Source organism: Oceanobacillus sp. FSL K6-3682 (assembly GCF_037976165.1).
Taxonomy (GTDB): domain Bacteria; phylum Bacillota; class Bacilli; order Bacillales; family Amphibacillaceae; genus Oceanobacillus; species Oceanobacillus sojae.
Map to the genome: position 1 here is coordinate 3227139 of NZ_CP150263.1, position 115343 is coordinate 3342481.

The 115343-nt window shown below is 38.0% G+C and carries 100 protein-coding genes, 3 rRNA genes, 3 riboswitches and 1 other annotated feature (2 of these 107 cut by a window edge); of the genes, 32 read left to right on the forward strand and 71 right to left on the reverse strand.

From position 1 onward, the window contains the following. Both MHH51_RS16085 and mmgD read right to left on the reverse strand, forming a co-directional pair. Positions 1–675: the 5' end (the start) of a bifunctional 2-methylcitrate dehydratase/aconitate hydratase gene (locus MHH51_RS16085; RefSeq protein WP_339282498.1), read on the reverse strand. It extends 759 nt beyond the left edge of the window; only the first 675 of its 1434 coding nucleotides appear in the window; its start codon is at positions 673–675; its stop codon lies off the left edge, out of view. Positions 676–692: 17 nt separating this feature from the next. Further along, positions 693–1799, reverse strand: coding sequence for a citrate synthase (mmgD, locus tag MHH51_RS16090; protein ID WP_339282499.1), 1107 nt, complete (start codon positions 1797–1799; stop codon positions 693–695). Between the two features lie 218 nt (positions 1800–2017). Here mmgD and MHH51_RS16095 point away from each other — a divergent pair, with 218 nt between their 5' ends. Continuing rightward, positions 2018–2887: a LysR family transcriptional regulator gene (locus MHH51_RS16095; protein WP_147210928.1), complete on the forward strand. Its 870-nt coding sequence runs from the start codon at positions 2018–2020 to the stop codon at positions 2885–2887. Between the two features lie 53 nt (positions 2888–2940). On the opposite strand, the gene MHH51_RS16100 is transcribed toward MHH51_RS16095, so the two are convergent. Then, the gene (locus tag MHH51_RS16100; protein ID WP_147210927.1) at positions 2941–3858 is read right to left on the reverse strand and encodes an AEC family transporter; all 918 of its coding nucleotides are present in this window, start codon (positions 3856–3858) and stop codon (positions 2941–2943) included. A gap of 225 nt (positions 3859–4083) precedes the next feature. Here MHH51_RS16100 and MHH51_RS16105 point away from each other — a divergent pair, with 225 nt between their 5' ends. Next, complete coding sequence (locus MHH51_RS16105) at positions 4084–4509, forward strand: thiol-disulfide oxidoreductase DCC family protein (RefSeq protein ID WP_339282500.1); 426 nt, start codon at positions 4084–4086, stop codon at positions 4507–4509. Between the two features lie 184 nt (positions 4510–4693). On the opposite strand, the gene MHH51_RS16110 is transcribed toward MHH51_RS16105, so the two are convergent. The 3 genes from MHH51_RS16110 to MHH51_RS16120 form a co-directional block, all read right to left on the reverse strand. Next, the gene (locus MHH51_RS16110; RefSeq protein ID WP_147210925.1) at positions 4694–4981 is read right to left on the reverse strand and encodes a DUF378 domain-containing protein; all 288 of its coding nucleotides are present in this window, start codon (positions 4979–4981) and stop codon (positions 4694–4696) included. 940 nt (positions 4982–5921) lie between these two features. Continuing rightward, on the reverse strand, positions 5922–7118 hold the full coding sequence (locus tag MHH51_RS16115; protein ID WP_147210924.1) for an ornithine--oxo-acid transaminase: 1197 nt from the start codon (positions 7116–7118) through the stop codon (positions 5922–5924). Positions 7119–7324: 206 nt separating this feature from the next. Further along, on the reverse strand, positions 7325–10459 hold the full coding sequence (locus tag MHH51_RS16120; RefSeq protein WP_339282501.1) for a DEAD/DEAH box helicase: 3135 nt from the start codon (positions 10457–10459) through the stop codon (positions 7325–7327). A gap of 259 nt (positions 10460–10718) precedes the next feature. On the opposite strand from MHH51_RS16120, the gene MHH51_RS16125 reads away from it, so the two are divergent. Further along, positions 10719–12290 (forward strand): peptide chain release factor 3, encoded by a 1572-nt coding sequence (locus tag MHH51_RS16125; protein WP_339282502.1) that lies wholly within the window; start codon positions 10719–10721, stop codon positions 12288–12290. Positions 12291–12336: 46 nt separating this feature from the next. On the opposite strand, the gene helD is transcribed toward MHH51_RS16125, so the two are convergent. From helD to trmB, 6 genes are all read right to left on the reverse strand, one after another. Next, positions 12337–14646 carry an RNA polymerase recycling motor HelD gene (helD, locus tag MHH51_RS16130; protein WP_339282503.1) on the reverse strand — a complete coding sequence of 770 codons (2310 nt, stop codon included), beginning with the start codon at positions 14644–14646 and terminating at the stop codon, positions 12337–12339. Positions 14647–14904: 258 nt separating this feature from the next. Continuing rightward, a complete protein-coding gene (locus MHH51_RS16135) occupies positions 14905–15351 on the reverse strand; it encodes a hypothetical protein (RefSeq protein WP_339282504.1) in 447 nt (148 codons plus the stop codon). Between the two features lie 122 nt (positions 15352–15473). Continuing rightward, entirely contained in the window at positions 15474–16703 is a 1230-nt protein-coding gene (locus MHH51_RS16140) for a Zn-dependent hydrolase (protein ID WP_339282505.1), read from the reverse strand. Positions 16704–16730: 27 nt separating this feature from the next. Then, positions 16731–17918, reverse strand: a complete 1188-nt coding sequence (locus MHH51_RS16145; RefSeq protein ID WP_339282506.1) for a hypothetical protein — start codon at positions 17916–17918, stop codon at positions 16731–16733. 672 nt (positions 17919–18590) lie between these two features. Next, positions 18591–19856 carry a uracil permease gene (gene uraA / locus MHH51_RS16150; RefSeq protein WP_339282507.1) on the reverse strand — a complete coding sequence of 422 codons (1266 nt, stop codon included), beginning with the start codon at positions 19854–19856 and terminating at the stop codon, positions 18591–18593. A gap of 247 nt (positions 19857–20103) precedes the next feature. Then, positions 20104–20739 (reverse strand): tRNA (guanosine(46)-N7)-methyltransferase TrmB, encoded by a 636-nt coding sequence (trmB, locus tag MHH51_RS16155; RefSeq protein ID WP_339282508.1) that lies wholly within the window; start codon positions 20737–20739, stop codon positions 20104–20106. A gap of 180 nt (positions 20740–20919) precedes the next feature. Here trmB and MHH51_RS16160 point away from each other — a divergent pair, with 180 nt between their 5' ends. Continuing rightward, positions 20920–21201, forward strand: a complete 282-nt coding sequence (locus MHH51_RS16160) for a YtzH-like family protein (RefSeq protein ID WP_339282509.1) — start codon at positions 20920–20922, stop codon at positions 21199–21201. Positions 21202–21218: 17 nt separating this feature from the next. On the opposite strand, the gene MHH51_RS16165 is transcribed toward MHH51_RS16160, so the two are convergent. The 6 genes from MHH51_RS16165 to MHH51_RS16190 all read right to left on the reverse strand — a co-directional run bounded on the left by MHH51_RS16165 (position 21219) and on the right by MHH51_RS16190 (position 27477). Next, on the reverse strand, positions 21219–22037 hold the full coding sequence (locus MHH51_RS16165; protein ID WP_339282510.1) for a phosphotransferase family protein: 819 nt from the start codon (positions 22035–22037) through the stop codon (positions 21219–21221). A 433-nt stretch (positions 22038–22470) separates the two neighbouring features. Continuing rightward, positions 22471–23379: a YegS/Rv2252/BmrU family lipid kinase gene (locus MHH51_RS16170; RefSeq protein WP_339282511.1), complete on the reverse strand. Its 909-nt coding sequence runs from the start codon at positions 23377–23379 to the stop codon at positions 22471–22473. A 35-nt stretch (positions 23380–23414) separates the two neighbouring features. Continuing rightward, positions 23415–24344 carry a nuclease-related domain-containing protein gene (locus tag MHH51_RS16175; protein WP_339282512.1) on the reverse strand — a complete coding sequence of 310 codons (930 nt, stop codon included), beginning with the start codon at positions 24342–24344 and terminating at the stop codon, positions 23415–23417. 193 nt (positions 24345–24537) lie between these two features. Next, entirely contained in the window at positions 24538–25101 is a 564-nt protein-coding gene (thpR, locus tag MHH51_RS16180; protein WP_339282513.1) for an RNA 2',3'-cyclic phosphodiesterase, read from the reverse strand. Positions 25102–25103: 2 nt separating this feature from the next. Continuing rightward, positions 25104–25838, reverse strand: coding sequence for a pseudouridine synthase (locus tag MHH51_RS16185; protein ID WP_339282514.1), 735 nt, complete (start codon positions 25836–25838; stop codon positions 25104–25106). A gap of 16 nt (positions 25839–25854) precedes the next feature. Beyond that, on the reverse strand, positions 25855–27477 hold the full coding sequence (locus MHH51_RS16190; protein WP_147210911.1) for a polysaccharide biosynthesis protein: 1623 nt from the start codon (positions 27475–27477) through the stop codon (positions 25855–25857). A 220-nt stretch (positions 27478–27697) separates the two neighbouring features. On the opposite strand from MHH51_RS16190, the gene MHH51_RS16195 reads away from it, so the two are divergent. The 3 genes from MHH51_RS16195 to MHH51_RS16205 all read left to right on the forward strand — a co-directional run bounded on the left by MHH51_RS16195 (position 27698) and on the right by MHH51_RS16205 (position 30669). Then, positions 27698–28966, forward strand: coding sequence for an NAD(P)/FAD-dependent oxidoreductase (locus MHH51_RS16195; RefSeq protein ID WP_147210910.1), 1269 nt, complete (start codon positions 27698–27700; stop codon positions 28964–28966). Between the two features lie 116 nt (positions 28967–29082). Next, complete coding sequence (locus MHH51_RS16200; RefSeq protein WP_147210909.1) at positions 29083–29277, forward strand: hypothetical protein; 195 nt, start codon at positions 29083–29085, stop codon at positions 29275–29277. A gap of 222 nt (positions 29278–29499) precedes the next feature. Continuing rightward, a complete protein-coding gene (locus MHH51_RS16205; protein ID WP_147210908.1) occupies positions 29500–30669 on the forward strand; it encodes a dicarboxylate/amino acid:cation symporter in 1170 nt (389 codons plus the stop codon). 475 nt (positions 30670–31144) lie between these two features. Here the strand turns inward: MHH51_RS16205 and rrf are convergent. The 4 genes from rrf to MHH51_RS16225 form a co-directional block, all read right to left on the reverse strand. Beyond that, a 5S ribosomal RNA gene (gene rrf / locus MHH51_RS16210) occupies positions 31145–31260 on the reverse strand. 138 nt (positions 31261–31398) lie between these two features. Then, positions 31399–34319, reverse strand: a 23S ribosomal RNA gene (locus MHH51_RS16215). Between the two features lie 253 nt (positions 34320–34572). Then, positions 34573–36135, reverse strand: a 16S ribosomal RNA gene (locus MHH51_RS16220). Together the 16S, 23S and 5S rRNA genes form the textbook arrangement of a ribosomal RNA operon. Positions 36136–36651: 516 nt before the next feature. After that, positions 36652–36960 (reverse strand): rhodanese-like domain-containing protein, encoded by a 309-nt coding sequence (locus MHH51_RS16225; protein WP_147211569.1) that lies wholly within the window; start codon positions 36958–36960, stop codon positions 36652–36654. A gap of 121 nt (positions 36961–37081) precedes the next feature. On the opposite strand from MHH51_RS16225, the gene MHH51_RS16230 reads away from it, so the two are divergent. Then, entirely contained in the window at positions 37082–37840 is a 759-nt protein-coding gene (locus tag MHH51_RS16230) for a hypothetical protein (protein WP_339282515.1), read from the forward strand. A gap of 103 nt (positions 37841–37943) precedes the next feature. Here MHH51_RS16230 and leuS read toward each other — a convergent pair whose 3' ends face one another. Next, positions 37944–40358, reverse strand: coding sequence for a leucine--tRNA ligase (gene leuS, locus MHH51_RS16235; protein ID WP_339282516.1), 2415 nt, complete (start codon positions 40356–40358; stop codon positions 37944–37946). Between the two features lie 110 nt (positions 40359–40468). Continuing rightward, positions 40469–40690 (reverse strand) — a binding site (T-box leader). Positions 40691–41052: 362 nt separating this feature from the next. Here leuS and MHH51_RS16240 point away from each other — a divergent pair. Beyond that, positions 41053–41619, forward strand: coding sequence for a class I SAM-dependent methyltransferase (locus MHH51_RS16240; RefSeq protein WP_339282517.1), 567 nt, complete (start codon positions 41053–41055; stop codon positions 41617–41619). A 21-nt stretch (positions 41620–41640) separates the two neighbouring features. Here the strand turns inward: MHH51_RS16240 and MHH51_RS16245 are convergent, their stop codons facing one another. Then, the gene (locus MHH51_RS16245; protein WP_339282518.1) at positions 41641–42030 is read right to left on the reverse strand and encodes a hypothetical protein; all 390 of its coding nucleotides are present in this window, start codon (positions 42028–42030) and stop codon (positions 41641–41643) included. Between the two features lie 517 nt (positions 42031–42547). Between MHH51_RS16245 and MHH51_RS16250 the strand changes: the two genes are divergently transcribed. Then, positions 42548–43075: a gamma carbonic anhydrase family protein gene (locus tag MHH51_RS16250; protein WP_147211574.1), complete on the forward strand. Its 528-nt coding sequence runs from the start codon at positions 42548–42550 to the stop codon at positions 43073–43075. 63 nt (positions 43076–43138) lie between these two features. Here MHH51_RS16250 and metK read toward each other — a convergent pair whose 3' ends face one another. Further along, a complete protein-coding gene (metK, locus tag MHH51_RS16255) occupies positions 43139–44338 on the reverse strand; it encodes a methionine adenosyltransferase (RefSeq protein ID WP_339282519.1) in 1200 nt (399 codons plus the stop codon). 178 nt (positions 44339–44516) lie between these two features. Beyond that, positions 44517–44622, reverse strand: a riboswitch (SAM riboswitch). Between the two features lie 182 nt (positions 44623–44804). Between metK and pckA the strand changes: the two genes are divergently transcribed. From pckA to MHH51_RS16275, 4 genes are all read left to right on the forward strand, one after another. Next, positions 44805–46391: a phosphoenolpyruvate carboxykinase (ATP) gene (pckA, locus tag MHH51_RS16260; RefSeq protein ID WP_156988592.1), complete on the forward strand. Its 1587-nt coding sequence runs from the start codon at positions 44805–44807 to the stop codon at positions 46389–46391. 172 nt (positions 46392–46563) lie between these two features. Further along, complete coding sequence (locus tag MHH51_RS16265; protein WP_147211577.1) at positions 46564–47556, forward strand: ABC transporter substrate-binding protein; 993 nt, start codon at positions 46564–46566, stop codon at positions 47554–47556. Positions 47557–47568: 12 nt separating this feature from the next. Further along, a complete protein-coding gene (locus MHH51_RS16270) occupies positions 47569–48375 on the forward strand; it encodes an ABC transporter ATP-binding protein (RefSeq protein WP_156988590.1) in 807 nt (268 codons plus the stop codon). After that, entirely contained in the window at positions 48362–49153 is a 792-nt protein-coding gene (locus tag MHH51_RS16275) for an ABC transporter permease (RefSeq protein ID WP_147211579.1), read from the forward strand. The genes MHH51_RS16270 and MHH51_RS16275 overlap by 14 nt, the downstream gene beginning before the upstream one ends. Before the next feature lie 42 nt (positions 49154–49195). Here MHH51_RS16275 and ytkD read toward each other — a convergent pair whose 3' ends face one another. From ytkD to MHH51_RS16320, 9 genes are all read right to left on the reverse strand, one after another. After that, entirely contained in the window at positions 49196–49666 is a 471-nt protein-coding gene (gene ytkD, locus MHH51_RS16280; RefSeq protein ID WP_147211580.1) for an RNA deprotection pyrophosphohydrolase, read from the reverse strand. Positions 49667–49696: 30 nt separating this feature from the next. Then, on the reverse strand, positions 49697–50209 hold the full coding sequence (locus tag MHH51_RS16285; protein ID WP_339282520.1) for a hypothetical protein: 513 nt from the start codon (positions 50207–50209) through the stop codon (positions 49697–49699). A 177-nt stretch (positions 50210–50386) separates the two neighbouring features. After that, the gene (locus MHH51_RS16290) at positions 50387–50701 is read right to left on the reverse strand and encodes a hydrolase (RefSeq protein ID WP_147211582.1); all 315 of its coding nucleotides are present in this window, start codon (positions 50699–50701) and stop codon (positions 50387–50389) included. A gap of 181 nt (positions 50702–50882) precedes the next feature. Beyond that, on the reverse strand, positions 50883–52436 hold the full coding sequence (locus MHH51_RS16295; RefSeq protein ID WP_339282521.1) for a mechanosensitive ion channel: 1554 nt from the start codon (positions 52434–52436) through the stop codon (positions 50883–50885). A 117-nt stretch (positions 52437–52553) separates the two neighbouring features. Further along, entirely contained in the window at positions 52554–53990 is a 1437-nt protein-coding gene (locus MHH51_RS16300) for an o-succinylbenzoate--CoA ligase (protein WP_147211584.1), read from the reverse strand. A 96-nt stretch (positions 53991–54086) separates the two neighbouring features. Next, positions 54087–54905, reverse strand: a complete 819-nt coding sequence (gene menB, locus MHH51_RS16305) for a 1,4-dihydroxy-2-naphthoyl-CoA synthase (RefSeq protein WP_147211585.1) — start codon at positions 54903–54905, stop codon at positions 54087–54089. 27 nt (positions 54906–54932) lie between these two features. Continuing rightward, positions 54933–55727, reverse strand: a complete 795-nt coding sequence (menH, locus tag MHH51_RS16310; RefSeq protein ID WP_307725851.1) for a 2-succinyl-6-hydroxy-2,4-cyclohexadiene-1-carboxylate synthase — start codon at positions 55725–55727, stop codon at positions 54933–54935. Further along, complete coding sequence (gene menD, locus MHH51_RS16315; protein ID WP_339282522.1) at positions 55724–57469, reverse strand: 2-succinyl-5-enolpyruvyl-6-hydroxy-3-cyclohexene-1-carboxylic-acid synthase; 1746 nt, start codon at positions 57467–57469, stop codon at positions 55724–55726. Before menD ends, menH begins: the two co-directional genes overlap by 4 nt. Positions 57470–57473: 4 nt before the next feature. Further along, the gene (locus MHH51_RS16320) at positions 57474–58874 is read right to left on the reverse strand and encodes an isochorismate synthase (protein WP_339282523.1); all 1401 of its coding nucleotides are present in this window, start codon (positions 58872–58874) and stop codon (positions 57474–57476) included. A gap of 501 nt (positions 58875–59375) precedes the next feature. Between MHH51_RS16320 and MHH51_RS16325 the strand changes: the two genes are divergently transcribed. Both MHH51_RS16325 and MHH51_RS16330 read left to right on the forward strand, forming a co-directional pair. Beyond that, entirely contained in the window at positions 59376–60311 is a 936-nt protein-coding gene (locus tag MHH51_RS16325; protein WP_339282524.1) for a 1,4-dihydroxy-2-naphthoate polyprenyltransferase, read from the forward strand. A 41-nt stretch (positions 60312–60352) separates the two neighbouring features. Continuing rightward, on the forward strand, positions 60353–60706 hold the full coding sequence (locus MHH51_RS16330) for a hypothetical protein (RefSeq protein ID WP_339282525.1): 354 nt from the start codon (positions 60353–60355) through the stop codon (positions 60704–60706). Between the two features lie 263 nt (positions 60707–60969). Here MHH51_RS16330 and MHH51_RS16335 read toward each other — a convergent pair whose 3' ends face one another. From MHH51_RS16335 to MHH51_RS16350, 4 genes are all read right to left on the reverse strand, one after another. Next, positions 60970–61773, reverse strand: coding sequence for an alpha/beta hydrolase (locus MHH51_RS16335; protein WP_339282526.1), 804 nt, complete (start codon positions 61771–61773; stop codon positions 60970–60972). A gap of 14 nt (positions 61774–61787) precedes the next feature. Then, complete coding sequence (locus MHH51_RS16340; RefSeq protein ID WP_147211591.1) at positions 61788–62870, reverse strand: Gfo/Idh/MocA family oxidoreductase; 1083 nt, start codon at positions 62868–62870, stop codon at positions 61788–61790. Positions 62871–62900: 30 nt separating this feature from the next. Then, positions 62901–63719 (reverse strand): sugar phosphate isomerase/epimerase, encoded by an 819-nt coding sequence (locus tag MHH51_RS16345; RefSeq protein ID WP_156988581.1) that lies wholly within the window; start codon positions 63717–63719, stop codon positions 62901–62903. 113 nt (positions 63720–63832) lie between these two features. Beyond that, a complete protein-coding gene (locus MHH51_RS16350; protein ID WP_339282527.1) occupies positions 63833–65878 on the reverse strand; it encodes a glucose PTS transporter subunit IIA in 2046 nt (681 codons plus the stop codon). 486 nt (positions 65879–66364) lie between these two features. Here MHH51_RS16350 and MHH51_RS16355 point away from each other — a divergent pair, with 486 nt between their 5' ends. Continuing rightward, positions 66365–67117: a DeoR/GlpR family DNA-binding transcription regulator gene (locus MHH51_RS16355; protein WP_147211594.1), complete on the forward strand. Its 753-nt coding sequence runs from the start codon at positions 66365–66367 to the stop codon at positions 67115–67117. Positions 67118–67326: 209 nt separating this feature from the next. Here MHH51_RS16355 and MHH51_RS16360 read toward each other — a convergent pair whose 3' ends face one another. Together MHH51_RS16360 and MHH51_RS16365 are read right to left on the reverse strand one after the other, a co-directional pair. Further along, positions 67327–67908 (reverse strand): ECF transporter S component, encoded by a 582-nt coding sequence (locus tag MHH51_RS16360; protein WP_147211595.1) that lies wholly within the window; start codon positions 67906–67908, stop codon positions 67327–67329. Between the two features lie 163 nt (positions 67909–68071). Further along, positions 68072–68195, reverse strand: a riboswitch (FMN riboswitch). Positions 68196–68286: 91 nt separating this feature from the next. Beyond that, positions 68287–69351: a M20/M25/M40 family metallo-hydrolase gene (locus MHH51_RS16365; RefSeq protein ID WP_339282528.1), complete on the reverse strand. Its 1065-nt coding sequence runs from the start codon at positions 69349–69351 to the stop codon at positions 68287–68289. Between the two features lie 185 nt (positions 69352–69536). Here MHH51_RS16365 and MHH51_RS16370 point away from each other — a divergent pair, with 185 nt between their 5' ends. The 5 genes from MHH51_RS16370 (at position 69537) to MHH51_RS16390 (ending at position 74958) form a co-directional block, all read left to right on the forward strand. Further along, positions 69537–70091 carry a thioredoxin family protein gene (locus MHH51_RS16370; RefSeq protein WP_339282529.1) on the forward strand — a complete coding sequence of 185 codons (555 nt, stop codon included), beginning with the start codon at positions 69537–69539 and terminating at the stop codon, positions 70089–70091. A gap of 133 nt (positions 70092–70224) precedes the next feature. Beyond that, positions 70225–71223 (forward strand): potassium channel family protein, encoded by a 999-nt coding sequence (locus MHH51_RS16375; protein WP_147211598.1) that lies wholly within the window; start codon positions 70225–70227, stop codon positions 71221–71223. Positions 71224–71418: 195 nt separating this feature from the next. Next, entirely contained in the window at positions 71419–71787 is a 369-nt protein-coding gene (gene yugI / locus MHH51_RS16380; protein ID WP_147211599.1) for a S1 domain-containing post-transcriptional regulator GSP13, read from the forward strand. Between the two features lie 297 nt (positions 71788–72084). Then, a complete protein-coding gene (locus MHH51_RS16385; RefSeq protein ID WP_339282530.1) occupies positions 72085–73431 on the forward strand; it encodes a glucose-6-phosphate isomerase in 1347 nt (448 codons plus the stop codon). A 339-nt stretch (positions 73432–73770) separates the two neighbouring features. Then, the gene (locus tag MHH51_RS16390) at positions 73771–74958 is read left to right on the forward strand and encodes a MalY/PatB family protein (RefSeq protein ID WP_147211601.1); all 1188 of its coding nucleotides are present in this window, start codon (positions 73771–73773) and stop codon (positions 74956–74958) included. A 102-nt stretch (positions 74959–75060) separates the two neighbouring features. On the opposite strand, the gene MHH51_RS16395 is transcribed toward MHH51_RS16390, so the two are convergent. The 3 genes from MHH51_RS16395 to MHH51_RS16405 form a co-directional block, all read right to left on the reverse strand. After that, on the reverse strand, positions 75061–75669 hold the full coding sequence (locus tag MHH51_RS16395) for a superoxide dismutase family protein (protein ID WP_246145193.1): 609 nt from the start codon (positions 75667–75669) through the stop codon (positions 75061–75063). 72 nt (positions 75670–75741) lie between these two features. Then, entirely contained in the window at positions 75742–75966 is a 225-nt protein-coding gene (locus MHH51_RS16400; protein ID WP_307725852.1) for a hypothetical protein, read from the reverse strand. A 118-nt stretch (positions 75967–76084) separates the two neighbouring features. After that, entirely contained in the window at positions 76085–76348 is a 264-nt protein-coding gene (locus MHH51_RS16405; protein ID WP_147211602.1) for a phosphocarrier protein HPr, read from the reverse strand. A gap of 206 nt (positions 76349–76554) precedes the next feature. Between MHH51_RS16405 and deoD the strand changes: the two genes are divergently transcribed. Then, positions 76555–77262 carry a purine-nucleoside phosphorylase gene (deoD, locus tag MHH51_RS16410; RefSeq protein ID WP_147211603.1) on the forward strand — a complete coding sequence of 236 codons (708 nt, stop codon included), beginning with the start codon at positions 76555–76557 and terminating at the stop codon, positions 77260–77262. Between the two features lie 141 nt (positions 77263–77403). Next, on the forward strand, positions 77404–77883 hold the full coding sequence (locus MHH51_RS16415) for a divergent PAP2 family protein (protein ID WP_147211604.1): 480 nt from the start codon (positions 77404–77406) through the stop codon (positions 77881–77883). Positions 77884–77941: 58 nt separating this feature from the next. Here MHH51_RS16415 and MHH51_RS16420 read toward each other — a convergent pair whose 3' ends face one another. Together MHH51_RS16420 and MHH51_RS16425 are read right to left on the reverse strand one after the other, a co-directional pair. Next, positions 77942–78253 (reverse strand): YuiB family protein, encoded by a 312-nt coding sequence (locus MHH51_RS16420; RefSeq protein ID WP_147211605.1) that lies wholly within the window; start codon positions 78251–78253, stop codon positions 77942–77944. A gap of 394 nt (positions 78254–78647) precedes the next feature. Next, entirely contained in the window at positions 78648–79856 is a 1209-nt protein-coding gene (locus tag MHH51_RS16425; RefSeq protein ID WP_339282531.1) for an NAD(P)/FAD-dependent oxidoreductase, read from the reverse strand. A 310-nt stretch (positions 79857–80166) separates the two neighbouring features. On the opposite strand from MHH51_RS16425, the gene MHH51_RS16430 reads away from it, so the two are divergent. Further along, complete coding sequence (locus MHH51_RS16430) at positions 80167–81150, forward strand: NAD(P)/FAD-dependent oxidoreductase (RefSeq protein WP_147211607.1); 984 nt, start codon at positions 80167–80169, stop codon at positions 81148–81150. A gap of 223 nt (positions 81151–81373) precedes the next feature. Here the strand turns inward: MHH51_RS16430 and MHH51_RS16435 are convergent, their stop codons facing one another. The 3 genes from MHH51_RS16435 to MHH51_RS16445 all read right to left on the reverse strand — a co-directional run bounded on the left by MHH51_RS16435 (position 81374) and on the right by MHH51_RS16445 (position 83009). Then, positions 81374–81730 carry an iron-sulfur cluster assembly accessory protein gene (locus tag MHH51_RS16435; RefSeq protein WP_147211608.1) on the reverse strand — a complete coding sequence of 119 codons (357 nt, stop codon included), beginning with the start codon at positions 81728–81730 and terminating at the stop codon, positions 81374–81376. A 77-nt stretch (positions 81731–81807) separates the two neighbouring features. After that, the gene (gene dapF, locus MHH51_RS16440; protein ID WP_147211609.1) at positions 81808–82662 is read right to left on the reverse strand and encodes a diaminopimelate epimerase; all 855 of its coding nucleotides are present in this window, start codon (positions 82660–82662) and stop codon (positions 81808–81810) included. A gap of 20 nt (positions 82663–82682) precedes the next feature. Beyond that, positions 82683–83009, reverse strand: a complete 327-nt coding sequence (locus MHH51_RS16445) for a YuzD family protein (RefSeq protein ID WP_147211610.1) — start codon at positions 83007–83009, stop codon at positions 82683–82685. A gap of 176 nt (positions 83010–83185) precedes the next feature. Between MHH51_RS16445 and MHH51_RS16450 the strand changes: the two genes are divergently transcribed. Further along, a complete protein-coding gene (locus MHH51_RS16450) occupies positions 83186–83410 on the forward strand; it encodes a NifU family protein (RefSeq protein ID WP_040979025.1) in 225 nt (74 codons plus the stop codon). Positions 83411–83478: 68 nt separating this feature from the next. Here MHH51_RS16450 and MHH51_RS16455 read toward each other — a convergent pair whose 3' ends face one another. Both MHH51_RS16455 and MHH51_RS16460 read right to left on the reverse strand, forming a co-directional pair. Beyond that, entirely contained in the window at positions 83479–84444 is a 966-nt protein-coding gene (locus tag MHH51_RS16455; RefSeq protein WP_147211611.1) for a D-glycerate dehydrogenase, read from the reverse strand. Positions 84445–84504: 60 nt separating this feature from the next. Then, the gene (locus MHH51_RS16460) at positions 84505–85470 is read right to left on the reverse strand and encodes a hypothetical protein (protein WP_339282532.1); all 966 of its coding nucleotides are present in this window, start codon (positions 85468–85470) and stop codon (positions 84505–84507) included. A gap of 86 nt (positions 85471–85556) precedes the next feature. Between MHH51_RS16460 and MHH51_RS16465 the strand changes: the two genes are divergently transcribed. Then, positions 85557–86075 (forward strand): phosphatidylglycerophosphatase A, encoded by a 519-nt coding sequence (locus MHH51_RS16465; protein ID WP_147211613.1) that lies wholly within the window; start codon positions 85557–85559, stop codon positions 86073–86075. A 52-nt stretch (positions 86076–86127) separates the two neighbouring features. Here MHH51_RS16465 and MHH51_RS16470 read toward each other — a convergent pair whose 3' ends face one another. The 3 genes from MHH51_RS16470 to MHH51_RS16480 form a co-directional block, all read right to left on the reverse strand. After that, the gene (locus MHH51_RS16470) at positions 86128–86895 is read right to left on the reverse strand and encodes a TIGR01457 family HAD-type hydrolase (RefSeq protein ID WP_339282533.1); all 768 of its coding nucleotides are present in this window, start codon (positions 86893–86895) and stop codon (positions 86128–86130) included. 61 nt (positions 86896–86956) lie between these two features. Then, the gene (locus MHH51_RS16475) at positions 86957–87592 is read right to left on the reverse strand and encodes a DeoR family transcriptional regulator (protein ID WP_147211615.1); all 636 of its coding nucleotides are present in this window, start codon (positions 87590–87592) and stop codon (positions 86957–86959) included. Between the two features lie 30 nt (positions 87593–87622). Beyond that, positions 87623–88060 carry a DUF86 domain-containing protein gene (locus MHH51_RS16480; protein WP_156988562.1) on the reverse strand — a complete coding sequence of 146 codons (438 nt, stop codon included), beginning with the start codon at positions 88058–88060 and terminating at the stop codon, positions 87623–87625. Between the two features lie 161 nt (positions 88061–88221). Here MHH51_RS16480 and MHH51_RS16485 point away from each other — a divergent pair, with 161 nt between their 5' ends. Together MHH51_RS16485 and MHH51_RS16490 are read left to right on the forward strand one after the other, a co-directional pair. Beyond that, complete coding sequence (locus MHH51_RS16485; RefSeq protein ID WP_156988559.1) at positions 88222–89652, forward strand: amidase; 1431 nt, start codon at positions 88222–88224, stop codon at positions 89650–89652. A 62-nt stretch (positions 89653–89714) separates the two neighbouring features. Next, complete coding sequence (locus tag MHH51_RS16490) at positions 89715–89960, forward strand: hypothetical protein (protein WP_147211618.1); 246 nt, start codon at positions 89715–89717, stop codon at positions 89958–89960. A gap of 74 nt (positions 89961–90034) precedes the next feature. On the opposite strand, the gene MHH51_RS16495 is transcribed toward MHH51_RS16490, so the two are convergent. Further along, entirely contained in the window at positions 90035–90310 is a 276-nt protein-coding gene (locus MHH51_RS16495) for a YutD family protein (RefSeq protein WP_077602125.1), read from the reverse strand. 203 nt (positions 90311–90513) lie between these two features. On the opposite strand from MHH51_RS16495, the gene MHH51_RS16500 reads away from it, so the two are divergent. Together MHH51_RS16500 and MHH51_RS16505 are read left to right on the forward strand one after the other, a co-directional pair. Then, positions 90514–91059, forward strand: coding sequence for a YhcN/YlaJ family sporulation lipoprotein (locus MHH51_RS16500; RefSeq protein ID WP_246145194.1), 546 nt, complete (start codon positions 90514–90516; stop codon positions 91057–91059). A gap of 68 nt (positions 91060–91127) precedes the next feature. Then, positions 91128–92075, forward strand: a complete 948-nt coding sequence (locus MHH51_RS16505) for a M23 family metallopeptidase (RefSeq protein ID WP_339286313.1) — start codon at positions 91128–91130, stop codon at positions 92073–92075. A gap of 82 nt (positions 92076–92157) precedes the next feature. Here the strand turns inward: MHH51_RS16505 and MHH51_RS16510 are convergent, their stop codons facing one another. The 7 genes from MHH51_RS16510 to MHH51_RS16540 all read right to left on the reverse strand — a co-directional run bounded on the left by MHH51_RS16510 (position 92158) and on the right by MHH51_RS16540 (position 99729). Then, positions 92158–92259, reverse strand: a complete 102-nt coding sequence (locus MHH51_RS16510) for a methionine/alanine import family NSS transporter small subunit (protein WP_147211620.1) — start codon at positions 92257–92259, stop codon at positions 92158–92160. Positions 92260–92273: 14 nt separating this feature from the next. Then, positions 92274–93797, reverse strand: coding sequence for a sodium-dependent transporter (locus tag MHH51_RS16515; protein ID WP_339282534.1), 1524 nt, complete (start codon positions 93795–93797; stop codon positions 92274–92276). A 273-nt stretch (positions 93798–94070) separates the two neighbouring features. Further along, complete coding sequence (locus MHH51_RS16520) at positions 94071–95633, reverse strand: Na+/H+ antiporter NhaC family protein (protein ID WP_339282535.1); 1563 nt, start codon at positions 95631–95633, stop codon at positions 94071–94073. 238 nt (positions 95634–95871) lie between these two features. Continuing rightward, a riboswitch (Lysine riboswitch) is annotated at positions 95872–96047 on the reverse strand. A 45-nt stretch (positions 96048–96092) separates the two neighbouring features. Further along, the gene (gene yunB / locus MHH51_RS16525; protein ID WP_339282536.1) at positions 96093–96884 is read right to left on the reverse strand and encodes a sporulation protein YunB; all 792 of its coding nucleotides are present in this window, start codon (positions 96882–96884) and stop codon (positions 96093–96095) included. 215 nt (positions 96885–97099) lie between these two features. After that, positions 97100–97408 carry a DUF1805 domain-containing protein gene (locus tag MHH51_RS16530; RefSeq protein ID WP_339282537.1) on the reverse strand — a complete coding sequence of 103 codons (309 nt, stop codon included), beginning with the start codon at positions 97406–97408 and terminating at the stop codon, positions 97100–97102. Between the two features lie 82 nt (positions 97409–97490). Next, positions 97491–98885, reverse strand: coding sequence for a bifunctional UDP-sugar hydrolase/5'-nucleotidase (locus MHH51_RS16535; RefSeq protein WP_339282538.1), 1395 nt, complete (start codon positions 98883–98885; stop codon positions 97491–97493). A gap of 13 nt (positions 98886–98898) precedes the next feature. Next, complete coding sequence (locus tag MHH51_RS16540; RefSeq protein ID WP_339282539.1) at positions 98899–99729, reverse strand: sulfite exporter TauE/SafE family protein; 831 nt, start codon at positions 99727–99729, stop codon at positions 98899–98901. 294 nt (positions 99730–100023) lie between these two features. Between MHH51_RS16540 and MHH51_RS16545 the strand changes: the two genes are divergently transcribed. After that, positions 100024–101055, forward strand: coding sequence for an aldose epimerase family protein (locus tag MHH51_RS16545; protein WP_156988556.1), 1032 nt, complete (start codon positions 100024–100026; stop codon positions 101053–101055). Positions 101056–101126: 71 nt separating this feature from the next. On the opposite strand, the gene MHH51_RS16550 is transcribed toward MHH51_RS16545, so the two are convergent. From MHH51_RS16550 to MHH51_RS16595, 10 genes are all read right to left on the reverse strand, one after another. Then, positions 101127–102278 carry an ROK family transcriptional regulator gene (locus MHH51_RS16550; RefSeq protein ID WP_147211625.1) on the reverse strand — a complete coding sequence of 384 codons (1152 nt, stop codon included), beginning with the start codon at positions 102276–102278 and terminating at the stop codon, positions 101127–101129. Positions 102279–102584: 306 nt separating this feature from the next. Beyond that, positions 102585–105665, reverse strand: coding sequence for a beta-galactosidase subunit alpha (gene ebgA, locus MHH51_RS16555; RefSeq protein WP_339282540.1), 3081 nt, complete (start codon positions 105663–105665; stop codon positions 102585–102587). Between the two features lie 48 nt (positions 105666–105713). After that, the gene (locus MHH51_RS16560; RefSeq protein ID WP_339282541.1) at positions 105714–107405 is read right to left on the reverse strand and encodes a trehalase family glycosidase; all 1692 of its coding nucleotides are present in this window, start codon (positions 107403–107405) and stop codon (positions 105714–105716) included. Between the two features lie 129 nt (positions 107406–107534). Continuing rightward, positions 107535–108359 (reverse strand): carbohydrate ABC transporter permease, encoded by an 825-nt coding sequence (locus MHH51_RS16565; RefSeq protein WP_156988549.1) that lies wholly within the window; start codon positions 108357–108359, stop codon positions 107535–107537. A 1-nt stretch (position 108360) separates the two neighbouring features. Continuing rightward, complete coding sequence (locus tag MHH51_RS16570; protein WP_147211629.1) at positions 108361–109314, reverse strand: sugar ABC transporter permease; 954 nt, start codon at positions 109312–109314, stop codon at positions 108361–108363. A gap of 222 nt (positions 109315–109536) precedes the next feature. Then, entirely contained in the window at positions 109537–110949 is a 1413-nt protein-coding gene (locus MHH51_RS16575; protein ID WP_339282542.1) for an ABC transporter substrate-binding protein, read from the reverse strand. A 48-nt stretch (positions 110950–110997) separates the two neighbouring features. Further along, positions 110998–112575, reverse strand: a complete 1578-nt coding sequence (gene gcvPB / locus MHH51_RS16580; RefSeq protein ID WP_339282543.1) for an aminomethyl-transferring glycine dehydrogenase subunit GcvPB — start codon at positions 112573–112575, stop codon at positions 110998–111000. A gap of 18 nt (positions 112576–112593) precedes the next feature. Beyond that, entirely contained in the window at positions 112594–113979 is a 1386-nt protein-coding gene (gcvPA, locus tag MHH51_RS16585; protein ID WP_186813689.1) for an aminomethyl-transferring glycine dehydrogenase subunit GcvPA, read from the reverse strand. A 19-nt stretch (positions 113980–113998) separates the two neighbouring features. Further along, the gene (locus tag MHH51_RS16590; protein ID WP_339282544.1) at positions 113999–114778 is read right to left on the reverse strand and encodes an SDR family oxidoreductase; all 780 of its coding nucleotides are present in this window, start codon (positions 114776–114778) and stop codon (positions 113999–114001) included. 231 nt (positions 114779–115009) lie between these two features. After that, on the reverse strand, positions 115010–115343 hold the 3' end of the coding sequence (locus MHH51_RS16595; RefSeq protein ID WP_339282545.1) for an SPFH domain-containing protein. The gene runs 713 nt beyond the window's last position; only the last 334 of its 1047 coding nucleotides appear in the window; its start codon lies beyond the right edge, outside the window — the gene reads right to left on this strand; it ends in the stop codon at positions 115010–115012.

The window sequence follows — 115343 nt, forward strand, 5'->3', positions numbered from 1 at the left end:
TGCATCACCTGCTGCCCATGATTTTCTGGAGCCCGTATTAGGAAAATGGCGATATGTCCGCAGACTCGAATTATCAATCCAGGCATTTGATAATGCGTTGACGATTTCTTCCTTCCCGCCGCCTAACATTTTCGTAACAACAGCTGTTGTTGCAATCTTTACATATAATATATGATCCAGACCAACACGGTTCAGACTGTTCTCCAGAGCAAGAATTCCTTGAATTTCATGCGCTTTAATCGATATCTCTAAAATCTCTTCAACTGTTAAAGGTTCTTCTCCCTTATTTTGCCGCAGTCTGCTGACGTAATCAGCAACTGCTAAAATACCTCCCAGATTATCTGAAGGATGTCCCCACTCCGCCGCAAGCCATGTATCATTATAATCTAACCAGCGTATCATTGCCCCTATATTAAATGCTCCTTGTACTGGATCAAGCACATGAGCTGTGCCCGGCACCCTTACCCCATTTGGAACAACTGTCCCGGGTACAATTGGTCCCAACAGCTTGGTACACTCCGGGTAATTTAAAGCAAGAATACCACAGCCAATTGTATCAATTAATACATGATGCGCAGTTTTAATAGCCTCTTCACTGTTAATTTCTTTATTTAATACATAATCAGCAATCTCTTCTAAAAGTTGATCTGTCTGGTTTGTTTTTACGGATACCATCTGTATTTCCTCCCCTGTTAATAACCTTTTCCTGTATACTCTACTCTAGGCCTAAAAATTCTATTATTATCATGCTGTTCAATAATATGTGCTGCCAGCCCGGCCGTTCTTGCATTAAAGAAAATTGGTGTATAAAGCGGTATCGGAATACCAAGCTTCCAATAAACCGGTGCTGCATAATAATCCAGGTTTGGATATAAGCCCTTTTCTTCTTTCATAATAACTTCCCCGGCTTCACACATCTCTAAGAGCTTATAATCATTGTCTTTTTCACACAATTTCCGCAACGCTTCCTTTGTAATAGCTGCTCTTGGGTCCATTTTCTTCATATATACCCGGTGGCCGAATCCCATGATTTTCTCTTTGTTTTGAAGTTTGTGATGAATTAAAGCCTCAAAAGCATCTACAGAATCTACATCCTGCAACATATACATGACAGCTTCATTCGCACCGCCATGTAAATGACCTTTTAAGGAAGAGATAGCTCCAGTCAATGCGCCATACATATCTGAATTTGTAGAAGCAATTACACGTGAAGCAAATGTGGAGTTCGGCATTTCATGCTCACTATAAAGTAATAATAGCTGATCAAAAATTTCTATTTCCAGTTTTGACGATATTTTTCCTGTAATCATTGATAAAAAATTAGCACTGTAGCTGAGTGTCTCATTTGGCTCAGCAATATCCAGACCCTCTGTAGCAAAATAACTGTTTACCGTAATAAAAGGCAATTGGCCTAAAAGCTTATAAGCGCGCCGTTTATTTTCTTCTTGGGAGCGGTTTTCTATTTCAGAATCGAATCCGGCTAATAACGAAATAACTGTACGCATCCCGTCCATTGGATGCATTCCTTTTGGTAAAAGATTAAATAAAGGCAAAACATCATCAGACAATTTATAAAATTTCTTAATATTATCCTCCAGGCTGTTCTTTTCTTCAGGACTGGGCAAATAACCTTCCAGCAATAAATGAACAACATCAAAATAAGTTTTATCCTTTGCTAATTCAATTAAATCCTCTCCGCGAATGACTATTTTTTCACGGTTCACATCTAAAAAAGATATTTCTGTTTTTGCTGCAATAACACCATCTAAACCGGGAACAAAACTTTCATCAGCACGCATTATTTTTCCCCCTTTATAATGAAAGCGTAATCATTTTGTTATCAAACAAGGCTAATGCAGAATTTTAAAAGGGAAATAACATCCTTCTTTAACCTTTTCTGCTCTGCATAAACGTTTTCTTATATTTAAGTATAACCTTGAATAGAAAATTAGAAAAATATATAATACTAATAAATAACGATAGATTTTTTCTATATCTTGATTTAGGAGGATGGCCATTGAATTTACAAGACTGGAAAATGCTTGCCGCACTTTATAAAACCGAAAATATTACCCAGGCTGCTCATCAATTATTTTTATCCCAGCCTACTTTAACTTCAAGAATTCAAAAGCTTGAAATTCATTATGGAGTTCCGCTTATTCTTCGGAAACGACGTGGTATTACTTTTACTCCTGAGGGTGAGGAACTTGCCCATCATGCTAAAAGAATGCTTCTCGAACAGCGTAAAATGGAAGAAAAGCTGATCAATATGCAGGAAGAGGTACAAGGAACATTGCGGGTCGGTGTTTCCAATTTCTTTGCTGCAAATAAAATGCCGAAGCTGCTGCAGCGTTTTAAAGAAAAATATCCAGAAGTGGAATGCCAGGTTGTTACAGGCTGGAGCAGTGATATGCACCGTCTTCTATTAAATCATGATGTACATATCAGTTTTATTAAAGGTAATTACGCCTGGAAGGAAAAGAAAGCGCTGTTATATGAGGAAGAAATCTGCGTCGCCTCTCCATGGGATTTCGCATGGGATGAAATTCCCAAGCTTCCAAGGGTAGACTATTACACAGATGAACATATGCGGATTTTATTAGATGATTGGTGGCACCAAAATTATATTGAACAGCCTAATATTACAATCCATGTCAATCAGGTGGAGACCTGTAAAGAGATGGTTGTTCACGGGCTCGGTTATGCGATAGTTGCTAATCTGGTCGTCCGTCCGCATCCTGAATTATTTATCAAACCAATTACAGATCCATCCGGTGAGCCTCTAAAAAGACAAACCTGGATGTACTATCAGGAAGATACTCTGCAAATGAATATTGTCCGTGCTTTTGTTGATTTTGTTCAAACATTAGATGTAAAAGCTTTATAAATGCGTGTTCAAAAAAGACTGATATAACATTTTATTTGACTCTTTAATCCGCTTTAATGATACGCTACAAAGCTTGCAAGCAGCCAAATCAGAACAAAACTTACAATGATTGTTATATTAACTATAGTACCGACTATTTTCGTATTATATTGGTATCTTATTGCATAAACTACGGATGTCGTGGAGGCTGGCAGAATAAAACCGATTAACACAGTATTTGCAAGCATTGGATAATCAGAGAGTATCCAAAAAAGACTAAATCCCAAGAAGAGCCCCGTTCCATACTTGATGGCTAAATACTTCCCTATCAGAGGAAGCCATGATTTCTCGAAAGAAAAATTTAAATAAAGGCCCAGTAACAGCAGGGACAGGGGCATATTCGCTACAGAAATAATTTCTGCAGTGTCTAAAAACAGACCCGGCAAATGGAACCCAGATAGGTTCAAGGCAACGACAAACATATAGGTTAAAAATGGAATAGACCGAAGCAGTGGACTGAATGCCTCTCGCAAATAAAAGCTTGATGTCCCCTTCGCAAAATAACCAGCTATAAAAAAGCATACTCCAAACACAATAACAGCATTACCTACATCAAACATACCGAAATGCTGAATGCCTTCTCTTCCCCAGATAGCTTCTACAAGCGGAAAAGCAAATAAACCGACATTGACACCAGGAACCATCATGGCAGCCATCCCTTTTATACCATCTTTCTCAGAGCGGAATGCCAAGATGCCTATCAGCGCGGAAGCAAGCCCAAATAAAAAAGCAATGAAAATAAGTGAAACAAGAGATAAGGATATCACCATCTGATCAAATGTAACAATCACTAATGCGGGCAGAGTAATATTAAATACAATTCTTGCAATTGTCTGTCCGTCCGATTCTTTTAAAATTTTTATCCTTTTAAAAAGGTAGCCCAGTAAAATAATAAATACAGAAATAATAAATTGCAGTTGAAACCCTTCCAAAATTTTCTACTCCTTTAATTCATTAAAAAATGCACCTTTGTTATCTTATCACAGTCTTATTACTGTTCATACAGAAAGGCTTTATGTTTTTTAAACATTTTGGGTATTCATTTATTGATGAAAGGTTTTCAGTGTTTCTGCGCTTCTTTGTCAAACAAGTTAAACTTGTATGTAATAAACAGGGGTTGTATGATAATACTAAGCTTGGTTGTAGAGGTGGTATAAATGAAACTTATTTTATTTGATGGAGAGTGTCATATCTGTGACGGCTTCGTTCAATTTATTCTGAATAGGGACAAAGAAAATCAATTTCTGTTTACTTCATTGCAAAGTGAGGCCGGAGAATTTATTCAAAAGAATTATCAGGTTCCAGAGAATATCGATAGCGTTTTATTCATTGATGGAGATAAAGTTTATATCAAATCTGATGCTGCTTTAAATATATTGCAAAAATTAACATTTCCCTGGAAAATGCTGATAGCAGGCAAAATCCTGCCATATTTTATAAGGGATGCCCTATATGATTTTATTGCGCGCAACCGGCATAAATGGTTTGGTAAAAAACAGACCTGCCGTCTTCCTACGGCACAAGAACGCAAAAAATTTATAGAAACAATTGATGATTTAAAAAAACAAAAGCCTTTCGTCTAAAATAAAACAGCCTTCCCGGAGAGTTTCCCCATATTTCCCGGGATAAGGCAGCTGCACTAACCAGGCAGTAAACATATCTGAAGTGCAGCCCAAACACTTTTTACTGTTTAAAGCCCACTTCAGATATTCATCCTGCTCCAGGGATACATCTGCGTTTTATTTTTTCGAAAGGCTTTTTGCCCAGTTATTTATCGTCAATTTCTTCCTCAATGCCATAATCCTCACTAAATTCTGTTCGGAAGCCTGTTTGTAAATGATCCGAATCCTGGATTGGTTCACCAACCCCGGAGAATAAAGTTGTAAGATAATAAATGGCGCTAATCCCAACGAGTCCATAAATAATTCGAGAAAGGACAGCGGTCTGCCCGCCAAAAATAGCCGACACTAGATCAAATTGAAAAAATCCAATTAGTCCCCAGTTGATACCACCAATAATCAATAAAGTGACTGCAATAGCATGTAGTGTTTTCATTGTCTCTCACCTCCTCACTGCTTATCTTTTACTTAATCACTTATTTCATACTTCCACTGTTTGGGAATTATTGTTTTATAATAACTCAACTTTCGCACCTGAGAATAAACATCTATACCTTACCCTACCAGGATAAGCATGTTCTTCATTATCCTGCTTGCATTTTGTGAAATATCTTTTTTTTGAATGGAGATTGTGTATAGCTCCTGCAACCAACCACTACGCTTTCCATGGGGACGGCTTCAGCTAACTTGAAAAGAAAACCGCTTTTTGCTTAATGAAAAGATCATTTTAGTGTTTCAAATGGTTGAATTGACAATTTAAATGATGACACAGCATGGGATAGTAAATATCAGGAATAGCTTTTATGAACAGAAAGTAATGGCGACGGGATATTTTTACATGCACCACGAAAAAGATGTTCTTTACTGGTCTAATTTCTATTGGCTCCTTTGTATTAAACAGTATAGAACACCCTTTCTAGCGGAGGCGGACCGTTTTAACTCCTGAAGGGAAAGCGGAAAGCGTCGTTTAAAAACGTAACAACTGGACCGAAGCAACTGAGATAAAGGAATTACCGTGAGTTTACGAACGGATGATGACTTATCGTAGGGCGCTATCGGGAAGTTGTCTAGTTTTTGACGCTTGCAGCTGGACAGGGAATAGCATCATCTGAAGATCCACTTTTGCCAAGTGCTCTTCTTGGCAAAAGTTAGCTGAAGAGCATGCCCCTAGGAAAGCAAAACGGTCCGCCGCAGCGGTGGCCTCACACATTACCTTCTTTCTAGCCAGAGTTTATGCTTTGTCAAGAATTAGGTGGAAGGAACGATCAACACATGTCTCCATGATAAGCAAGTTACTTTTTAAGGTTCGGAAGTTGAGTAATAATAAAAAACCCTAATGATTTTCGCATTAGAGCCTTTTATAAAACTTACCTTATTTAATTAGTCTGCAGCACTTTCTTTATTCTATCCAATGCCCAGTCAAGCTCTTCTTTACTGATCGTTAATGGAGGAGCAAAACGGATAGTGGTTTCATGTGTTTCCTTACAAAGAATTCCGTTTTCTTTTAATGATTCACAAATAGGGCGTACAGGCTTATTAAATTCTACACCGATAAATAATCCTTTAGCACGTACTTCGTTCAAATCAGGATGGTCAATAGCAGCTAATTCAATAGCAAAATACTCTCCCAGTTCAAGTGACCTGTCGACAAGTCCCTCTTCTTCAATTACATCTAATGCAGCCATAGAAACAGCACAGGCTAACGGATTTCCTCCAAATGTTGACCCATGCGAACCAGGTGTAAATACGTCCATAATTTCCCTGTCAGCTGCTATAGCAGAAATAGGCATAACACCTCCGCCCAGCGCTTTCCCCATTACATATATATCAGGCTCTACATTTTCCCATTCACAGGCAAACATCTTTCCTGTACGAGCAAAACCAGTCTGCACTTCATCGGCAATAAATAGTATATTTTCTTCATCACAAATTTTTCGAACCTCCTGCAAATATCCCTCCGGTGGAATAAGGATACCAGCTTCCCCTTGTATCGGCTCTAAAATAACTGCTGCTGTATTTGGTGTTATCGTTTCTTTTAACGCTTGAATATCTCCATAATTTATCTTATAAATACCAGGAACAAAGGGACCATAGTTTGTTGTAGCACTTGGGTCATCAGACAATGAAATCGCATTCATTGTTCTGCCATGGAAATTGCCTCTGGCAGCAATAACCTCTGCCTGATTATCCTCTATACCTTTTTTCTCGTATGCCCATCTGCGGGCAGCTTTTATTGCCGTCTCTACTGCTTCAACTCCAGTATTCATAGGCAATACCTTATCTTTTTTTGTTAACTCGGCAAGACGCTCTGTCCAGGGTCCTAATAGTTCATTATGAAAAGCTCTTGAAGTAAGCGTCACTTTATCTGCTTGATCTTTTAACGCTTGAATTATCTTAGGATGTCGATGCCCTTGATTCACCGCTGAGTATGCGCTTAGCATATCCATATATTTATTTCCTTCCGGGTCCTTTACCCAGACTCCCTCAGCTTCTGAAACAACTACCGGTAATGGATGATAATTATTTGCACCATAGGTTGAAGTCAGTTCCATTATTTCTTTTGATGTCACCATAAAGCAGCCTCCCTTGATTTTATTCAGATTTATTCTCTTTCTTCTTAAGCATAATCATTAGTCTGAATAAACGTCAAGCCTCTTATCAGATTATGTAAAATGATTTCATACTTTCCTCTTATACCATTGATTTAACAGATGTTTTTCCACGTAGAAAAGAAGCTTAAGGAGGAAGAGTAATCACCATCCAGCCTTAAGCCAATTATCTATTGCAGCGTTTCTTGCAGCAGTTTCTCCACATCTTCATCTGTCAGCTGATAATTCCATAAATCCTTCGTCTGCACCATCTGTTCTATCAGTTTTCTTTTTTTCTGCTGGAGATTATACATTTTATCCTCAATTGTTCCCTCCGTCAGCATGCGAATCACAGTAACATCATAAATCTGACCGATTCGATGCGCACGGTCTATGGCTTGATCCTCTACTGCCGGGTTCCACCATGTATCATATAGAATAACCGTATCCGCACCAACTAAATTCAAGCCTGTTCCCCCCGCTTTTAAAGAAATTAAGCAAATATCATTTTCCCCCTGATTAAATGAACGGCATATTTGCAGCCGATCCTCAGAAGGTGTTTGTCCATCTAAATAGAAATAAGGAATCTCCTCTATTCTCAATAAATCTCCTATGCGCTTCAGCATTTGGGTAAACTGGGAAAAAATCAGCATTCGCTTGCCTGAACGTTTTGCATCCTTCACGATTTTCATTAAGCGCTGAAGCTTGGCAGATTCTCCATCATAATCACGTATAAATAATGACGGATCACAGCAAATTTGCCTTAGACGTGTGAGCCCTGCCAAAATCTTAATACGATTTTTACGAACCGTATCACGATCCAAATGTTTAAATTTTGGATGTCTTAATTTCGATAAATACGAAATGTAGATTTGCTTCTGTGCTTCTGTCAATGGAACACGTTCGATATATTCCGTCTTTATCGGCATATCCTTCAGAACATCCTTTTTTTCTCTTCGCAGCATAAATGGATGGACTCTTCTCAGAACCTGATCATTGGTAAGCCAGGCAAAGTCTTTCAAACCGCCAAGCAATTCGGGAAATATAATATAAAAAATCGACCATAAGTCCTCCATTTTATTTTCTAAAGGAGTTCCCGTTAAAGCAAATTGATAATCTGCTTTTAATTTTTTTACCGTCCGGAAAACCTGTGTTGCCGGATTCTTAAAAGTCTGCGCTTCATCAAAAATAATTGTCTGGAATGTAATGTTTTTCTTCAGCCAATCAATTTCATTTTTTAAAACACCATAAGAAACAATCCATACATCCTTCTCGAGCAATGTTTTCTTTTTCCGCTTTCTTTCCTGGATGGCGCCGTCCAGTATCTCTGCTGAAAATCCTGGTGCGAATAATTCCCATTCCTGCTTCCACTGATAGCATAAAGATGTTGGGCAGACAATGAGTACAGGTGCTTTTTTCTCCTTTTGCTGCTGGTATTTCGTCATACAAAATGCAATAGCCTGCACCGTCTTTCCTAAGCCCATTTCATCTGCTAAAACACCGCCAAGTCCAGCTTCAGCCACTGCCAGCATCCAACGGACACCATCCTTCTGATAAGGCTTTAAAATAGGTTCAATTTCTGACGCTATCGGATATTTTTCATTTGCTGGAGCCTGGATATCATAAATCATTTCCTTCACAGCTTCTCCTTCAGCCAGATAGCCATTATCCTCCATTCGATGGGCAAACGATAACCCATCCTTTAACGACAGCTCAATTTCCTCCAAAATTTCAGAAGGCGTCATTGAAACAGAGAGAAGATATTTTTCCAATTCTTTTATTTCTTCTGTTTCCAATGTGAGAAAGGAGCCATCCTTTAACCGATAATATGGCCGCTTTTCTTCTATCGCTTCAAGAATCTGACGAACCTCCTGTTCCCAGAAGCCTTTCACCTGGAAGGAAAAGGCGAGCCAATTTGTTCTATCGCGTTTATGCTTCACACGGACAATCGGCTGGAACCGCTTCTTGCTGATTTGATTACGGACAGCATTTGTAACAAAAACATCTGCTATCTTATACAGTTCAGGCAAGTAATGGTATAAAAAATCATATTCTAGCTGTTCATTTTGCAGAATAAAACTGCCTTCCGTATTTGCAAAGCCGCTTCTTTCTAGAAAAGCAATAATTTCTGCTTCTTTTTCCTTATCACGGCGAACCATTGCTGTTTTCTCAAAAGGCGTTATCTTTTTATCTCCATATTGAAATTCCAAGCCTGCCAGTAAACGATTATGAACCCGATCAATATAGATACTTGCTTTAAGCGGTGTATAGAGACTCTTCAACGTTCCAGTTGTATCCTCTACTTCACCGATCCGTTCTAAAAGTACAGAAATAGATACAATCTGTTCCTTGCTGACAACGATTGTTCCCGACTGTTGTTTCCACAGCTGCTCACATAAATGAATCAGCTGCTTTTCTTCCTCTGTCAATAAATATAAAGAACCGTTCTGATAAATAAGCTGATAAGCCAGCAAAAATATTGTATGGCTTCTTTCCAAAAATGAAATCGAATAATTTATTCCTGTTTGACGGATACGAAAAGAAAATGAGGGCAGCGCGTCGTAAAAGCTTAATAACTGCTTGTGATATGCATCAGCTTCCAAATACAAAGAAACAAGTGGACTAGAATGAAGTAATCTTTCCATCCGCTCCCAGGCTGTTACCGGAATAGAGATCCAGCTTGTTTTATCAGCAAAAGCTGTTCCAATCATTTGCTGATCCTCATAAGCCTGAATAAGCTGTTCTAAAATCTGATTGCTGTCATCTTCAAAATAAAATTTAGCTGCATCATATAAGAGATTTTCAGCAACAGAAAATCGTGTTCCATTTTTTAATGCTTTCAAAAAGGCGATAATATTATTAACAGGTTTACCATCAATTTGCACAGCCATTTGCAATGCTTTCCGCTCTGATTTTTCGGGTATACGCAAGTAAAAATGCACCGGAATAGCTTGTCTTGTTTCAAAATAACCACGATGCCGAAATTCCTTTTCTGATTTTCCTGTAAGTGAAGTGCTGTCTGTTTTCGGCTCACCAGTTTCATGTATACCAATTAAAACTGCTGCAATATGCTGGCAATCCAATGTATAAGAACCAAGCTTCGGGCAGCTGCACCCGGTGCTTTCTATTTTATTATTTCGATACGTCAGCATTATATGGAAATCATCTGTGGTTCTAACTGTTCCAATAATCTGCTGATCAAGAAAGGTCAGCTGGACATTTCCTTTTTTCCAGAGACGTTCTCCATATTTATAAGACAGCTCTCCACATCGTTCTTTGATTTCCTGCTTGGATATCCATACCATTTTACTGCACGACCTTTTCATTCATTTCTCATACTCCCATATTTACAGCCAAGCTTATATTCATAAAATAAACTTTTGACCAGATTTTTTATTTTATCCCTTCGATTATTTCACGAATGGGGTTAAATTGTAGTATGATATATCTATTGTTTATTATAAAGCAAGAATGCTTTAACATCTAATAAAGAAATGATGATTTTAAACGTAGCTCCTGATCAACCTATCAGCAGTAAATACAGCTCTTAATAATTGATCGGTCTATTATAGAAAGGATTTCACTATGACAATTCAAGAAGAAGTAAAAAAAAGAAAAACATTTGCGATTATCTCGCATCCCGATGCCGGGAAAACAACGATGACAGAAAAACTATTACTATATGGTAATCTGATTCGTTCAGCCGGAACAGTTAAAGGAAAAAAATCCGGCAAATTCGCTACATCTGACTGGATGGAAATTGAGAAACAGCGTGGTATCTCCGTTACATCCAGTGTCATGAACTTTCAATATGAAGGTTTTCATATCAATATTTTAGATACCCCTGGACATGAAGATTTCAGTGAGGATACCTACCGGACATTAACCGCTGTGGACAGCGTTGTTATGATTATTGATTCCACTAAAGGGATTGAAGCACAGACGATTAAGCTGTTTAAGGTTTGCCGTATGCGCGGTATTCCCATCTTTACCTTTATGAATAAATTAGACAGGGAAGGAAAAGAACCTCTTGCTTTATTGGAGGAGCTGGAAGCAGTATTAGAAATTGATACTTTTCCTATGAATTGGCCTGCAGGCATGGGGAAAGGTTTCTTAGGTATCTTTGACCGGGACAATAAGCAATTTGTACAGCATCATCCTGGTGCAGAAGAAACCTATATTCCTTATCAGGAATTAGAAAACCATCCAGAGTTGACAGAAAATGCAACTTACCAAGATGCATTAAATGAATTAGAGCTTGTTGAAGAAGCTGGAAATACGTATTCTGAGGAAGCTATTTTAAATGGCGAATTAACTCCTGTTTTCTTCGGTAGTGCGCTGTCTCCATTTGGCGTTCAAACATTTTTTAATTCCTTCATCCGCTTGGCACCAAGTCCGACACCGCGAAAGTCAACCAAAGGAGCAGTTGACCCGCAGGAAGAAGCCTTTTCTGGATTTATTTTTAAGATTCAGGCAAATATGAATCCAGCACACCGTGATCGTATTGCCTTTTTACGTGTATGCTCCGGAAAATTTACCCGCGGTATGAGTGTTCAGCTGGCCCGGACTGGAAAGGAATTAAAATTGGCCCAATCTCAGCAAATGGTTGCCTCATCCAGAGAAACCATTGAAGAGGCATATGCAGGGGATATTATTGGAATTTATGATCCAAATGCCTATCAAATTGGCGATACTCTGCTTACCGGGAAAGAAAAATATGAATTTGATGAACTGCCGCAGTTCCCGCCGGAAATCTTTAAAAAGGTAATGGCGAAAAACGCATTAAAGTCGAAGCAATTTCGTAAAGGGATTGAACAGCTTGTTCAAGAAGGTGCCATACAGCTGTTCCGGGATAAATTAACGGATTCCTTTATTCTGGGCGCGGTCGGAGAATTACAATACCAGGTATTCACTTATCGCATGGAAAATGAATATAATGCTGAAGTAATCATGGAGCCCATTGGCGAGCGTATTCCCAGATGGTTAAAGCCTGAACAGGCTGATGCTTCATTGTTTGACTCAGGAAATCTGCTGGTTCGTGACCGTCATGATCAGCCGCTTGTACTCTTCCGCAATGAGTTTGCGTTAAACTGGTTTAAAGACAAGAACCCAGATGTTGAGCTGATTGATCTTTTTGAAACAAATAATTATCAATAAAAAAGGATTTCTGTCCCCAATCTGACCAGGGACAGAAATCCTTTTCTCATCTCTCAACAATTGTCGAATATCTATATTTCTCGTTAGGGATTTTGCTTAAGAATGGAGACATTTCATTGGAAAATAAAATCGTTAAATCATGCATAGCCCGGGTACACGCAGTATAAAGCAGATATCTATCTGCAGCATACGAATACACCTCATCAGAAGCATCTGCAAGAATCACTGCATCAAACTCAATCCCCTTCGCCAAATAAACAGGAACAACAACAATACCTTTTTGATAGGTTTTTGAATCCTCATTAATCTGTTTTATATCTACCTCTTTATGCAGCTTCCGGTATATATCATCACAACCAGCAGCTGTCTTCGCTATAATTGCAATTGTTTCATATCCTTCTTGCTGCTTTTCCTCTATTTTATAAAGCAGCGCATCCTTTTCAGAAATCGACTTTGTCAAACGAATAACTTCTGGAAGTACACCACTGCGGTTAAAAGGTTCAACCGGTTCATCGCTTGGAGAAAAATAAGATGTAAAATCCGAAATCTGCTTCGTTGATCGATAACTTTTTGTTAATACAATCCGTTCTGTACTATCCTCATGTGAGATTTTTTCTTGAATCGGATTCTCCTTTGATGCATAGGAATAGATTGCCTGGTTAACATCACCAAGCAATGTAAAGCTGGCATACGGATAAAGGTGTTTTAGATACGCAAATTGAAACGGCGTATAATCCTGTGCTTCATCAATAACAATTAAATGCACTGGACGGGTAACTTCATGACCAATTATTTCCCCTTTAAAAAAGTTATACGCTGTTGCCAGTTCCCATGGAATCTGTTTTTTTCGGAGCAGCCTTATTGCTTCTACTTTATATCGCTGGATAGCATCATTTCCATTCAACTCTGCTATGAGGTCCATATACATTTTAAATGTATTGACAAAGCGATTTTGACGAATCATTTTTTGTAAAGGAGCAAAGGTTTTACGAATAATTTTCTCTCTTAAAACCTTTTCTTCATCCTGAATACTGCTTTCCTCCTGCTCACTTTCAGCTTCATGATAAGCCTTCATATAATCATCCTTGGATAACAGCTGAATCTGATCCAGAACCCAATCTTTCTTGATTTCCTCTTTTTGGATTTCACGAATACGCTGCAGTAACCAATTCCTTAGCTGTTCCATTTTATTTGGAAGACGCATATCTTTCTCCAGCGATGCAAAATAATTTTCTATCTCTTTTTTATCAATCAGTAATTCATTCCGAAAACGTATCGATCTGAAAGTAAGATTCGTCCGGTTTAATTTCTCTAAGTGCTGATTAATATCCTCCATAAAAGCCGTACTGGAAAAGTGCTGGATAGCTTCTAATTGTGTCTGCTGCTCTTTTTCCTCTAAACGCATCAGTTTTTCAATTTGAGTGAATGGTGAATCTACATGCAGCGCCTTATCCGTTCCATTTGAAACAAATTGATGGAAGGTTTGCTGGTTAACTGGTTCTTCACCCAACTCAGGCAGAACATTTGCTACATAGCTTGTAAATAAGTCATTTGGAGATAATAACAATACCTGATTCGCTGTTAAATTAGTCCGGTGATGATAAAGTAAATAAGCAATACGCTGTAAAGCTGCCGATGTTTTTCCGCTTCCCGCAGCACCTTGAACAACAAGCACTTTACTGCCTCGATGACGGATAACTGCATTTTGTTCCTGTTGAATTGTAGAGACGATGGATTTCATTTGCGTATCTGCCGCCTGTCTCAAGCTCTCCTGAAGCATCTCATCAATGATAGTTACCGACGTATCAAAAATTCCTTTCATTTTTCCATTACGAATCATAAATTGCCGCTTCAAGCTCATTTCACCATGAACCGTTTTTTCCTGACTCCTGTATTCTACCGGTCCTGGAGCATAATCATAATAAATCCCGGAAATAGGTGCACGCCAGTCATAGATAAGAAAATCCTTCTCTTCTTCATCCATTAAAGAAGAAGTACCAATATAAATTTGCTCTATATCTTCACTGCCTTCTTCCTGAAAATCAATTCTTCCAAAATAAGGCTGATTTTTCAAGCGCTCTAATTGATTCATCCGTTGATAATTTTTCCCATAATGCCGTTCTTTTTGGGCAAGGATATTCGATTGCTGTTTAATGCTTTCCTGTGTTTCAATGATATCATCCATCTCATCCATGTTGACTGTAATATCATCCCAAAAAGTTTTACGCAGCTCTACGACATCCTCTTTGACCTTGGAGGACTGTTCCTTCAAAGCATTTTGTTTCTTTTCAATAATATCTAATACCTTCTCCAGACGCTGATATTCAAATTCATGGTTATTATTTTGCTTATCCATCAACTTCCTCCTTTAAAACCGAAACAAATAGTTGACATATATATTCTTATACTGTATAATGATAACATATACGTATATATTATAAAGTATATCTTTAACTTTTATATTTTATCATTGTTGAATAAATTAATCAATACATAGATATAAAGCCTGCTATTTTTTGGTGGGCTTTTTTGCTGTTTATTTTTCATCACTTTTATTATTCAAAATGCATCAATGTAATTAATTAATACATTGCCAGTGATATTTTATGTTGTATCAATCTTTTACTAACAATATATCATATTGAAGAATGAAATTTTTTTCTATTTCCAATTTAGCCATGTTAAATCCCAATTTTATTCCATATTTCAAGATTTTTCGATACTCCGAAATTGAATCCTCCAACGCCTCTTCCTTCACAGAATTATTTTTATCCATATATGATAATAAGTCCTGTACATTTTCCCCCGTTAATTTATCAGTAGTACTAAGGATACTCGAAATATAGTTTGCTACCTGTTCATTAGCGAAGCTCATACCTTCCAGTACTCCTTTTGGAAAATCAGGAGCCAGTTTTTTCAGACCTTTCTTAGCAGCCTCTTCAGAAATATCGTCTCTATAATAAACTCCCGACATATCGTGAAAACTTTTTTGACTCTGTACCTGCTGCTCTTCTGCTAATGTTCGAAAGTTCTTCTCTAATTCTTTCAGTTGGGTTCTCAAGCTAAAATCCATCCTTCGTATTATTTTATTTAAATATATCATTCTTTTATAAATACCTGCCAGAACCAGACTTTTAGTTATACGAAAAGCTATCGACAACAAAAAACCCCAGCGCCTAAGCACTAGGATTTTTTTGTTAATTTTAATGCAGTTTCATACAATACTTCCACACCAGCAGCAAGCTCATGTATTGCCGTCCACTCCTCCGGACAATGACTGAGCCCGTCTTTGCTGGGAACAAAAATCAATCCGACCTCCGTTATATCAGAAAGAACCATCGCATCATGTCCTGCTCCACTGTGCATGGTGATATAGGAGATATCCAGCTGTTCACAGGATGCTTGCAGCAGAGAACGGATTTCTTGATTTAATTCCTTTGGCTGCATGTACAGCGATTGCTCCACTTCAGCCTGGATATTATCCTTTTCATAAGACGCAATGAAGTCTTTTACTTTTTGTACTACATTTTTAATATGCTCTTCTTTGCTTGAACGAATATCGACAGAGAACGTTACTTTATCCGGGATAACATTAGCTCCATTAGGAAATACCTCATGTCTTCCTACTGTTGTAACTGTCCCTTCTCCTTCTTCTATTGCAATTTGCGGGAGCTTAGCAATAATATTCGCCGCTGCTACCAACGCATCTGAGCGACGATCCATCGGTGTTGTACCAGCATGTCCGGCTTTTCCGGAAATAGTTACTTCAAGCTGTGTTAACCCGACAATAGATTCCACTACACCAACCGAAATTTGCTCTTCTTCTAAAAGAGGCCCTTGTTCAATATGCATTTCTAAAAATGCTTTTATTGTTTTTGGGTCACGTTTTACCTCTAAGGAAGAATCTAAACCAATCTCTTCCATAGCTTCCGGCACAGAGATGCCATTTTTATCTTTAAGCTGTTTTATATCATCCTTTTGAAGATATCCTGCAATTCCTCTTGACCCCATTAAACCGCCGCCGAATCTAGATCCTTCTTCTTCAATCATCGCAATAATTTCCAGTGGATGTGCCGGCTTGATATGATTTTCCTGAAATAGTGCTGCTATCTCTAATCCAGCAACAACACCGGCAGGGCCATCATAATCTCCTCCATTCGGAACACTGTCAAAGTGAGAGCCTACGATAACACTTGGCGCATCCTTCTTTTCACCCTCAAGCTTGCCAAAAATATTACCGAGACCATCTTCTCTTACTTTCAGTCCGTATGTTTTCATCTGCTCTTTTATATAGGTGCGGGCCTGTAAATCCTCTTCACTATACGTTAAACGCGTCGTTCCCTGATTTGGTGTGGCTGTATATTTACTTAAACTATTAATATGCTTTTCAATCCGTTCCTGACTAGCTTTCATGTGAAGATACCTCCATTAAATACATACTTACAAGAAATTAACAAATACACCTGCTAGTATAACAGATACAATCGTCACCGTCACAAATCCTCCAACTAACATCGGGGAAAGCATATGACTCGTTAAAATTTCTCTTTCCTTTGGATCCTTTGTTAAAGAATTAATAACCTCATTTGTAATAACGTAATCTGCCGGGAAACCATAGAAGGCAGTTAACGAGATTGCATATGCCATTGCCTTGCTGACTTTTAATAGCTTTCCAACAATAAAGGAGAAAATGTACATCCCAATAACTGCTAAAAGAATACTTCCAACTAATAAGTAAATGATGTCAAGCATCATTCCAGGAGTAGCATTTCTTAATCCATCAAGAACATATAGCATTAATCCTAACATAGCAAAGCCAAAACCATTTGCTTTTTGCAATGCCTGCTTTTCTAAGAAGCCAATACTTCTTCCGATTACCCCAAATAACAGGCAAAGTACCATTGGACTGACAGTTACCAGCGGTTCCAGCAAAGTAGAAACGAAATAAGCTAGAAAACCAGTGAATGCTAATCTAAAAAATATGAAATAACTTGTATGATATTGTTCAGGCAGCTTTTTAAATAATTTCGCACCCTCGTATTCTTTCACTGTTCCTTTACTTTCATCATCAACTGATTTTAATTCACCACTGCGAATTTGTCCCAATAAATGTTTTCCTTCTTTTTTCAGCATAACTGATGTTAGTGGGTAACCGGCAAACCCTTGCATGACATAGATAACAATTGCAAATACGGATAAGCTGACAAGCCCAGCATCTGCTGCTCCTTCTGACATAATCAGTGAAGATACCAGTCCACCTACTAATGGCGGTACAGCAACAACCATAGCCTGAAATCCAAAGAGCATGGTACCAAAGCTAAGTAAAAAGGCAACAACACCCAAAATACCGCCAAGTGCAATTAAAATCGTTTTCCATTGTGCTTTCAGCTCCTGTAAAGATAAGAGTGTACCCATATTTACAATCAATAGGTACATAAGTGCGGTAGCAACCACAGGAGGTATTCCAGCTACGGCAACAATATCTTCCGGGAAGAAGGTCCAATATCCTGCTAAAAACAAAACTGCACAGACAAAAATCGACGGCACCCAGGCTTTTGTTCTCGCAGCAACTACATCTCCTATATATAAAATCAAAACAATAAGTACTAACGCAAACATCTGTGACATGCTCATTCATCCTCCAAAAATTTAATTGTTTTTTCTTGTTGTCTGTCTTCAAAAAGGTTATGAACATTTTTACGACTAAAGACAATCAATATCTAGTTTAACAATTCGATTGAAAAATTTTGTAAATTAAATATATTGAGATTAATATTTCATTCACATATTTTTCTGACTATTTACTGCGTAATAAAAGATTTTCATTTCTGGAGAAATTACTTATCCGCATTACATAAAAGAATTTAATATCATAAAATACTTCTCTGAAAAAAATTCATATTCTAAGAGTAAAAAATACAGCCCATGAAAGTATGGCACTGCTTCGTTTTCAAAGTATTCAATGAATAATTTGTTTCCAGGTAATACTCTCTGCTTCAAATCAATTGTCAATAATCAAATCATTTTGTCGATAATCGACATATTATCACCAATGGGACCACTCGTCAATAAGAATTTAACAGGCTTTACAGCTTGATATAACTGAGTTCTATTATAGAACAGCTAATAAAATGTTATGGCGCTTGATTTGGTATCGCTTTCTATATTTCATTACAATTTTATTAATATGGAAAAATTTATAATAGAAAAAAGAACTTTAAAGCAGCATATAATTTCTCTGGTTGGAATTTAAATACTGCTAAAGTTCTCTTTTTCGTAAATTATTTATTTTGTACTTCCCTACTTATCTTCATTTGATAAGTTTAATATATCTAACAGCTTAAAGAATAGACTGATTAAAATAGCTACAATTGTTGCCAGCCCCATCCCTTTCAGCTCTACTGTTCCCAGTTGAATGGTTGCTCCGCTTACTCCAATTGCTAATACGACACAGGTCAGTATTAGATTTTGTGATTTATTATAATCAATCTGCTGCTCTACAAGCATGCGCAAGCCGCTTACTGCGATAATACCAAATAATAATAAAGAAATCCCACCCATAACAGGTGTTGGAATAGACGAAATCAAGGCAGCCAGTTTTCCACAGAACGAAAGAAGAATTGCAAGTACTGCTGCTCCGCCAATAATCCATGTAGAATATACTCTTGTAATCGCGAGAACACCTATATTCTCGCCATATGTTGTATTTGGTGTCGATCCGAAAAAGCTGGAAATCATTGTGGAAATACCGTTACCAAATAATGACCGGTCCAAGCCGGGATCCTTTACCATATCTTTCTTTACAATATTCCCAGTAACCACTAAATGTCCAATATGCTCCGGCACCAGAACAAGTGCAGCCGGTAAGATAATAAGAATATCAGACCAGTTAAATTCAATTTGATAATATGTCGGCATTTGAATCCAGGCAGCCTCACGTACTGCTGAATAATCGACAATCCCGAACATTGTTGCAATAACGTACCCAGTTACTATCCCGAGTAAAATTGGAATAATTTTCAGGAATCCTCTTAAGGTTACCCAGTAAATAATGGTTGCTCCTAAAGTCAATAAAGATATTGTAATAGCTGTCATATCTCTGGAAGCCTCTTCCCCAGGCAACAGGCCAGCCATATCTGCAGCATTAGGTACAAGTTCAAGCCCGATAACCGCAACAATTGCTCCCATGGCAGCAGGCGGGAAAATCACATCGATCCAGCTCGTGCCTGCGTATTTTACAATAACCCCAATTAAGGTTAAGGCAAGGCCTACCACAAAGAACCCACCGAGCGCTGCACCATATCCTCCGCCATTCGTCAGAACCATTGTAACTGGCGAGATAAAAGCAAAGCTCGATCCTAAGTATGCAGGAATTTTTCCTTTTGTAATAAGAATATATAGTAGTGTTCCAAAGCCATTCATCATTAAAATGGTAGCTGGATCTACATTAAATAAAATCGGAACTAAAACGGTTGAACCAAACATAGCAAATAAATGCTGCAGGCTTAAAGGCAAGCTCTGTAATAGCGGCGGCCGTTCATGTACTTGTATTTCCCTTGATTTCATAGCTATCTGTCCCTTCTATGTAAATTCCATATTTATTTTGTCTAATCTAAAGACACCTTACCCATGCGGAAGGTAAGGTGTCAGAATTCACAAAGGAACATTATCCTCTAAAGGAACATATATTTTGCTTTATCCGATTGACCTTACCAGCCTCACTGGACTAGATTAAAGGTTCATTACATACGATAATATCATATTATATTATGACAAATAAATGCAATAACTGTCAATTATGCATTTGTAAAGATTAGAATTTTGCTTTACAGCGATAGATAACATGCCCCTTCGAAGAGAACTTTTCCTCATACTCTGTTTTCACATTTTTTTCATCTTCTATTGCGTGCAGGTCCAGGTTCACTTCAACAAGCTTCATCCCATATTCTGAAAAACTGACCAGTGAATACTCAAATAATCCTCTATTGTCTGTTTTCAGAATGATTTGGCCTTCGTCAGGCAAAATATCCTGATACTGCTCTAAAAAGCTCTTATAAGTCAAGCGTCGCTTCTCATGCCGATTTTTTGGCCAGGGATCGGAAAAGTTTAAGTAAATCTGTTCAACTTCATTATCCGCAAATAAAGAACGGATATCATTCGCATCCTCATTTAAAAGGCGGATATTAGACAGGCCAGCTTCATCAACCTTTTGAACTGTTGAAACAATAATACTTTTGGCAACTTCTATGCCAATAAAATTAATGTCCGGATACTGTTTTGCCATCCCTGTGATGAATTGTCCTTTACCTGAGCCTATTTCTACATGAATTGGATTTTCATTTCCAAAAATGCTGCTCCATTTCCCTTTATTCAGACTGGGATTTTCTAATGCAATATGATTTTTTTCTTTTAAATAATCGTCAGCCCAAGGCTTATATCTTTGTCTCATATAAACTATCCTCACTTTATTACTTTTACTTATGATATAACGTCAGAAAACCAAACTCCCAGGACATAAAAAACATAGCTTATGTTTCCTGCTGTTTAAAAGGAGATCAGTTAAGTTAACCAGCCGTGAATAATAAATGACCATTCGTTTAAACTATTCTCAGGAATGAGGTGAATTAAAATGCAATTATCTATAGAAAACAAACTGCAGCTACTATGTGATATTCTGGATGAACATCAATCTAATTCTTACGGATCTCCTAATGAATATGCTCAACTGGAACGGCTTACTGCTTCCATATTAGCCAAAAAGGATCTGTCTGACCAGGATATTCAGGATGTCCTGACAAGCATTCATCAATACGGAAAAACAGGAACTGGCGTATCCGATTGCGCCAGACATATTGAAAATCATCAGGATCAGATCAGCCGCTGGATTAATACAGTCCAGCAAAACCTTTAAAAACTGGTTCATACAATTTATGATACGATAAAATCCTTAATCGACCAATTGATTTCCAGTAATTCCTTTAATCTCTGCTGAACCTTTCCGTTCTCATGCCGCGCAAGGTGCCAGCATAAGAATTGCAGATTGTCCTGAAGCAGATACCAGTACATGCGAATAAACCATTGTCTATCTGGCTCTATTCCGTAATTGATAAGCCACTTTTCCCATTTTTCCCGGGGTATATACCATTTTAAGAGCATACCAATATCCGTCGCAGGGTCAGCAATGGTTGCATTATCCCAATCAATTAAATAAATCATATTATCTTTTGTTAAAATTAAATTATTATGATTCATATCACAATGGCAAACTGCCAATTTTTGGTTTCTAGTGTAAGGAAGCATTATTTCTAATAAACCAATTGCTTCCTTTACTTCTTTTTGTTCATATAGTAAACCATTCTCTTCTAACTGCAGACATAGTTTCGAAAAACTTTCGTCTGAAGTTGTCGGTTTTTTCCCCATTTTCAATAGCATATGCATTAATTCAGAGGAATGATGTATTTTATACAATAAATCAGCCACAGCTTGCTGCTTCATTTCTTCTTCATTCAAAGAACGCCCTTCCAGCCATTCTTGAGCGGTAATAACATCACCATTTTCTATTCTCTTTGTCCAAATAAGCTTTGGTACAATTCCTTCCGCAGAGAGTACCGCTAAGAAGGGCGATGTGTTTCTTTTCAAAAACAATCGCTTTCCGTTTTTTTCAGCTATAAATGCCTCGCCGGTTAAACCACCAGCCGGTCTGACAAGCCACCCTGTACCTAAAGCATGTTCGAGCCAGTTAATCATAATGTCTTCCCATCTTTCAAAATTAGCGTTCAAGGATCGTCCGAAAAATCTTTATTTATCACAGTATAATTGACTGGGACTGCGATTACTCGCCCCATCGAAGGGAGTTTGCAGGGCTCTCACTTCGAGAAATAAGAAAATAATTTATTTCTAAGCAGGAGTCGGCCAGCCAGGTTACAAAGGCGTTGTGATTACCCGCCATCAAAAAACTCACGCAATGAAGTTTCACTTTATGTAAAAGACTATTCTTGCTTTTTTATCTGTTTACGAATACAGATAGATAAGCAACCCTTCTCTATTTCCGATAAATAATATGATTCTTTTTAACGTGTTAAGTCTTTATTGTATCTATAAATGATCAAAATTACAATATCTATATAATTTATCAATTATATTAAAATAGAATGAAACTTCAATCAATCTGTTTTTCTTACTATTTCTTTATATATACCGCCTGTTTTTCCCTTTTTATATAACAAGTCTGTAATCTGCCGGTTTCTCCATCTGCCTGATAGCTGACAGGAGATTCAACCTCAATTGTCATTTCTTTTACCTGAAATAATTCAACTTCCTTTAAATATTGATGCAGCCCAAAAATAACCAGCAGGAATAACAACAGGATTTTCTTTTTGGAAATCTGATGGATAACCAATATGGAAAGATTGTGTGGATTAACGGTTGCATGAGGAACTACTTTTAGTCCTCCTCCACAGTAGGGATGATTTGCTGCCGAAACTATCCAGGCATTTTCTATATGTCTTATCCTTCCATCATACGTCAAACGGATATTCATTGGTTGAAATCTCAAGATAGCTTGAATTAATGCAATTAGATAAATCAGCTTTCCTAATTTGAGCTGATTAAGCCAAATTTTTAAATGGGATTGATTCGCTATTTCTGTTGTAGCTGCATCAATTCCAATACCTATACTGTTTATAAACTTTTTTTCTCGACCATTTTCCAGTTGAAATGAACCGTTCCAAAAATTAGGATTAGCCGGGTTTGAAATGATATTCTGCCATTGTTTTTCAGCAGTATCCCTTTGTCCTATTCCTTTGGCAAAATCGTTTCCAGAGCCGCCTGGGATAAATGAAATAGATACCGATTGATTTGACCAGCCATTCATTACTTCATGCATTGTACCATCTCCACCGATAACAATAACATGTTTTATATATTCTTTTTTTGAGTAAGTTTCGACAATTATCTGGCCATCCCCCGGCTGGTTTGTAAATAACGCCTTCCTCTCTATATTTCGATAGCTGGTCATTTTTTGAATTCGTTCAAAAATCTTTTTTGCATGACCATTACCGGCATTCGGATTCACAATTAATAAATACATACTTCGGTATCCTCTTCTTATAGTAATCCGGCGGCTTATTCTTCTTCCCATTCCGGTCTTGGTATTGACTGCGATAAGCTGTTTCGTAATAATGTTTCAGCTACATTCAGCTGTCTCTTCTTGAGTGGTAAATGAACAGACCTTTTATTCTGAAACCATTCTGGGAAAGCAAGCTTATCAATAATCTCACTTTGATAAGGTGATGTTGCATATAAAATACGATTGGTTCTGGATATAACCGTTTTTTTAATTGGTATATCAATATTTTCTGCTTGAAGAAAACGCTCAATCCATTTTTCAGATCGTTTTAATGAAATTAATGGATTAACAATACGTATTGGCTCTTCATTATTTTTAGCCGTAATGGTCCAGGTCCGTTCATCTCCGGCCATAATTACTTCTTCTGTATCCAATTCTACAAAAGAAAGTATTTCTATCCCAATTGGAGTAATGAGAATAATATCTGTTTCAACTGCTGCTTGCTTCACTTCAAATATCGGTCTGTACATAACAAGATATGTATCTGGAAAACGCTGTAATAAGAATCTTAATAAGGAGTCATTATAATAACCAGAGTCAACAATGGATACCTGTGAAACAGTTGATGACGCCCATTTCATTTGAATTTCCAATAACCGGTCCAAAAAAACCTGCTTTAATTCTTCTTCTGTCTCAGGTATTTGGGTTATGTCTTTTTTTCGTTTTACTATCTTCTCATCAGGTGTTAAATCCTCTACAACAACCGGCTTTTTCATGAAACGTTCTTTCCATTTTTGCAAAAGAGAAATTTTTTCCTCGGTACTTCCTGCTTCTGCTTGCTCTTCTTCCTCCAGAGCAGGATCCAGCCATTCCGAATAGAAGCGCTGCCATTGCTCTTTCTTTTGTCTGATATATTGCGTAGGATAGCGATATGTATCCCATTCATACCTTGAAATATAATCCTGTAGCTTAATTAACTGTGCCATCTATTCTCCTCTTTCTCATTAGAAAACCCGGCATTCGCTAAGTCTTTAGGTGAATGCTTTAATTGCGCTTATGCAAATAGAAAATATTTATCCTGTGCTGTGCGCTATAAAAAATGGGCTGCAAAGGTTCGTTTTATCATCGATTTACAAACTCATTTATCTATATACACTCACAGTTACTTATTCAATGCTTTCAGCTCAATGGAAAACTCTGAACAATCTCATATTTTGGATTTGACGCAGGGTGTACTTTATATAAATGAATAGCATCTACCTTAAATATATCGTCTAAGTCAGGGGTATTATCCAGTATGTCGTTCCAAATCTTTTCTGTTAAGAAATTATCTTGATTTGCCCACTTCTTAGCTATTGTAATATGCGGAGTATATGCTCTTTTCTCTCTATTATATCCAATTGATTCACATATTTGAACAACTTGTTTCTGAAGCTGGTTTAATATTGGATTATTCTCAATCCCCATCCAGAGTACTCGTGGCTGCTGCTGGTTTCCGAAAGTCCCCAGTGCAGTTCTTTTTATATCAAATACGGAATAGGCTGCTGTTGCAGATGAAAGTTTGCTTTGGAGAGCGTGTAATAATTTTTCGTCCACATCTCCTAAAAAAACAAGCGTGATATGAAAATCCGGCCTGCTTGCCCATTGTTTATATGGAAGCTGATTTTTTAGATTAATCTGCCACTCTGATAATTGCTTTGCAAGCTCCGGCTTCACCTGGATACCTATAAAATAATGAGACATGGTTAAAACTCCTTGTTTTTTAAACTGAAGCAATACGCCATTTCTTCCTCTGTCAGCGGACGATAAGCCCCTAATGGCAATTGGCTGTCCAAGCTCAACTCGCCCATCCGATACCGTTTTAAATAAATAACCTTACAATTTACTGCTTCAAACATACGTTTAATTTGATGAAATTTTCCTTCTGTAATCTCTATTTCAACCTCAGAAAACCCTGGTTCTTCAGTTGCAGCTAATATTTTGAGATTAGCTGGTTTTGTCTGGTATCCGTCATCCAGGATAATACCCGCAGTAAATTGTTGAACAACGTCCTGCGGGAGCTCTCCTTTAACCTTTGCACGGTATATTTTTGAAACATTTTTATTAGGTGAGATCAGCTGATGTGCCAGATCCCCATCATTTGTTATCAATAATAACCCTTCTGTATCTTTATCCAGCCTTCCTACAGGAAAAGGCTGAAAATGCTTATCCTGCTCTGATAACAGGTCAATGACTGTTTTATCTTTAACATCAGCCGTTGCGGAAACAACACCAGGAGGCTTATGAAGCATTAAATAAATAAATTCCTGATAGATAATTGGCTCGTCTTCTACACGTACACTGTCCTCATCTGGATTTACTTTAATAGAGCCATCTTTGATTACTTTATTATTTAAGGTGATTTTTTTTGATTTCAGCAGTTTTTTTACTTCTTTTCTGCTCCCGACACCCATATTTGCTAATAATTTATCTAATCGCATATGAATCTCCCTACTTCTATCTTTTCATGCGTTTTAATCGGTTTAAGCCTGGTACACTTCCATTAAATATATGATCCAGCAAAGTTGATTTATACGCTAAATAGAGATAAAACAATCCTCCGGCGGATACACCGATCAGAAGCATAATAACCGTTGCCCAGCGTACTTCCTGATATGGCAGGAAGAAACCAAAAGCAAATTTTAATACAGCAATTACGAAGCACATCATTCCGGTAAAAATTAATATTAAAATCGTTCGTTTAATTGTTTGTTTAAACGAAAAATTCACGGTTCTCTTTAATCGCGCTAAATTGAGGCCAACAGCAATTCCTGCTGCAATCGCCGTACCTAAAATTGCACCCTTGCCGCCAAACAGATGAATAAACTGACTGTTAAAGATTACTTTTACTAACAAGCCGCCCAATAAGCTGACAACTGCATAATTCTGCTGGTTAACCCCCTGCAGCATTCCAGCTGTAACGGTAATCAAGCCAAACAGTAATGCTACCGGAGCGTACCATGCCATTAATGATCCGGTAATCTCAATATCTTCCAAGGTAAATAAAGCACCAAAAATTTCATCAGAAAGAATTGCAATCCCGGCAGTTGCAGGAATAACAAAAACCATGATAACCTGTAAAGCTTGATTAATAAGCTTTGTATAAGTAGTTTGATCTTTTTGTGTAAAAGCATTCGTTAATGACGGGAGCATTGCCATAGACAACCCTGTTGCAATTGTCATTGGAATAATGATTATTTTATGTCCCAAGTTGTTAATAACAGCTATCTCCGTTTCCCATAAAGCAGCCCGGCCACTGGCGACCATTGCAGGCTGAAATGTAAACTGGTCAACGAACTGGTATAAAGGAATAGCTAATCCGACTATGACAAATGGGCCTGCATAACGGAATAACTCCTTAAATAAATCTACTGTACGAAAATCATGTGTTATTTCCTGTTTGGCAATTTGTTTATCGATAAACGGCTTTCTCTTTTTCCAATACCAAAATAGAACTAAACATGATGCAAGTGCACCAATCAATGCAGCGAATGCAGCAAAGCCGACTGCTAATGTAATCGACCCATTAAAATAATTTACAATAATATAGGAGCCTGCCAAAATAGCTATGATTCGCACAATTTGTTCTATCGTCTGCGAGATAGCAGTCGGTCCCATCGATTGATTCCCTTGAAAAAAACCTCGGACTATACTCATTGCTGGAATTACAATTAATGCAAAACTGACCATCCGAATAACAAAAGCAACATCATCTGAGGTAATTGATCCATTTTCTCCTTTAATCTGGTGTGCCCCTATCCAATCTGCTGATAAAAACAAAATAAGGAATGCAATAACACCAGTAACAAGCATTAGTGCGCTGCCGGCCCGAAACATTCGCATTCCAATTTGATAATCGCCTAAAGCATTATATTTAGACACAAATTTCGATACAGCTGCAGGGATTCCAACAGTGGATAAACTGATAAAAATACTGTAAGGTGTATACGCATATCCAAATAGCGCATTACCTGTAGTACCCACAATCGCAAAAAACGGTATAACAAAAATCATTCCTAAAAACCTGGACAGGAACGATGCACCTGATAACAGCATTGTTCCTCGTAGCATATTTGACATTGTAACTTTTTCACCTACAATTAGATTAATAAAATAGATTGCTTTATTTTAGCACTTCCTATTAATTTTAGCATACTTTTTGTCTGCTTTCTTTGATTTAAATTGCTAAAAATCGACAAATCCAATAAAAGCTCTTTATTATTACGTATAAATTATATATATTGTACATTTTTTTAGAAAATGCTACGATACGCATGGAAAAGAAAGGAATGGGAAAACTTTGAATTATGATGTTGTTGTTATAGGCGGAGGGCCCTCCGGATTAATGGCTGCAATTTCAGCAGCTGAACATGGTGCAAAAACACTGCTTATTGAAAAAGGTAAAAAGCTTGGTAAAAAATTAGCCATCTCCGGAGGCGGACGTTGTAATGTAACTAACCGTTTACCACAGGAGGAAGTGATAAAACATATTCCTGGTAATGGCAAATTTTTGTACAGTGCTTTTTCCATATTTAATAATTATGATATTATTGATTACTTTGAAGGTCTCGGAATTGCTTTAAAGGAAGAAGATCATGGCAGAATGTTTCCGGAATCAAATAAAGCAATGGATGTTGTGAATGCACTTATCCATCAATTGAAAGAGCAGGGTGTTACGGTGAAAATGAATACAAAAGTAGCAGCTATAGAATACGGTGAGGATATACATACTGTACATCTTGAAGAAGAAGCCCCTGTTAAATCTGCAGCTATTGTTATTGCTGCCGGTGGAAAAGCCGTGCCTCATACTGGTTCTACAGGAGATGCCTATCCATGGGCGAAGACTGCCGGGCATACTGTAACCACACTATACCCTACAGAAGTGGCGCTCACCTCAAATGAAGCATTTATTAAGCAAAAGAAGCTCCAGGGGCTATCCTTAAGAAATATTGGTTTAAGTGTCTTAAATAAACGTGGAAAACCAATCATAACACATCAAATGGATATGATTTTCACCCACTTTGGTATTTCCGGGCCAGCCGTATTACGCTGTTCCCAATTTGTTGTCAAAGAGCTTATGCGTGGCAGAAATGCGGTAGAAATGCATCTTGATATTTTACCAGAAATAACAGAAAATGATTTATCTAAGCAAATAAAGGATATCCTATCAGAAAATCCAAAAAAAGCTTTTAAAAATGCAGTCAAAGGACTGGTTCCTGAGCGTCTTCTTGATTATTTAATGGAAAAGCATAACATTGGAGCAGAGCAAAAATGCGCCAACATTTCTAAAAACACTACGCTTGAATTTGTGAAAAATATTAAGAACTTTTCCTTCCAAGTACATGGCAGTCTTCCTTTGGAAAAGGCCTTTGTTACTGGCGGCGGTATTTCTATTAAAGAAATTGTTCCAAACACAATGAAATCAAAAATGATGGATGGACTATATTTCTGCGGAGAAATTTTAGATATACATGGCTATACTGGAGGATATAATATTACCTCTGCCCTCGTTACCGGCAGAATTGCCGGGATGAATGCAGCTCTCGACACAAAAGCAGATGTTAATTAATTACTTTCATAATTTATCTTTCTGCGGAAATAATAAGCTTGTCTGAACTGGCCTTCTGCTTATTGGCCAGCGGCTAATGACTGTCTTTTTCACACTTGTTGAAGGGAAGGATTAGTATGGAAAAAAACTCAATTTGGCTTCCATTGGTTGCCTCTGTTGGTATCGGCGCAGCTACATTTTATTCTATGACCAATCAGCAGCAAAATGTAGGTCAGGCATTGCAGCAGGCAGCACCTTTTTTCAGCTCTAAACAAAAATCAGGTTCGAAGAAAGAAGATCCTGAAACGTTAGGACCATTTGGAATGAGTTAATTCTCAGACGGAGAAGTATCCTTAGTGATACTTCTTTTTTTATAGTGAGACAGGAAGAATTTATCAGGTATGTCAATTCCAAAGCTATTAGAAGCGTACAAAATTATTTTCTCTGTCAATATTATACTTATATGAATGTAATATATGCCTAGCTAACATTTTAAAATTGAGTTATACTATGGGACGTCAAATTTTATAAGCAAACCAGATTGGAGAGTTTTTATGCAACGCTTTGGTTTATTGTTACGAATTATTATTGCCATTGCCTTTGGTATTGTTATCGGATTAATTGCAAACGATTGGCTTATTCGATTATTCGCCACCTTCAATGATATATTCGGCGGATTTTTAAGCTTCATCATCCCGCTTATCATCATTGGTTTTATTGCTCCTGGCATTGGAAACATGGGAAAAGGTGCTGGAAAATTATTATCTGTTACTGCTCTGTTGGCTTATGTATCAACTATTCTTGCCGGTATTGTTGCATTTATAGCAGCAAGTAATCTTTATCCAGCTATTTTAAGCGGCCAGTCATTAACGATGTTTAATGATCCTAATAACGCACTGCTGAAGGGTTTTTTAGATTTTGAATTACATCCTCCTTTTGAAGTCATTACAGCACTCATTCTTGCATTTGTTTTAGGAATTGGAATGGCGGCATTAAAAAACAATGCATTATTAAATGTTTTTAATGATTTTCGTTCCATCGTGGAATTAGTTATCAGTAAAACAATTATCCCTTTACTACCGATCCATATTTTTGGGATTTTTGCCAATATGACCCATGCCGGTCAAGTTGCTTCAATTATAAAAGTATTTGCTGTTGTATTTGTAATGATTATTCTATTACATATTTTATACTTGACTCTTCAGTACTCTGTTGCTGGAGCATTGAGTAAACAGAATCCTTTGGCTATGTTAAAAACCATGTTGCCTGCTTATTTTACAGCACTTGGAACACAGTCCTCTGCTGCTACAATTCCAGTTTCATTAGAGCAAGCAAAGAAATTAAAAATAAAAGATAATATTGCTGATTTTACGATCCCTTTACTTGCTAATATACATTTATCTGGAAGTACGATTACTCTGTTAAGCTGTGCAACTGCTGTTTTGTTTTTACAAGGGGAATCGATTACATTTGGAACTGTTTTTCCTTTCTTACTGGTATTAGGAGTTACTATGATTGCAGCTCCCGGAGTTCCAGGCGGAGCCGTTATGGCGTCTATTGGTCTGCTTGAATCCATGTTAGGCTTTGACCCAACTATGGTATCATTAATGATTGCACTATATCTCGCCCAAGATAGTTTAGGTACCGCTTGTAATGTTACTGGAGACGGCGCAATTGCAAGTATGACCGATTCCATTAACAACCGTTGGAGCATCTCTAAATAATAAGCAAGGACAAATAAATCCCTTTTTGATAAAATGTTCTTTTCATTTATCAAAAAGGGATTTTTTATTAATATTAAAAGTAGTCGAAACATATAAGATTCTAGAAAAGATATGATACAAAAATTTTTAAACAAATCTATACATTAATCTACTTTTTCAATCAATATGTTATTTTGAGCCGATTCAATAAATATTTTCATTAATACTTGGCCAATTCTCAGTTTCCTATAGTTCTCATCAATTAATATTGCTAACATTCCTCTATGTTCAAGGCTCTTTTTCAAAGTTAATAACTCCTAAAGTTTTCATTTCAGTGTTATTTAATTATATAATCTCCTTGCCTGAAAGGAATAGAATGCATTTTTATCTGTTGACGAATGGAGAACGCCTCTACATTCCGCATAGAATCCATGTTTCATAAGTTTCTAAACGAAAAAAGAGTTAAGCATTAGTATGCTTAACTCTTTTTCATTGTGCCTGGCAACGTCCTACTCTCGCAGGGGGAAGCCCCCAACTACCATTGGCGCTGAAGAACTTAACTTCTGTGTTCGGCATGGGAACAGGTGTGACCTCTTCGCTATCGCCACCAGACAATACAATATGTAACTTAAAGATGTTTCCTTAAAAACAAGGATAAGTTATATTATATGCATTTTAGAATCAAAATGCAACACTTTTTTAAAGTTTGCACCCTGAAAACTAAATAAGAGTAATGTGACATCAAAAAACTTAGATAAGTCCTCAATCGATTAGTATCCGTCAGCTGCACGTGTCGCCACGCTTCCACCTCGGACCTATCAACCTCATCGTCTCTGAGGGATTTTACTCACTTGAAGTGATGGGAAGTTTCATCTTGAGGGGGGCTTCATGCTTAGATGCTTTCAGCACTTATCCTTTCCACACGTAGCTACCCAGCTATGCTCCTGGCGGAACAACTGGTACACCAGCGGTGTGTCCATCCCGGTCCTCTCGTACTAAGGACAGCTCCTCTCAAACTTCCAACGCCCACGACGGATAGGGACCGAACTGTCTCACGACGTTCTGAACCCAGCTCGCGTACCGCTTTAATGGGCGAACAGCCCAACCCTTGGGACCGACTACAGCCCCAGGATGCGATGAGCCGACATCGAGGTGCCAAACCTCCCCGTCGATGTGAACTCTTGGGGGAGATAAGCCTGTTATCCCCGGGGTAGCTTTTATCCGTTGAGCGATGGCCCTTCCATGCGGAACCACCGGATCACTAAGCCCGACTTTCGTCCCTGCTCGACTTGTAGGTCTCGCAGTCAAGCTCCCTTCTGCCTTTACACTCTACGAATGATTTCCAACCATTCTGAGGGAACCTTTGGGCGCCTCCGTTACCTTTTAGGAGGCGACCGCCCCAGTCAAACTGCCCGCCTGACACTGTCTCCGAACCGGATTACGGTCCTGGGTTAGAATGGTCATACAGTTAGGGTGGTATCCCACGGGTGCCTCCACGTAAGCTGGCGCTCACGCTTCAAAGGCTCCCACCTATCCTGTACAAACTGCACAAACATTCCATATCAGGCTACAGTAAAGCTCCACGGGGTCTTTCCGTCCTGTCGCGGGTAATGCGCATCTTCACGCATAGTATAATTTCACCGGGTCTCTCGTTGAGACAGTGCCCAAGTCGTTGCACCTTTCGTGCGGGTCGGAACTTACCCGACAAGGAATTTCGCTACCTTAGGACCGTTATAGTTACGGCCGCCGTTTACTGGGGCTTCGGTTCAAAGCTTCGCTCCGAAGAGCTAACTCTTCCCCTTAACCTTCCAGCACCGGGCAGGTGTCAGCCCCTATACTTCGCCTTTCGGCTTCGCAGAGACCTGTGTTTTTGCTAAACAGTCGCTTGGGCCTATTCACTGCGGCTCACTCACAAGTGAGCACCCCTTCTCCCGAAGTTACGGGGTCATTTTGCCGAGTTCCTTAACGAGAGTTCTCCCGCTCACCTTAGGATTCTCTCCTCGCCTACCTGTGTCGGTTTGCGGTACGGGCACCTATGATCTAACTAGAGGCTTTTCTTGGCAGTGTGAAATCAGGAACTTCGGTACTATATTTCCCTCCCCATCACAGCTCAGAAATATGTCAGACGGATTTGCCTATCTGACTTCCTCGCATGCTTGGACGCACATCCATCAGTGCGCACTCCTTATCCTCCTGCGTCCCCCCATTGTTCAAACAATCATGAGGTGGTACAGGAATATCAACCTGTTGTCCATCGCCTACGCCTGTCGGCCTCGGCTTAGGTCCCGACTAACCCTGAGAGGACGAGCCTTCCTCAGGAAACCTTAGGCATTCGGTGAAAGAGATTCTCACTCTTTTTTCGCTACTCATACCGGCATTCTCACTTCAAAGCGCTCCACCAGTCCTCACGGTCTGACTTCTCTGCACTTTGAACGCTCTCCTACCATTGTTCGTAAGAACAATCCGCAGCTTCGGTGATACGTTTAGCCCCGGTACATTTTCGGCGCAGCGTCACTCGACCAGTGAGCTATTACGCACTCTTTCAATGATGGCTGCTTCTAAGCCAACATCCTGGTTGTCTGTGCAACGCCACATCCTTTTCCACTTAACGTATACTTTGGGACCTTAGCTGGCGGTCTGGGCTGTTTCCCTTTCGACTATGAACCTTATCACCCATAGTCTGACTCCCAAGTTGAAGTAACTGGCATTCGGAGTTTGACTGAATTCGGTAACCCGGTAGGGGCCCCTAGTCCAATCAGTGCTCTACCTCCAGTACTCACGATCTTGAGGCTAGCCCTAAAGCTATTTCGGAGAGAACCAGCTATCTCCGTGTTCGATTGGAATTTCACCGCTACCCACACCTCATCCCCGCATTTTTCAACATACGTGGGTTCGGGCCTCCAGTCAGTGTTACCTGACCTTCACCCTGGACATGGGTAGATCACACGGTTTCGGGTCTACGACCGCATACTCATTCGCCCTATTCAGACTCGCTTTCGCTACGGCTCCGTGTCTTCCACTTAACCTTGCATACAATCGTAACTCGCCGGTCCATTCTACAAAAGGTACGCCGTCACCCATTAACGGGCTCCGACTACTTGTAGGCACACGGTTTCAGGTTCTATTTCACTCCCCTTCCGGGGTGCTTTTCACCTTTCCCTCACGGTACTGGTTCACTATCGGTCACTAGGTAGTATTTAGCCTTGGGAGATGGTCCTCCCGGATTCCGACGGAATTCCACGTGTTCCGCCGTACTCAGGATACACTCCGGAGGAAATTCCTTTTCAACTACAGGGCTGTTACCTTCTTCGGCTGACCTTTCCAAGTCGATTCGTTTAAAGAATTTCTTTGTAACTCCAATGGAGTGTCCTACAACCCCAAGAAGCAAGCTTCTTGGTTTGGGCTCTTTCCGTTTCGCTCGCCGCTACTCAGGAAATCGATTTTTCTTTCTCTTCCTCCAGGTACTGAGATGTTTCAGTTCCCCGGGTCTGCCTCATCTACCCTATGTATTCAGATAGATGTCCTGTCCCATTACGAACAGTGGGTTCCCCCATTCGGAAATCCCCGGATCAAAGTTTACTTACAACTCCCCGAGGCATATCGGTGTTAGTCCCGTCCTTCATCGGCTCCTAGTGCCAAGGCATCCACCGTGCGCCCTTATTCACTTAACTAAAGTTTTGGAATAAGTTTGCTGATTACTTCGTAATCAGTTGTGTTGCTATATCAATAGCTTTTTTGCCTTATTTCTAAAGTTTGATGTCGTTGTTACTCTTATTTAGTTTTCAAGGTACAAGCTTCCACACGGATGTGGTGACTTCTGTGTTGTCACATGGACGTGACGGTTTTAACAGAAGTTCCTTGAGAGATTGCTCTCTCAAAACTGAACCAAACAACCAAGTACAAAATTCCGTTATATATCCTTAGAAAGGAGGTGATCCAGCCGCACCTTCCGATACGGCTACCTTGTTACGACTTCACCCCAATCATTCGTCCCACCTTCGGCGGCTGGCTCCAAAAAGGTTACCTCACCGACTTCGGGTGTTACGAACTCTCGTGGTGTGACGGGCGGTGTGTACAAGACCCGGGAACGTATTCACCGCGGCATGCTGATCCGCGATTACTAGCGATTCCGGCTTCATGTAGGCGAGTTGCAGCCTACAATCCGAACTGAGAACGGTTTTATGGGATTTGCTTGACCTCGCGGGCTTGCTTCCCTTTGTTCCGTCCATTGTAGCACGTGTGTAGCCCAGGTCATAAGGGGCATGATGATTTGACGTCATCCCCACCTTCCTCCGGTTTGTCACCGGCAGTCACCTTAGAGTGCCCAACTAAATGCTGGCAACTAAGATCAAGGGTTGCGCTCGTTGCGGGACTTAACCCAACATCTCACGACACGAGCTGACGACAACCATGCACCACCTGTCACTTTGTCCCCGAAGGGAAAACTCTGTCTCCAGAGCGGTCAAAGGATGTCAAGACCTGGTAAGGTTCTTCGCGTTGCTTCGAATTAAACCACATGCTCCACCGCTTGTGCGGGTCCCCGTCAATTCTTTTGAGTTTCAGCCTTGCGGCCGTACTCCCCAGGCGGAGTGCTTAATGCGTTAACTTCAGCACTAAGGGGCGGAAACCCCCTAACACCTAGCACTCATCGTTTACGGCGTGGACTACCAGGGTATCTAATCCTGTTCGCTCCCCACGCTTTCGCTCCTCAGCGTCAGTTACAGACCAGAGAGTCGCCTTCGCCACTGGTGTTCCTCCACATCTCTACGCATTTCACCGCTACACGTGGAATTCCACTCTCCTCTTCTGCACTCAAGTCCTCCAGTTTCCAATGCACGTTTACGGTTGAGCCGCAAGATTTCACATCAGACTTAAAGAACCGCCTGCGAGCGCTTTACGCCCAATAATTCCGGACAACGCTTGCCACCTACGTATTACCGCGGCTGCTGGCACGTAGTTAGCCGTGGCTTTCTGGTCGGGTACCGTCAAGGTACGATCAGTTACTATCATACTTGTTCTTCCCCGACAACAGAGTTTTACGATCCGAAAACCTTCATCACTCACGCGGCGTTGCTCCGTCAGACTTTCGTCCATTGCGGAAGATTCCCTACTGCTGCCTCCCGTAGGAGTCTGGGCCGTGTCTCAGTCCCAGTGTGGCCGATCACCCTCTCAGGTCGGCTACGCATCGTCGCCTTGGTGAGCCATTACCTCACCAACTAGCTAATGCGCCGCAGGCCCATCTGTAAGTGACAGCAAAAGCCGCCTTTCAACTTACCATCAGGAGATGATAAGTATTATCCGGTATTAGCTCGCGTTTCCGCGAGTTATCCCAGTCTTACAGGCAGGTTGCCTACGTGTTACTCACCCGTCCGCCGCTCGTTCCACGAACGTCCCTCCGAAGAGTTCTGTCCGCTTCCCGCGCTCGACTTGCATGTATTAGGCACGCCGCCAGCGTTCGTCCTGAGCCAAGATCAAACTCTCCATAAAAGTGTTTGTTTCTTTAGCTTTCAGAAGTCAACTTCTGACTTAAATATTCAAGAAAAACGAGGTGTTTTTCTTCTTTCGTACTGGTTGTTTTGTTCAGTTTTCAAAGAGCAATTTCTTTGTCGCTTTAAAAAAGCGACCAAATCAATATATCATATATCCAATATCTCGTCAACAACTTTTTATTGAAATCTTTTAAAAAGTATCAACTGAACATTGGATTTTTATTATAGCATTATCGACAAATTAAGTCAACACATGCCCGGTAACTTTCTTCTCGTTAAAACAAACTGCATTTCCTGTCCTTTTTTATACTTCTTCCTCTATAAAAATACATATAATATACTCACATTTTGTAAGTACCTTCTGTAAACAGAATGCAGAGCTACAATAACTCTCTTTACTTTAATAAAGAATGTCTTCCTGCATTCAAATTTATTCCGCAGGTTTTTCACTTCCCTGCGGAACATTTTCTTTGACTAATTATATATAGGCCAACGTTTATGATGAGCTTAGTTATTATTTAATAATAACTTCTCCTTGCCAATTTAACATTCCGCCGCTCATATTCCTCACTTTGAATCCCTGTTCTTGTAAAAAAGCAGCTGCATTATAGCTTCTTCGTCCAGAACGGCAAATCATAATATATTCTTTTTCCTTATCTAAGTCTGCATAGACATCTGTTATATCACCTAAAGGAATGTGAAGTGCATTTTCAATGATTCCTTGTGCTACTTCTTCATCTTCTCTAACATCAATAAGCTGAATATTATCATTCTCTTTTATAGCTTCTACTTCCTCCGGGGAAAGCTCTTTAATATCTTCCATTTTCTCTCATCTCCTTTTATTACATTCTTCTTTATCATATTAAATGGATAGTGAATAGGATTCAACCCGTTTGATTAAACTAAAGCAAAACTTAATCTCTTTAGAAATAGAAGGTGACATAATGGTTTATATCAGTTTATTGTTTTTAACTCTATTTTTTGCTCCGGCAGAAGCGACTCCAAATGACGGAATACTTATCCACACTTACGAAGAGGATGTTACAGGTGATGGAGAAGTAGAACTGTTAGAGTTAAAAGGGAAATTATTTGCTGAAGACGGTGTTTATTATCAAGATATTTGGGTCGATATTTCAAGCCATTCTTCTGATAAAACATGGCGGATTAACTATGGCGGAGGTTATGATCCGGAATTACAATTTGCCGATTTAACACATAATGGCGTAACGGATATTCTTTATCAGAGTCCAACCGGTGGAAGCGGCGGACTGTATACTTCTCAACTGAATCAATGGGAAAAAGATAATTTTATTGAGCTTCCTCTTCCTGTAGAACAACCGGTGAAAGGAGAATTTATAAATGATTTTAAAGTATCCGTTCAGTTACTGCCAAAAGAACCCCCTATCATTTTAGATGTCTCCGGGCAAAAAGAAGAATATATTCGTTTGAAATTATACAATGATCAGGGTCAGCTTTTGGAACCGACAACGCTGATGATTGATCCGGTTGCATTTTTTGAAGTAATTGATTTAGAAGATAAAAATGAGGCAGGCTTAAAAAGTTATCAGCAAATCAGCGGGGCTTATCATGCAGACCGAATTGGAACTGTTGAATCAATTTGGGTTTACGATAAGGACAAGTGGATATTGCTAAAAACTACTTTACAAACGGACCTCCCTCATATAGATGACTCTGCCAGCTAAAAAATTCATTTTTTTCGTTAAAAAACCGGACTAATCATGTTCTCACGGTAGAACGTTGATTATAGTCCGGTTTCTTATAATATACATTTATTTAATAAAGGTATTAATTAGCTACAACATTAACAAGTTTATCTGGAACAACAATTACTTTCCGAATTGTTTTTCCTTCCAACCACTTTTGAACGCTGTCTTCACTTAATGCCATTTTTTCAAGATCATCTTTCGCAGTACCTACAGGAACGCTTAGTTTTGCACGAACTTTACCCATTACCTGCAGAACTACCTCAACCTCATCTTCAACAAGCTTCGATTCATCATAAGCAGGCCAGCCGGCATAACTAATAGATTCTTCGTTGCCAAGCTTTTGCCAAATCTCTTCACACATATGTGGTGCAACCGGAGAAAGAAGCTTCACAAACCCTTCTGCATAATTTTTTGGAATCGAATCTGCTTTATAGCATTCATTAACAAATACCATCATTTGAGAAATTCCTGTATTAAAGTGAAGGTTCTCAAAGTCTTCTGTTACCTTCTTCACCGTTTCATGATAAACCTTATCCAGCTCTGTTGCGGCATCATCTGTAATTTTATCTGTTAACGAGTTATCGTCATTAATATACAGTCTCCAGACACGGTCCAGGAAACGGCGGGAGCCGTCTAAACCATTTGTTGACCAGGCAACAGATGCATCTAATGGTCCCATGAACATTTCATACAACCTTAATGTATCTGCACCATGAGAAGTAATTATATCATCCGGATTAACTACATTCCCCTTTGATTTACTCATCTTCTCATTACCTTCTCCAAGAATCATCCCTTGGTTAAACAATTTCTGGAAAGGTTCTTTTGTAGAGACAACGCCGATATCATAAAGGAATTTATGCCAAAAACGTGCATATAGAAGGTGAAGTACAGCATGTTCTGCACCACCGATATAAATATCAATCGGAAGCCATTCTTCCAATGCTTTGGGATCAGCAAGCTGTTCTTTATTATGCGGATCAACATAACGAAGGAAGTACCAGCAGCTGCCAGCCCATTGCGGCATTGTATTTGTTTCTCTTCTGCCCTTCATCCCCGTTTCGGAATCTACTACATTCACCCATTCTTCATTCGTAGCAAGTGGAGATTCACCAGTTCCTGATGGTTTAATCTCTGTCATTTCAGGAAGTTCCAGAGGAAGTTCCTCATCCGGCACTGCTGTCATACTGCCATCTTCCCAATGAATAATTGGAATAGGTTCACCCCAATAACGCTGTCTAGCGAAAAGCCAATCACGCAAACGATACGTAATTTTCTTTGTACCTTTTTCATTTTTCTCCAGCCAATCAATCATTTTTGAAATAGCTTCGTCTTTACCCAGACCATCCAAGAACTCTGAATTTACGTGAGAGCCATCTCCGGTATAAGCTTCTTCTTCTATATTTCCGCCAGCAACAACCTCTTTAATTGGAAGTTCAAAAACTTTGGCAAATTCATAATCACGCTCATCATGTGCAGGTACAGCCATAATTGCTCCACTGCCATAACTCATCAATACATAATCTGCTACCCATATCGGCATTTTCTCACCGTTAGCAGGATTTACAGCATAGGCACCAGTAAATACACCTGTTTTATCTTTAGCAAGGTCTGTACGCTCTAAATCAGATTTTGTTTGTACTTCATGCAAATAATTTTCCACAGCTTCTTTTTGGTCAGCCGTTGTAATCTTTTTAATAAATGGATGTTCAGGAGCCATTACTGCATATGTTGCTCCGAATAATGTATCTGGACGTGTCGTAAATACAGTAAAGGTTTCATCATGCCCTTCAATAGAAAATGTTACCTCAGCACCTTCTGAACGCCCGATCCAGTTACGTTGCATTTCTTTCAGGCTTTCCGGCCAATCCAGATCTTCCAAATCAGAAAGCAGGCGATCTGCATACGCAGTTATTTTAAGCATCCACTGTTTCATCGGTTTACGGACTACCGGATGCCCTCCTCGTTCACTTTTACCGTCAATTACTTCTTCATTTGCAAGGACGGTTCCAAGAGCCGGACACCAGTTTACAGCCACTTCATCCATATAAGCAAGATCATTTTCATAAAGCTTTTTGAAAATCCATTGTGTCCATTTGTAATAATCAGGATCTGTTGTATTAACTTCTCTATCCCAATCATAGGAAAAACCTAACTCTTTAATCTGTCTCTTAAAGGTTTGAATATTCGCTTCTGTAAACTCCTTAGGACTGTTTCCAGTATCAATTGCATATTGTTCAGCCGGAAGCCCGAATGCATCCCAGCCCATCGGGTGCATGACTTCATAACCCTGCATTCTTTTCATTCTGGCTAAAATATCTGTAGCTGTATATCCTTCCGGGTGTCCAACGTGTAACCCTTGACCGGACGGATAAGGAAACATATCAAGTGCATAAAATTTTTCTTTATTGGAAAATGTATTTGTTTTGAATGTTTTATTTTCATCCCAATATTTTTGCCATTTTTTCTCGATTTCCAAATGTTGAAAGCTCATTGTAATCCTTCCTTTCTTTCATGACTGTTGCATCGTTCAATCACACACGACACTGGTATCTATAACCTAACACCCCTAAAATTAGGTATAAAAAAAGCCACTCATCCCTATGAAGGGACGAGAAGCTGTGATTATTCCCGCGGTACCACCCAAATTAGCGCATCAGCGCTCGCTTGACATCAGTAACGTTGATGAAACGACAGTAACTACTTTATTTTCATTACTGCAAACTAAAAAGGTGAGTTCATATGTTTATCAGTAGCAGTTTTCACCACCCACTGCTTCTCTGGAACTGATACAACCTATTACTGATCCTTTTTCACTGTCTTTAATTTTATGATATTGGAATTATAATGAAATAAACATACCATGTCAAGTTGATAAAAATTTATCTTACCTTTAGTATACACAATTTTATGTATTTGGAAACAGTATATTGAAGAAATTTGGATAAACTTATTTATTTTTCCTTATATAACTAATAAGCATGAACCTGCTTTACTTTGTTATAATAAAAAGAAAACTTCATCATTTAAGACCGAACCAAGTTGGAGCGTTACTGAATGCTTGGTTTCCGCTTAAAATTTTTGCTTTCTTTCCATTTTGGGAGCAGAGGTCATATAGTCAACTACACTGTGATAAATGATGATATTTTGAACACTTGAGTCAGAAAAGTACATAAGGAGACAGCTACATGCTATTAAATATTTTAACCTACGCACATACCCTATTAAGAGAAAGTCTTAAAGAAGGAGATATAGCAATTGATGCCACTTGTGGAAACGGTCATGATACATTGTTTTTAAGTCAGACAGTTGGATCTGCAGGCAAGGTTTATGGATTCGATATTCAAGAGCAGGCTATTCAAAAAACACAAGAAAAGCTTCAAGAAAATAACTGTCATAATGTATCTTTAATTCAAGACAGCCATGAAAAGATTCCTGAATATATTAAAGAAAACATTTTCGGCGGAGCTATTTTCAACCTTGGTTATTTACCAAAAAGTGATAAATCTATTATTACAAAGCCCCATTCTACTCTTGCAGCTATAGAAGCTATATTGGAAAAGCTAAAAACAAAAGGTCTGATTATCTTAGTTATATATTACGGACACTCCGGCGGATTGGAAGAAAAAGAAGCTGTTCTTTCTTACACTTCGCAATTAAATCAAAAAGAGTATCAAGTACTCCAATACAAATTTATTAATCAACAAAATCAGGCTCCATTTTTAATCGCTATCGAAAAAAAGAAACGCTCCTGAATCAGGCGTTTCTTTTGATTATTAAGCAATCCCTAAAAATAATAATCGGAAGAATAAATTTAAGAAATGTCCGGTTGTCATGATAATAAATATAATAAGTGCAATCATGAGAACGCGGCTCCGCAGTGTTTTATATTTCTTCGGATAGGGAATCCAAATATAAGCCGATACAATCATCAGTGGAACTGAATACAAGTATCCGAATACGTAAACCCATTGTTGCAGTGCAGAAATATCGAATAGTTCAGAGTTCTGCAAACTGCTTAACTCCGTAATATACCCAATTGCAAAAATAATCGTTAACAAAATAATATAACTGTACGTTGTTACGCGCAGCCATTTTTGTTCATCACTAATCAGTATATAAACACCAATAAAAAATAAAATTCCTATGACAATTTGAATTAACATGAAAGTACAACCCCATTTTTTACCGATAAATCAGTTTTCTCTCTGACAGGCCAAAAGTTCATTTTCAAAGAAATACTTTTACTTTAAATGTTCGCCTGTTTGAATAATATTTTAATCATTGATAGATTAGACCGATTTATACAATTACTTGTCCCAGTAATAACTGAAACAACTGCCGGTTTCCCCATCTCCAAGATTACGAATGGAATAAACCAAGATAGCATTTATCTATTTATTTATCACTATCGTTATGTAACCAGCTTATTTATTCTACCATAAAAATATTCGTATCTGTAGAGGTTATACAGAAATAAATATACATTCAAACTTATTATTCATAAGAAATAAGCGGTTTAGAATATATGCCTATAACTTAAAAAATCGTTTTAAAATGGTGTAAATATAAATGATTACCCTTTCCATAAACAGCTGAAAATCATCTGTTTTTCAGACTTCTTTCCAGAAAATATTTCCTCTGATATACTTTAATCATTATAAATTAATTGGAGGAATACAGATGATTGAATCTTATAAAGGAATCTCTCCATCTATTGATCCTGCTGCATTCATTGCAAAAAATGCTGTGATTAATGGTGATGTAACAATTGAAGAAGAAGCAAGTATTTGGTTTCATACTGTTATCCGGGGAGATGTCGCCCCTACAAAAATTGGTAAACGGACAAATATACAGGATCTTTCTATGCTGCATCAAAGTCCAAATATGCCGTTAATACTTGAACATGATGTAACAGTAGGTCATCAGGTGACCTTGCATTCAGCAACTATACGCCATCATGCACTTATCGGTATGGGTTCCATTATTTTGGATGGTGCAGAAATTGGAGAGCATGCATTTGTCGGTGCCGGGAGTCTGGTGCCTCCAGGGAAGAAAATACCTCCTAGAACCTTAGCAATGGGCAGGCCTGCTAAGGTAGTCCGTGAATTAACGGATAAGGATTATGAAGAAATGGAACGTATCCGCAAATCCTACGTGGAAAAAGGACAGTATTATTTAAGAGAAACATCAATGGGGATGGATAAATAGCATCACTACCATCTTGATTGCATGTAAAAAATGTCAGGCATCCTCAGATACCTGACATTTTTTTTATTTAGCAGTTAAAGCTTTTAATTCTTCCACTTTATCTGTTTTTTCCCACGGGAATGTAATATCTGTGCGGCCAAAATGACCATAAGCAGCGGTATTTTTAAAGATTGGTCTTCTCAAATCCAGCATACGGATAATACCTGCTGGACGCAAATCGAATAACTCGCGCACTGCTTCCACTAATTTTTCTTCACTGACGAGCCCTGTGCCAAATGTATTAATCGAAATAGAGACCGGCTGTGCTACACCAATAGCATAGGCTAATTGAACTTCACAGGAATCAGCCAGACCTGCAGCAACGATATTTTTAGCAACATAGCGTGCAGCATAAGCAGCAGAACGGTCCACTTTCGTTGCATCTTTCCCGCTAAAGGCTCCACCGCCATGTCTTGCATAGCCTCCATATGTGTCAACAATGATTTTTCTTCCTGTTAAGCCGACATCCCCTTGTGGTCCGCCTAATACAAAACGGCCAGTCGGATTAATGAAGTATTTTGTCTTATCATCCAGTAATTCACCTGGTACAACAGCTTCTACAACATGTTTAATAATATCCGCTTCTATTTGTTCATTTGTTATATCTGGATGATGCTGTGTAGAAACAACAATAGTATCTACACGTAACGGCTGATCATTTTCATCATACTCCACCGTTACCTGAGTCTTTCCATCAGGACGCAGGTAATCCACAATTTTCTCTTTACGGACATCTGCTAATCTTCTGGATAAACGATGAGCCAAAGAGATTGGCAGAGGCATAAGCTCTTCTGTTTCATTGCAGGCAAATCCAAACATCAAGCCCTGGTCTCCAGCTCCTATTGCTTCAATTTCCTCTTCAATTTCCTGTCCCTGCCTTGCTTCTAACGCTATATCCACACCTCCAGCAATATCAGGAGACTGCTCATCAATAGCAGTTAACACTGCACAAGTTTCAGAATCAAAACCATATTTTGCTCGGGTGTATCCAATATTCTTTACTGTTTCACGTACAATTGCAGGAATATCTACATACGTACTTGTAGAAATCTCTCCGGCAACTAAAACAATTCCAGTTGTAACAGTTGTTTCACACGCTACTCTCGCATTTGGATCCTTCGAAAGAATCTCATCCAGAATAGCATCAGAAATTTGGTCAGACATCTTATCCGGATGCCCTTCAGTAACTGACTCAGAAGTAAATAAACGACGATTTGCAGCCATAAGGCTAACTCCCCTTTTCCTTGTATGTTACGGAACTCTGTTTCAATGTAAATCTATCATTCCACCCAATGTGGTTTCATTTTTTATGCAAACTTTTAATATATTTAAAAAGTCTCCTAAAAACAAAAAAACCTCTCCTTCAAAATACATGAGGAAAGGGAAACATATTGGCCTTTCGCTCTTATTGTTCAAGGAATGATCCTTGCATCAGGTTAGCACCTTTCACATTATGTGAGGTTGCTGGGCTTCATCGGGTCTGTCCCTCCACCATCTCTGAATAAGAGTATCCGTTCAATAATTAGATTAACGAAACAAGCCTCTCCTGTCAACCCAATTACCCTATGTAGCATAAAAAATATTTTTTCATAAAGTAGTATGGACTATTATATTTAATGTGTTATACTAATAAACATATTTTAAGGATAAAATGAATTCTATACCATTAAAAGGAGTGAATAATTGTCTTATGAAAATATTGCGGAGAAGTATTCTGGAGGAGTTCACTTCAACAAATATTTACAGCAACTATTCTGTAGGCCAACTTATTGAAAAAATTATCAATCGTGATGAAGCGAAATTGACAGCTACTGGTGCTATCCGTGCTACCACTGGAAAATATACAGGACGTTCTCCAGAAGATAAATTTATTGTAAAAGATGCCTTATCAGCAGATAAAGTAGACTGGGGAAATGTCAATCAGCCAATTGATGAGGATACCTTCAATCAGCTGCTTGACAAAGTGATTGCATATTTAGATAACAAAGAAGAAATTTTTCATCTCCAGGCCTATGCCGGTGCAGATGAAAAGTATAAACTGCCTATTCAAGTTATTAATGAATATGCTTGGCACAATTTATTTGCAAGACAATTATTTATTCCTATTGAAAAAGAGATGGAGCAATTGCACGAAGCTGATTTTACAGTAATCTCTGCTCCCGGTTTCAAAGCCAATCCTGAAGCAGACGGTACAAATTCAGAAGCATTTGTTTTAATTTCTTTTGAACAGCGCATTGTACTTATTGGAGGAACAGAATATGCAGGAGAGATAAAAAAATCAATCTTCTCTGTAGTTAATTTCCTTCTGCCTGAGCAAGATGTCCTGTCCATGCATTGCTCCTCCAATGTAGGAGAAGAAGGCGATGTAGCTTTATTTTTCGGATTATCCGGAACTGGAAAAACTACACTCTCAGCAGATGTTGACAGACGATTAATCGGAGATGACGAACATGGCTGGAGTGAAGATGGCGTATTCAATATTGAAGGTGGCTGCTATGCAAAATGCATCAATTTATCGGCAGAAAAAGAGCCGCAAATTTTTGATGCTATCCGCTATGGATCTGTTTTAGAAAATGTAGTATTAGATGAAGATACGCGGGTCCCTGACTATGATGATACTTCTTTAACCGAAAACACACGTGCTGCTTACCCATTAGAAAATATTGATAATAGCCTAGAGCCTAGTGTCGCTGGACATCCAAATACCATTATATTCTTGACAGCGGATGCATCAGGAACCTTACCGCCAATCAGTAAACTGACAAAAGAACAGGCAATGTATCATTTCCTGAGTGGATACACCAGTAAGCTGGCTGGAACAGAACGTGGTGTGACAAAGCCTGTTGCAACATTCTCAGCATGCTTCGGTTCTCCATTTTTACCGTTAAATCCGTCAGTATATGCAGAAATGCTTGGAGAAAAAATTGATAAATTTAATGCCAATGTATTTCTTATTAACACAGGCTGGACTGGTGGTGCTTACGGGGTTGGAAACAGAATGAAGCTCTCCTATACCCGGGCAATGGTCCATTCAGCTTTAATTGGTGAACTGAATAACGTGGAAACAACAATAGATGAAATTTTTGGATTAGCCATTCCAAAATCGATTCCAGGTGTTCCAGATGAAGTTCTTGTTCCTAAAAATGCTTGGGAGGATAAAGAAAGCTATGAAACAGAAGCAAAGGTACTGGCTGGCAAATTCCATATGAATTTCGAGAAATTCACAGAAGTAAGTGAAAACATAAGAAAAGCTGGACCACTTTATAAATTAGTATAATCATCTCCTCTATAAAAGGGTAAACTCAAGATAATGAGTTTACCCTTTTTCACTTTTCCTCTCCCTGTAATTATCCGCAGCCTATTTATCCTAATTTATAGGCGTTCACACAATCATCCCGCCAATCATATATTTATAGAAGATGTTCAAGATCAGTTTTTGAGAAAGGAAGATGAAAGTGAGAAAACTTTCCTGTTTCATTTTATTAATAAGCTCTCTTCTTCTAATTAGTGCTTGTAATCAAAATAAAGTGACTAAAATAGATCTTGCGGAAGTAACTCGTTCTATTTTTTATGCACCGCAATATGTCGCTTTAGAAAAAGGCTTTTTTGAAGAAGAGGGGCTGGAGGTGGATTTACAAACAACTTGGGGTGGAGATACAACGATGACAGCACTTTTGTCTGACAGTGCTGATATTGCTCTTGTTGGTTCCGAAACATCTATCTATGTCTATGCTCAGGATTCCAGAGACTATGCTGTGAACTTCGCCCAGTTAACCCAAACGGACGGCACATTTTTAGTAGCCAAAGAAGCAGATGAAGACTTTAATTGGGAGGATTTACGGGACAGCAATTTTCTCGGACAGCGTGTTGGCGGAATGCCGCAAATGGTTGGAGAATATGTCTTGAAGCAGCATGATATTAATCCCCATGAAGATTTAGATTTAGTTCAAAATATTGACTTCGCTAATATTCCAGGTGCTTTTGCCAGTGGTGATTATGAATACGTTCAATTATTTGAACCTACAGCAAGTATTTTTGAAGCAAATGGTCAGGGACACATTATTGCTTCCTTCGGCGAAGAATCTGGTCAGGTCCCATATACCGTCTTCATGGCAAAGGAAAGCTTTTTAGATGAAGAGGAGGAAACTGTTAAAGCATTCACCAGGGCAATTTATAAGGCTCAACAATGGGTGCAGGAGACAGACTCATTAGAAATTGCCAAGGTAGTAGAGCCTTATTTTGAGGATACAGATGTAGAAATGCTCGCAAATGCAATCGAGCGTTATAAACAGCAAGGCTCCTATGCTACATCTCCACTGCTTGAAGAAGCTGCCTGGGAAAATCTGAAAAGCATTATGGATGAGGCCGGTGAACTCCCTGGAGATGCTCCATATGAAGATCTTGTTAACACTGATTATGCTGAGCAAATTATTGAAGAATAAAGGAGGGTAAAGATGTCTTATCTAACATTAGATGGAGTATCTCATTATTACTTCTCCAAAAAGCAGTACACAGAATCATTGCACAATATTTCTTTCTCTGTTAAGAAGAATGAATTTGTTGCTTTACTCGGCCCAAGCGGCTGTGGAAAATCAACATTGCTTTCGATGATTTCTGGAATGCTCCAGCCTGCTGAAGGTGAGATTTTAATAAATAATGAAAAAATAGAGATTAGCGATTTAGAAATTGGCTATATGCTGCAGCAGGATTATTTATTTCCATGGAAAACCATTATAGATAATGTACTCTTAGGACCCCAGATTAGAAAAAGACAGACAAGTGACTTAAAACAAAGAGCAATAGCTCTCCTGGAGGAAGTTGGACTCGAAAATGTGGCTGATAAATATCCAAGTGAATTGTCCGGCGGGATGCGGCAGCGAGCTGCTTTAATAAGAACGCTTATCACGGAGCCGGAAATTCTATTGCTGGATGAACCTTTTTCTGCACTCGATTTTCAGACAAAATTAAAACTGGAAGTATTGGTATCCGATTTACTTAAAGCTTATCAAAAAACGGCTATACTGGTAACACATGATATTGGAGAAGCAATTTCTATGAGCGACCGGATTATTTTAATGTCCTCGAACCCTGGTGCTATTGCTAAAATATACGATGTACCTGTTGAATTAAGGGATGAATCTCCTTTTCTCGCAAGGAAACATCCTAAATATGGACGGCTGTTTGACAAAATCTGGGCTGACCTAGACCAGCAGAAGCATACGGTAAAACCGATAGAGGAGAATGCTTATGAACGGTCCTAAGTTATTTGCAGCTTATCAGCAAAAGTTAAAAAAAGAAGCAAAAATTGTACTGACCTGGCAGCTCTCCATTCTGATTCTTTTTTTCGCCTTTTGGGAAGTAGCCAGCAGATTGTATTGGATTGATCCGCTTTTATTCAGCTCTCCCAGTCGTGTATTCAGCTCTATATGGAGCAGACTTATACAAGGTTCTTTACTAGGCCATATTCAGATTACACTGCTCGAAACCATACTCGGCTTTTTAATAGGTACTATTGCCGGAATCATCATAGCTTCCATGCTTTGGAGTTTTCATCGTTTTTCAAAAGTCATGGATCCTTATCTGGTTGTCTTTAATGCTATGCCAAAGGTTGCACTTGGACCAATACTTATTGTAGCTCTCGGTCCTGGCTATTTATCAATTATTGCGATGGGGTTTATTATTTCTGTTATTGTCACAACCCTTGTCGTGTTTGCAGCTTTCAATGAGGTTGATCAAAATTATTTAAAAGTATTAAGGAGCTTTGATGCAACAAAATGGCAATGCTTTAAAGAAGCTGTCTTTCCCGCTTCCTTACCCGCCATTATCTCCACATTAAAAGTAAACGTCGGGCTTTCCTGGGTAGGGGTTATTGTCGGAGAATATCTAGTTTCCAAACAAGGTTTAGGATATTTAATTATTTACGGTTTTCAGGTGTTTGATTTTACACTCGTTATGTCGAGCCTGGTTATTATCGCTATCCTTGCTGCAATTATGTACAAAACTGTAGAGAAAATTGAGCAATTACTGATAAGAAAATAATCTTCTAAAGTAAAAAGCAGACAGCTAAGTGCTGTCTGCTTTTTACACATATGTTTTTTTAATCCGGAGCATGCAGGATTCTAACACTGCATCCTTCATAATAAAACTATAATTTGATTTTCTTTTTACATTCGCCGGTACCTCTCTAAGTAATACCGGCCCGTTTGTTTCATAATAGGTGGGCTGCGGCGTAAGTTCATCTATTTCCGCAAAGTAGACGTTCTTAATCACTGTTTCGTATCGCCCGTCCACCTTATACTGACCAATGTAGTGGAGCTTTTTTACTGTCGCTCCTGTTTCCTCCATTACTTCCCGGATAGCTGCTTGTCCGGCTGTTTCCCCAGGTTCTACCTTTCCACCAGGAAACTCTATTCCTCTTTCCTTATGATCTGTTAACAGCCATTTATCTTTATATCGGCAGATGATCCATACATGCTTTGGATTTTTTGAAAATGGATGATCTAAAAAAGATAATTGTACCTTATTATTGTAATAATCTTTAAAAACGTTCACTTCTTCCACTACTTTCCCACGGTGGTGTCATCACTTATAGCTTATATCTTGGATTTTCCAGCCGTTTTGAAGTGTCATCTCCACTACAAGAGTGTAACTTCCTACCATGTCATTTTCATTTTCCTGTACCAGTCGTACGGAATGATTAGATGTATTAATCATATCATATTCATTTTCTTCTTGAAACCATGGCATTGTTTCTGTCGGAAATACATAAACGCCATCTGCTTCTACCCGAAAATAATAATCGACAAACTGCTCAGCTAATTCTGTTGTTAGATATGCTTCAAAGGCCTCCGTCAGTTTCTGTTCTGTCGCATAGTCCTTCAATTTATAAGAATCATCTGCATCCTGCTTCAGGGTATCTAATAATCCATTCATTACACGAATAGTTTCTTCTTTATCAGGTTGTGTTTCTTCTGCCTCTGCAGCAGGTATATCAATTTGATTCTCACCTTGTACAGTAACTTCTCTTGGCGCAGTAATAGAGAAAATAATTGCTATCATTACGGTAAAACAAAGAATTAAAGCGAGTTTTCTCATAGTTAGCACTCCCTGTGGATATCTATGTTTTAATATAATTTTAAAAATCCGGTTCCTCTGAAAGTTAAAAGTCATTTTTAAAATTTTATCTAATATACTGTACCTTTTTATTATACCATCTAAACATTCCTATCATAAAGTACTGTTTTACTTGGTGCTTATTCTCCTTTATAATAATTATTTTCCATCTAATATACCCATAGTTCGGATATGGTTCTTTGTCTGTTCATCTCCTAGATCATACAACGTTTGGTACACGTCCGACATGGTTTCATCATATACATCGTTGGCTGTATCCAGATGATATGGAATAAAAGGAATATGCGAACGTTTATAGGTATCAAAACTTGCTTCATGCATCCCTTCAAATTTTCTGCGCAGCATTAACACCTCATCCGTAGTCGCATAAATAACAAAGTCGTCATTTCCCTGATACGGGATCCGTGAAATTTCTCCTTGTCCGATACTGATAAAATATTTTTGTTTATCCATTTTAATCACCTCCCGTTTATATTCTCCTCAAAAAATAAAAATAAACGAAATATATAAGTTGAAATAAAAGTTTTACCTTCTAGCATTCGCTTCAGAAATACATAAATAAATGATTTCAATTAATCCACTAAAGGAAAAAGCGCATATACCCATTTGAGTACATACGCTTTTTTCGTTTCTATTATTGATAATCTCGACTGTCAGGATTATCTTGATTTTGCTGCTCCTGATTAATGGAAGTACTATCGATGGTTCTGTCAAATTTCTGCAAGTATTTTGCGGCGAAATCTTTTCCTCCCAAACCGAACGCAAGACCAAATGCTAATGCCAATGCAGCAAGAAGTAAAATAAAGGCACTGTTAACGATTGTTGATGCAATACCTAACTGTGAAACCGCCATAAAGGCTGCAAGAATTAAAATACTATACTTCGCAAAACCTGCAAGTGCAGCCGATGCCGGACCATTTAACAGATGCAACAGTAGTTTCTGCACGATGGAAGCAAGTAATAAGGCAACTCCTAAAATAAGCACTGCTGCCAGTACATTCGGCAGATAAGCGGTAATTGCTGTTGCTATTCCTACTAAGAAATCCAGCTGTATCAGATATAGAGCCTGCACAGTTAAGAAGAAAATAATTAAAATCTGTACAACGTATCCGGCAATATAAGATGGTGTCCATTTAGTCTGAACCCCTGCTCTGTTATTGCTAATAGTAGAAACAAATCGATTAAACCCTAATTTAGCAAGATAATCTCCGGCAAATTCTCCAATCAGCTTACCTAACCAGATTCCGACCAATATTAAACCAATTGCAATTAAAATATTCGGCAGCATCTGTACGACGTTGTGCAGCATACCAATTGCCGGTTCTGTGATTCCTGTCAGCTCTAATTGCTCTAAAGCAGAGATGGAGATTGGAATCAAAATTAGAATGAAGACAATGTTTCCGACAAATTTTGCAAAAGATGTTCCTTCAAATAAATTGGACAGCTTTAATTTTTTTATCCATTTTTCTGTACCTGCTGCTTCTAATAAATTCGTCACAATACTGCGGACAATCTTTCCGACAAACCATCCTACTGCAAAAATAAGTACTGCTGCAGCCAGTTTAGGAATAAAGTTTAAAACAGAAGCCAATAAACCGCTGAAAGGTTCAGCTACGCCCTGAATATTTAAAGCCTGCAATACTCCAGGAATAAATAAGAGTAAAATTAGATAGAATGCAAATTTACCGACTGTTTCTGTTGTTTTTCGAATTCCTTCTTCAGAATCTGCAATTCCTAATTTTGTAAATAAACGCTGAATACGTAATTTTCTGCTTCCCTGGACAATAAGCCACTGTACAATTGTTGCAATTACCCAAGCCAGCAGTAATATTAACGCTGCCTTAATCACTGCCGGGATAAAGTTTAAGAACGTTGAAATCAAATCCGATAATGGATTGGCAATCATAGACAGATTAAGGATATTTAAGAATAAGATTAAAGCAACAATCAGCAGTATGTAATAAACTACTTTTGCAATAATCTTTTCCGACTTCACCGCTTCCCCTTTTAACCGGAACCGGTTAAATAATTTGTCATCCCAGTTCTTTTTCTTTAACGCTTTTTCTACCGTATTGCTTACCAGTTTAGCAATTAACCATACGATAAGAAAGACAATAAACGCTATAACTACATTTTGGAGCCCCGTCCAAAAATTTGCTGTAAAATAATCATTCATAAAGTTTTCCATAGATTTATGCTCCCTTCTAAACAGTATATTTAGCGCTTCCCTCCATCAAAAAGAACAAAACCTATGTTATGAAATTGTAATAAAACAGCAAAGAACATGCTCCAAATTGTCATGTATTTAGAGATATTTCTTTAATGCTTGGCGAACCAGTTTATTTGCTGCATTTCTCGGCAGCTGGTCAACAAAATAGACCTCCCTGGGCTGCTTGTAACGTGCTAATTTATTTCTTAAAAATAAGTTTATATCTCTAATTTCTATTTCTCTGTCAGTTACAATAAACGCGATTGGAACTTCTCCCCACTCCATATCTTCTCTCCCGGTTACTCCTGCTTCACGAATCCCATCTATCTGCAGTAATACATTCTCAATTTCTGAGGGGTAAATATTCTCACCGCCGGAAATAATTAAATCGCTGCGGCGGTCCACAACATATAAAAAACCTTCCTCATCGAGGTAGCCCACATCTCCTGTTGCCAGCCAGCCATTATCAAAAGATTTTTTATTTGCTTCCTCTCTGTTGTAATAACCATGTGTTACCATTGGGCCCTTCACAAGAATTTCTCCTGCCTCATTTAGGCCTTGTCCCTGGATTTTTAATTGTGCCGGAAATAATGGTTTACCAGCAGAACCAATTTTACGCAATGCATCTCCCGGGCTTAATGTCACAATTTGCGAAGCCGTTTCCGTCATCCCATAGGATTGAAATACAGGAATCTGTTTTTCTTTTGTCTGTAAAAGCAAAGATTCTGGAGCAGGGCCTCCTCCGAGCAGCATACAGCGGAAAGATTCTGGATAGCTTGCTTCTCCAAGATGTCTTATCAGGTGCTGAAGCATCACTGTTACCACAGATGCCATAGTGACCTGCTTATTCATAATAGCATCATGAACATCCTTAACAACGAATTTTTCCAGTAAATAAATAGGCATGCCATAAATAATCCCCTTCAGCATTGTAGACAAACCGCTCACATGAAAAAGAGGCAGGGGGATCAGCCATTTATCATCTTTGTGTATTCCAAAATTCAGACCAGAGCTTGTTGCGCTCCACCAATGATTTTCATATGTATGCTGGACAGCCTTTGGAAACCCGGATGTACCTGATGTATACATCATTGTAAATACATTGGACAGTTCTATTTCTTCTAACAACTGCACTTCCTTCGAAGCTTCCAGCTGCTCAAGCCCTTCAAATGTCAGCTGCTTTATTTCTCTTAAATCAGCTTCCTCAGCTTCTGTAATCAGAATAGTAACCTCAGCATCCAGCATCTGCTGCTTTCTCTCATAAGCTGTTAACCGTTTATTTAATAACACCACAACTACACCTAAATAGCTGCATGCGTGAATCATCTCCATCATTTCAATACTATTTCCCGAGAGAATAGCAACGTGATCTCCTTTTTTGATATTAGCGGATGCAAGCTGTCTTGCTTTTATCCTGCTATTTTCAGCAAGGCTGCTAAAGGTCACTTTTGTTCCATCCCTAAGTTCTACCGCTACTTCATTTGGAGATAAATCGGCTTGTTTATCAAGCCAATGGGGAATAACTGTACTCATTTTTCTTCCTCCATCGTTATTATTGTCTTCTGTGTATTCCTTCCTCTTGCGAAAAGAAACCTTTGCGTTATCTGCAAAGGTTTCTTAAATACAAGCTTAAGGGAATCTAGGAAACTGCTTGAAGTCCGGCTTTCTTTTTTCTTTAAAAGCATCTCTTCCCTCTTTCGCTTCATCCGTAGTGTAGTAAAGAAGCGTTGCATCTCCGCCCAGCTGTTGTAAACCTGCCAAGCCGTCTGTATCTGCATTAAAGGATGCTTTCAAGAAGCGTAATGCCATTGGTGATTTTTCTAAAATTTCCTCACACCATTGTAATGTTTCTTCTTCCAGCTTTTCTAAAGGTACAACTGTATTTACCAAGCCCATCTCATATGCTTCTTCTGCATTATATTGACGGCATAGGTACCAAATTTCACGCGCACGTTTATGTCCTACTAATCGAGCTAAGTAACCTGCGCCATAACCAGCATCAAAGCTTCCTACTTTTGGTCCAGTTTGTCCAAAGATTGCATTGTCAGCTGCAATGGTTAAATCGCAGACAACATGAAGCACATGGCCACCGCCAATTGCATAACCGGATACCATAGCAATAACTGGCTTTGGAATTGTACGGATTAAACGCTGCAGGTCAAGTACATTCAAACGTGGAACTTCATCGCCGCCGACATAGCCTCCATGCCCACGCACTGACTGGTCTCCACCAGAACAGAATGCTTTATCTCCTTCTCCGGCTAAAACAATCACACCAATAGAAGAATCATCTCTGGCTTCCGTAAAAGCATCAATCATTTCTTTTACAGTATTAGGAGTAAATGCATTACGTTTTTCAGGACGATTAATCGTTACCTTTGCAACTCCGTTATATTTTTCATAAATAATTTCTTCATAGTTCTTTACTTTTTGCCATTCAACTGACATGTTAATGACTCCTTTCAAGCTCAAGGCTTATGTAATAATATAATTTTCACCTAAGAACACATTTACCATTTTACCAAAGTTTCGTGATTTTTCCACATGAACAGCATGTCCGGCTTCTGGATAAATGCTAAATTCTGCATGTTGAATTTCCTTTTGCATCATTTTATTTATCTCAACAAACTTTTCATCTTCTTCACCAGCAATTAATAAAGTTGGTTTCGAAAGCTTTGGCAACCCCTCCCACCATGAGGGCTGCACTCCGGTTCCCATAGTATGAAGGGACATTGCTAAGCCCTCTTTATCTTGAGAAAGACGTTCGTTTCTGATTTGTGTTTGTGCAGCTTCCGGCAGCCGTTTTTGCGTTGCGAACAAAGGAAGCTCCTGCCACATATTTACAAAATCCTTTACTCCATAATCTAAAATACGCTGCGCAAGCTTTTCATCCTTTTCTCTTCGGACAAAACGTGCTGCCTCTTCCTTTAATCCTGGAGAGGAGCTCTCTAAAATAAGGGAAGAAACATAATCCGAATAATACATTGCAAAGCTTAACGCTGTTCTTCCTCCCATAGAGTAGCCAATGATATGTGTTTTATTTATTCCTAATTTATCTAACAGATCTATGAGTAAGGAACAGCAATCCTTCATAGAAGAAATTTTTGTGTTTGTTTTCCCATGACCAGGCAAATCAACTAAAATACATTGGTAATTTGTTAAATAGGAGCAGACCTCTCTCCAAGTCTCACGCGTTCCTGTAAATCCATGCAATAACAGTACAGGCTCTCCCTTACCAATAATTTCGTATTGTAAGCCGTCTGAACTCATTGCCATCCCTCTTTTATTTCTTTCATAATCCGGTCCCATTTCTCCCTATGCCAGGCAGCATTTTCAACACGGTTTGTTCTTACTTCAATGATGGATAAACCATTATTCTCATAACTTTGCTTCAGCTGCATTTTTAATTCACTTTCTGTGGAAGCAACCGTATAATCAGCTCCATATAACTCCCCAGCCTTTTCAAAAGGTAAATCAACTGGTGTGCCAAAAAGCGCTTCAAAATGCTTCTTATCATTTGCTTGTGGAAGGAAAGAAAAAATTCCACCACCATTATTATTCACGAGTACAATTGTGATTGGAAGCTGATATTGCTTTGCTGCCAGCAGTCCATTCATATCATGGAAAAAGGATAAGTCGCCAATAAGCAATGTAACACGCTCTCCGGAGGCGGCTGCTCCCACAGCACTTGAAGTCACTCCATCAATACCATTTGCACCACGATTGCACAGAATCGAAACATTTTTCGAGGTCGTCATAAAAAAGCTGTCCACATCACGGATAGACATGCTGTTCCCTACGTACAGAGCTGTATGATTCGGAATGACATCTGCTATTCCCCGAACTGCTTCTCCTTCTGTAACCTGTGCTTCTTCACCTGATAATAAATGCTGTTTGGCAATTTGATTGTATTTCAGCCACTCACTCAGCCACTCATCATTATTCTGCTTATCTGATGAAATTTCTATCAGCTGATTACATACCTGCTTCGGATCAGCATAAATATAAACTGTATCATTACCTGATGGATCACGGAAACCTTCATTCTCCTCCACAATAAATTGTGGAATATGTCCATGCTCTTTTATAAAGAATAAATATGCTTTCGATACGGGCATCGCTCCAAAGCGGATAATATAATCTGGTTTCAGCCGCTTACGAATATCCGAATCTCGTAAGAAAGCATCATACCCTTCTATCACCTGAGTTTTATTATGTGCGCCTGTCCTCACTTGTGATAACGGATCAGCCAGGACAGGAATATTCCAATGATGTGCTAACTGGCACACATTTTCTGCAAAATCTGTATCCAGCTGTGGACCACACACAAGAAGACCCCTTTGAGAAGAACCAAAAAGTTCTGTAAGCTCCCTTACATTTTCAGCAGCTAAATATTTCACGCCTTCCATTCTACTTATTCCGGAAGTATTTTCATTTCTTTTCGTCCCCCAAATATCCGGAAGCGAAAGATCAGGTGTAAGTGGTTCCCGAAATGGAAAATTCACCTGCACAGGGCCCTTATTTCCCTGCTCTGTATAGGCAAAGGCCTGCGCTGCTTTTTGGCGGGAGTACCTGAGCATTTGTGTTGATCCTTCTGGTATCGCCATTTCATGAAACCATTTCACGTAGTCTCCGTACATTTTAATTTGCTCAATTGCTTGAGGAGCACCAACCTGGCGTAATTCGTGCGGACGGTCTGCTGTCAATACCAGCAATGGAACCCTGCTGTAAAAAGCCTCTACAACAGCGGGATAATAATTCGCAGCAGCTGTTCCTGATGTACACACTAAAGCTACTGGACGATTTGATTTTTTCGCTAAGCCCAGTGCAAAAAAGGCTGCTGACCGTTCATCGATTACAATCCATTCTTTAATAAATGGATGTTCAGAAAATATAAGTGCTAAAGGAGTAGACCTGGAGCCGGGGGAAATAATAACATCTGTCATTCCATTCTTCACCAGCTCATCAACAAAGTTTGCAGTATAACGTGTTAAACTTTCCGTATAATTCATTTCTCTAATCCACTCCTAAAACAGATAACATCGGCATTAATTTAATCTTAGTTTCTTCATATTCACTCTCAGGAACAGAATCTTCTACAATTCCGCATCCAGCAAACAGTGAGGCTTCATTCTGTTGAACAAGTGCAGAACGTAGGGCTACAGCAAATTCCCCATGATTATTACTGTCCATCCAGCCAATAGGGGCTCCATACCAGCCCCGGTCCAATAATTCATTATCACGGATAAATGCTAAAGCATCTTGTCTAGGTGTTCCTCCAAGTGCGGGCGTTGGATGCAATCCGCTTATAATAGAAAAAATACGATGATCCTCTTTTAACTTTGCCCGCACAGGAGTATATAAATGCTGCAGCGTTTTGTATTGATGGACAACAGGCTCATCAGGAACCACTATATCCGTACAATATGCTTCCATCGTACTGCGAATCATTTGCACAACATAATCATGCTCTTCGCGGTTTTTCGGGTCTTGAAAGAGATTGTTTGCTATTTGCTCATCCTCTTCTATTGTCTCACCTCTTGGCGCCGTTCCAGCCAAACAGGTTGATAACACTTCATCGTCCTTTACCTTTACAAGACGCTCTGGTGTTGCTCCAAGAAAACAATCCTCGCCCATTTCATAACCAAACACATATGAATTGGGCTGTGTACATACAAGACGCTGGAGAATGTCTGGAATGTTTGCTGACTGATTGAAATGTAAACGCACTTCTCTCGCAAGAACAATTTTATCAACTGCAGTTTTTTTCATAACATCCGTAGCTTTTTTAATTGTTTCCTTCCACAGGTCAGGTGCAATTTCCTGTTTACTTTGAACACGTAATACTGATGCATTATGGGGGGAATCCGTATTATCCATCAATGCCTGACGATTATTTTGTAATTCTTCCAATACAGATGAATAAGACTCCCCGGCACGGATGAAACGATTTATAGTAAGGTAATAATTCCCATCCGTGTACGTTAAAATATAACTTGGAATGGAAAAATGACTTTCAGGAAATTTTCCCCATAGTTTTGTCTGAGGCTTTAACGGGTCAAAAGAAAATCCTCCTAATGCCACAACCCCAGTTCCCGATGTATGGTAAGGATTATAGATAACAGCATCATCTAACAAGGCATTCCATTTCTGCTCTACTTGATCATAGCGATATTTAGATATCTCCGCAGTTAATTCAAAAGCATGCCCTGCTCCTGCCAGTTGAAAAATCTCATCTGTACTGGACCAAAATGTCCGTGGGAGCTTCAATACCCCAGCTTTTTCTAAAAATCTATATAAGTTAACTTGATTTATTTTTTCTGTATAGCTAAACAGTTTATCTTTTTGATCTGTGTGAATAGACTGTATGGCAGCTTCTAATTCAACTGTAAACTGTTTTTCTTTTACTTCAATCATGACGATAAACCTCCATAATAGTGCGTGTTCAAAAGTCCGATAAAAAGGACCAAGAAGTTCAAGACGGCGCAGCATTGAGCAACGCTTTTAATAGGTCGAGTAATCGCAGACCTCAACGGAGCGTATGCTTTTAGATACGTGAGTAGTGGAAAAGCAAGCCAACGCAGAAATTCGATATGTCATTTTTGTTGAACTTTTAAACATTCTCTAATAGTTGGACAGGTATTTAATTATCCTTTACTATTTTATGCCCTTTTCTCTACTTTCTCAAGAGAAGCCTTCTAATTCATTCAAATACGTCTTTTTTTCTAATTTTCTGTCGATAAATACTTCATTTTGAAAAATGAAGAAGGAAAACAATATAGAAATAAAAATAGGTATTTGAACTAAAAAAAAGAATTACTTCCTTCTTCTTCCTGTCAATTTTATAAAATAGGTTTGACACGCCCATACCACTTATCTAAAATAAATACGATATGGTTTTTTAGGAGGAAGCAGGTAATGAAAACAAATGATTCAGCTAATATAAAAGAATTGTTAAATGAACGGGAAGGATTCCACAAATGGTGGCGTTTAATCCGGCCCCATACACTTACAGCATCCTTCGTCCCTGTTTTTGTCGGGACAATGATTGCTCTTAATGAAGGAACGATCAACTGGCTGCTATTTTTTGCAATGATGATTGCTTCTATACTTATTCAGGCAGCAACCAATATGTTTAATGAATATTACGATTTTGTACGCGGTTTAGATAATGACCAATCAGTAGGAATCAGCGGATCTATTGTCCGCGACGGGATGCATCCGAAGCGAATCCGTAATATTGCCCTCATTTTTTATGCTATATCCGTTGGGTTTGGTATCTACATTTGTATAGTTTCCAGCTGGTGGATTGCAATTATTGGTTTATTTTGCATGGCAATCGGTTATTTATATACTGGAGGCCCTATTCCCATTTCCTATACGCCTTTTGGAGAATTATTCTCCGGTGTACTGATGGGAACAGTTATTATAGGGATTACGTATTATATTCAAACCTCTTCTATTACAGCGGAAATGATTTGGATTTCCATTCCAATCACAATTTTTATCGGATGCATTAACTTTGCAAACAATATCCGGGATCGCGATGGAGATGAAAAAGGGGGAAGAAAAACAATCGCCGTGCTTATCGGCAGACCAAATTCTGTTAAGCTGCTTGGGATTTTATTTATTGTTGCTTTCTCTATAACAATTATTCTCATTCTTACCGGTATTCTTCCAGCATGGTCCTTCCTTACATTATTAAGCGTCCTGCCGGCAATCGGTGTGATAAAAGGATTCCAAGGAAAAACAAAAGCGATAGAGATGATGCCTGCTATGGCAAAAACAGCAAAAACAAATACGATTTATGGTATGCTTTTAGGTCTCTCTTTATTAATTTCTGGATTGTTGTAAAGCATATGTGCATTCTGACTTAGAAAGGATGACACACAATCATGCAAGCAGAACATTTAACCAAAGAAGATATAGCTCTTTTTAAGAGAAAGCTTTTAGAAATGAAGGAAGAAGCTGAAGATTATACGGAACAGGGAAATAAACAAGAGGATGAGCTGGCTTCTGTCAATAATCATCCAGCTGATTTGGGAACAGAACAATTTGAACAGCAGCGAGATGCCGGCATTGATCAGATGCGGAAAGAAGAGCTGAAGAATATTGAAGATGCCTTACAAAGAATAGAAGACGGCACTTATGGAATCAGCGAACAATCCGGCAAACCTATTCCGAAAGAAAGACTGGAAGTAATGCCTACGGCCAGAATTCTTGTGGATGAAGCTTCGGAAACCAATTAACAATATAAAGAAAATATATCACTTCATGTACAAACAGAGAGAGGGCAACCCTCTCTCTGTTTGTACCTCAATATATTAATTAATGAAGTTTAAACGGTAATGAAGCCTCATCTCCAGCCCGGCTAAATACAGTATTCATTCTCACCAATAAGATAACGCACTTTAAATCAGTCCATATTATCCTCCATCTGCTGCAATAACGACAACAGCATTGGTTTGCACAACACGAATGAATGTTATTTACTTTCTCATCTACTAAACAGCTAGTCTGTGATAAACTTACGAATTTCTGTTACAGTATCCATCTTATGCCTGCTCCCGGAAATAGTTTTCGATGTTATTTCTTTAAAATTTGAATCCGGAATACCAGCATAGAGTGTTTCCGCAAATTCAAGCGGATGCAATGGGTCCTTCTCGGATGCTAAAATCAAAGTTGGAACAGATACAGACTTCCAATCTTTTTTGCTGCTATTAGGACAATCTGATGGAATACAGATTAATTTTGGTGAAGTTTCCTTAGCAAAAGGGTAATCAAATTGTCCTAACAATGTCTTTCCGGCATAACTGGAAATTCCGTTCATTTTTTGATAAATCGCTGTTTGCTTAAATGTCTCTTTATTATTCAAGACAGTATCATCATTCAATATCTGATAAATCGTTCGAAAAGCTTCTTGTATTATCTCTGGCTGAGGCTGATCCTCCCAAGCCGGACGGGAAAGAACTAATTTTTGAATTCCTTTTGGGTAGCGCAAAGCAAAATTCAAAGCCACTCCGGCACCAGTAGAGATTCCACCAATGATAAACCGGTCAATTTTCAAGAAATCGATTAGAGCTTTCACATCATCTGCAAATTGATGGAAACTCAGCTTACCAGTTTCACCGAAATTAATTGTTTTTCCATGAGCCCGAAAATCAATTGTGATACGTCTGATTTGTGGAATTTCATTCAAAATTTCCTGTGTTTGATTTACATCCCCGCCAAGTCCATGAAGAAATATAAAAGGTATTCCTTCGTTGCAATCATCCTGATAATAAAAATGGATCTCGTCAAAATTAAATATAGGCATTCTTTATCTCCTTCCTAAAGGTCTCCAGAAACAGAGTCCACCCGAACCTTTTGACCGATTTCAACCGATTTTTGAACTGCCTGCATAATTTTCATTGTTTCAATACCATCAAAAACAGTTGCACCTCTTCCTTTCTCACCGGTCAATACGGTACGTGCGAAATCTTCAATTTGACGACGATAGAAGTGACCATCCGCAGCAACTGGACGATGGTAACTGTCATCTGAGGCTTTAAAAATTTCCACATCGCTTCCTTTAAAGAACCATGGATTATATGTTTTTGCAATAATTGAGCCATGTTCACCATAAACTTCGAAGCCTTCATGCCAATCCATCCGAACTTGTAAAGTTAAATCTAACTGCCCAACAAACCCATTTTCATATTCTGCTGTTACAAACCATGAATAAGAACCATATTTTTCAGTTAACCAGGCAGTAACTGCAATAATATTTCCACCTAAATAGCGTGCGGTATCAAATAAATGACTTCCATGACCGCGCATATAATAACGGCGCTTGTCCGCTTTCGGATTTCCGGCAGGCTTTTTCGCATTAGGTCCTTCTAAAATAACCGGCTGCACATTATCTGTTGTTGTATAACGATACGTGTTATCACAATACCAAGCTTTTAAAGCCAGCATCTCACCCATTTCCTGATCAATAAAATCCTTAGCTGCTTCAATTCCCGGATCAAAGCGTTTCATGTTTCCTACTTGAACATGCAGATTGGAATTCTTAACATACTCGCCTAATTCTTCAACTTCTTCAATGGACATACCTAAAGGTTTTTCTACTAAAACCGGCTTACCTGCTTGAACTGCTTTAATAGTCATTGGAACATGAAAATTATCTGCAATTCCTATTACAATCGCATCAATTGCCGGGTCAGCCAGCATTTCGTCATAATCGCGATAAAGCCTAGCTGGATGATAGATAGCATCCATTTCATTTAAAAGAAATTCATCCAGGTCACAAATCGCGTAAAGCTCTGCATTACTGGATCTTCTAATAGAATCGAAATGTGCTGCTTGTGAGATTTGTCCTGCTCCTAATACACCGATTTTTACTAGCTTATCTTCTTTTTTAATATTCGTCATCTAACATTCTCCTCTTTCATTTATATCCATTTAAAAGTGCGTACTTTTTAATGCAAAGGCGATATCTTCTTCATCTAATCCATGCATAATCACTGGGCCATCGTAGTATTTTTTTAATTCCTTTAAATATTGATTTAATGGAAGACTGCCTTTACCTATGGGTGCAAATGTAATTTTCCCCTTCGAAACAAGGCAGTCTTTGCAGTGGGCCACTGCAATATACTCACTCAGTTCCTTCAAAGATCTGTTAATTTTATTTTCCAATTGGCCAATATCATCAGTAGTTATAATATTGGCAGCATCAAACAATACTTTTAAATAAGGACTTTGATAGTGATTCATCAATTTCTTGACATCCTCTATCGTACTAATGACATTTGATTGTTCCGGTTCAATTACAATAGTCACTCCATTACGAGAAGCAATATCCAGCATTTCATCTAATGATTCGAACAAATAATTCCAGGCTTTTTTTGTATGGTTTTCAGGATGCGGACTCCAAAAATCCTCCTGATTAAAACTGCCTGTTGAAATAGAAACATATGGCACATTTAGCTTTTTGGCTGACTCTACCACATTTTTAAATCCTTCTATATTTTTTTTCCGTGTCTCGTTATTTAATTCTAGTGTATTATATGTTCCAGAGATAACAGAAATTGAAATCCCTGTCTTTTCACAAGTCTCCTGTATCTGCTCAAGAATTTCATTACTGACTTTTTGGGGCAGGCTGGGCAGCCCTACATTAGCAAAATTAAATTGTACTGTACTAAAACCAAATTCACGAATCTTTATAAACGCTTCTTCTAAGGGATATTTAACAAATACTTTAGAAAAAATTCCTTTTTCCATCAGGTAACCTCCTAATTTATTATATAAATAAAACCTTTTAACAGAGTAAATAATCCAAATAGTAAATAATTGATTAATTTAATTGGAATCATATAAGTTATAATTAATTTCAATTAAAATTTGATCAGGTTTTTTTGACCAGCTTTGATTCTTCCTTGCACTAAAAGTTCAACTTCGTACATTTCTTTGTCCAGATTCGTAAAAATAATTGGTGTAATCAGAGAATAACCTTTATTTCTGATTTGTTCTGCATTGATTTCAGCAATTAAGTCATTTTGATTAACCACATCGCCTTCTTCAACCAGCAGGCGGAAACCTTCTCCTTCTAAATTAACTGTATCCAGACCAATATGAATAAGAACTTCATTACCAAAATTATCGACAATAGATATAGCATGCTTTGTTGGAAATACTCCTACAATTTCCCCTGACACGGGGGCATAGATCACATTATCCTGCAGTTCAATTGCAAAGCCATCCCCCATAGCTCTTGTAGAAAACACCTGATCTGGAACTTCATCAACTGAAATTATTTCTCCGGCTGCAGGAGCTGTGATATCTAAAAGTTTAGCTGGTTCTGATTGAACAGCTTTAGCATTTTTTTCCGTCTCAACAATCGGTTCATAATCATCTCCCCGAAGCTTTGTAAGTACCCCTTCTTTAATTCCAACTGCTGCGTTACCATAGATCACTTGAACGTTTTTACCTAAAATACTTACACCAGAAGCTTCTAATTGATCAGTGAAAATATCTTTATCAACAACTGCAGTATCTGCTACATCCACACGTAATCTGGAATAACATGCATTCACATTACGAATATTTTCTTTGCCGCCTAAACCTTTGATAATATTCGTAATTTGATCGCCATCATAATTTTCGTTAGATTTTTTTATGTTTTTATCTTTGTCTGTCATACGGCCAGGAGTCTTCAGATTGAATTTCACAATTGCAAATCTAAATAAGAAATAATTGATTGCAAAGAAACTCAGTCCAACCGGGATAAGGATCCACCAATGTGTCCGGGTTGTCAGTAAATTAAAGAATGCAAAATCCAGCAATCCTCCTGAGAAGGAAAGTCCTAAATGCGCCCCCAATAGATTCATTGCTGTAAATCCCAGACCGGTAACTACTGCATGAATTAAAAATAGGACAGGAGCAGTAAAGATAAATAGAAATTCTAATGGTTCTGTTACACCTGCGATTAAAGAAGTTAATCCTGCAGATAATAAGATGCCTTTCACTTTAGCTTTTTGTTCTTTTTTCGCTGTATGATACATTGCTAAAGCAATTGCCGGTATAGAGAAAATTTTCAATACAAACAATCCATTCATGAAATTACCAACAGTAATTGGTACGTTATCTGCTAATTGAGAGAAGAAAATCAATTGATCCCCATTGACAACTTGACCTGCGGCATTTGTATATTCTCCAGCTTGTAACCAAAATGTTGGCCACCATACGTGATTCATACCGAATGGAATAGTTAATCTTTCTACAAAACCGAACATAAAACCGGAAAAGCCTGCGTTTAAATTTACGATAAATGTAGACAAATTATTAATTCCGCCTTGAATTGTCGGCCAAATAATAATCATTATAAAACCTAAAAACAAAGCGCTAAAAGCAGTAATTATTGGCACGCTTCTTTTCCCGGCGAAAAATGCTAATGATGTTGGTAACTTAACATCGTGAAATTTATTAAATATAGTTGCTGAAAGCAGCCCAACAATGATACCTCCCAAAACTCCTGTTTGAACGGTTGGAATTCCTAAAATTTCAACATACATATCTGATTCAGCAACCATCTCTGGTGTAATCCCCATTGTTCCGCCAATGGTTACGTTCATAATCAAATAACCTACAATAGCTGATAAAGCTGCTACACCATCATTATTCGTTAATCCGATAGCTACCCCTGCAGCAAAAATCAATGGTAAATTAGCAAAAATAATATTTCCTGTAGCTAATAACACGTTAAAGATATTTTCCATCACTGGATTATCTGCAATAGGCATCATTTCCAAGAAAGCAGAATTTGTAAAAACTGTTCCTAAGGCTAATAACAGTCCTGCAGCTGGTAAAATAGCAATGGGCGTTTGCAATGACGCGCCGATACTCGTCAATTTATTTACAAACTTCATAAGTAGATTTTTCATTTTGTCATCTCCCTAAAAATCTTGTTGATTCGCAGAAATAATTACTATTTTCAAATAATTAAAATTAATAATGCCCATTCTCCTTATAGTTTCTATGACTTCAACCTTTGGTAACGCATACATTAAACTACCCAAGTAAGTCGCACAATCACATTTTTTGATACTGTTGACTTATAAGTTCATGCCTCTTCATACTTTATATCACTTCCTTTTTAATTGTTTTTTATTGAATTGAATTTAATATTATCGTTTTTAATTGATTGTGTCAATAAAAAGGATAAAAAGAAATTGGATATTCGGATATTAGCTGATTATAACTTCACTTATATAGGCCTATCTTTCTATCCAAAAGACAGAGTAACGAACGTCTTTATAATTTCCACAGTCATTAATAGTACTTCTTTATTTATTATGATATAATTATTTTTATAAATAACCCGATATAAACAATCTAATTCAATTAAATACAATAAAAAGGTGATAAATATGCTAAAAAAAGAACGTCATATCTACATATTAGATAAGGTTCAATCCGAGGGAAGAGCATTGGTTTCTGAATTAACGAAGGAACTGAAGGTAAAGGAAGACACTATTCGAAAGGATATGCAGGAGCTGTCGGCAAAAGGATTAATTAAAAGGGTTCATGGCGGGGCATTAAGCATTGTCAATGACAAGGTAGACTTTAACACGAGAATTGATCAAAATGCTAAAGTTAAGGAAGAATTAGTCAAACTCGCTGTTCCCATTCTGGAAAAAGCGGATGTACTTTTTATTGATGGCGGCACCACTAACTTAAAGCTGGCTGAGAAGCTGCCTCAGTCTTATAAAGGGAGAGTATTAACGAATAGCCCTTCAGTGGCTTTTGCCCTAAGCAACCACCCTCATGTACAAATCTATGTTATTGGTGGTGAATTCAATAAGAATTCACACGTTAATACAGGTTCCTTTGCTATTAAAGAAATTGAGAGGATTCACGTAGAATTATGTGTACTTGGTATTTCATCAATTGATTCCAATCTTGGAATTACAGTTCCTCTTTTTGAAGAGTCCCTGCTAAAAAGTCAGTTAATTAAACAAAGTTCTCAAATACTTAGTGTGGTGACCAAAGAAAAGTTAGAAAAAGTCTCTACTTTCTTTGTCGAAAAAAGTAATGCTTTAGATTATCTAGTAACAGAGAAATCTGTACCGGCTAATATCATTGATGCATACAAGCAAAATGGGATAGAAGTCTTGCAATAACATATCCCTTTTAATCTCATGGATAGCTAACTATAGTAAGTCATACCTTTCACCTGATTTCTCAATATAGCACTATTCGTTTGTTTATTTTTCATGCACCAAAATAATTTATTCTCTTTTTATGCACTTTTAAATTAACAATAAGAAAGAGGCCGGATCAAAATTCCGGCCTCTTTCTTATTGTACTCCTTAGTTCTTTTTATATTGTATTATATAAACCTCGTTCGCTGCTGCTGAATCCAGCTCTGCAGCTTATTGAACAATGGGATAAACAAAATTCCGATAAAAATTCCTTTAATTATATTAAATGGCAGCACGCCACCAATAACTGCAATCCATTTCATTTGTTCAGACATTTCCCAGCCCATAAACCAGCCATAAGCAGGTAAAATTAGATAATAATTGAGTACACTCATTCCGACTGCCATAATAACAGTACCTGTTGCCAATCCGCTGACAAGACCTTTTAAACCCTTTATCCGATGATAAATAAGTGAAACCGGTAAAACAATCATTAATCCGGCAACAAAGTTGGATAAAACACCAATTGGCTCTCCAGATCCCGAAACAGCCAAATATAACAAGTTCTTAAATCCAACGACAAGCACTCCTGCCATTGGTGAAAAGATCAAAGATGCAATTAATGCAGGTACATCACTGAAATCCACTTTTAAATAAGGTGTTGGTAAAAACGGAAGTGGAAAATTTAGAAAAAATAAAACAAGAGAGATAGTACTTAATAATGCGATAATAATTAACTTTAGCAGCTGATTTCTTTTCTTCTTTTGCATCAGCTTACCTCCTCCATCATTTTTCCGATTCCAACTCGTGATGAAGGTACGATGCTATTTTTAGCCTGTAAGCAATTAAAAAACCCTAAAGCATAAGGGCTTTAGGGTTTGAGTCATCGCTAAATAAATACACACAAAACATGCGTATGGTTAAAAACAAGCTCGACATCTTCTCCCATCCAGACTATTACTGTCGGTTCTGGAATTACACCAGATCAACTGCATCAACGTACAGCTCGCGGACTATTTCCGCCGGTCGGGAATTACACCCTGCCCCGAAGATTGGAATCGAATATTTAATTACTTTCAGTATACCATAGCATATTCATTTGACAAGAGAAAAGTTTTTAATTCAAAGTAATTTCATATTTCCTTATATCAAACATCATCATGCAATGGATTTAAATCTTCCTTCCCTGTCAGGTTTTCAAGCATCGTTACTAATAATTCAATTTCCTTATCAATATCCTTCTTGCTTACTGTTTCTACTGGTGAATGCATATATCTGAGCGGTAGAGACACTAATGCCACCGGCACTCCTTTCCCTGTGTATCGCATTTTATCGGCATCGGTTCTTGTTGCATCCGGTGTTAATTCATATTGTAAAGGAATTGATTTGTCTTTTGCTGCTTTTTCCAGCCAACGATTGATTTTGTGGTGAATTGGTGCTCCTTTTGCTAAAACAGGGCCGCCTTCTAAATGAACCTCAGCCAGCTTTTTCGGATCAACATTTGGATAATCTGTTGCAAAGGTAACATCAACAGCAATTGCAAAATCGGGCTTTACTCCAGCCGCGGCAAAGTAAGCTCCCCCCATATTTGTCTCTTCGTTCACCGTACTTGCACCGTAAACGCCAATCGACAAATCTTTTCCAGACAGCTTGCGAATTACTTCTGCTACAATGAATGCTCCGGTACGATTATCCAGCCCTCTGGCGGAAATATACCGATCCTGTAATATTTCCGGCTCTGTTTTTAACACACAGAGATCCCCAATCTGAACCTTTTTAAGTGCCTCTGCTTTTGACTGAAATCCACAATCCATATAGAGGTCCTGCACACCGATATCACCTTTGATACCTCCATGATGCTGTGCGTTGACACCGATGACCCCTGTAAGTGTTTCCTGATATCCCAACACTGTCACCCTCATGCCAATAGCTGCTTTCAGATTAATTCCACCCAATTTTTCAAAAAATATAAAACCACGTTCATCAATACGCTGAATAATGAAGCCGATTTCATCACAATGACCTGCTAAAAGAACTTTAAATGGTGCATCTGGATTAACCACTGCAATCGCGTTCCCAACATGATCTGTCCTAATTTCATCGGCATACTCCTTGACATAATTAATCCATTTCTTTTGTATTTCCATTTCCATACTTGATGGAGATGGCGTATGAAGTAAGTCCATTAAAACATCATATTTTGTATCTGCCATGTTATAGCCTCCTATAAATGCTTGTCCAAAAGGACGATGAAAAATTCAAGCCGCCATTTTCATTGTACCTTCTAAACATTCCCTATAAATTCTTCCCTATCCTTCTTTACAAGGTAACTTTGGTTTACCAATTCTGCAGAAGAAGGTAAACTAACTATATCAAATAATTGAAATGAGGGATATAGATGTCATTAAATGAATGGTATGAAAAAGGGCTTGATCCAGATGAATACATCGAAGCAATGAATGTAAACAAAGAGGATTTATTGCACATTTATGATAACTTTTCATTACCTGCAGATGAAGCTTTTTTTGAAGAAATCAGAAGCAAGAACTTAAGAGCAATTATTCTTACAGAAGATTGGTGTGGTGACGCGATGTTAAACATGCCGATTCTTCTTAAAATTTCAGAGGCTGTCAATATGCCTGTCAAGGCTTTGCTTCGGGATGATAATCTTGAATTAATGGATCAGTATTTAACAAATGGAACAGCCAGATCTATCCCTATTATCATCTTTATTAATACAGAGGGAAAGGGAGTCGGAAAATGGGGACCAAGAGCTCCAAAAATTCAAGCGTATATAGACGAAGCACGCGCCCAGCTTCCACCAAAGGATGCCAGTGATTTTGAAGAAAAGCAAAAACAAGTGCACCGGTTTATTTCAAAATCCTATCGCGATAATCAGGATAACTGGTCTATCGTTTATGAAAGCATCAAAGAAACTTTAAAAACAATATAATTTTTAAAAACCATCGATTTCAAAGTATAAATCGATGGCTTTTTAAATTATGTATATTTATAGTTTCGGTTTTAATGAATAACATTCCTTTCTATCTGCGTATACTAACGAAAATAGATAGGAGGATTCCTTAATGAATGAGCGTTTTCTAAAACTTCTTTACTATCGCATTCCTAATATACTGAAACTGCTGCTTCTTGTTATAATTTCATTGTCGCTCTTCGGGTATCTTATTTATTTAATCGAACCACAGCGTTTTCCTACATTGTTAGACGGAATATGGTGGGCACTTATTACAGGAGCGACTGTCGGTTATGGAGATTATGTTCCTGTGACCTTGCCAGGCCGGCTGATTGCAGCATGCTTAGTTTTAACCGGCGGCGGATTAATTGCGTTTTATATCGCCTCCATATCCACTACAGCTATAAAGCGTGAAAAAAATTCACAGGAAGGCAAGCTTGCTTTTCATGGTACAAACCATTATATATTTGTCGGTTTTAATGAACAGACCCGGCAGCTTATTGACTTAATCATTCACCATTACTCAGATAAAAAAATTGTTATCATTGATCAGACTTTAACCAATCTTGCTTATACAAAGCTGCCAGTGCATTATATTAAAGGAAATGCAGCAGAGGATACCACTCTCCATATGGCCAACATTAAAGCAGCTTCCTGTATATTTGTTGCTGCCGATAACCAAAAATCCGATTATGAATCAGATACTCATGCTATCCTGACTACCATCGCTATCCGTGGAAATAATCGGGATATACCTGTTATCTTAGAAATTCTAACAAAGAAACAAATTGATAATGCCGCCCGTGCAGGTGCAACAACAATTATTCGATCAAATGATTTTATGAGCAGTCTGTTTTTCCATGAATTAGACCCGGAGATACAGGCAACACCTTTTGAAGATATTTATCATCTTCTTATCCAGCATAAATTTATTCACCAGCCTGTTCCTGATTCACTTATTGGAAAAACTTATTTAGAAGCGGTAACTCCCTTCCTGGAAAAAGGATTCCTTATAATCGGTGTGCTTCGTGAAAAAGAATATATCCTTCATCCAAAAACTACTTTTATCCTTCACGAAAAAGATACACTTATTAATCTTGCCAACCGGTAACGTTAAGTTGGATATTTCCTATACTTTATGATAAAGTAGTATATTGTTGAAAAAAGCACGTGTTCAAAAGATGCAGAAAAAGATTCCCATTTTTATTTACTAGCTTTATAGCTGGTATAAAAAGCTGCCTTTTCTTTTTCCATCCACTTTGGATAACTTAAAACAGAATTGAAAAAGATATAGGAGATGTTCAATATGGCTACAAACGTAGAAGTAGGTCAAGTACTAGAAGGAAAAGTAACAGGCATTCAGCCTTATGGTGCATTCGTTGCAATTGATGGTGACACACAAGGGTTAGTTCATATTTCTGAAATCATGCATGGATATGTAAAGGATATTAACGAGCACTTAAGTGTCGGCGATACTGTTAACGTAAAAGTCATTCAAATCGATGAAGGAAAAGGAAAAATTTCTTTATCTATCCGCGCTACAGAAGAAGCGCCAAAAGAAACTGCTAAACAAGATAATACAGTAAAAAACTACGATTCCAGCAATGAATCAAGCGGTTTTAACATTCTTAAAGATAAACTGCAGGACTGGATTGACCAGACGCAAAATAAATAAGCTGACAATGATCACCAAAAACAGGTGCCTGAATTTTCTTCAGGCACCTGTTTTTTAATGAAGTATACCTCTGTTCAGATTATCTTTTTTCAGATGCACCAAAATGTTTTTATAAAGACTCTCTCAAACTATTTTTTCTCTTTTAATTTAAGGGATTTCTGCTATTATCAACATCATTTTTCAGCACTTTATTTCCGGTTTAAATGAAAGCCTTTCAGGTCGTTACCCTTGATTTCATCACATTAATAGATTAAAGTAGAGTCATATATGGAATCAATTTTAAAGGGGGAACTCTAAATGACACATGTAACTTTTAAATATGATAAAGCACTTTCGTTTTTCGACAAAGAAGAAATTAAAAACCTTTCTCCATTTGTATTACGTGCACACCAAATGATTCATGAAAAAATTGGAGCCGGTAATGACTTCTTAGGCTGGGTTGACCTTCCTAAAAGCTATGATCAGGAAGAATATGCACGTATCAAGAAAAGTGCAGAAAAAATCAAAAATGACTCTGACGTTCTTCTTGTAATTGGTATCGGCGGTTCTTATCTTGGAGCCAAAGCAGCTTTAGAAATGCTGAACCATTCGTTCCAAAACCTTCTTCCTGCTGAAGAAAGAAAAGCACCCCAGGTAATTTTTGTAGGTCATCATTTAAGCTCTACTTATATGAGTGAGCTGACTGACGTACTAAAGGATAAGGATTTCTCTATTAACGTTATTTCTAAAAGTGGTACAACAACAGAACCGGCAATTGCTTTCCGTATCTTTAAAAAGCTTTTGGAAGAAAAATATGGTGAAGAAGAGGCTAAAAAGCGTATCTATGCAACTACTGACCGTCAAAAAGGCGCTCTAAAAACAACAGCTGATGAAAACGGTTATGAAACATTCGTTATTCCAGATGATGTTGGCGGACGTTATTCTGTATTAACAGCAGTAGGCTTATTGCCAATTGCGGCAAGCAATATTGATATCGACGCAATTATGAAAGGCGCCCAAGCCGCAATGGATGACTTATCGGTGCCTGACATAAACAGGAACCCTGCTTATCAATATGCAGCCGTACGTAATATTTTTTATCAAAAAGGAAAAGTAACAGAATTACTCATCAATTATGAACCTGCCCTTCAATACTTCTCTGAATGGTGGAAACAGTTATTTGGCGAAAGTGAAGGAAAAAATGAAAAAGGGATTTATCCATCATCAGCAAACTTCTCAACTGATTTGCACTCTCTTGGTCAATATATCCAAGAAGGAAGAAGGAATATTTTCGAAACAATTCTTCATGTAAATGAATCTAAGAAAAATTTAACTGTTGAAGAAGAAGCAAATGACTTAGACGGATTAAATTACTTAGCTGGTAAAAGTATTCATGAGATTAATGATAAAGCATTCCAGGGAACACTATTAGCTCATACAGATGGAGATGTTCCAAACTTAATCATTGAAGTTCCTAAGTTAGATGCTTATACTTTCGGCTATTTAGTATACTTCTTTGAAAAAGCATGTGCTGTCAGCGGCTATCTGCTTGGTGTTAATCCATTTGACCAGCCTGGTGTGGAAGCATATAAGAAAAATATGTTTGCTTTACTTGGCAAACCAGGATTTGAAAACGAAAAAGAAGAACTTGAGAAAAGATTATAATATGAGTGCGTGTTCAAAACAAAACTTCATTTCACGGGGACAATAATCTCTATGAAATGAAGTTTTTTCTATGGAATCCTGATTGTTTAACACGGTCATGCGTTAATAAAAAATAAATCTAAATTTTTTAAAATTATTTGGTTTATTCTTTTTAACAACGGGTATTACTATTATTGTAAGGCTTTCTCGTATTCCCCCTGTAGGCAGAGCGTATGACGCTTTGCTTTTTTTTGTCTAAAAACGGGAACTCTAAAGAAGTTTTAGACCAGTTTTCTACCTTTCTAAAGTATCTTTGTTATAATAGAAAAATGATAAGAATGCAAGGAGGCAAATAAAATAATGAGTTTTTTTGAAGAAGTACATGATCGCAAGCAAACAAAATCTATGAAATGGGATATGCTGCAGATGAGATTCCAGTCTGACGATGTTCTACCGATGTGGGTAGCTGATATGGACTTTAAAGCCCCAGAAGCTGTCAATCAGGCACTTATCCAACGCGCAGAGCATGGAATTTATGGATATACAGTAATTGATGAGGATGTTACATCTTCAGTGACCGACTGGTTAAAAAACCGTCATGGGTGGGATATCGAGCCTGAATGGCTTAACTACAGTCCTGGAGTAATTAATACACTTCATATGGCTTTACAAGCCTTTACAGAACCAGGTGATAAGATTATGATTCAAACACCTGTTTATACGCCATTTTACAATATTATAAACGTTTTAGATCGTGAAATTGTGAAGAATCCATTGATTCATCAGGATGATTATTACACAATTGATTTTGAAGATATGGAAAATAAATTAGCAAGTGGTGTAAAAGCTTTTATTTTATGCTCTCCGCATAATCCGGTTGGCCGCGTCTGGACTGAAAAAGAGCTGCGTAAAATGGCAGAGCTATGCCTGCAATATGATGCAATGATTTTTTCTGATGAAATTCATGCGGATTTAGTTTTTCAAGGACATAAACATCTGCCAATTGCGAGCCTGTCAACAGAAATTGCCGATAAAACAATTACTTGCATGGCACCATCTAAAACATTTAATTTAGCTGGTCTGCAGGCTTCTTATGCGATTACGCCGAATAAGGAAAACAAGGAAAAATTAACAAATGCCTTTCTTCGTCAGGGATTCAATAACTCCTTAAATGGAATGGCCGTAACAGCAATGGAAGCTGCGTACCGTCATGGACAACCCTGGTTAGAAGAACTGCTGGAAGTTATCCAGAGTCATACTGAATATATCAAGGAAATGTTTGCTGCGGATGCTCCTGAATTAAAAGTGACAAAATCAGAAGGAACATATCTTGTCTGGGTGGATTGCTCCGAATTAAATATGGACAAAAAAGAATTAAACCGATTCATGATTGATAAAGGACGTGTAGGCTTAAATCCTGGTCAGGACTATGGCGTAGAAGGGGACGCATTTATGCGTATCAATGTCGCATGTCCACGGGCAACTATCGAAGAAGGCGTTAAGCGGATTATCCATGCTGTAGAAGTTTGGAGAGAATCTAATAATTAAACCTATAAATAGAAAGAAGCTGCATTTCGAATGCAGCTTCTTTCTATTTATTCCATTATAATTGCCTCAAATTTTCGTTAGCACATGAAGTAGCCGGAGGAATTACCCATTTTCTTCATTTTCCTGTTTATCATTACTCTCTGTCGGGTCTGTAGGTGCTTCTTCTCTATCTCCGCTTTGAGAATCATTTTTAATAGCCCCGCAAATAATACGGTCACCTGAATCCCCAGCCGGCTGACTCATTCCATCATCCACTCCATCATGAATAATTAAAGAAGTACCATCATTAGTAATCAAGCTATTTTTACCTTTTTTCAACGTTGCTTCAGCAATTACCAATTCTTCTTTAACGTTCCCGTCTTCATCCGCTTCAATGTTGGGAAGGTCTCCGAGATGAGGCCCATCCGTCCGTAAAAGACCATGTTCTTTACCGTCAGGATTAAAATGGTTACCGCTTGAAGAAAAATCGGGACCCTCACATTTTCCATACTCGTGAACATGGATAGCGTGGAACCCTGGATTTAATCCTTCAACTTCAACTGTTACAGCTACTCCTCCATCCGTTTCATTTAACCTGGCTGTTCCTACTCGGTCTCCATCTGCATTATACATTTCTACCATTTCTGAGTTTGCGTGCGGCAGCAAACACCCTGATAAAAGAAACAGCATTGCGAAAGCCATCAACATAATCCATTTATTCCGTATGCTCATTGATAAACTCCTTTGCTTTTTCCATAGTTTGAGCAAAGAAGCGATTTTTTAGTCAAAAAAACTCCTCAAATCCTATTGATTAGAGGAGGAATTTGTTACATTATTATTTTCGTTGTTCTGTGCCTGATTTAAAGCATCCTGGTATTCCTGCTCAAAATTTTCCTGATCTCTCTTCGATTTTTTCATCATCCAACGCATAAAAAATACTGCTAAGATCAAAAAAAGAATCAGTGTTATTACAGCAGGAATATACTCCGTTTTATCTTCCGGAAAATAAAGAAATGGCATCATAATCATAAAGAATTCACAACCTTCCTGAAACAATTATAACAAATGCTTAAGGCATGAAAATCGTTCGATGTATAACGTATAAAAGCGCCCTGATGCCAGAGCGCTTTTATACGTTTGTTAAAAATTATTCGCCTAAATGTTCTTTGATAACGTCAGCGATACCTTTTAAAGCATCAGCTTCATCTTTTCCGTCTGCGCTTACTTCAATTTCAGCACCTTTAGGAATTCCTAAAGACATAACGCCCATAATTGATTTCAGGTTAACGTTTTTGCCTTTGTAGCTAACTTCAATTTCAGAATCAAATTGACCAGCTTTGTTTACCAGCAAAGTAGCCGGGCGTGCGTGTACTCCGGTTTCCGCAGTAATTTTAAACGTTTGTGACTTCATTATATACAACATCCTTTCAATTTGAAAATCTCTGTCGTTTATGTACCTGTTATTCACCTCACATAAACCTATGTTATATTATATACAAAAATCACGAAATATGAAATACATATCTACTTTTTTTATGAAAATGTATTCATTTGTTTTTCAAAAACCTTTATGATACCTTTATCATAAGGACAAAATGAATAATGGAGGTTTACAAAATGAGTGTACATATTGGAGCAAAGCAGGGAGAAATTGCAGATAAAATATTATTGCCGGGAGATCCGTTACGTGCTAAATATATCGCTGAAAATTATTTAGAGGATGCAAAGCTTTACAATGAAGTCAGAGGTATGTACGGTTATACCGGGACCTACAAAGGAGAACGTGTTTCTGTACAGGGAACCGGCATGGGAGTGCCTTCTATCTCCATCTATGTGAATGAGCTTATTCAAAGCTATGATGTCAAAAAACTCATCCGCGTAGGTACATGCGGAGCAATCCAAAAAGATGTTAAGGTTCGCGATGTTATCTTAGCTCAGGCTGCTACTACAGATTCACAAATGAATCAGCTTATCTTTAACGGAATTGATTATGCTCCTATTTCTGATTTTAAATTATTAAAAAATGCTTATGAAGCCGGTACAGAAAAAGGATTGCAGCTACGCGTCGGAAATGTATTTACAAGCGATACCTTCTATCGTGATAATGCCAAAGAAGTTAATGAATTGCTTGCCAAATACCAAGTACTTGCTATTGAAATGGAATCTACTGCATTATATACTCTGGCAGCTAAATATGGTCGTCAGGCACTATCAATTCTTACAGTTTCTGATCATATCATTACCGGTGAAGAAACAACCGCTGAAGAACGTCAGACAACTTTCCATGAAATGATGGAGATTGCTTTAGATACGGTTATTAAATAAATATTTTACGGGAATATGTATTTTTTAACCTGCAATACCGCATATTCCTGTTGGTTCCTGATCCTTTCTTTTATTATGATACAGACTATGGTAAAATAACAGAAAATTGATGCGTTAGTCAGGAAGGAAGTACCCTCATTCATGACATTATTGACGAATTTCCCATTATGGGCTGCACTGATTGCTATTGTATTTGCGCAAGTTATAAAGATACCTATTAAGCTGATTTTCACAAAGGAATTTCAACCTGGACTTGCTTTCAGTACAGGAGGAATGCCCAGCAGCCACTCTGCAGCAGTTACTTCTTTAGCAACTGCCATCGGTATTGTAGAGGGTGTATCATCAAGTGTATTTGCGCTGGCTTGTATATTTAGTGTGATTACAATGTTTGATGCTTCCGGAGTCCGCAGACAGGCGGGTGAACAGGCCATTGTTATTAATCAGCTGGTTCGCGATTTTCAACTAATAACCTCCAGTGCCAAAGGCTGGAGTAAAAAGAAAGAAAACGAAAAAATACAAGAACTAAAGGAATTACTTGGACACCAGCCAATAGAAGTATTTTTTGGTGCAATTACAGGGATTATTATTGCTTTTTCCCTTGCTCCGCTCTTTTCTTATTAAATAAAGAAAGCCAATACCTAGCGGCACTGGCTTTCTTTATTTTTATGTAATTTATTTTTTAAAACATTTGGTAGCCGCTTTTCCTTAAAAAGCGAATAACAAAGCCCGATACAATTGTACCAATAAAACCAGATAATAAAATCACAATATCAGCAATAGTTAAGCCGACAATTCGATCTCCAAGTGCTGAAAAGGATTCCCCGGTACTTGTAAAATAGCTAATAAAAGAAACATTATCTATAATAAAAATCATTACTATAGGAAATAAACATGCCATCAGCCATGTTTTTCTTAATAACATATTTAAAATAAATGCAATGCCAAAAAATATAACAAAATACAATACAACAGAAACAACAAGTTGAACCATTCTCTTCCCTCCGTCCTTTCTTAGGATGCATACAAGGGACATTTTATCTTAAAACTGCAAAAAAGCAAAGCAGCATCTGCCAAGCTTCGCTTTTTTGTCAATATATTTCTATAAGTGCGTGTTCAAAAAGTCCGATAATTAGGACCAGTCGGCTAAGGTCGCAACGTCCTGGGGTTGCGATTACTCACCCCACCGAGGACATTTGTTGCAAGGCCGACACTAGCACGTCCTATGCGTCGAAAGTTCAAGGCGACGAAGATTTTTCAAACGGATCGTATGCTTTATAATACGTGAGTAACGCTTTTGGTGGGGCGAGTAATCGCAGCCCCATTGAAAAATCTTCGTCAACGCAGAAATTCGCCGTGTCATCTTTTTTGGACTTTTTGAACATCCTCTATAATAAATGAAAATTCCCCTTCTTCAACAGCAAATTCCAACCGCCTAATTTATATAAATAATGATTGTCAGAAATTCGTTTTATTAATACTGCTTTCCAGCCGAATACCTTATGATTCTGTATCGTCGCTACCCCGTCATCCCTTCCTAAGGTTGCAAGCATACCTTGCTTAACCGGCTGACAGGAAGTAAGTTCTTTATTCTTTAGCCTCAAAGAGATATTTCTTGCAACAACAGCTGCCTCCCCTATGGCTTTTTTTGCAGTAGGAAGGATTTCTTCTCCATTTTCATTCGCAGTATATGCACAATCTCCAACAACGAATATCGAATCATCTTTGGTAGACAGCATATTTGAATATACTTCTATTCTTTTATTTTTTAAGTTTAGTCCAGATTTTTCAAATACTGGATTAGCTTGTACTCCGCCGGTCCAAATAAAAGTGTGAGAAGCAATAACATGTTCTTCCCCTTCCACTTCATATATCACCTTGTTATCCTGGCACTCTTTCAGTTTAGCCTGATGGATAATTTCTACTCCTCTGGATTGTAAAGAAGTGATTGCATAATGTGCCAAATCCTCATCAAACTTCTGCAGCAAAGAAGTATTTTCTTCAAGCATATATAGATGCACCAGTGTTTTCTCAACATCATATTCTCTACACATAACCGGGATCTGATTGATAAGCTCCCCGGCAAATTCAACACCAAGAATCCCTCCGCCACCAATCACAATATTTAATTTGCTCTCATCCTTTTTAATATCATTGGCATAGCTGGCAAAATTGTATTCTATATGTTCACGAATAAAACGGGCACTGTTAATATCTGTGATAGAATAAGTATACTCATTCAGTCCTGGAATCCCCTCCGTATTTGGCTCAGGCCCCATTCCAATTACGAGTAAATCATAATGAAGCTTTCTATTTTTAAGCTTAATCTTTTTGGCTTCCCGTTTGATTGAAACAACTTCATCTATTATAAAATTTATTTTTGAACGATTGATGATATCTTTTATTTTTATTTTAGAGCTATCTTGATGCAGAGTACCAGCAGCATTCTCATGTAAACAGCTTGTTTGGAAATGATAGTCATATTTATGCACTAACGTGATTTCGGCTTCATTCTGTCCAAGCTGCTTCTGAAGCTTTACTGCTGTCATTATACCTCCATAACCCGCTCCTAATATTACAATATGCGGTTTATTCATGGTTTTTCACTACTCCTATTAATTAATATAATTCTTACCAAAATATTTTTGTCATATAAATAACTTCATTTTGTAATCAAACTGTAATAATCACTAACTTATCTTAAATGCTCTGATAAAAAATAGCAAGCTTTAAAATCTCTTTTTTATCTATACTTATGAAGAAAAAGTGAAGACATGCAAAGAGTATTAAATTGTCAAAATAAGATATCTTTGAATTATCCTTCCTTTTGAAGCGATTTAATACAAACAAAAACGAGTTTATGATACCATAGGATTGGTAAACGTCTAGAAAGAAAAGAGGTATTTTATGGAGAAAGTTTTTGATGTAACAATCATTGGAGCTGGACCCACTGGCTTATTCACAGCCTTTTACGGCGGCATGCGTCAAGCTAGTGTTAAAATAATTGAAAGCCTGCCTCATATCGGAGGTCAATTGACAGCACTATATCCGGAGAAATATATATATGATGTTGCAGGGTTTCCAAAAGTTCGTGCACAGGAGCTTGTTGACCAATTGGAAGAACAGGCAAAATTATTTGACCCTGAGATTGTACTTGGACAGGCTATTGAGAGTGTTGAACGGTTGGAAGACGACAGCTTTCGTCTCATTTCAAACACTGGAGAAGTTCACCTGACAAAAACAATCATTATTACTGCCGGCAATGGTGCATTTCAGCCTAGAAGATTGAATGTAGGTGATAGTGAAGCGTACGAAGGTAGAAATTTACACTATTATGTGAAGGATATGAATAAATATAAGGATAAGCATGTTGCTATTTTAGGCGGAGGAGATTCAGCAGTAGATTGGGCATTGATGCTGGAAAAAACTGCTGCTAAAGTAACATTAATTCACCGGCGCGATCAATTTCGTGCACATGAACATAGTGTAGAGCAACTAGAGGCATCCACTGTTGAAAAACTCACACCATTTGCACCAGCAGCAATTGTTGCAAATGAAAAGATTGAAAAGCTTATCTTACAGGAGATAAAAGGAGAAGAATTAGTCGAATTAGAAGTAGATGATGTCATCTGTAACTACGGCTTTATTTCCAGCCTTGGACCAATCAAAGACTGGGGTCTGGAAATTGAAAAAAACAGTATTGTCGTCAATTCCAAAATGGAGACTAATATCCCAGGAATATATGCTGCAGGAGATATTTGTACGTATGATGGTAAAGTCAAGCTGATTGCAACTGGATTTGGTGAAGGGCCAACAGCTATTAATAATGCCAAAAATTACATCGATCCAAAAGCTAGGATTCAGCCAAAGCACTCAACAGCAATGTTTTAATAAATATACCGAAGCTATATAATGTTTTGATTAAGAACGTTTGAATGAAGAAGCCTTTTCATTCAAACGTTTTTCTTTTACGGATTGCTGAAAAGGAAGGAAATTGCAGGCAGCTGTCTGCCTTTACCGAGGTGATATGCTGCAGCAAATATAGGGAAAATCTATCTTTTATTGAGGGATTAAAAGAAAGATTGGCAGAATAATTCTGCCAACCTTTTCTCCTTTAACAATCACCGGGCGCTCCGGCATGCTCTGCAGTACGGAAGGAAGAACCGCACCCACAGGATATAATGGCATTCGGATTATCAATACTGAATCCTCCGCCCATCATATTCTCTTTATAATCAATCTTTGTGCCCTTAATAATAGGTATATCCTGATTGAAAAAAACAATTGGAATATCATTAATGGTTTCAACAATATCCAATTCTTCATTAACCTCATCTTCAAAGCCCAATGAATAGGATAGACCGCTGCACCCGCCACCTTTTACGCCAAAGCGTAGAAGTGATTGATCTGGTTCTTCTTTCATCATTTCTTTAATCTGTGCACTTGCACGATCAGTCAGTTCAATGATCATCTTCTGAACCTCCTTTATCCTTGTATATCCTATAAGCTTAGTATACACCTGCACTTGTCAGAATCAAGTAATTCATTCTACGCGTAGAAAATTCCTGATGCAATTGTTTCTGCTCCGCCAGTCATCCAGATATGATCATCTTCTTTCCATTCAATGACCAAATCTCCGCCAGCTAAATGCACAATTACTTTTTTTCCTTTCGTGACTTTATTATTTAATGTCGCAGCCACAACAGCTGCACATGCTCCTGTTCCACACGCTTCCGTAATCCCTGAGCCGCGTTCCCACACACGGAAATGTAATTCCTCGTCAGACACAACTTCAATAAACTCTGCATTGACACCTTCAGGGAACCGTTCATCTTTTTCCATAATTGGGCCAAGCGTTGTCAGCGGCGCTTCATCAATAGCATCAACCATCGTTACAACATGCGGATTTCCCATTGAAACAGCAGTGACATGTAATATTTCATCAGCAATCTGAAACGGCTCATTAATAACTTTTGTCCCTGCTTCTCCAAGCATTGGAATCTGCTCTCTTTGTAAAATAGGCTCCCCCATATCAATAGTAACCTCTTCTACTTCCTTATCTCTATTCACTTTAACAATAGCATGGACAACATTTGCTTTTGTCTGTATGGAAAATTCTTTTGTATTTACAATTCCTGTCTCATAAACATATTTTGCAGTACAGCGCAGCCCATTACCGCAATTCATTCCTTCCGAACCATCCTTATTAAAAATTCGCATTCCTACTTCTGCTTTTTCTGCTGGATGAATCAGGATCATCCCGTCTGAACCAATCCCTGTATTTGGATTTGACATTTTAACAGCTAATTCAGACAGTCGTTCTTCTGGTAAATCTGTATGAAATAGATCAATATAGATATAATTGTTTCCTAATCCATGCATTTTTGTAAAGGGTATTTTCATCCGTTACTCTCCTCTTCTGCTTATCCTTCTTTGATCTCTAACCCAAGCTGATCTAATACTTGATAGATCGGCTTTAAAGTTGGAATACCTTCAGCTACCATTTTATCATTTACCCATATGATAGGATAAAAAAGATCCTCTTCGATTATTTTTTCGACATACGCCTGATGAATAGAATCCGATTGCGGTTGATTTATATCAATATAATTATATTGAACACCGTCAGAAGCATACTTTCTTCCAATGGCGGCCTGGAGCCATTCGTACGTATCTTTGGAGCCCGGCGCGCCAACACAGCTGGCACAGATTTGTTCGCTTCCATAGACTGTTATCGTTATTTCCGGCATCTTTTACACTTCCCTTCAGAGTCATGCTATCTCTTAACATATACCTATATTAATTATTTTACAAAATAAGAGGAAAAAGATAAAATATAATTAACCAGCTAATTGAAAATCATTTTCAAATAGATTTTTTTGTTTAATCGCGTTATAATAGATTTGTAGGAAAGGAGTAGGTTATTGTGGAAGAACAAGTACAAGAAGTATTAAGCAAGCTTCGTCCATTCTTATTACGTGATGGCGGGGATGTAGAATTAGTTGACGTTGATGATGATGGCGTCGTTTTATTACGTCTCATGGGAGCATGCGGCAATTGCCCAAGTTCAACCATTACATTAAAAGCCGGAATTGAACGCGCACTTATGGCAGAGGTTCCTGGTGTAACAGAAATCGAACAGGTTTTTTAATGAATTTAATATAGAACGGAGCGCTCTTTTGCCTTGATAGAGACACTCCGTTTTTTTATTACCTTTATTTACGATACTGGTGTAACAGCAGGCTCCCCTTTGACAACTGCCTGAATATTATCCAGACAGAGCCGAACCATTTTTGTTCTTGTTTCTACACTGGCAGAGCCGATATGCGGGATGCATACTGTATTCTTCAAGCCAACAAGCGGATGATTTGCTCTAATTGGCTCTTCATCAAAAACATCCAGACCCGCTGCCTGAATTTCCCCAGTTTTAAGCGCCTCTGCTAACGCTTCTTCGTCCACTACTTTTCCGCGCGAAATATTTATAAAAATAGCACTGGATTTCATTTTTTTAAAAACAGCCTGATTAAATAATTTATCGGTTTCTTTAGTGTGTGGCACAACTGTCACAATAAAATCAGAAGTCTCTAAAAGTTCATCGAAGCTGACATACTTTGCATTTAATCGTTCTTCTGCATCTTTTTTCCGGGAACGATTATGGTACTGTATATTCATGTCAAAACCAGTTGCCCGTTTAGCAATAGCTTCTCCAATTCTCCCCATTCCAACAATTCCAAGTGTTTTCCCGTAAATATCGGTGCCTGCAAAGAAAAATGGGGCCCATGACTGCCACTTATCCTGCTTCACCCATTCATCCGCCTCCACGATACGTCTGGCAGTAGCCATAATTAGTGAAAAACCTAAATCTGCAGTTGTTTCCGATAAAACATCAGGAGTGTTCGCAACAACAACTTGATGCTTTTTACATGCTTCCACATCAATATTATCGTAGCCTACAGCCATATTAGCAACTATCTTTAAATGAGGAGCTTTTGATAACAGCTCTTCATCAATAGAATCACTTAACACCGCGAATAAAGCATCTGCATTTGCTATCTCTCTAAAAAGCGTCTCTCTCGGTACAGGCTCCTCTTCTTTTTCCCACATGCAAATCTCTAATTCGTCCTGATAAGCTTGTAAGTATTTTTCATCAATTTTACGGGTAATGTAGACCTTTGGTTTAGACATACTGGTATTCTCCCTCCTGCGAATAAATGATAATTCCTGTTCTAGTTATGATGATACTGCTTACAACCAGCTTATCATAGGAATCCGCCAATCGGAAACATCTACACCCGTCATTTCATAAAATTTTGCCAATCTCCTCTCGTACACTTCCTGATGCTTTATCAATTGCTCTAATCTTTGAAAATCCTGATACTGAAATCCTTCTTCTAAAAAATCATAAAGATGTATCGGAAAGAATAACCTCGCAAATATAAGTCTCCATGCAAACACTGATAATGGCTGATAATTTTGATAATCATTTAAGAATTGATTAATTTCTGTGTCCGGTCGATTATGCAAAAAAGAAAAACGAATATATTCAGCAATGTCCCGAGTTGGATGATCATACACGAGTTCATCTGTCCAGATAATTGATTTCCCGAAAGTACTCCATCTGGAGAAAGCCACTGTTCCCTGATCCGTTTGTAAGATTCGCTGTTCTTTCTCACTTTCCCGTAAATATTGAATAGCATTTTCGCTAATTCCAACAATATATGGTAAAACATCCATTACTTCCGATAAATAGCTGCTTGCTGCCTCTTCCTTTGCCTGCCTGGTCAATTCTTCTTCAAAAAAAGTAAGCTTTTCTTCCCAAAGCTTTCTCCATGTACCATAGCTGGATATAGCTTTAGGCTCATACTGAAAACTGCTGCCAATGCGATGAATATCTCCAAGTTTTTTCCCTGTACTCTCACTTACTGAAGCCTGTGAATAATCTTCTAATACGAGAACCATCCAAAGCCCATTTCCATGATTGGTAAACCATTCCCCGTTGATATTACGAATTGGGTAAGCTACAGAGGACATTCCATTTTCTCTTAAGAAATATGCTAAAGTTGCCTGCTCCATTAATATCATTTCCTTGTTTCCAGCAGGAATGGTAAAATAAATATAATGCTCTTTTTGATATCCTTCACGCTCTTCAATGAACTGCTTTCCTTCAACCTGGATTGCATATTGACTTCGGAGCATTTCTGACATAGGCATCAACAAACTCCTCCTTATCGTATATATTAAATATATGAAGGAAATGACTATACAATCATATTAAATCGAAAAAGGTGTGTTTTAGAATGACGAAATATACAAGTAAAACAAAATTGGAAGTAAGAGCAAGACAATTGCTAAAAGAACGTGGTGTAAAAATAGATGATATTGCCGAATTGGTATACTATCTGCAGTCAAAATATCATACAGATTTAACAATGGATAAATGCCGTTTTAACGTGAATCGTGTTTTGACCAAAAGAGAAGTTCAAAATGCTGTTATAACGGGTATTGAATTAGACATGCTGGCAGAGAAGAAATTATTAAGCGAGCCGCTTCAGGAAACAATTCAAATTGATGAAGGGTTATATGGAATCGATGAAGTAATTGCCTTATCTATTGTTAATGTATACGGGTCCATTGGCTTAACTAATTTTGGTTATATTGATAAACAGAAGCCCGGTATTTTAGAAAAACTAAATGATAAAAGCAGTGGCGAAATTCATACATTCTTAGATGACATCGTTGGTGCTATCGCTGCAGCAGCATCCAGCCGTCTCGCTCATGGAGATGCAGAGAACGAGCATGAGGAACTGGACGGATAAAAAAAGAAAAGCATTCATATTCTGTTTTATATAGAATATGAATGCCTTTGTATTACTCAAAAGTCCATTCTGATAAATTTTCAATTATATAGGTCGGTTGTTCCTCAAAAGCCACCAATTCTTCCTTAGAGGTAACTCCTGTATGAACAAATAGAGTTTCCACACCTGCATTAAATCCTGATTGGATATCCGTTTGATAATTGTCCCCCACCATTAAAACATCCTCTTTCGGAAAACCAAGCACATCTAATGCCTCTTTCATAATAATTGTATCCGGTTTTCCAATAAAAACCGGATTTTGCTGTGTACTGGTTTGCACCAATGCTGTAAAAGCGCCATTACCAGGTCCCATTCCCGCTTCAGTCGGAATGGCATGATCCCGGTTGGTGGAAATAAACTGTGCACCTTTTCTGATAGCAATACATGCTGTCGCAAGCTTATTATAATTAATATCTCTGTCTAACCCTACAACAACAGCATCCACATCTGTACTGTCTGTCAATTGGATACCATGTTCCTTTATCGGCTCCTTCAAACCACTTTGTCCAATACAGTAGCATGTTTTTACAGACTGGTCCTGTAAATATTTTGCAGTAGCCATACTGCTTGTAACAACCTGATTATGATCTGCCTTAATCCCTAATCTGTTTAACTTTTCAGCCACTTCCTGGGTACTTTTAGTAGAATTATTCGTTACAAACACATAGGGAATATTTCTGTCTGCTAATTGCTGAACAAATGGAACAGCTTCGGGAATGACCTCATTCCCTCTATACATTGTTCCATCTAAATCAATAAGATATCCTTTATAGTTTTTCACGTTATTACCTCTCTATCTCTATTCCGCCATTGAAATTTATAATACCATGCTGTCTAATCAATCACTCTGAGGTTGCAGCAATTCTCCATTGACAGCATTTCTCCCCGTCAACAAGCAATGATTTTGTCTTTATTTCCTGATTCGGAAATAAAGCTTCGTACATTTCTTTTTCATGCTGGCACATGACCGGATAATCCTTTGCCACTTCTAAAAAGGGACAATGAAAATTATTTAAATGAAATCCACCCCGTCCCTTATTCTCCACTTGAAACATATAACCGCTTTTGTTCTGCAGATCCTTCAAAGCAGCTATTTTCTCTTCAGTAGTCGAATACTTATCTAAATACTTCTTTAATTGTTCTTTTTCCTTGGTTGATTGTTTTTTAAGAAGATCACTGATAAGCTGGTTTCCCTGTAATTCTTCTAAGTCATGAAGCAAATCTAACGAGAGTTCTTTATAGCGATTGGGAAAACGTACCTGGCTCTGTTCTGTCAGGCTATATGTGTGATAGGGCCGCCCAATCTCTTTTTTATGCTGCTGTACTTCAATAAACCCCTCTTGTACAAGCGTATGGAGCTGTTTCCTGACAGCTGTCTCAGAAATAGCAAAGTTCTCCATAATGGCATCCATTGTTAACGTTCCCTGTTCCTTCAGCACCCGGATAATCTTATCCTTTGTCGAGATACGTTTTCCCATCCGCTTAAGCCCCCTTTTTAAGCATGCTTGTTACTTATTAGTAAAAGCATTTGCAACGCCTAATTCATTCTGCAGATATTTATCAATCCAATCTGAAAAGTGCATGAATATATTTAAATTCTCTTTGAAAAACTGTTCTAAGCTTTTATGATCGATTGTCTGGTAATCATGTACTAAAGGTTTCCGCCAGAGAATGAGCGCTTTATAAGCTCCCTCTTCCTCCACAGGAATAACTTTTTCATCCACTAAAATATCAATAATATCCTCATAACTGCCGGGATCTCTCATAATAAATCCGTCTATCATCATATTCCCGACGTCCAGCGTTCCTTCAATAAAAATATGCGCCATACGCTCTAATGCCAGATAATCTATTTTGCTTTTATAGGAATGATTTCTCAATGTATCTAAAATGTCAGTCATAAATATCAGTGTGCGCCTAATTTTTTCTTGATCTACAAAATACATTATTGATACCTCCAAAAACGTCTATACTATTATCATATCATAATTACCAGAGTAATTTCACCGGACTTTCATTGAAAATAAAGAAGACAAACGAATTTTATCCTTCTTTTTCAAAAACATGGTATAGTAAGTCTAATAAGAACTAAGGGGACGTATGCACATTGGAAAAGCTACAAATTTTAAAAATGGATGCAAGCAGTATTGCAACGGCAATAAAAAAGAAACAAATTACCTCAGTAGAAGCTGTGACAGTTTTTATAGAACGAATTAAAGAAATTAATCCTTCTATCAACGCTGTTGTGGAAGACCGTTTTTCTGAAGCGCTGCAAGAAGCACATGAAGCAGATGAGCAGCTTCAAAACAATAAATCTGTAGGCAGATTACATGGCGTACCAATCAGTATCAAGGAATGCCTCCATGTGAAAGGGATGAAGACAACAGGAGGCTTAGAGCATCGCCAGGATCTTATTTACCAGGAGGATGCCGAAGTTGTAGATCAATTAAAGCAGGAGGGAGCCATTATTCTTGGAAAAACCAATACACCTGCACTTTGCTTTTGTCAAGAGACAGATAATAAACTATATGGCAGAACGAATAACCCTTGGGATCCAACTAAAACTGCCGGCGGATCAAGTGGTGGAGAAGGTGCACTGCTGGCGGCTGGCGGCGCAGCAGTTGGTATTGGTTCTGATGTTGGCGGGTCCATTCGTTTTCCAGCGCATTTTAATGGTGTTATCGGCTTCAAGCCAGGCAACGCTACCGTATCCGTCGAAGGACATTTCCCAGCGGTTCAGCATGACCTGCAAAAACGTATGCTTACTGTGGGGCCAATGGGAAAGTCCGTTCAGGATATGCAGCTTATCTACGAAATTTTATCTCATTCGCCTGTAAAGCCGCAAACTTTGCGTGAATTTAAAATAGAGATATTACCGCTGAATCCCGGCTACCCTCTTTCTACAAAGACAGGACAATTATTAGGACAGCTGGCGAATTTCCTTGAAAAAATTTATAATGTCCAGCAGATTATGCCACCTTATTTTAGAGATAGTGCATTAATCTGGCAGGAAGTGATGTCCATCAATGGAAGTAAATTAGTTGAAGATGAAGCATTTAATAATGACCGCTCCGGCTTACTGCGCTCGTTTTTAAGAGAAAAACTGAACCAGCGCACAAAAGTTCATCCTTATTTATCCTGGGCAATCATGGGAGCTAAAATGTTCAAGCCTTCCCGAAAAAGAATCATGGAAATCACTGATATTCTCCAGCAGGGAGATGAACTGTTAAAGACATATTTAGATAAGCGCCTGCTGATTCTACCTGTTTATTATCAATCTGCGCTGGAGCATGGCCAGGTTTTTAAAGAGATCTTTTCTATCCGGAAAACATATTTGCAATATATGCCGTATACAGCATACGCAAATGTATGGGGACTTCCTTCACTTACTGTGCCTGTTGGTGAAGATGAGAAAAACATGCCGATAGGAGTACAGATAATCAGTGGGACTGGAAATGAAGACGCCATTTTCCGGCTTGGAAAATTACTTACTAAGCGTTTTCGCGGATATAAAATAGCTCCGGTGGAAGAACGGTAATTATTAGTAGGCGTTATTTCCCTCCATCTGTACAAAATGAAATTATAAGGAGGGAAATGAAGATGCCGAAAAAAGATTATCAAGAGCTCTCAACAGTTCAAAAACAGCATGATGCTTTAATTCCAGAGGAGTTTCCAGAAGGATCTTATGGATCAGATATTCGTGAAAATGATTTAGTTTCCGGAAAATCGACAGATTGGGAAGAAGGCCAGCAGCGGACCAGTGCATTTACCTATGCGGATAAAGAACAGCATAAAAAGCTGCAGAGAAGAGCGCCCGGGGCGCATCCATTAGGGAAAGAAGATTAACGTTTATTACGGTATAAAAAAAGAAGTTCAAGAAGCCTTCTTATTCCATCATAAGAAGATATATTGAACTTCTTTTATTTTTGCACTTTTTTCAAAACAAAATAGGCACAGCCAAAATTGCAATATTCATACATATAATCCTGAAAACAGCTGATTTTAGCATCAATGGGGGCTTTGGCGTGATTATCATGATAAAACCCTTTTAGGCGCAGCTGTTCATAAGCCCAATCTCCGACAATAAAATCATATTTCGATAAAACCTCAGAATAACGTTCCTTGATAGCCTCTGCTTCAAAGCCATTTTTATTTTCTTCAATTAATTCATATGTTTTCCCATTTAATTCAATCATGAGAGGACACCTACATTCCTTTTCAATTATTCTTAGTTTATCACAGAAACAGTTAGAAAAACCAGAAAAAATTACCTGCATGAATTACGCTTCTTTTCTAAAACTAACATATAAAGAAAATCCAAAAAAACGGCAGCAAAAGAAAATATGTCTGTTCTCTTTGCTCAACCGCGTTCAAAAAATCTTAGAAAGGATAAATGAATATGAACAAAGGAATAGGAATTATCGTATTAACTGTTTTTATGACACTTGCAGGCTGTGCAGCTGACCAAAACAATACAGAATCAGATCCATTAGATCCAAAAAACAGAAGGCCGGAGATGGAATCAAATACTAACTCGCCATCACGTGATCAGCTTGGTTTTGTCCGCTATACACAGGATGAATTTGAGCAGAATAATCAATCCGAACCAAAAGCAATTCATGTTGACAGAAATGAAATGGCTGATATGATTACCCGTATTTTACTACAAAACCCTGATTTTAAAGAAGTGGCGACATTGGTGACGGATGAAGAAGCTTTAATCGCATTTGAAGCATCTAATAATATTTCTAAACAGGAAGCTATTAAAAATGCAGAAAAAACAGCACTATCCATCCTTCCCGGCTACTATACAATTCATGCTTCTGACGACAAAAGCTTAATTCAAAATATTGAAACACTGCATTATTCCGTTATGGAGGATGACGACTTAGATATTGATCCATTGGTTCAGACAATCGTTGATTCCATGAAGAAAGACGACTAAAGAGAAATAAAATATCTATATTTTATAAGGAGGTGATCCATCTGGTTAGAATTCGCAATGTTACACTGATGATGCTTTGTTTCTTTTTTATTTTTCAAACAGCCTCTTTGGTACAAGCAGATCCAGAAAATCAAATATATACAGACAGAATGGCTTTATTTAAAAAAATAGAAACAATTACACAAGTCCCGTGGTACTATTTCGCAGCGATGGACAATTACGAGCGGAATACACTTCCTTCCACTGAAGAAGAAAAAGTTATTTCAATTCAATTCGATGAGACAGAATGGTTTGGTTTAGGAAACGCTGCTAAATCAACGGAACAGGATATTATAAGGCAATTCGGCGGAATTGGTAAGGACGGGAATGACGATAATCAAGCAGATTCTAATGATCCAGAAGACATCCTCTATACGATGGCAAATCACATTTTATCCTATGGCTTACAGGAGGATGATATAAAAATTGCAATTTGGGAGCATTATAAACGTGATTTAACTGTACAAACTATCATGAATACCGCAAAAGTGTTTCAAAAATTTGGTGATATTCATTTAACAGACCGGGCTTTCCCCCTAGATACGAATTATAATTACAGCTACCGAAGTACATGGGGAGACCGCCGTGGATTTGGCGGCTTACGAATTCATGAGGGTACAGATATTTTCGCTTCCTATGGGGTTCCGGTACGCTCAACAACGTATGGAGTTGTTGAAATGATGGGCTGGAACCTATATGGAGGCTGGCGTATCGGAATTCGTGACATTTATAATATTTATCATTACTATGCACATATGAGCGGATTTGACGAAGAGATAAAAGTTGGTCAGGTCGTGCAGCCTGGCGATATACTGGGCAGTGTCGGATCGACAGGTTACGGCCCGCCGGGGACATCCGGTAAATTTCCTCCGCATCTTCATTACGGCATGTATAAAGATAATGGGTACAGTGAATTTTCATTTGATCCCTATCCTTTTATTTCGAAATGGGAACGTATGGAGAAAAATAACAATTAAATTTGTATTGGCAATATGGTGTGTATCCCATTTTTAACGGAGTACACACCATATTTTAAATACAATAATAATTTTATAAAGCTTATCCTTTACCTTTTTGAACTGCATTCCAAATACTGGCTGCTAACCCTCCCCATATAATAACGATACCGATAATCATTACAATAATTGCTGAAGCACTCATAAGCATGTTACCTCCTATTTATCGTCGTAATCAGATAACGAATCATTGGATTTCCATTTCATTGATGCCAGAACAACTCCAAGCACTAATACACCGGCTACTACTGCCCAGCCCGTATTATTTATAAAGGCATTGGAGTAGTTTTCATAATTCCCAGAGTCTGTGTCAAACTCTCTCATTAAATTCAGCTTAAACAGTCCAAACATCATATAACCCATTACAATCGGTGTAATAACAGCTATGCTGATCGTCCACCATGAACCAAGACGAATATCTGAAATTTCATTGGCATGATTTTTAAGTATATTGGTTTTACGAAGAATCCAGGCAATTAAGACTACTTCAACAAGACCGATCATGGCCACACCGAATTGATTAATAAAATAATCAATATTATCTAAGAAGTATAAGCCGCCTTTAGAAGCGTATAATAATGAAAGTAGTGCTGCAAGACCTCCACCAAAAAGAACAGCTTTCGATCTTGAAATTTTGAATTTATCTACCAATGCAGCTACATAAGTCTCAGTAATAGACATTAAGGATGTTATTCCGGCAAGAGTCAACGATATAAAGAATAGCGCCCCGAACAACCCGTTAAATGCCGGCAATTCATTAATAATAGCAGGGAATACAACAAACGCAAGCCCAACTCCTCCAGCTACAACTTCATCCACACTAACACCAGCTGAAGAGGCCATAAATCCTAATATTCCAAATACACCAATTCCAGCTAATAGCTCAAAACCGGAATTTCCAAACCCGACAATAAATGCGTTATTCGTAATATCTGATTTTTTAGGCAAATAACTTGAATAAGTAATCATAATTGCAAAAGCAATAGATAAACTAAAGAAAATTTGTCCATATGCTGCAATCCATACACTTGGTGACAAAATTTGACTGAAATCAGGTGTAAAAAACGCATTCAAGCCTTCCATTGCACCAGGTAAAGTGACTGCTCTAATTACAACAACAAGAAATACAATAAGAAGTAAAGGAATAAAAATACGGTTTGCAACCTCAATTCCTTTTTTAACACCTCGGAATAAGATTCCAAGTACTAACAGCCAGGTAATAATCAGCGGAATTAACACGCCTGGTACCAAGCCGCCTATTTGACCAGGAATTTCAGCTAACTGCAGATACTCTCCAAATAAAAAACCTTCTGTATCTGCTCCCCAAGTTTGATTAAAAGAAAAGATAGAGTAAGATATTGCCCAGGCAATAATCACTGAATAGTATGTTGAAATGACAAATGCGACAAGTACTGCCCACCATCCGATAAATTCTGTTTTCTTATTAATTCTTCGAAACGTTAAAGGGGCAGATCCACGATACTTTTGACCCATTGCAAATTCCATAATTAAAATAGGAATACCTGCTGTCAATAAAGCAAATAAATAAGGTATAAAGAATGCTCCGCCACCGTTCTCATAAGCAACTGCCGGAAAACGCCATATATTTCCTAAACCAATCGCTGATCCGACAGCAGCCATTATAAACCCGGCTCGTGTTCCCCATTGTGAACGATTTTCCATCCATGATAACCTCCTTTTTAATAAGTAAATCATAATGAAAGCGCTTTTAAAATAGAATAATAACAAAAATCATTACTTTCAGACTATTCAATTGTATTATATCTCTTCCTCAACTTTTGTCAATATCCAATAATGGAAATTATAGTATTTAATTACAGAAAGATAAAAATCACATAAAAAAGCACCTAGTACAAAAGCTTATGCAGAAATATTGTATGACAATAGAAGATATTCAAAAAGCTTGGAATACTAAAATGTATTCCAAGCCCTTCGTTAAGATGCCTTCTTTTTTCTCTGAATAAATAATATCTGTGTAAACCAGACAATCCCTATCAAGAGAATAACCGTCAAAGCTAAAGCAACCCAGGTTGAATGGGTAAGTCCGACAACAAAGAAGCCGATTAAAGCTGTAAATGCTGCAATGAAAGCATACGGCAGCTGCGTAAGAACATGATCAATATGATGTGCACCTGCTCCAGTTGCAGATAAAACTGTTGTATCGGAAATCGGTGAACAATGATCTCCAAATACTGCTCCAGCAAGCACAGCCGCTAAGGCAGGTAAAAATAATTCCATATCTGTATTCGCCATAATTTCTGCCGCGATCGGAAGCATAATACCAAAAGTTCCCCATGATGATCCAGTCGCTAAAGCCATTAATCCGGCAATAATAAATAAGATTGCCGGCAGATAATCTGCTGAAATAGACGAGTTATTTACTAGGCCTGCTAAATAACTCCCTGTCCCTAATTCACCAATAATAGAACCGATCATCCAGGCAAGAATAAGAATATTAATTGCTGGAATCATTGTTTTAAAGCCTTCTACAAAAATTCTTCTCATATCTGAGCGAGGTTTTCTCTGCTTCATATGAAAAATAACTGAAGTAAGAACTGCTGTGACACCGCCAATAATTAAGGAAAGATTGACATCTGTATTTGCAAAAGCGTCTATGATGGATGCACTGCCTTCTGTTTCCCTTACCCCTGTTCCAATCATAGCAATCACCGTAACAATAAATAATACAATAATAGGAATAATTAGATGAAAAACTTTCCCGTCCCTATGCGGATCAAATACATCGCCTAAATCTCCCGATACTTGATTTCTTTTCGGATCAAGCAATTCTCCTTCTTCTCTTGCTCTTTTTTCATGTGTATACATTGGACCTATATCAAAATGAAAATACGCTACAATGAATACTAAAATAATTGAAGCAATAGCATAAAAGTTCAAAGGTATCATTTGTATAAATGCTTCAATCGGCTGAATTGTTGTAATACCATTTACTGCAAATAAACTGCCTAAAATACCAATAATATAAGCTCCCCAGCTTGATATTGGTGCTATTACTGTAACCGGAGCAGAACTGGAATCGATATAGTATGCCAGTTTTGCACGGGAAATATTTTGTCTGTCCGTCACAGGTCTCGCAATTTGTCCAACTGCTAAGCTGTTAAAATAATCGTCTATAAAAATAATCAATCCAATAACAGCAGTCATCAGCTCTGCACCGGTACGTGTCCTTACACGCTGCAGCATCCAGTCCCCAAAAGCTTTTGCTCCGCCGGATGCCTGCAAAAATGCAGTAAGCACCCCTAAGAAAAGGAGAAAACTAATTAATAATAGGTTCCCGGTTTCTATTGATCCATTTGCATAAAAAATAGTATAGAACACAGTCCATATTTCTTTTAATGTTGCCCCTATATGAAAATTACTTAATAATAATGCCCCTACTACAATCCCTGTTCCTATTGAGATAAGAACCTTTCTTGTTAACACCACTAATATCAGCATGACAATTGCAGGTATCAACGACCAAAATGTACCATCCATATTAAAACCTCCATCTATTTATTTCCCGGCTCAGGATAAATATCCCTGTGCTAGATTGACGACGCGCGGAGAATAAAAACAATTTAATAATCTCCTCCCGCGTTCACAACCGATTCGAAATAAGGAAACCAGACAAGGCAATTTCTGCAAAAAATGATGAAAATCTCCTTGTGAACGCAAAAAAACAATGATAGAAAATAACCTACCATTGTTTCACCAATTCACGTTATCCTCCATTTCGATCAGTAGTTCTCCATGTAAATTATTACATGACAGCATAGTACTTTTTCAGTAATATGCCAGCAATATAAAGTACGACCCCTTTATATACTTCGGCAAACTATCCTTTCTCCGGCAATCACAGTTGTCATTCTCCTGCTGGATACTTATATAATTTGCGCCTCTACCTCACCGATCTGATAAGGTTTTTATTCAACTAAACTGTACTATACTACATCTTTAATCCTTCTGCAAATCATCTTTCGGAATGGCAATATTCGGAACATTCCCATCTCCTCCATAAAAATCGGGTACTTTGCCCATAATTGCTCCTCCGTCCAAATAAAGTTCAGTATGTACTGTTCTTACTTCCGAAGTAAATGGCACAATAATCTGTACATCAGCTTCTACATTAATATACAAAGAGACCCAAGCTCCATTAATACCAAACTCTTCTTTTTTGTCTACAATATTCGTCCGTACAGCTCCGACAACCTCCATATTAATTGGGATTTTGGGGCCTAAATTAGCTAATACAGAATTCCCTGTTATTTGCCCTAAAGGAATCTCAATCAAAGTAGGATCTACTTGAGCCCTTCCTTCTGCACCACCCTCATAGTCATCTGGTTCATGCAGATTATGTTCAAATTCAAGCTGCTCTCCACGATTTACATAAGTAAAAAATTCTTCAACCCGGTCTGTAGCTACTCTGTTAACTTCACCGATGACTGCCGGGTTCCAGTTATATGTTACAAAATTTCCTTCATTATCATATGTGATTGTAACCATATCTTCAAATCCATAATCCTCTACATAATTAACAGCAGAATTAATCGCTCTTGTTGCAAATTCATCTGCTTTTCGTTTAGCAATATCAATAATAATCGGTTCAATTTTAACATTAATCAAGTAAAAGCTGAAACCAACCGCTGTAAAAAACAAGATAAATGTCAGCATCAGAATGGAGCGCCGGGATGGAGGCATTCTTCTTTTTCTTCTTGGCCGATATCGATACCGTTTTTTAAACCTCAACGAAACAACCCCCCTCCTTTATAATTTATGCATCTGTTGAAGTGAATTAGAACAATGTAAAGCGGATTAACATATACGCAATATTTTTTCTCATTCAGAATATTAGAAGAGGACACACAAACACCATTTCATGATATTGAAATACAAAAAACACTTTTTTCATTTCATACTAAAACAGCATGAATAAAAGAAGTGTTTTTTTGTCTTTAAACATATTATGATATTTTAAGCAATGCTTCCTTTCCGGTAATTCCTACTTCCCACCCGTGCTCCTTGGAAGCATCTGTAATTTTTTGTAATGGAGCATTCAACAATTGATCAATGGTTCTTACTCCCATTGCGCGGCCGGCAATGACATTTCTTTCTTTCAGCTTAGGTATTTCATTGAAAATATCAACATCCAGTGCTGCACACATAATGTACCCTATATCATTACTAATCGTTAATAAGGTTGTTTTTGGCAGCTCAACACTTACTGCTGTAAAAATAATTCCATCCACCTCAAGAGGTTCTACCGTAATCATAAAAAAAGCCCCCCTCTGTTATTCTCTCGTGATAAGTGTATGCAGAGAAGGGGGAGAACGTCACAAGTGGAAGTGACAGTGTCTAAGACTGCTTTACAGCATAGGCTAATAGATCACGTAAAAACTCTGGTACAAAATATTGTTTTTTCGCAGAACGGGCAATTTCCGGCAGCAGCTGGCCAAGGGTAAATACATCCGCAGTAGCAACATAGTAAGTTTTATCTGGATTAATCGGGTAACCATTTTCTGTATAAACCTGCTTTACATAAATATCACCATTACGATGAAAAGCTGTCTCTACCCTGATCCCAGAGAAAATCATTTTACCTAAAATTTCTCCCCGAAAGCCAAATCCTTTTAATTTCAGTTCTGTAAAAGAGGTAGAAAGCGATGCTCTGACTGTCTCTACAATTTCATCTCCTCTTAAATCAACAAGGACAGGATTAATCGGATGCGGACAAATCCGGTGAAGATCTCCTTTTGTAATTGCTCCAGCCGGCAGTGAATCTAATAATACCCCAGCATTCAGCATTGCGATATCTGCATTGGTCCATCTTTTGAGTACTTTTGTCAAAGATTGGATAATTGGCGTTTCTCCAAACCATTTTACCTCAAGAGGCTCTTCCACAACTGCTACTACCTGATCCAAATAATGATTTGCCTGCTGCAATAATTGCTGCAGATGCTCTTCAGTCTTCAAATCCTTTACGCTGTCTATTAAACTTACTGCATCCGCTTCTTTAGAGATAATCTGCTTCTTTTCATGATCCCAGATAACCTCTACTTCACCCATATAGTAACAATGCTTCCCAGCTGCAGTTATCAGGGTCTGATTTACCACTTCACCTTCTTCTAATAAGTGATGCGTATGTCCGCCAATAATAACATCAATATCCGGATATCTCCTCGAAATTTCCTGGTCCACTGAAATTCCTAAATGTGAAAGCAGAATAATCATATCTGTTTCTCTGGCTAATTCTTCTATATAGCTTTCAATAATGTCAAATTCATTTTCTACATTCCAGTCAAGCAGATTATAAAAAGCATTAAATGGAGCCGTTAAGCCTAATACTCCTATCCGTATACCGCTTTCTGTTGTAAATGTATGCGTACGTTTTAACCAAAATGGTGTAAACTCATCCATACTAAATAAATTACTGCACACAACTTGAAAATCCGCCTTATCATATAATTGATATAATTCTTGATGGGACAATGTGATACCCTCATTATTTCCAATCGTCACGATATCATAGCCTGCTTCATTTAATAACTCTACATTGGCCAGCCCACTTGAGGCTTCTGTAATAGGATGGGACCGATCCACATGATCTCCTACATCCATCGTAAAGTAAGATTCTTTATTTTGCTTTCTTAAGTCTTGCTTCTCTTTTAAAAATGCTGTTACTCTTGGCCACTGTTCAAAATTACTATGCAAATCGTTTGTATAGTAAAAATAAATTTTTTCTTCAGACATACTTCACCCGCCCCTAACCGATACCTTGTAAAATCATCCGAATTCCCATTATAATCAATAAGATTCTTAAAAACAGCTCCAATAACGAGCTTGAAATCTTTTGGTTTGTAAATGCACCCAGCTTACCGCCAATCCATGCTCCAGGAATGAAGAAAAGTACATAGGCCCACTCAATATTGCCGAGGGCAACATGCGTTATGCTTCCAAATAAGCTGACGAAAATAATCATAAACATAGAGGTAGCTGTTGCAATATGTGCAGGAAAACCAAATACAAGCAGCATAACTGGAACCATAATTGCTCCTCCGCCTATACCAAAAAAGCCTGACAGCATCCCGACAAAGAACGCAATGACAATAGCAGGTACTATTTGAATTTTATATGTATATATTTCTGCTCCTATTTTCGTCTGGCGTGATCCTTTTTCAGATTCATCTGCTTTTCGCGGCTTAATTCCTTTTAACTGTCTGTAAAAAAGAATTGCGGCAATAATAATGATTAAAATACCAAAATAAATATAAAATGTATTTGCCTGAACAAATTGATTAAACCAGGCTCCGCACATACTCCCTGGAATACTGCCGATTAAAAACAGTCCGCCTGCTTTATAATCAATCCGTTTTGTCTTTGCAAAGGATAAAGCAGAAGATATACCTGTAAAAAACATAACCAGCAGCGACATTGCTACGACTGTTTGAGGTGTCACCCACTCAAAGCCTTCTATATTACCGCTGGCAAGGAATAGTAATGGAATTAATACGACTCCGCCTCCGAGTCCTGCCAGACTTCCAACAAACGCCGCCAGCATAGCGACAGCAAAACAAATAAGAATAACTAATACCACCAAGTACACCTTCTTTCTATATCTTTATAATATCATATTGTAGACTAGTTGAAAGTTAACAAACTTCATACTGGATGTATTGATTTTCATCCTAATAAAATAAACCATTTTTATGTAATTTTGTAAGTACACCTATTGCATCATTTATCTAATTTATGCTTATTCCCTATTGCCAAAGACGCCTTAAAAAGTTAGAATATTATCAATAAGTTAATTAATTAAATTAATTATTTTAGTTATTGTAATAAATTAGCTAAATAAATTGACGTTGCTTGTCGAAAAGAAGGTGAAAGCATGGACATACATGTAAAAGAAGTTGTCAATGGATGGAAAGAATTCACATTAACAAATAACATCATTGAAATCAGCATACTCAATTATGGTGGGATTATCACAAGGCTGTCTACACCAGACCGAAGTGGGAATGCAGAAAATATTGTTTGGACTTTTAAAGATTATCATAACTATGAAAAAAACCCGTTGTATTTAGGAGCTTTAATTGGAAGGGTTGCCGGACGAATACCTGATGGCCAGTTCAAGATAAATCAGCAAGCTTATCAGTTGGAACAAAATGAAGGTACAAGTCATTTACACGGCGGATCAGGCGGCTTTCATCAAATTCTGTGGGATACGCAAATAAAAAAAACAGAATCAACAGCAGTATTACAATTAACAACAAAAGATATAGCATCTGCAGGCAGCTATCCAGGCTGTCTAAATGTATCTATTACCTATCGCCTTACCAGTAAAAATGAATTTTCTATACATTATCATGCTATCCCAGATGCAGCAACCACACTTTCATTAACAAACCACACTTATTTTAATTTAACCGGAAATATGAAAAATTCTATTTACCAGCATCATATCACCATGCCTGGCAGCACCATTTTAGAATTGGATAACAACTTATTACCGTCAGGTCATCTCATCGATGTAACAGATACAGCATTTGATTTCCGTTCCGGGGCTTTACTGGGGAAGGGATTAAAATCCTTACCTGACATAAAACAATTAGCTCTGGCTGACGGCTATGATCATTACTTTGTATTTGAAAATAAAAAAAGTTATATCGATGTTTATGAACAATCAAGTGGGAGAACCTTATCTATAGAAACGAACCAGCCGGGCATGGTTATGTACACTGCTAATCAAGGCTCCCAAGGATATGTATTGGAGCATGGATCTTTGCCTGCTCATTATGGTGTTTGTTTTGAAACGGCAAATACACCATTAGCACTTTATCAAGACCGTCTTCCCTCTATGATTCTGCAGGCAGGAGAGCGTTATGATAAAACAACTACCTTCAGATTTGGCACAAGCTAGTCTTCTTATAATATAAGAAACAGGACATCTTATCTATAGAAAGAATGTCCTGTTTTACATCTTCAGTCTATTTAATTGAAAATCTCTACTAAAACAAGAGCTGTTGCCCCTAACAGCGCAGCATCCTTGCCTAATTTACTGACAACTACCTTTGTTTCTTTAGCTTCTGGTGTTAAAGCATGTTGAGCAATGGTTTTATGTACTGTCGGAAGAAGCATTTCCTCAGCATTCATTACACCACCACCAAGCACAATCAGCTTTGGATTAACCACATGAATGAGATTGGTTATTCCTATGCCTATAAGTTTTCCAGTCTCTTCAAAAACCTCTTTTAAAGATGTATTCCCATTCTGTACTGCTTCATATACATCCTTTCCAGAATCATAATACTCTTCACTTAATTTATTTGCTCTTCTTGCTATAGATGATCCAGAAATAAATGTCTGCAGACAGCCTTTATTCCCGCATTCACAAACCTCCCCATGTATATCAATCATCATATGGCCAATCTCACCGGCTATATCCTGCGCTCCATGATAAAGGCTTCCATCAACCACAAGACCAGAGCCGACACCATTTCCGATATTAACAGTCATCATACTGTCCTGCTCCCCGTATTCTCCAAACCATGATTCTCCCAGAGCCATTGCCCTTGCATCATTTTCAACATATACTTCCAGATTAAATTCTTTCTCTAATGTTTCTTTAATTGGTATGTTTTCTAACCCTAACGAAGGGGCAATTAAAGAAGTTCCTGTCTCTACCTGTACAACACCATGCATGGCAACACCGATACCAAGCACCTTTTCAGGCTGATGTATCTTTGATAAAATATCACGGATTCCAGTGGATAGTATATCTAAAAACCGCTCTTTAGACATATCCTTTGGAAATAGCGTGCTGATACGTTCATAGATTGTTCCAGATAAATCTGATAATATTACATCAACTCTGCTTGAACCGGAATCTACACCAATTATATAGAAATGATGATAATTGATTTCCAGCATTGTTGGTTTACGTCCGCCATTAGATTTTCCTAAATCTTTTTCCTTTACCAGACCTTCTTCTAATAATTCCTTTACAAAGCTGCTCACAGTTGGGGGGGTTAATTTTGATTCTTTTGCAATTTGTGCTCTGGAAATAGGACCATCTTTGCGAATTTTATTAAGCACTAATGATTTATTTACGGACTTCATTAATTTAAAGGTTCCTCGCTGCATATAAATTCCTCCACCGTGAAATGAAACTTCTTTTCTTCCTTCTTTTGTAGTTTTTCGTAGAATCTTAATCCGTCTAACTATGATTACGAGATTTTAATTTGTTATATTTTTATTATACTGTAATTACTCCTTCCAGGAATAATCATTTTCATTTATTGTTCAACAAAAAATGTTAATAACATGCTAAGTTTATTTGCATTATAGCATATTGTATCTGTTTTACATCACGAAACGTTTGTTAGTGCTTATACTTTTTCCTAAAAGAGGGTATTTATCAGAAAAGGGAGCACCAAGCCCCCTGGAACGCTATTTATCGATTATTTTTTCTTTTCCCTTCCATATATCCGTAATTTCCGATTGCTGATAGACTGACAGCTTCAGCTTTAATGTAAAAGGTTCAAATGTACAGCGGTATTTTTTCAATTGATTTTGTCCGCAAGAATTAGAGCCCAGCCCATTTTGCTTATAATCCAGATGTAAATGAATATAGTCACTTTTTTGTAAATCAATGGTATGTTTAGCTGTTTCTAAATCTTCTATATCATAAAAGCTTGCTCCAAAATCAAATTTTTCTTCAACTGCTGATGCCATAAAGGCAGTTCCCTGCTTGTCGGATAACCTCATCCAGGTCGTGTCTGTATGATTTCCATTTTCCTGTGGCTTTACGTAATTTGTGAACATGTCGTCTACTGTTGATTGATACACGCCAAATAGATTTGCCTGTTTAGAGTCGACATAGCTTTCCCCTTCACCGCGGCCATACCATTTCACATGCTCCATTTCTTTATTCAGCTGTAATTCCACACCGATTCTCGGAATCATTTCCGGAGCATTTTCTATCATGCCGGCTGGGGTTCCCTGTACTTGGAAGAGAACATCTCCGTTCCCAAATATTTTATAGCTGTATTCACATTGATAATACCAGGCTGAATTGGTTGTACCATTAACCGTTAAAACGCGGATATGAACATAGTTTTCTTCTTTGCTATAAGAGACCTCATCCACCATTTCGTGCCAGAGATGCATAAAATATTTTTCTTTATAATCATGCAGCAGATACATATCATTATCAATCGGTGCCCGCCAAAACTGCAATACCGGTCCCGATTGAATCAGCGATTTATTATCCTTTTTCCAAGACAGCATTTTTCCATTCACACGATCAAAAATGATTTCAAAATCATTACCGCGAACAACGAGTTCAAAGCTCTTTTCTTCCATGGAAATTACTTCTTTCGGTGATTTTGGCTGCACTTCTTTTTTTAATGGCATCAGAAACTGTGCATTTGCTAATTCATAACCTTCAGCAGCCCAAGATACATTTTTATCCGTTTTATAAGAAATATTTAGATAGTAATCAGAGCCAGGCTCTATATAAAAATCCAGATCATAATCTAATATAATATTTCTCTTCTGTCTGGCAGGAATGTCTGCTAATTGCTTACTTCCAGAGGTAATAATTTCATCTTCTTTTTGAATCGTATAATATAACACCAATTCCTGTAATGAAATAAAATCATATTTGTTTTCTACTTCCAGTATGCCTTTACCCAAATCGAGTGCTTGTGTATGAACGGGTTCAATAATCTTCTTATATTCTTTTAAAGCCGGAGATGGCCTCCGATCAGGCATAACAAGCCCATCGATACAAAAGTTCCCATTTGTCGGATCATCTTTAAAATCTCCGCCATAGCGATAGTAAACCGTTCCATTTTCATCCGTGCTTTCAATTCCATGATCACACCACTCCCAAATAAAGCCCCCTTGCAAATGATCATGTGCATAAATTAAGTCCTGATACTCTTTTAATCCCCCCGGGCCATTTCCCATCGCATGTCCATATTCACAGTGAATATGTGGTTTTTTCGTTGTTTCAATAATGTCTTCCATTGTTTTTCTCTTGCTATTTGGAGCTTCCAGCCAAGTATACATGGTGGAATAAACATCTGTTACTTCTGCTTCACGGTCCCCTTCATAATGAACCAGCCGCGTTGGGTCCTTTTCCCTGCAAACAGCTGCCAGCTTTCTAAAATTTTCACCAAAGCTGGATTCATTGCCAAGTGACCACATCAGGATACAAGGATGGTTTTTATCTCTTTCTATCATTCTGGCAACTCTATCCGCCATTACTTTTTGCCATACCGGGTCCTCAGCAATCCAATTATAACGATTTGTTAATTCAAACCCGTGGCACTCAATATCTGCTTCATCAATAACATACATTCCATACTTATCACATAGATCATAGAAATATGGTGCGTTTGGGTAATGAGCAGTGCGGACGGCATTAATATTGTGCTGCTTCATTAAAAGGATATCCTTTCTCATATCCTCCTCTGTAACAGCTCTGCCAGTTTTCGGGTGAAAGTCATGCCGGTTTACTCCTTTGAGTTTAATAGCCACCCCATTCACAGTAAACACATTCCCTTTTAATTCAATTTCACGAAAGCCTACTTGATTTGGGATAACCTCTATTAATTCTTCCCCTCGATAAACGAATAGAATAAGCTGGTACAGATAAGGATTCTCTGCGCTCCATAGAGTGATACCATCTATCGCTTCAGAAATGGAGAATGATTTCTCTGCCTCTTTTTCTCCCCGCAAAATTTGTTTTTTATTCCTGTCATATAATTCATAAACAAGCCTTAATGGACCTCTGTCTGTTCTTAATTCTCCTGAAAGCTTTAATTTGCCATCCTTATACTGGTTATTAAGATATGTATCTATCTTTATATCCTCTAATCCGCTGCAAGGCTGCGTATAAATTTCCACATCACGAAATATACCGCTCAACCACCACATATCCTGATCTTCTAAATATGTTCCATCAGACCATTGATAGACACGAACTGTAATATCGTTCTCTCCCTTATGCAGATAAGATGTAATATCAAATTCACTCGTTATTCTTGCCCCTTTACTATAGCCAACCTCTTTACCATTAACCCAAACATGAAAAGCCGAATCCACACCGTGAAAACGTAGAATAATGCCTTGAGAAAACCATGCTTCCTCTATAATAAATTTCCGCTTATAAATCCCCGTTGGATTATCTGACGGTACATAAGGCGGTCTGATAGGGAAGTTATACCACAAATCAGAATAATGCATACTCCCATATCCGTTCATTTGCCAATTGCCCGGCACAACTAACTTCTCCCAGCTGCTGATATCATAATCTGGCTGCTCTATCCCCGTCTCTGCATATTCTGGTGCATTTAAAAATTGAAAATACCATGAGCCATTTAGACTTTTAAAATGATGGGTCCCTCTATTATTTCCAGCTATTGCAGCTTCCTTTGTCGGAAATGATTTAAAATAAGCTCTCGGCTTCCTGCGATTGATATCGGTTATTGATATATCTTCCCAAGTTTTATAATCGCGCATATTATTCTCTCCCTTACTTGTAATCGTAAGTTTCTTAACTATTTATTTTTAAACATATGCATTTGCTAAAATTAAAAAGACACTGGAGGTCCATGTAAAAGCCCTGTCTCTTAATCCTTCTCCTGTAATAGCATCAAAGTTTTCTGCCATTCCATTTTTATTCGCCATATTACAAAAGCGCTTAGAAAGCTCACTGGCAAAGCCCACTTCTCCAGCTCTATATAAGCCATCAATAATCAGCATCGTAGAAGGGGCCCAAATAGGTCCTCTCCAATAACCATCTGACTCATAATAAGTGCTTGATACACTTTCAGTAGCTAATCCATTATCTGTTAAAAACCTTGATTCATCCTTCAATCCCTCAACAAGGTTGTTTAAAATATCTTTTGGCAGCCGCTTTCCAAGTACAATTGGCATAAATAGCAATAAACTATCTCCAGTTTTCACCTGCTGATCAGCTACATATGCCGTAAAATAGTCTTCTTTCCAGAAGTAATCCAGAAATGCTTCTAACAAGCTTTCTTGTTTTTGCTTCCATACCTCAGCTTCATTATCTTTTTCGAGTCTGACAGCTATTTTTTCTAATGCTTCCATTTGTAAGACTAAGAAAGCACATAGATCCGGACTTTCTATAGGAATACCTTCACTAAAGACTGTACTATTATCCCAACCGCTATCGTTTCCATGATGATACTCAGGAAAACCATTCTTATTATAATCTCTGTATTTTAAATACCAGTTTGTCCATTTCGAAAGCGGGGTATAAATTTCTTCCAAATGATTATTTGATATACTTTCTGACCTATCCAGCATCCATAATACTGTCCAGCCGTGAATAGGCGGCTTTGTGCAATTCCAATAAGCGAATTCATCATTTATAAAATCTGGCAGCATCCCGGTGCTGTCTTGATTTTCAAAGAAAATCATCAGCTGATCCCAGGCTAATTCAGGCTGATGTTTTAACAATGCCATTGCATTAAAGCAATGATCCCAGCTCCAAATATTCGTCATCCAATTTTTCGACATATACATTGCAGGACGAATAAGCTTTCCTTCTTCTCTTACCATACTGGACCAGGTAATATATGCTGCTTGTTTTGTACCTTTCTCATATTCTTTAGGTGTTGACAATACCTTTTCTTGCCAAGATTGAAACGACTCTTTCACCTTTTTATGACAGACTTCAAAATCTTGTTTGAATTCTTTATTTTTATAAGTTATTGTAAATTCCTCTAAAATTCCATTCATTTTATTTGTTTTTGCCGATGGCAGGAAATCAATAATTACTTTTTCACAGCCATTTACATTCCATGGAGCATCAACTGTTAAATCCCCCTCCAAAACAGTCGTCATAAAGTTTATTTTCTTAGAGAAAACATTAATTTGCCAGCTCTTATCTGATCGTGAAAAAGCATTATCATAGGCATGTCTGACTAAAGTAAACCGAATACCTACATTTTCAGAGGAAAGACAAACATTATCTACATCCCCCATAACCAATTTTACCGAACCATGCTCGGAAACGAGCTCTAAGGAAGTTGGCTCCAGCACACTTTCAAATGGAACAACCTCATTCTCTGCCAATACATCTATTTTAAAAACAGCTCCGTCATTATCGTCTCCACCTCGGATATTCCTTAAATATAATCCTTCCTCTAAACCTTTTCTCTTCTTTAAATATGATACAGATAAAAAAGATCCATATCTGCTAAAGGGAATGTTCTTTATATCAAAGGCCATTACCGTCCTCTCCTCCAATCATTTTGCTAATATCTAAACATTTTTGATTAGTAAGTAATAATAGAAAGACTTCACTTCCGGCTGATATAGGAAAATCAGTATTCTAATTACCGGTGAAAGCTTCTACCACTATTTCACAGAACCAGATATACCTTCAATAAAGTAGCGCTGCATCACAATAAATATTAAAATTACAGGTACTAAGGATATACTTGCTCCTGCTGCCATTCCTGTCCAATCCGTTTGGTATCTTCCCACAAATGAGAGCATTCCCACTGCAAGCGTTCTCAATTCTGGACTATTTAATGTTAGTACAAGCGGGACTAAGAATGAACTCCAAGTCCAGATAAATTGCATGATTGCTGCTGTAGCTATAACCGGCTTGGCAGTCGGCAGAACAATTTTTGCAAAGGTTCTAAAAAATCCAGCTCCATCAATAGCCGCAGAGTCTTCCACTTCTTGAGGCACCCTTGAGAAAAAGGCAGCAAATAATAATATAAATAAAATATGAGCACCACTTGATTCAGCTAATATTACACCAAATAAGGAATCGGATAGCCCAAGCATTTTCATTAATTCATAGAGTGGGATAATCGTATATCCGGATGGGATGAACATTAAAGCTACAACAACTGTAATAATAACTTTTCTTCCTGGGAACTTTACTCTACCAAGAGCATATCCGGTTAAACAGCTAAGCGTGATGACAATTAATACTGTTGATAGTGTGATAATGACTGAGTTCAAAAAGTATCCTGAAAAGTTAGCTACTTCCCAAGCACGGATATAGTTATCCCAATGTATATTCTCTGGGAGCGGGTTGATTCCCGAGGTCAGAAATGTACTATTTGTTTTGAATGACGATGAAATCATCCATATAAACGGATAAATCCAAATAATCCCAAAAACTATTAAAAGGGTATGTGTCATAAACATAGCAGTGCGATTTTTCATTTTATTTAATCCCCCCACCAAGCGGTTTTCTCTTCTGACCACTTACTTTATAAACAACCCATCCCAGAATTAAACTGATGATAAATACAGTCAGTCCTAAAATAACTCCTGCCGCAGATGCGAATCCTACCTGCGATGGGCCATCTGGTGCAAATGCAAAACGGTAAATGTATAATTCAAGTGTCTCCGTCGCAAAATATGGACCACCTTCTGTCAGTGTTTTTACTAAATCAAAAACTCTCATGCTGCTGACAACTGTCAAAAGTAAGATCGTGGCACCAATTGGTTTAAGCAATGGCAGTGTTATGTATCGCAATGTCTGCCAGGATCCGGCACCATCGATTTTTGCCGCTTCATACACTTCTCTTGGTATCATTTGTAAGCCGGTCAGCCAATAAATCATTGTTATTCCAATTTCCTTCCATGAACCAATAATAATCAAAAGAATCATAGCCAAGACTGGATTAGACAACCATGAAATAGATTGATCAATTAGACCAATTGCTTTAAGAAACTCATTAAAGAACCCCTGTGTTCCGAAGATATTCTGCATAACAATCCCGATAATCGCCATTGTAGTAACCACTGGCAGGAAATAAACTGTCCGATATATGCCTCTTCCTTTTAAATTTGGATTATTTAATACTAGTGCCAGTATTAAAGCAATGGAAATCGAAACAACTGTAAATCCAGCTGTATAAACAAAGGTATTTCCAAATGCATTCCAAAAGCTTGATTCAGTAAGTATTCTCGTATAATTCTTCAGCCCAACAAAATTGGTTAATGGGCCAATTCCTGACCAATCATAAAAGGAATACACATAGCTCATAACGATTGGATAAAGTGAGAAACCAAAAAACACTATGATTTGGGGAAGTATAAAAATATAAGCCCAAATATATTTATTTCTATTATATTTACTAATTCCATTACTGCTTTTTATTTTCTTTGCCATGGAAGATTCTCCTATCTCGAAAGATTAAATGAGGTAAGCCTCTACATTGTATTGTCTTTTTTTGTAGAAGCCTCCCTCATTATTTCCATACCTTAAGTTCAAAACCATTATGATAAAATGACAATCAGCTCTGCGCTTTCCTTCCATTCATTTCATCTAATAGAGGATGTTCACGCATTAATATATATCCATAATAGAAATTTGTTCAGAGTAAGGTTTATTTTACTGATGATCTTCCTCTGTATACGGCTCATAAGGTACCCAATCAGGGAATTGGAAAACTTCCCGTGTCACACTTTCATGTGCCTCTAATGCATCATCAAATGCTTTATTATAGGCAGATTCATAGGCCTCCAGCTCTCCTTCTAAATCAGATACCTGTCCTGTTAAATAACCCATTAGAATTTCTCCTGGCGATGAATCCGGTCCATTTTTCAGCACCTCTAATTGCACGTCCAGTGCCTCCGGGTTTACCACGAGCGGATTAGGAACTTGAATACTCATTGTTGAAAAGATATCCTGAATATCCTCAATCTGTTCAAATGGAGCTTCTCCATCTACTAAATCAAATTCTTTAGCAATCGTTGCCTCTCCTACATTTACTAATTCTTCATACATATTATCCCTTAAAAATATTAAAAACTTCTCTACTTCATCCCAATGCTCGGTGTTATTAGATACAAACATACCATCATTACTGGACACGCCAAATTCACCATATTGCTTGCCGTCTGGATTTTTAGTAGGAAGCTGGACAACACCCCAGTCACTAAATTCATTCTCATCTTCCAGTAATTGACCAGTCCAGTTTCCGTCGATAAGGAATGCTGTTCTTCCTACTGCAAAATATTCTCTGGCAACTGTAGAATTTGTTTCTAATGTGAGCTGTGAGAGTGCATGTTCATCAAGCATTTCTTTAAGAAATTCAATTGTTTCAACATTACCTTCGTTATTAAAACTGTATTCGCCATTCACATAGTCCATTCTGCTCTCAGGAGAAAGCTCTGTAGCCATAAGCTGGACAAAAGCATCTACTAACCAGCCGGAAGTCCCACCGAATATCAAACCTTCTGTATTCCCGTCTGACTTTTCATATACTTCTTTTCCTACAGCAAGCAGTTCATCCCATGTTTCCGGAACAGTATCTATGCCTAAATCATCTAATACTGCTTTGTTGTAATACATCATATATGTTCCGCCTTTGAAAATCGGGAATAAGTAAATATTATCTCCAATTCTTGTATTTCCTTCGTCAAAAACACCTTCTGTATATTCTTCTTGTGCTTCCTCTGGAAATACACTGTTCAGCTCGTGAACCAAATCTAAATCTACCAGTTCATTCATTGAAAATGCATCCGTAATAAACATATCAGGTAAACTATTATCAGATATTGCCGCTTGATACTCTGCATCACTTGATTCTACATTTACATTATTCAATTCGATTTTAATATCTGGATTCTCTGCCTCAAATTCTTCAATTAATTTTGGAAAAAAAGTAGATCCAGACGCAAGATTATTCCATAATTCTAAAGTTACTTCATCGCTATCTCCATCAGCTTCCTCACTTTGACAAGCCGCTAATATCATCAATAAAAGAAAAGCGCTAAGCAGTACAACCAGCTTCCTTTTCATTTAAACCATCCTCTCATAAAATAGTTTCCTAATGAATGTCATACCTTTTTAAGTCTGTTTTTCTTTTGTATTCTTATACTTCTTCAAATAAGCCCTCCAGGTAATTGCCCAATGCTCCGGATCTTCAAAGTATTTATCCGTCGTAATTTTATGAACCGAACTGCAATGGGGTGCTGACTGTATAACCTCAGGAGATGTATACGCTTCATTGGATATATGAGTCAAGCTTCTAATATACTCGTCCAAATCCTCCTTTGAATAAGATTCTGTTGGTTCTAATGTAAATGGCTGCGGAACAACGTATGGATGATGACTTGTCCAATACTGATGGGCAAAGTCTGCCATTCTTCTTGAGATATCCTCTGTCGTAATGCCTGTATCCTGATACAATGGCTCCCAGCTGTAACGAACCTGTTCTAACCTGCCGCCTTCCGCATAAGGCACATCTACACCCTTTATTTCTTTTATTTTGCTGTATAAATAATTGTTATTAAGAACCGCTGTCTCAGCAACTGCTTTTAAACCATCAGGCCCCAGTGCACGAATCCATGCATATGCACGAATAATATTTTGAGCTACACCATAGTAAGAACGGACCTTGCCGATACTATGCTCTAAATTTGTGTTCAAAACATACTTTTCACCATGCTTCTCAATAATCGGCTTTGGTAAATATGGCTTCAACCTTTCGACGACACCGACAGCACCTGAGCCCGGCCCTCCACACGCATGCGGTGTAGAGAAGGTTTTATGAAGATTGAAGAAGCACATATCAAAACCTGCTTCCTTTGCCCGCGTAATCCCAAGCAGCCCATTTGCATTTGCCTGATCATAGTAGCAAATACCACCTGCATCATGGACAACCTTCGTAAATTTCTTGATTTTAGAATTATAGATTCCTGTATCCTCAGGATTTGCAACAACAAATCCGGCTGTTCTTTCAGAGACAGCATCTTTTAATTTTTCTAAATCCGGAAAGCCGTTTTCATCTGGATATAATGTGATTATCTTATATCCTTTTACTGCCGCAGTTGCCGCTTGTGAAGGATGCGAGAATATAGTGGTGATAATCTCATCCCTTTGTTCTCCTTCTCCATTTGCCTCATGGTATGCTCTTACCATGGATGCCATCATAAACAGTGCTTGGGTGCCCGACCCCGGCTGAAATGAAAAATAGTCCATTCCAGAAATTTCACGCAAATATAAATCTAGTTCATACGTTGCTTTCAAAGTGCCTTGAACTGTCTCTTCATCCTGCTTTGGATGAAGAGATCTTAACTTTTCCGAGGCAACAAGCTTTTCATTTACTACCGGGGAATACTTCATCGTACATGTTCCCTGACCAATTTCCACATTAAAAGCCGCTCCTAATGTTTCCTGTGACAGTCTAAGATAATGCCGAAGTACTCTGTTTTGAGAAATCTCCGGAAGCTCTGGTGCCCGGCTTCTCTTCAAATGACCTGGGAGCTTTGATACCCCGTCACCGATTGTAGATGCAATCTTCTCTTCTGTTCTTGGCGGTACAACGCCTCTTTCTCCTTTTTGATGAAGCTCGAATATGACTGGCTCATTCCACTTTGCCTGATGAAAATCTCTAACCTTCTTTTGGCTTTTAATCTCTTGCATATACTCACTTCCTTCCCTTTACAAAAATGAACGTAATTCCTTTGCTAATGCATCAATATCTGCTTTACTATGAACCTCTGTTACACAGAACAAGGCAGATTGCCCTAATTCCGGAAATTCTTCTGATAAATCAATACCGCCATAGATTCCTTTACTTAATAAATATTGATTAATTTCTGCCACTGTTTTTCCTGTCTCATTAAAATCGACAACAAATTCCTTAAAGCTTACATTGTTAAAGTAACTCGAGGTTATCTGTTCTATTTCATTAAGCTTCTTCATAGCATATTGGCTGCGCTGCATAATAGTCTGTCCCAGCTCGGCCATTCCCTCCGGCCCCATTAATGCAAGATAAACCCCAGCTGTAATAGCGCACATAGATGTTTGTGTTCCGACAGATTCTTTTCCTTTTTCCCGTTTTGCAAAAGAAGTTCTATCATAGAAAACATCTCCAAACCCGTATTCCCCTTCTTGACTCGTAGGAGTAATTCCAAATAATCTGGAAGGGAACTCTGAAATGTATTCAATCTCATCTCTTGTTGCAATAAAACCTGACTGTCCTCCGCCATAATTCATAGGGTTTCCTAAAGGCTGGAGCTCCCCGCAGATTATATCTGCACCATATTGAGCAGGCGATTCCAGTACACCTAATGAGATTGGATCAACACCAACAATCGTAATAACATCTGAGCTTTTAGCAATCCTGCTTATTTCTTCTCCTTGAGTTTCTAAAAATCCCAGATAACTTGGGTTTTCAAAATATATTGCTGCTGTCTGTCCTGAAATATTGTTCTTGAGATCGGTTAAATCTAATTCCCCTGTCGCTTCCTGATAGTCAATAAGCTTTATCTCTATATCCGGTGAACAGTAATTCCAAATAATTTTTAATCGCTCTGGTGCAATCGTTTTAGGTACAAGTGCTTCTCTCTTCTTTGTTAATCTGGACGCCATTCTGATAGCAGTTGCTGCTGCCTGTCCCCAGTCAAATGTCGGGACATTTACAACATCTACACAAAGTAATTCCGCCAGCAGGCTCTGGTATTCAAATAGCACCTGGAATCTTCCATGATCTTCATACTCATCTCCAGCGTATGCCGTTACAAATTCTGCTCTGGAAGCTATTTCATCACATACAGCCGGGATAAAATGCTGCCAGCATCCTCCTCCTAAAAAGCTGATTACTTCATTTGTTCCTTTGTTTTCCTGTAGTAAATTTCCGACTTCTCTTTTCAGCTCAAATTCGTTCAGAGCTTCCGGGATGTTTAATTTGCCGGTATATCTTAATTCATCCGGTATCGTCTGATACAATTCTTCAATACTTTCTATGCCAATTTCTTTAAGCATCTGCGTCTTTATTTCCGAGTTTGTATTTGGTAAATAAGGGTGTGTTATTGTTTTAGTCATTGTTTATCATCCTCCTTTATCACGCTAATCCTCCACCATCCACTACTAAAGTTGTTCCAGTAACCCATTCTGATAAATCACTTGCTAAAAATAAAACACCTTTTGCAATATCCTCCGGTGTACCAATTCTGCTCAATGGCCTGTCTTTACCTGAATCCTCTAAAAACTTTCCTTCTTCTTCATTCAGTTGTTTTGCCTCTCCTCTTAAAAGCGGTGTATCTGTATCCCCCGGGCAAATACTGTTTACTCTGATATTGTCACTGCCGTGGTCGATAGCCATTGCTTTTGTCAGGTTAACTACACCTGCCTTTGATGCACAATAAGAAACAGCGTTATCTCCTCCCTTTAGACCCCATCCAGAGCCTGTATTAATAATTGTGCCACCACCGCTCTCTTTCATAATCGGTATGACTTGTTTCGATAAAAGGAATATGCTCTTTAAAGAAACATCCATGACTAAATCCCATTCCTCTTCCGAATGCTCCAGCAAATTTTTACGCTTGATTACACCTGCATTATTAAAGAGAATATCTATTTTATTGAAATCGCTTACAACTTTTTGAATAACTTCTTTTATATTTGTTTCAGAAGTGACATCACAAGTGATAAATACTGCACTTCCTCCACTATGTATAATTTCTTCTGCTGCTGCCTTCCCATTTTGTGCATTAATATCTAACAGAATTACCTTACATCCTAATTGAGCGAATAATTTAGATGTGGCTAAACCAATTCCTGAGGCTGCTCCTGTAATAACTGCAACCTTGCCTTTCATTCCAATCAAGCTCTCGAAATTCATACTCTGTCCTCCTTCTAAAAGTTTCTTAATTAATTAAATTAACAATATAGTAGCATAGTAATTTATTTTATATCAATAGAATTTCTGATATTTTTTGAAAATTCCCATTTAATTAAAAACGTACTATTCTTATTAAATTAGTCCTTTTAACGATGGCTAGTGAAATAAAAAAAGATACCATCTAATTAAGATGATACCTCCATTTTCTGATTTTCCAGTTGTTGTTCGTCTTTAAACCAGCTTATACCCACAATTTCCGCAAAAATTCATTCCTTGTGTTTTACTTCCACAGTTCGGACAGAAATTTGGAATGGATCCACTTGATTCATTACCTGAGGATTCCTGTTGATTCTGAGGCTGCTGATTTTGCTGTTGACTCTGATTTTGATTTTGTTGACCGCTTTGATTTTGCTGCTGTTGATTTGCTGACTTTTGCTCATTGCTGCCATTCATCATTTCTTTTGCCATCTGCATCCCCATCATCATACCGGCCATATCCGTTGCTGAATTACCGCCATTTGATTTCCCGGAAGAAATCGCATCTGTCATTGCTACGTCTTTATAA

Bases quoted from the DNA above. Each gene is read 5' to 3' on its own strand.
- mmgD (WP_339282499.1), bottom strand. From the start codon at position 1,799: ATGCGTGCTGATGAAAGTTTTGTTCCCGGTTTAGATGGTGTTATTGCA.
- MHH51_RS16105 (WP_339282500.1), top strand. From the start codon at position 4,084: ATGAAACTTATTTTATTTGATGGAGAGTGTCATATCTGTGACGGCTTC.
- MHH51_RS16110 (WP_147210925.1), bottom strand. From the start codon at position 4,981: ATGAAAACACTACATGCTATTGCAGTCACTTTATTGATTATTGGTGGT.
- MHH51_RS16115 (WP_147210924.1), bottom strand. From the start codon at position 7,118: ATGGTGACATCAAAAGAAATAATGGAACTGACTTCAACCTATGGTGCA.
- MHH51_RS16120 (WP_339282501.1), bottom strand. From the start codon at position 10,459: ATGAAAAGGTCGTGCAGTAAAATGGTATGGATATCCAAGCAGGAAATC.
- MHH51_RS16125 (WP_339282502.1), top strand. From the start codon at position 10,719: ATGACAATTCAAGAAGAAGTAAAAAAAAGAAAAACATTTGCGATTATC.
- helD (WP_339282503.1), bottom strand. From the start codon at position 14,646: ATGGATAAGCAAAATAATAACCATGAATTTGAATATCAGCGTCTGGAG.
- MHH51_RS16140 (WP_339282505.1), bottom strand. From the start codon at position 16,703: ATGAAAGCTAGTCAGGAACGGATTGAAAAGCATATTAATAGTTTAAGT.
- MHH51_RS16145 (WP_339282506.1), bottom strand. From the start codon at position 17,918: ATGTCACAGATGTTTGCGTTAGTACTTATTGTTTTGATTTTATATATA.
- uraA (WP_339282507.1), bottom strand. From the start codon at position 19,856: ATGAAATCAAGGGAAATACAAGTACATGAACGGCCGCCGCTATTACAG.
- trmB (WP_339282508.1), bottom strand. From the start codon at position 20,739: ATGAGACAAAGATATAAGCCTTGGGCTGACGATTATTTAAAAGAAAAA.
- MHH51_RS16160 (WP_339282509.1), top strand. From the start codon at position 20,920: ATGCAATTATCTATAGAAAACAAACTGCAGCTACTATGTGATATTCTG.
- MHH51_RS16165 (WP_339282510.1), bottom strand. From the start codon at position 22,037: ATGATTAACTGGCTCGAACATGCTTTAGGTACAGGGTGGCTTGTCAGA.
- MHH51_RS16170 (WP_339282511.1), bottom strand. From the start codon at position 23,379: ATGTATTTATTAATTGTGAATCCGAATGCCGGTAATGGTCATGCAAAA.
- MHH51_RS16175 (WP_339282512.1), bottom strand. From the start codon at position 24,344: ATGGCACAGTTAATTAAGCTACAGGATTATATTTCAAGGTATGAATGG.
- thpR (WP_339282513.1), bottom strand. From the start codon at position 25,101: ATGTCTCATTATTTTATAGGTATCCAGGTGAAGCCGGAGCTTGCAAAG.
- MHH51_RS16185 (WP_339282514.1), bottom strand. From the start codon at position 25,838: ATGCGATTAGATAAATTATTAGCAAATATGGGTGTCGGGAGCAGAAAA.
- MHH51_RS16190 (WP_147210911.1), bottom strand. From the start codon at position 27,477: ATGTCAAATATGCTACGAGGAACAATGCTGTTATCAGGTGCATCGTTC.
- MHH51_RS16200 (WP_147210909.1), top strand. From the start codon at position 29,083: ATGGAAAAAAACTCAATTTGGCTTCCATTGGTTGCCTCTGTTGGTATC.
- MHH51_RS16205 (WP_147210908.1), top strand. From the start codon at position 29,500: ATGCAACGCTTTGGTTTATTGTTACGAATTATTATTGCCATTGCCTTT.
- MHH51_RS16225 (WP_147211569.1), bottom strand. From the start codon at position 36,960: ATGGAAGATATTAAAGAGCTTTCCCCGGAGGAAGTAGAAGCTATAAAA.
- MHH51_RS16230 (WP_339282515.1), top strand. From the start codon at position 37,082: ATGGTTTATATCAGTTTATTGTTTTTAACTCTATTTTTTGCTCCGGCA.
- leuS (WP_339282516.1), bottom strand. From the start codon at position 40,358: ATGAGCTTTCAACATTTGGAAATCGAGAAAAAATGGCAAAAATATTGG.
- MHH51_RS16240 (WP_339282517.1), top strand. From the start codon at position 41,053: ATGCTATTAAATATTTTAACCTACGCACATACCCTATTAAGAGAAAGT.
- MHH51_RS16245 (WP_339282518.1), bottom strand. From the start codon at position 42,030: ATGTTAATTCAAATTGTCATAGGAATTTTATTTTTTATTGGTGTTTAT.
- MHH51_RS16250 (WP_147211574.1), top strand. From the start codon at position 42,548: ATGATTGAATCTTATAAAGGAATCTCTCCATCTATTGATCCTGCTGCA.
- metK (WP_339282519.1), bottom strand. From the start codon at position 44,338: ATGGCTGCAAATCGTCGTTTATTTACTTCTGAGTCAGTTACTGAAGGG.
- pckA (WP_156988592.1), top strand. From the start codon at position 44,805: ATGAAAATATTGCGGAGAAGTATTCTGGAGGAGTTCACTTCAACAAAT.
- MHH51_RS16265 (WP_147211577.1), top strand. From the start codon at position 46,564: ATGAAAGTGAGAAAACTTTCCTGTTTCATTTTATTAATAAGCTCTCTT.
- MHH51_RS16270 (WP_156988590.1), top strand. From the start codon at position 47,569: ATGTCTTATCTAACATTAGATGGAGTATCTCATTATTACTTCTCCAAA.
- MHH51_RS16275 (WP_147211579.1), top strand. From the start codon at position 48,362: ATGAACGGTCCTAAGTTATTTGCAGCTTATCAGCAAAAGTTAAAAAAA.
- MHH51_RS16285 (WP_339282520.1), bottom strand. From the start codon at position 50,209: ATGAGAAAACTCGCTTTAATTCTTTGTTTTACCGTAATGATAGCAATT.
- MHH51_RS16290 (WP_147211582.1), bottom strand. From the start codon at position 50,701: ATGGATAAACAAAAATATTTTATCAGTATCGGACAAGGAGAAATTTCA.
- MHH51_RS16295 (WP_339282521.1), bottom strand. From the start codon at position 52,436: ATGGAAAACTTTATGAATGATTATTTTACAGCAAATTTTTGGACGGGG.
- MHH51_RS16300 (WP_147211584.1), bottom strand. From the start codon at position 53,990: ATGAGTACAGTTATTCCCCATTGGCTTGATAAACAAGCCGATTTATCT.
- menB (WP_147211585.1), bottom strand. From the start codon at position 54,905: ATGTCAGTTGAATGGCAAAAAGTAAAGAACTATGAAGAAATTATTTAT.
- menH (WP_307725851.1), bottom strand. From the start codon at position 55,727: ATGAGTTCAGACGGCTTACAATACGAAATTATTGGTAAGGGAGAGCCT.
- menD (WP_339282522.1), bottom strand. From the start codon at position 57,469: ATGAATTATACGGAAAGTTTAACACGTTATACTGCAAACTTTGTTGAT.
- MHH51_RS16320 (WP_339282523.1), bottom strand. From the start codon at position 58,874: ATGATTGAAGTAAAAGAAAAACAGTTTACAGTTGAATTAGAAGCTGCC.
- MHH51_RS16325 (WP_339282524.1), top strand. From the start codon at position 59,376: ATGAAAACAAATGATTCAGCTAATATAAAAGAATTGTTAAATGAACGG.
- MHH51_RS16330 (WP_339282525.1), top strand. From the start codon at position 60,353: ATGCAAGCAGAACATTTAACCAAAGAAGATATAGCTCTTTTTAAGAGA.
- MHH51_RS16335 (WP_339282526.1), bottom strand. From the start codon at position 61,773: ATGCCTATATTTAATTTTGACGAGATCCATTTTTATTATCAGGATGAT.
- MHH51_RS16340 (WP_147211591.1), bottom strand. From the start codon at position 62,870: ATGACGAATATTAAAAAAGAAGATAAGCTAGTAAAAATCGGTGTATTA.
- MHH51_RS16345 (WP_156988581.1), bottom strand. From the start codon at position 63,719: ATGGAAAAAGGAATTTTTTCTAAAGTATTTGTTAAATATCCCTTAGAA.
- MHH51_RS16350 (WP_339282527.1), bottom strand. From the start codon at position 65,878: ATGAAAAATCTACTTATGAAGTTTGTAAATAAATTGACGAGTATCGGC.
- MHH51_RS16355 (WP_147211594.1), top strand. From the start codon at position 66,365: ATGCTAAAAAAAGAACGTCATATCTACATATTAGATAAGGTTCAATCC.
- MHH51_RS16360 (WP_147211595.1), bottom strand. From the start codon at position 67,908: ATGCAAAAGAAGAAAAGAAATCAGCTGCTAAAGTTAATTATTATCGCA.
- MHH51_RS16365 (WP_339282528.1), bottom strand. From the start codon at position 69,351: ATGGCAGATACAAAATATGATGTTTTAATGGACTTACTTCATACGCCA.
- MHH51_RS16370 (WP_339282529.1), top strand. From the start codon at position 69,537: ATGTCATTAAATGAATGGTATGAAAAAGGGCTTGATCCAGATGAATAC.
- MHH51_RS16375 (WP_147211598.1), top strand. From the start codon at position 70,225: ATGAATGAGCGTTTTCTAAAACTTCTTTACTATCGCATTCCTAATATA.
- yugI (WP_147211599.1), top strand. From the start codon at position 71,419: ATGGCTACAAACGTAGAAGTAGGTCAAGTACTAGAAGGAAAAGTAACA.
- MHH51_RS16385 (WP_339282530.1), top strand. From the start codon at position 72,085: ATGACACATGTAACTTTTAAATATGATAAAGCACTTTCGTTTTTCGAC.
- MHH51_RS16390 (WP_147211601.1), top strand. From the start codon at position 73,771: ATGAGTTTTTTTGAAGAAGTACATGATCGCAAGCAAACAAAATCTATG.
- MHH51_RS16395 (WP_246145193.1), bottom strand. From the start codon at position 75,669: ATGAGCATACGGAATAAATGGATTATGTTGATGGCTTTCGCAATGCTG.
- MHH51_RS16400 (WP_307725852.1), bottom strand. From the start codon at position 75,966: ATGATTATGATGCCATTTCTTTATTTTCCGGAAGATAAAACGGAGTAT.
- MHH51_RS16405 (WP_147211602.1), bottom strand. From the start codon at position 76,348: ATGAAGTCACAAACGTTTAAAATTACTGCGGAAACCGGAGTACACGCA.
- deoD (WP_147211603.1), top strand. From the start codon at position 76,555: ATGAGTGTACATATTGGAGCAAAGCAGGGAGAAATTGCAGATAAAATA.
- MHH51_RS16415 (WP_147211604.1), top strand. From the start codon at position 77,404: ATGACATTATTGACGAATTTCCCATTATGGGCTGCACTGATTGCTATT.
- MHH51_RS16420 (WP_147211605.1), bottom strand. From the start codon at position 78,253: ATGGTTCAACTTGTTGTTTCTGTTGTATTGTATTTTGTTATATTTTTT.
- MHH51_RS16425 (WP_339282531.1), bottom strand. From the start codon at position 79,856: ATGAATAAACCGCATATTGTAATATTAGGAGCGGGTTATGGAGGTATA.
- MHH51_RS16430 (WP_147211607.1), top strand. From the start codon at position 80,167: ATGGAGAAAGTTTTTGATGTAACAATCATTGGAGCTGGACCCACTGGC.
- MHH51_RS16435 (WP_147211608.1), bottom strand. From the start codon at position 81,730: ATGATCATTGAACTGACTGATCGTGCAAGTGCACAGATTAAAGAAATG.
- dapF (WP_147211609.1), bottom strand. From the start codon at position 82,662: ATGAAAATACCCTTTACAAAAATGCATGGATTAGGAAACAATTATATC.
- MHH51_RS16445 (WP_147211610.1), bottom strand. From the start codon at position 83,009: ATGCCGGAAATAACGATAACAGTCTATGGAAGCGAACAAATCTGTGCC.
- MHH51_RS16455 (WP_147211611.1), bottom strand. From the start codon at position 84,444: ATGTCTAAACCAAAGGTCTACATTACCCGTAAAATTGATGAAAAATAC.
- MHH51_RS16460 (WP_339282532.1), bottom strand. From the start codon at position 85,470: ATGCCTATGTCAGAAATGCTCCGAAGTCAATATGCAATCCAGGTTGAA.
- MHH51_RS16465 (WP_147211613.1), top strand. From the start codon at position 85,557: ATGACGAAATATACAAGTAAAACAAAATTGGAAGTAAGAGCAAGACAA.
- MHH51_RS16475 (WP_147211615.1), bottom strand. From the start codon at position 87,592: ATGGGAAAACGTATCTCGACAAAGGATAAGATTATCCGGGTGCTGAAG.
- MHH51_RS16480 (WP_156988562.1), bottom strand. From the start codon at position 88,060: ATGTATTTTGTAGATCAAGAAAAAATTAGGCGCACACTGATATTTATG.
- MHH51_RS16490 (WP_147211618.1), top strand. From the start codon at position 89,715: ATGCCGAAAAAAGATTATCAAGAGCTCTCAACAGTTCAAAAACAGCAT.
- MHH51_RS16495 (WP_077602125.1), bottom strand. From the start codon at position 90,310: ATGATTGAATTAAATGGGAAAACATATGAATTAATTGAAGAAAATAAA.
- MHH51_RS16500 (WP_246145194.1), top strand. From the start codon at position 90,514: ATGAACAAAGGAATAGGAATTATCGTATTAACTGTTTTTATGACACTT.
- MHH51_RS16505 (WP_339286313.1), top strand. From the start codon at position 91,128: ATGATGCTTTGTTTCTTTTTTATTTTTCAAACAGCCTCTTTGGTACAA.
- MHH51_RS16510 (WP_147211620.1), bottom strand. From the start codon at position 92,259: ATGAGTGCTTCAGCAATTATTGTAATGATTATCGGTATCGTTATTATA.
- MHH51_RS16515 (WP_339282534.1), bottom strand. From the start codon at position 93,797: ATGGAAAATCGTTCACAATGGGGAACACGAGCCGGGTTTATAATGGCT.
- MHH51_RS16520 (WP_339282535.1), bottom strand. From the start codon at position 95,633: ATGGATGGTACATTTTGGTCGTTGATACCTGCAATTGTCATGCTGATA.
- MHH51_RS16530 (WP_339282537.1), bottom strand. From the start codon at position 97,408: ATGATTACGGTAGAACCTCTTGAGGTGGATGGAATTATTTTTACAGCA.
- MHH51_RS16535 (WP_339282538.1), bottom strand. From the start codon at position 98,885: ATGTCTGAAGAAAAAATTTATTTTTACTATACAAACGATTTGCATAGT.
- MHH51_RS16545 (WP_156988556.1), top strand. From the start codon at position 100,024: ATGGACATACATGTAAAAGAAGTTGTCAATGGATGGAAAGAATTCACA.
- MHH51_RS16550 (WP_147211625.1), bottom strand. From the start codon at position 102,278: ATGCAGCGAGGAACCTTTAAATTAATGAAGTCCGTAAATAAATCATTA.
- ebgA (WP_339282540.1), bottom strand. From the start codon at position 105,665: ATGCGCGATTATAAAACTTGGGAAGATATATCAATAACCGATATCAAT.
- MHH51_RS16560 (WP_339282541.1), bottom strand. From the start codon at position 107,405: ATGGCCTTTGATATAAAGAACATTCCCTTTAGCAGATATGGATCTTTT.
- MHH51_RS16565 (WP_156988549.1), bottom strand. From the start codon at position 108,359: ATGAAAAATCGCACTGCTATGTTTATGACACATACCCTTTTAATAGTT.
- MHH51_RS16570 (WP_147211629.1), bottom strand. From the start codon at position 109,314: ATGGCAAAGAAAATAAAAAGCAGTAATGGAATTAGTAAATATAATAGA.
- MHH51_RS16575 (WP_339282542.1), bottom strand. From the start codon at position 110,949: ATGAAAAGGAAGCTGGTTGTACTGCTTAGCGCTTTTCTTTTATTGATG.
- gcvPB (WP_339282543.1), bottom strand. From the start codon at position 112,575: ATGCAAGAGATTAAAAGCCAAAAGAAGGTTAGAGATTTTCATCAGGCA.
- gcvPA (WP_186813689.1), bottom strand. From the start codon at position 113,979: ATGACTAAAACAATAACACACCCTTATTTACCAAATACAAACTCGGAA.
- MHH51_RS16590 (WP_339282544.1), bottom strand. From the start codon at position 114,778: ATGAATTTCGAGAGCTTGATTGGAATGAAAGGCAAGGTTGCAGTTATT.